Source organism: Olsenella sp. An290 (assembly GCF_002159535.1).
GTDB lineage: Bacteria > Actinomycetota > Coriobacteriia > Coriobacteriales > Atopobiaceae > Thermophilibacter.
Genome location: NZ_NFIU01000002.1, coordinates 1 through 113,657 on the forward strand (window position 1 = coordinate 1; position 113,657 = coordinate 113,657).

Genomic DNA, 113,657 nt, shown 5'->3' on the forward strand with positions numbered 1-113,657 from the left:
GCGGGCGGCGTCGAGCGCCTCCTCGAGGGCGGCGACGGACTCCGCCGTCTTGCCCTCGGTGTCGGCCGCCTCGGCCGCGGCGATCGAGGCCTCGAGGGCCGTGGTGTCGACCTCGGGCGCAACCGCGTGGTCGTAGGTGATCGTCAGCTTGTCGAGGCGCGGCGCCTTGCCCTCGTCAGCCGCACCAAAGACGAGCGTGGAGCTGCCGGCCCCGGTCACCGTCATCTCAAAGTCGACCGTGTGAAGCGCGGAGGCCTCGTCGTCGGCGCCGGCGCTGACGCTTCCGGCCTCGACGATGCCGGCCTCGTCAGACCAGGCGAGCTTGTTGGCGGTGCTGCCGGACTCATAGGAGAGGGTGACGCGATAGACGCCCGGGACCGTCGCCGTGAAGGGCACGTGGACCTCGTCGCCAAGGTTCACGGCGTCGACCAGGGTCGCGCCGTTGGCGCTGTCCACCATGACCGTCATGGGCCAGCCGGCGTCGTTGCTCTCGTCGTTGTGGAGCTCTCCGAGCTCGAACTCGAGGACGGCGGACCCATCGGTGCCGGGGAAGGCAAACGGGTTCTCGGTGGTGTAGTGGTCACCGGAGGGGGTCACGGGCACCAGGGCCTCGATGGCGGCCGTGAGCGCCTGTGCGGCGGCGTCGACCTCGGTCTGGCTCGTGGAGGAGAGCGCCGCCTCGGCAGCGGAGAGCGCGCTCTGGAGGGCGGACCACGAATCGGCCGTGTAGGCATCCTCGGAGAGGGCCTTGGCGGAGGCGATGGCCTCGTTCAGCGCGTCGTAGCTGACCGAGGGCGCCTCGGGCTCGCCGCCGTAGACCTCGATCTCGTAGAGCGAGATGTTGTTCCAGGGCCCACCCGGGGCGTCCGGGTTCTGGGCGACGTAGTCGTTCACGCGAACGCGGACGTAGCGGGCCACGTGCGTCTCGTCGAGGACGATGGTCTCGTTCTTCTCGGCGGGCTGCGTGCGCTCGCTCACCGTGGTCCAGGCGTCCTCACGCGCCGGGTCGGCGCCGTTGGGGGCAATCTGGATGTCGTAGTCGGTCGGCTTGCGGGTCTCCCAGAAGAGCTTGACCGTCCGGACGTCGTAGTTGGAGCCCAGGTCAACGTAGACCCAGGCGGGCTTCTCGTCCACGACGCACGCCCAGCGAGAAGAACCGTCCTTGCCGCCGTCGGTCACCTTGTCGGCGGTGAAGTCGGCGGTCTCGTCGGAGCTGGAGGTGGCGTCCTTGGCGCTGGCGACGTTCTCGGTCGGATCCGCCTCGGTCACGGGAATCTCGCCCGTGTAGGAGACCTCGAGCTTGTCGAGGCGCGGGGCGTTCTTGCCGGCGGGCGGCGCAAAGACGAGCGTGGAGCTGCCGGGCTTGGTGACCGTGAGGTCAAACTCGACCGTGTGGATGGCCGCGGCGCTGTCATCGGCGCCGGCCGTGACGTTGCCGGACGAGACGATGCCCTCGTCGTCCGACCAGGCGAGCGCGTTGGTGGGGGAGCCGCTCGAGTAGTGGAGCTTGACGTGGTAGGTGCCGGCGTACGTGGCGCGGAAGGGCACGCTCAGCGAGTCCCCGTCGTTCAGGGAGTTGACGAGCGTGGTGCCCGTGGTCGCGTCCTCGAGGATGGAGGCGGGCCACTTGCCGTTCTGGTCGGCGGCGTTGGAGACGTCGGAGATGGCACCGAGCTCAAACTCGAGCGTGGTGCCCTCGTCGGTGTAGGGGAAGAGGAACGGGCTCTCCTCGGTGTAGTTGTTCACCGCCACGAGGCCCTCGACGGCGGCCTCGAGCTCGGCGATGATCGCACGGAGGTCGGCGGAGGAGACCTCCTCGTTCTTGTAGGCGTCGTGCGCCTTCGTGAGGGCGGCCTCGAGCGTCGCGACGGAGCTCGCGGAGTAGCCGTCGGTCTCGATGGCCTCGGCCGCGGCGATGGCCTCGGAGAGGTCCTGGTCGACGTCGGAGACCGTCACGGTGACGAGGTCATTGAAGCCGGCGATGACGTTGTCGTCGTCAAGGGAGAGCGACACGTAGAACTGGCGGTCGCCGTCCGCGCTGCCGCCGCTCTGTCCGCCGCCCGTGACGCGCTTCGTCGTCACGGTGACGGCCTTCTCGGTCTCGCCCGCGGCAAACTCGACCGTCTGGGGCGTCGTGTCAAAGTGGTCCTGCGTGGCGGTGCCGGGCTCAAAGCCCACGGTGACCGTGAGGGGCTCGGAGGCGTCGCCGACGCGGCGGAGCGTGAGCTCGGCGGTGGAGCCCTCGTCCATCGTGAGGGCGGAGGTGTCAAACTCGAGCATCGTGGAGCCCTCGGGCAGGTACGCCGCGGCGTCGATGCCCACCGCGCCGCTGATCACGCTGATCGTGACTGTGTGCTCGCCGGGCTCAAGCACGTCGGAGGAGTAGAGCACCGCAGAGGTGTTGCGGGAGGAGACGTTGTTGGTCGCGATGCGCTTGACCTCGCCGCCGTCCACGGAGACGCCCATCGTGCCGTGCCCGGGGTCCGCCGTGCCGATAATGCTGAACTGCGTGCCCGTGAAGGTGAAGCTCAGCGTGGAGCTCGTGTTGCTCGTCCACTGGCTCGTGCCCTCGTAGCAGGAGGTGATCGCCTCGTCGGTCCAGGACCCGGTCTGGGTCATTTCGTCGTTGTCGATCGCGGAGAGGCCCGTGGGGATGGGCGTGGGGATCTCGAAGGCGGGCGAGGCCTTGTAGAGGCCGACCTCGCTGATCTGCGCGAGCGCCCGCTCGCCGGTGAAGACGTCGTCGGTCTGGAGGTCGATCTTGATGGCGTCCGAGGAGACCTCGGTGGAGCGCACGAGGCGCTTGGCGCCGATGGTCGCGCCCGAGCCGAACTCCTTCCAGGAGCCGTCCTCGTCACGGTAGCTCACGGTGAAGCGGTCGATGCGCTGACCGTTCTGGATGGCCTCCTCGATGGACACGACGTCAAAGGTCTTCTTCTCGCCGAGCTCGATGACGAGCGACTGCTCGTCCTCGGAGCCGGCGCACCAGTAGGTGTCCTTGTCGCCGTCGAGGACCTTGCCGGGGCCGTAGTCCGCGTCGTTCTCAAAGGCGCTCTTGGCCTGTGCCTCGGCGCCCGTGGCGAGGTTCTCGTCGAAGCTCATCCGGATGTTGGAGGCAAACTCCTCGACGCGCGTCTTGATCGCCGGGTCAACGGTGCCGCTCGTGTTGGGCGGGATGTTGATGAGCAGCGTGGCGCCGTGGCCGATGGAGTTGAAGTACATGGTGCTCAGGTCCGCGAGGGACTTGGGCGTGCTCTTGTCCTTGCCCCAGAACCAGCCGGAGGTGATGCGGGCGTCGGCCTCCGGGACGGTCCAGAGGTCGCCGTCGGCGTAGCCCACCGAGACGCCGCCCTGGAGGTTGTGGTCGTAGTCGTCACCAGCCTCGTTGAGCTTGACCGGAGACCAGAGCTCGTCGGTAGCCGAGCTCACGGCGTTGCCGTTCTCGTTGCCGATCCAGCGCACGCCCGTGTGCTCCTTGCACTGGAAGATGATGCAGTCCTCGCCCTGGAGGTCGTGGATGGTGCTCGCCCAGCCGTCGAAGTCGTACACCTGGGCGTCGGCGCCCGTGCCCTGCGCGCCGTCCATCCAGACCTCGACGAACTTGCCCTTGTTGCCGTACTTGGGGTTGCCGAGGATCTCCTTGAGCTGCGCGATGTAGTAGGCGTTGTAGTTCACGTCCGGGTCATCGGAGTCGCCGATGGTGCCCGGCGTCTCGCCCGCATCGTAGCCGTAGGACTCGTCGTGGATGTCCCAGGGGGAGAGGTAGAGGCCCATGTCGACGTCGTACTTGCTGCACGCCACGGAGAGCTCGGCGAGGATGTCGCCCTGGCCGTCCTTGTAGTCCGGGCAGGCTCCCATGTCGTAGTCGGTGTACTCGGACTGCCAGATGCAGAAGCCGTCGTGGTGCTTGGCGGTGACGACGAGGCGCGAGAAGCCGGCCTCCTTGATCATCTTGACGTAGCCGTCCGCGTCGAAGTCACGGAGCTGGTTCATGTAGTAGTAGGCCGGCTCCATCTTGGTGCCGTAGTCCTCGCCCCACTCGACGCCCGAGAACGTGTTGGGCCCGAAGTGGCAGAACGCCGCGAACGAGTTGCGCTGGTAGTCAAGCTGGCCGGCGTTGGGGAGCGTCTCGTTCTGCTCCGGCGCGTCAGCAGCGTTCTCGGTGAACGTGGAGTCGGCGAAGTAGCCCTCCTCGGCGAGCGCGAGCTGCGCGCCGCCCATCGACAGCGCGATCACCGTTGCGGCCGCAAACGCGACCCGTGCGGGAACCCTCCAGGGTCGGTCATCTCTCATTGGCGCCCTTTCTCCTGGGGCCACGGGGGAGACTGCGGCCCATTGAACATAACTTGGCAAATGTTACGCTGGCCTTGCGGGCGCGTCGCCGCCCGCTGCCGGGAAATGGGACGGGCGGCCCCATCCGCGCCGCGAACGGCGCCCGGGCACCTCGAGGACGGGCCCTCGCTCGTCACAATTCCTACATGACTGCTTGCGAGCTGCGCGTTCTTTGCATCTGGACGAGAAGAACGCGGGACGGAGAATTTTCTCGTGCCACGCGCCCAAAGTTCTGATAAGATGCTCTAGCGCACAAGCGCGGGCGATTGGCTCAGGGGTAGAGCACTTCCTTCACACGGAAGGGGTCGCTGGTTCGAATCCAGCATCGCCCACCAGATGGGGATATAGCTCAGTTGGGAGAGCGCGTGACTGGCAGTCACGAGGTCAGGGGTTCGAACCCCCTTATCTCCACCACGAAGGCTCAGGGCCGCCGGACAGCTCCGGCGGCCCTTTTCTGTGTGCCGTGGCCGCGCGACCTGACCGATGCGGCCCGGCGCCCTTCTCGGACCGGGCCGCACGGGGCGGGAATAACATACATAGTTGGTCCCCAACCTGAAAAAACGGGCCATCCAGACGCAAACGTGCATGCTATTCGCCCGCCGCGCCGCCCACGGCCCCCGCTACCGGCCCGTGATGGCGCGGCGCAGCATCATCACGTACGCCTCGGCGCCCTCGGGCCTGAGGTGGGTGCCGTCGTCCCAGAAGTACTCGTCGTGGCCCTCGCTCTCCGCGTACCAGTCGATGACCTCGACGTTGTCGTACTGGTCGGCCACGTTCCGGAAGAGCTCGTTGTTGATGTCCTGGAGCGGCATGGGGACGCGCGTGGTGACGAAGTAGACCTTGCGGTCGGCACCGCACGCGTCGATGAGGCTCCTCACCTGCTCCTCGCGCGCGACGCCGTTGCTGCCCAGGGCAAAGACCACGACGTCGGCCCCGTGGCCGTCCGCCACGCACTGGTTGTAGACGTCGATGCCGGCCGTGAACTGACGGCCCACCGCGGCGTCGATCCAGCCGTTGGGGAAGACCCGCTTGAACTGCGCCTCGGCGCCCTTGGCCACCGAGTCGCCGATGAGCAGGACGCTGGCGTCCGTGGCGCCCGTCTGGGCGTCGACGTCGTAGTTCCTGCTGTTGATCGTGTCCACGGCCGTCGCGAAGGCCGTGCCGGCAAGGAAGGTCCCCGAGACGTCGTAGCCCTGCGCGTCCGGGTCGAAGGCCGCCTCCACCGACCCGCCGGCCTGCTGGTCCACGGGCACGCCCGTCTGCTCGGCGCTGATCGGGGCGAGCGTCACCACCACGACGGCCAGAAGCGCCACCGCCTCGGCCGCAAGCGCCACGCGGGACTGGCCGAGGGCGAGGGGCGCGCCCACGCCGCGCTCAATGAGCCGATAGGAGAGCTCGGCCACGACGACGATGGCAAGAAGCTCCAGAAGCCAGCCCCACCAGGGGAGCTCCGTCGTGCGCGTGGCGGGGTTCATGACCAGAAGGAGCGGGTAGTGCCAGAGGTAGAGCGCAAACCCGCGCGCGCCCGCAACGGCGAGCGGCCGCAGCCCCAGGATGCGCCCGAGAAGGCCGCCCGGGCGCGAGACCACGCCGATGATGACGGCCGTGAGCAGCGAGACGAGCAAGATGCCGCCCCGGTAGGCAAAGTCGGAGTAGCCGTCCAGCGTGACCATCATGGCCGCGATCCCGGCGAGCGCCGCCACGCCGGCGAGGTCGTAGGCCCACGAGGGGAGCTCGCGGCGCGCCGGGGCGGAGCCGTGCGCGCCGGCGGCGCCGGAGGGGGCCTGCGCGGGCAGGGCGACCCTCCAGCCGCGGCCGCGCGTCATGAGGGCGCAGAGGGCGCCCACGAGGAGCTCGGCCGCGCGCGTGTCGGGCCCGTAGTAGATGCGCGCGGTGTCGGCCGTCGGGTCATAGAGCGCGGCCATGGCCACCGACGAGGCCACCGCGAGCACGGCCACGGCGGCGCACGCGTGAGAGCGCCGGCGCACCACGCGCGAGAGCCCTAGGAGCACAAGCGGCCAGACCAGGTAGAACTGCATGGTCACGCCCACGAACCAGAGGTGCGTGAGCGGGGAGGGAAGCCCCGCCGCGGCGAAGTAGGAGACGTTGCGGAAGAGGTAGTAGAGGTTCTCAAAGAAGAGGAGCGCCGGGACCGCGTCCGACTTCACCTTGGGGAGGAGCGCGGGCGAGAGCGCGGCGCACAGCACCGCCGTCGCACCCACCACCACGAGCATCGAGGGCAGGAGCCGGCGCACGCGCCCCAGGAGGAAGCGCGGGTAGTCGAACCGGCCCTCCCGCGCGACGCGCCGCTCGATGGAGAGGGTGATGAGGTAGCCCGTGAGCACGAAGAACACGCTCACGCCCAGGTAGCCACCAGGAAGCCAGGTGGCGTTGGCGTGGTAGACGATGATGGCGGCGATCGCGAGGACGCGCATTCCGTCGAGGGCAGCGACCTTCTTGGAGCCGGACATAGAGCTCGCTTTCAGAAAAGGGCCCGCACGGGGCGAGAAGAACCAGAGACTTCGTTATTCTATCCCCAGCGCAACCGCCCCGTCCCCCTTCCCGACAAAGAGTGCGCAAGGGGGCGCGGCCACCACCTCAGGTTGAGGCCGGGCGGCACCGGCGCGCCGACCCGCGCGCTGCCGTAGGGTAGGGCGACCAAGACCGACGAAGGGAGCAGGACATGGGAGAGCGGGGCACAGGGGGACGAGGCGCAACGGGGGCCCTCGTGGCGCTCGCCGTCGTTGCGGTGGTAGCCGTCGTCGCCTGGGGCGCCTGGGCGCTCGCGCTGCAGGGCGGCGCGGCCGGGCCCGCGGGAGAGCCCGCGCGCGAGGAGACGCAGGACGCGCCCGAGCCGGATGCCGTGACCGACCCCGAGCCCGAGCCGGAGGAGCCCTCCGACCCCGTCGCCGACGTGGTCGCGGGCATGACCCTCGAGGAGAAGGTCGCCCAGCTCTTCGTGGTGCGCCCCGAGGACCTGACCCACGTCGGGGTCCAGACGGCGGCCGGCGACGCCACGCGCGCGGCGCTCGAGGCCCACCCGGTGGGCGGCATCTGCTACTTCGCCCAGAACCTCGTCGACCCCGCCCAGACCAGGGACATGCTCGCCAGCACGCAGGCGTTCTACGAGGAGCTCACGGGGCTCCCGTGCTTCCTTGCCGTCGACGAGGAGGGCGGCACCGTCTCGCGCGTGGGCGCCAACCCCGCCTTCGGCGTGGAGCGGGTGGGCGACATGGTCGCGGTCCAGTCGGACGAGGAGGCGCGCGAGAAGGCCGTGACCATCGGCACCTACCTCGCCGACCTCGGCTTCAACCTCGACTTCGCCCCGGACGCCGACATCGCCGACGTCGAGGGCTCCTCGCTCGCGCGCCGCTCCTTCGGCGCCTCCGCCGAGGTGGTGGCCCCGCGCGTCGCCGCGCAGGTCGAGGGTTTCCTCTCCACGGGCATCCTCTGCGCCGCGAAGCACTTCCCGGGCATCGGCGGGGCCGTGGGCGACTCCCACGACGGCTCGATCATGACCAACGCCACCCCCGAAGACCTCGCCGCGAGCGAGCTCGTGCCCTTCCGCGCGGCCATGGACGCGGGCGTCCCCCTCATCATGGTGGGCCACCTCACCCTCCCCAACGTGACGGGGGACTACGTGGCCGCCTCGCTCAACCCCAAGATCGTGACCGGCATCCTGCGCGAGCAGCTCGGCTTCGACGGGATCGTCATCACGGACTCGCTTGCCATGGGCGCCGTCGTCGACGCGTACTCACCGGAGGAGATCGGCGTCACGGCGCTTGAGGCGGGCGTCGACATGATCCTCATGCCGCGCGACTTCGAGCGCACCTACCAGGGCGTCCTCGACGCCGTCGCGTCCGGCCGCCTCTCCGAGGAGCGCATCGACGAGTCGGTCGAGCGAATCGTGCGCACGAAGCTCTCCCTCCAGGGGTGACCGGGGGTCGTCGCGCACCGCGCCAAGGCCGGCGGGCGGGCTATACTAGATGGGTTTTGCACCCGACGCGAGAGGGGCGCCCATGGAACGGCAGGTCAGCGACGACCCGGTCGAGCTCTTCGGCCTGAGGATCGCGCACATCGGCATCAACGAGAGCTCGCCCGAGGAGGCCGAGCGCACGGCGGGGCAGTTCGAGGCCCTCATGGGGCTCGCGCGGCGTCACACGGCGCCCGTCTCCACCTTCGCCGGCACGCTCGTCGAGGTCATGAACAACGGGGGCCGCGGCACGCGGGGCCACATCGGCTTCCACGTGGACGACCTCCCCGCGGCCGAGCGCTGGTTCGCCGCGCGGGGCCTCACCGTCGACGAGGCGTCCCGCACGCTCGGGCCCGACGGGAGGACGCGCCTCGTCTACTTTGCCGAGGAGCTCGCCGGCTTTGCCCTCCACCTCACCACCGACGACTAGCGGCCCGCCCGGGCCCGTGCAAAGGAACCGCACGTGATAGCACTCGCAGACAAGATCTCCAAGTCATTTGGCGGCCGCGTCCTCTACACCGGCGCGACCCTCCAGCTCAACGCCCAGGAGCGCTGGGCGCTCGTCGGGCCCAACGGCTCGGGCAAGACCACGCTCCTGCGCATCATCATGGGGGAGGAGTCCCCCGACGAGGGCACCGTGAGCTTTGCCCGCGACGCCACCGTGGGCTACCTCGAGCAGGAGACCAAGCTCGCAGGCGAGAAGAGCGCCCTGGCCGAGGTCGTCGACTCCGCCCACGAGGTGAAGGAGGTCGAGCGCCAGGTCACCGAGCTCGAGGCCAAGATCTCCGAGACGGCGCCCGGCCCCGAGCTCGACCAGCTCCTCGAGCGCTACGGCCACGCGCAGGACCGCTTCGAGCGGCTGGGCGGCTACGAGCTCGAGAGCCGCGCGCGCCAGATCCTTGCGGGCCTCGGCTTTCCCGTCGAGGACTTCGACAAGCCCGCCTGCGACTTCTCGGGCGGCTGGCAGATGCGCATCGCCCTCTCCAAGCTGCTGCTGCGCCACCCCGACGTGCTGCTGCTCGACGAGCCCACCAACCACCTCGACCTCGAGAGCGTCAAGTGGCTCGAGCAGTTCCTCGCGGGCTACGACGGCGCGGTTCTTCTCGTCTCCCACGACCGCGCGTTCATGGACGCCTGCGTCTCCCACGTGGCGGCCGTGGAGAACCGGCGCCTGGCCACCTACACGGGCAACTACTCGAGCTACCTCAAGCAGCGCGAGGACAACCTCGAGCAGATGCGCGCCAAGCGCGCCGCCCAGGAGCGCGAGATCGCGCACATGCAGGTGTTCGTCGACAAGTTCCGCTACAAGCCCACCAAGGCCGCGCAGGCGCAGGAGCGCATGAGGAGGATCGAGCAGATCAGAAGCGAGCTCGTGATCTTGCCCGAGGGCACCAAGAGGGTGCACTTCTCGTTCCCGGAGCCCCCGCGCACGGGCGACGAGGTCATCAAGCTCGAGGGCGTCTCCAAGTCCTTTGGCGAGAACCACGTCTACTCGGACGTGGACCTCACGCTCTACCGCGGCGACCACGTGGTGCTCGTGGGGCCCAACGGCGCGGGAAAGTCCACGCTCATGAAGCTCATGAACGGCCGGCTCGCGCCGGACGCGGGCACGGTCTCGCTGGGCAAGAGCGTCACGCAGGCCTACTACGCCCAGCACCAGCTCGAGCAGCTGAACGAGGCCAACACCGTGCTCGCCGAGATGGACTCGGTGGCGGCCGGCTGGACCACCTCCGAGGAGCGGCGCCTTTTGGGCGCGTTCCTCTTCCACGGCGACGACGTCGAGAAGCGCGTGGGCGTGCTCTCCGGCGGCGAGCGGGCGCGCCTGGCGCTCGCCAAGATGCTCGTGGCCCCCGACCCGCTGCTTCTGCTCGACGAGCCGACCAACCACCTCGACATCGACTCCGTGGACGTGCTCGAGCGCGCGCTCGTGGACTTCAAGGGCACGATCGTGCTCATCTCCCACGACGAGCACCTCGTGCGGGCGGTTGCCAACAAGGTCGTGGACGTGCGCGACCACAAGGTGACCGTCTACGACGGCGACTACGACTACTACCTCTTCAAGCGCGCCGAGCTCGAGGCCGCGGCGCAGGGCGCGGCCGCGCCCGAGCGCCAGAGGGGGGAGGCCGCGCCCGCGGCCGAGCCCGCGCCACAGCCCGGCGCGGGCCGCAACGTCAAGACGCGCGAGCAGCGCCGCGCCGAGGCCGAGGAGCGCAACCGCAGGAACCGCGCCCTCAAGAAGGAGCGCGACCGCCTCAGGCAGGTCGAGGCGGCGCTCGAGCCCGCCCAGGCGCGCCTCGCCGAGCTCGAGACCCTCATGGCCGACCAGGAGCTCTACAGCGACGCCCGGCGCTTCGACGAGTGCATGACGGAGTACACCGCGCTCTCCAAAAAGATTCCGGCCCTCGAGCAGGAGTGGCTCGAGCTCACCGAGAAGATCGAGGAGGCCGGGCGTGCGTAAGGGCGCCGCGCGCGCGGCGCGCGTCCTCGCGCTCGCGTGCCGGGCGTGCGCGTGGGTCCTCGTCGCCCTCGTCGTGGCGGGCGCGGTGCTGCCCGCGGGCGCCCGGACCTGGCTCTTGGCCCCGACGGGGTTCTTCTCGCGCCTCGTGCCCGAGGCCCTGGCGGGGCTCCTCGTGTTCCAGACGCCCCTCGGGGGGTCGTTTCGTGGAGACCTCGCCATCGTTGCTATAGTGTTGCTCGTGTCCGACTGGATCTTGTGCCGCGTTTCTGCCTCGCCGCGCTGACGCCGCGAGAGGGGAGTCCGCTTGTATACCGACCAACAGCTCGTCCGGGTGGCCCTCACGGTGGCGCTCGTGATGTTCTCGGCCGTGGTGCACGAGGTCGCCCACGGCTGGGTGGCCCTGCGCTGCGGCGACCCCACCGCCCGGGACGCGGGCCGGCTCACGCTCGACCCGCGCGCCCACCTGGACGGGTTCGGCTCGTTCCTCCTGCCGCTTCTCATGGCGCTCCTGGGCGGGCCGGTCTTTGCCTTCGCGCGGCCGGTGCCCTACAACCCGGCGCGCCTGCGCCACCCGCGCCGCGACGAGCTGCTCGTGGCGCTCGCGGGGCCCGCCTCCAACGTGCTGCAGGCGCTCGCGGGCACCGCGCTCCTCAGGCTCCTCCTGGACTGGGGCCAGGGCCTGCCCGTGGACGCGCTTCTCTGGGGGGCCGAGGTCCTCATGATCTACGTGCAGGTCAACCTCGTGCTCTGCTTCTTCAACCTCATCCCGCTGCCGCCGCTCGACGGCTCCAAGGTCGTCCTGTTCTTCCTCACGGGGGAGGCGAGGCAGCGCTACTACGAGCTCCAGCGCTACTCCATGGCGATCCTCATCGGCGTGCTCTACCTCCTGCCGTCGCTCCTGCGCGTGGACCCGCTGAGCGCCTACCTCGACGCCACCGCCGGCTCGCTCTTCTCGGCGCTCATGTCGGCGGTGTAGGCATGTCGTACCGCGTGCGGACCCAGGCCTACTCGGGGCCCTTCGACCTCCTGCTCCAGCTCGTCACGAGGCAGAAGGTGACCATCGGCTCGATCTCCATCTCCGAGGTCGCCAACCAGTACCTCGCCGAGGTCGAGCGCATGGCCGACCTCGACCTCGACGTCGCGAGCGACTTCGTGCTCGTGGCGTCGACCCTGCTCGACATCAAGGCCGCCTCGCTCGTCCCCGACGAGCCCGTCGCGCGCCGGCGCGAGGCGCTCGAGCCCGACGACGAGGACGACCTCGAGGGACTCACGCCCGACGAGGCCCGCGAGGTGCTCATCGCCCGCCTCATCGCCTACAAGCAGTTCCGGGGCGCCGGCGCGGCGCTCGGCGCGCGCGCCGAGGCCGAGGGCCGCATGTTCCCGCGCACCGTGGGCCCCGACCCCGAGTTTCTGGGCCTCATGCCCGACTACCTCGAGGGGATCAGCCTGCGCAGCCTCGCCGTCATCTGCGCCGACATCGACTCGCGCCGCGAGACGTTTCTTCTCGAGGCCGAGCACATCGCGCCGCGGCGGCTGCCCGTCGCCCTCACCGTCGCGACCGTGGACCGCCTCGTGCGCGGCCGCGGGCACGTGACCTTCTCCGAGCTCCTCGACGGCCAGGAGACGCCCGAGGCCGTGGTCGCGAACTTCCTCGCGGTCCTCGAGCTCTTCAAGCGCGGCCTCGTGCGCGTCCGGCAGGACGAGGCCTTCGGCGAGATAGAGATCGACCACGTCGAGGGGGCCGACCCCTACGAGCTCGACGAGTCGGTCCTGGCCGAGCTCGGCGAGGACTTCGGCCTTGACGACGACCTCCTGGAAGGGGACCTCCTGTGAACGACCTCGAACGCATCGAACCGGGCTCCCTCAAGGGGCTGCTCGAGGCACTGCTGCTCGTCTCGGACGACTCCGTGCCGGCCACGACGCTCGCCCGCGCCGCGGGCGCCGAGCCCGGCGAGGTGGCCTCCGCGCTCGCGGAGCTCTCCGCCGAGTACGCAGACGCCAACCGCGGCTTTCAGCTGCGGGAGGTCGCGGGCGGCTGGCGGCTCTTCACACACCCCGCCCACCACGACCAGGTGGCCGACTACGTGCTCTCCTGGGACACGCGCCGGCTCTCCCAGGCCGCGCTCGAGACGCTCGCCGTCATCGCCTACCACCAGCCCGTCACCCGCGAGGGCGTGCGCGCCATCCGCGGGGTCAACTCCGACGGCGTCATCGGCTCGCTCAAGGAGAAGGGCCTCGTGCGCGAGGTGGGGCGCGACCCCGAGCACGGCCAGGCGCAGCTCTGGGGCACCACGCGGCTCTTCCTCGAGCGCTTTGGGCTGCGGTCGGTCCGCGACCTGCCGCCCCTCGAGGACTTCGCGCCCGACGAGGAGTCGCGCCGCTTCATTCGCGAGCGCCTCTCCGGCCGCTCCATCGGCTCCACGATCGAGGAGACGGCGGCCGACATCGAGGAGGAGGCCGACCTCCTGGGCGACGAGGTCGCGGGGGAGGCGGAGGCGGATGAGTGACCCCATCCGCGAGGACGGCCTCTACCCCATGCGGCTCCAGCGCTTCCTCGCCCGCGCGGGCGTGGCGAGCCGCCGCGGGTCGGAGCGGCTCATGACCGCCGGGCGCGTCAGGGTGAACGGCGCCGTCGTCACGGAGCTCGGCAGCAAGGTCGACCCCGCCTCCGACGTCGTCACCGTCGACGGGGCCGTGTGCCGCATCGCCGAGCGCCCCTGCCACCTCATGCTCTACAAGCCAGCGGGCTACCTCACCACCATGAGCGACCCGCACGGGCGCCCCACGGTGGCCGACCTCGTCCCCGTGGCGGAGCGCCCCGGGCTCTACCCGGTGGGCCGGCTCGACCTCGACACGACGGGCCTACTCCTGTTCACGACGGCCGGCGAGCTCGGACAGGCGCTCCTGCACCCCTCGCACCACGTGACCAAGCACTACGTCGCCCTCGTCTCGGGGACGCCCGACGAGGGCGACCTCGGGCGCCTGCGCGCGGGCGTCCGGCTCGAGGACGGGCCGGCCGCGCCCGCCGAGGCCGAGCTCCTCTCGCCGTCCGACCCGCTCTTCTCGCTCGTCGCCCCTCGGGGGGCGGGCCGGACGGGGGGCGGCGAGCCCAACGCCGTCGTGGGCCTCACCATCCACGAGGGCAGGAAGCACCAGGTCAAGAAGATGATGCAGGCCGTGGGGCACCGCGTCTTGCGCCTTCACCGCGACGCCTTCGGGCCGCTCGTGCTCACGGGCGTGGCCGAGGGCTCCTGGCGCGAGCTGACCGAGGCCGAGACCGCCGCCGTCGAGGCGGTCGCACGGGGGGAGGGGTAGCCGTGGCCGAGCGCGGGATGCCCGGGGACCACGTGACGCAGCGCCTGCTCTTCATGCGCCACCCCGAGACGGTCTCGAACACGCAGTTCTTCTTCTCCGGGCGCACGGACGTCCCGCTGACCCCGCACGGCGAGGAGCAGCGCGACCGGGCCATCGAGGCCCTCGTGGCCTTTGCGCCCGACCGCCTCTTCCACTCGCCCCTCTCCCGCGCGGCCTGCGTCGCGCAGGGGGCCGCCGCGCGCCTGGGCGTGCCGTGCGAGCCGCTCGAGGACCTCATAGAGATCGACTTCGGGCCCCTCGAGGGGATGGACTTTGCCCACGCCCGCGAGCGGGGGCTCGCGTTTCCCTGGCCGATCGACGAGCGGGGCGTCTCGCACCCGCCCGAGGGCGCGGAGTCCTTCGAGAGCCTGCGCGAGCGGGCGCGGCGCGTCCTCGGGCTGCTGCGGCCGCTCGAGGGCAGGACGGCCTGCGTCACGCACGGCGGCTACCTGCGCATGCTCGTGGCCGCGGCCTACGACGTGCCGCTCCGGCGCTTCTGGAACCTGCACGTCCTCAACGTCTCCTCGCTCTACTTCACCTGCGACGGGGACGCCTTTGCGCTCGGCGGGCTCAACCTCACCCCCGAGGAGGTCATCGAGCACGCCACGCGACCCTGCGAATACGACACCCGCGACATCTGGGGGACGCGGGGAAGGGAGCTCACATGATCGTTGCCATCGACGGGCCCTCGGGCTCGGGAAAGTCGTCCGTGGCGCGCGAGGTCGCGCGCAGATGCGGCCTCACCTACCTCGACACGGGCGCGATGTACCGCTCCGTCGCCTGGGCCTGCCTCGAGCGCGGCGTCGACCCGGAGGACGCGCCCGCCGTGGCGCGCGTGGCCGAGGGCGTGCGCATCGAGTTCGCGCCGGGGGAGGACGGCCAGCGCGTGCTCGTGGACGGCACGGACGCGACGGCGGCCATCCGCACGCCCGAGGTCGAGCTCGCCGTCTCGCCGGTCTCCGCGAACCCCCGCGTCCGCGAGGTCATGGTCGCGCTCCAGCGCGCGGCGGGCGAGCGGGGCGACGTGGTCGCCGAGGGCCGCGACATCGGGACCGTGGTCTTCCCCGCGGCCGACGTCAAGGTGTTCCTGAGCGCCTCGCCCGAGGCCCGCGCGCGCCGTCGCGCCGTGCAGCGCCAGGGGGGCAACCTCGCCTGCGGCCGCGACGTGGCCGTCGACGCCGAGGCCGAGCGCAAGATCCTCGCCGACCTCATGCGCCGCGACGCCTACGACTCGTCCCGCGAGGCCTCGCCGCTGCGCCCCGCCGACGACGCGCGGCACATCGACTCCTCGGACCTCACCTTCGAGGAGGTCGTGCGCGCCGTCGTCAGCCTCTCCCCCGAGCTCTCCGCCCGTGCGTCCGAGGGGGCCGCGTCATGAGCGCGCGCGAGAAGGACGGGACGGGCCGCGAGCGCATGCGCGCCTTCGCGGGCAACACCCTCGACGACTACTACGATCACGACATCCGCGACCACCCGCTGCCGGGGCGCCTGCTCATCGGCCTTGTGGTGCGCGTCCTGTGGCTCGTGACCAAGCTGCTGTGGCCCTGGCGCCTCGAGCAGGCGCAGGTTCTTCTCGCCGAGCCCCGCGGCCGCGTGATCATCATGAACCACGAGTCCATGCTCGACCCCGTCCTCGCCGTGGTCACGCTGTGGCTCGCCCGCGTCCCCACGCGCATCGTCTACAAGAGCGAGCTCGACCGGGTCGGCCCGGCGGCGTGGCTCTTCTCGAGGGCGGGCGGCTTCCCCGTCGCGCGCGGCAGCGCCGACATGAAGACGGTCCGCCGGGCCCGCGCGATGCTCCAGCGCGGGGAGTGCGTGCTCATCTACCCCGAGGGCACCCGCGTGCGCAAGGACGCCGACGCCCAGGTCCACGGCGGCTACGCGATCATGGCCCAGCTCGCCAAGGCGCCCGTGCAGCCCGTCGCCATCATCGGCGCGCGGCACCTGCGCCCGCGCTGCCGCGTCTACCTGAGGGCGGGCGCCCCCGTCGAGTGGTCCGAGCTCGCCGCCTCGGGGCGCCGGGAGCAGGCGGCCGAGATGGAGCGCGTGGGCATGGAGCGCGTCTACGCCCTGCGCGACGAGCTGCGCCGCGCGCACCCGGAGGTGAGGGACTAGCATGCCCGAGATTCGCATCGCCTCCGAGGCCGGCGCCTGCTACGGCGTCGAGCGGGCGCTCGGGCTGGTCGAGGCCGCGGCCGACGAGCGCGCCGGCGCGGTCCACACGCTCGGGCCCCTCATCCACAACCCGCGCGTCGTGGCCGGGCTCGCCGCGCGCGGGGTCGACGCCGTCTCGTCGCCCGAGGAGGCCGCGGGCGACACGCTCCTGCTCCGCACGCACGGCACGGTGCCCGACGAGGAGGCGCGGGCGCGCGAGCTCTGCGCGCGCGTCCTCGACGCGACCTGCCCCTTCGTGAAGAAGGTCCACCAGGCCGCCGAGCGCCTCTCCCGCGAGGGGTACCAGGTCGTGGTGGTGGGGGAGGCCGGCCACCCCGAGGTCGAGGCCACCCTGCCGCACGCGCCGGGCGCGATCGTGGTGGGCTCGGCCGAGGAGGCCGCACGGGTGCCGCACGCGCGCAAGGTGGGCGTCGTGGTGCAGACCACGGCGCGGCGGGCGCTGCTCGCCGAGGTCGTGGGGGCCCTGCTCGGGCGCGCCGAGGAGGTCCGCGTGATCAACACGATCTGCGAGGCGACCTCCGGGCACCAGGCCGCCGCCGACGAGCTCGCGAGCGAGGCGGACGTGATGGTGGTCATCGGCGGGCGCAACTCCGCCAACACCACGCGCCTCGCCGAGATCTCCGCGGCGCGCTGCCCGCGCACCCACCACGTCGAGGGCGACGACGAGCTCGACGCCTCGTGGTTCGAGGGCGCGGGCGTGATCGGCATCACCGCGGGCGCGTCAACGCCCGCAAGCCAGATCGAGGCCGTCCGCTCCGCGATCGAGCGCCTGGTCGGAGGGCGGTAGGGGCGTGCGGGGCGCGGGGCCGTGGCTGCGCGCCCCGCATGCCCCGCGCGCGACGGACGCCGCCCCGCGCCCCACGCCCCACGCGTAACGCGCGTTTTGCGCACATTCCAAGCTACGTATGCAAAAGTTGAAACCATCGAATACGTAACTTGAGATAAGCCGTCAATTTGCACGGTAATCCCAAGCTACGCGTTCTTCTCGCCATGCGTAACTTGGAGTTTCCGTCAGAGGCGCATGCGTAACTCGGGATTTCTGTCTACAGCACATGCGTAACTTGCGATTTCCGTCCGGAAAGCATGCGTAACTTGGAGTTTTTCGCCCGCGAAGCATGCGCGGCCCGGGATTTGTGCCCGCGGCCCGCCTGAACCCTCGGGCGCGCGACCCACGCCCCGCGGCGCGGGTGTGGCACAATGGCTGGCGACACGCCAAGAAGAACCGGGAGGGACCCATGGCCGAGCAGAAGCGCGCGGACTACGCCTCCACGAGGCCGCAGGCGGACGGCGCCTGGGTCGCCTTCGTTGAGGAGGGGAGCCCCGCCTGGGAGGCCGGCATCGAGCCGGGCATGCGCATCGAGCGCGTGAACGGCGTCGTGCCGCGCGACCTCATCGACTGGCGCTGGGAGGCCGACGGCGCCTCCTGCGAGCTGGAGGTCTATGACCCCGCCGACGGCACCACCACCCCCTGCGAGCTCTGGCGCGAGCCCGGACAGGACTGGGGCGTCGACTTCACCGACGTCCTCTTTGACGGCATCCGTACCTGCGTGAACGCGTGCCAGTTCTGCTTCATGGCGATGCTTCCGCCGGAGGCCCGCGCCACGCTCACCCTGCGCGACGACGACTACCGCTTGTCCTTTCTCCAGGGCAACTTCGTGACGCTCACCAACGTCTCCGACGACGAGGCCGAGCGCATCGTGACCTGCGGCCTCAGCCCCATGAACGTCTCGATCCACGCGATCACGCCCGAGGTGCGCCGCTCGCTCATCGGCAGGCGCGCCGACCGAGGCATCGAGGTGCTCGAGCAGCTGCTCGCAGGCGGCATCGAGGTCCACGCGCAGATTGTGCTCTGCCCGGGCATCAACGACGGGGACGAGCTTGCCGCCACGCTCGACTGGGTCGAGGCACGCCCCGGCATCACCTCGCTCGCCATCGTGCCGCTCGGCTACACCAAGCACAGCCGGCGCTTCAAGAGCTCCTACTCCGACGACGTCGAGGCCTCGCGGGCGGTGGTCCGTCTGCTCGAGCCCTACCAGGAGCGGGCGAGAAGGACGCTCGGCATCACGCGCTTCCAGCTGTCCGACGAGTTCTATGTCGACGCCGGCCTGCCCGTGCCGCCAGCCGAGACCTACGACGGCTACCCGCAGTTCTACGACGGCATCGGCATGCTGCGGAGCTTCCTCGACGAGACGGCCCTCGTCGCGCAGGATCGCGCCGACGACCTGTGCCGCGTTGACGGAGTACTTGCCGAGAAGGACCTCCGCCTGGAGCTCGTCTGCGGTGAGGCGGCGGCCGAGACGATCGACGTGTTCTGCCGCGAGCTCTCGCCCGCAGGTCGCGTGCGCACCCGCGCGATCAGAAACGACTACTTTGGCGGCGACGTCAACGTCACGGGCCTCATCGTCTCCGAGGACCTGCTCGCACAGCTGCCCGCCGACCTCACCGGCACGATCGTCGTCCTCCCCGAGGTGATGTTCAACTTTGACCGGCTCACCCTCGACGGCGACACGCAGGACCACATTGTCGATGAACTCCGAAGCCGCGGCGCGCTCGTGACCGTGAGCGTCCCCAACCCCGGAGACTACCTCGACGCCATTCTCAGCTTGCCGAAGAACGCGTGACGGACCTCGACGCCGTCGCGCTAGAATTGCCCTAGCAACTGAGACGGAGGCCCCGCATGAGCATGACGTCAGGACAGAGGTCTGTATGCGTCTTCGCCTGTGAGGCGGACGAGAGGGTCGCCTCCGTCGTCAGGGACGTCGCCCGCTCCGAGGGGCTCAGGGTGGTCGCGGCCAGCACGGGTGACGCACCTGCGGACCTCTGCATCGTCTTGATGTCTCTCTCGGCCGTCCGGGACCACGAGTTCCTCCGCATCGCAAACGCGGTGTGCTCGAACGCATCCGTCACCATTCCCGTGCGCCTCGACGAGGTGCGTCCCGAGCAGGCGGGCGAACCTGGGTCGCCCATAAGGGAGCGTAACTGGGCCGACTTCTCCCAGAGGTCGGGACGAGACCAGGAGCCCTGGGAGCTCCTCGTGCGCTCTAACGTGGAGCTCTATGACGACTTCTACGATCTTGACGAGCGTACGCGGCGCTGGGAGCTATGCGACCACGACGCGAGCTACCTGCTGCAGGACGTCAAGGCCGCCGCGCGGGCCCATGAGGTGCTCGACGCCCTCGCGGACGATCCCTATCAGCGACCAACCAAGGTGATGCGGGACTACGTCGAAGCGTCGACGCAGCACGCCCACCGCGAGCGCAAGCGGTCCATACGTAATCGCGTGCAGACGATTGGCTCCACGATATTCGTAGTGATCGCGCTTCTCCTCTTTAGTGCGTTTATGCGGTCATTCCTAGCTCGTGGCAGTCTGCTCAAGGAGTCCATGGCAGATCTTGAAACTGAGTACGATCCCGAATATGCAGCCTTACGCCTGCTCCAGATAGGTGCCGATGAGGGCATCAACTCGGACACCGGCTTCTACCAGACCATCGACGCCCTCTCCTCCATCTGGAAGATCTCCGAGCTTGGCCTCGCGGAGGCGGAGGCCGGGACCGGTACCCAAGGGGAGGCGGTCTTCACCGGCGACGGTGAGAGGGTCTTTGTTGCCGGGGCGGAGGGGACCGTTCAGTCCTGGGTCCCGAGAACCGCGGAAGCCGCGGACAACCGCTACGTTTCCGCACGCGACCGGTTCACCTTCGACGCCACGCCGGATGGCGCGCTTCTCGTCGTCGCGGACGAGGACGGTCTGAGGCGCTTTGACACCAGCACATGGGAGAGGGTCGACCTGGGGTATGACGGCCCCGCTATCGAGAGCGTCGCGGTCTCGGCGGACGGAATGCGAGCGCTCGGGGCGACCGAGGACGGAATCGTGCTCGTCGACCTTGACGACGGGACGGTCGCGGCCAAGCTCGCCGCAGATTCCACGCTGGCCGTCGAGCGAACGCCAGACGGTCTCCGCGCGCTCGTTCGTACCGACTCCGACGTGCAGTTTGTTGACGGGGAGAGCTTGAATCCGCTCGCCCGTGCCACGATTCCCGAGAGCGCTGACTGTGTCGGCGCGATTGGCGAAATCGGCGCCGTCATCTGGTCTGACGGACGACTCGGCTTGCTCGCCCCGAGCGCTGACGAGCTTTCCCCGATTGCCTTCTCAACGAAGAGCCGGCCTCTCGACCTCGCCATCTCGGGGGAGAGCGTCATCGTTGTCACAGAGGAGGGTGGCTCGCAGGTCGTCGACGTTCCCACCGGGGCGACCCTGGCCAGGCTAGGCACGAGCATGGCCGGCGTCGTCTTTGCAGACGCAACGGAAGCGGGCCTTATGAGCTGCGGGAACGGCGTCACGACGAGCATCTACTCCCTCGAGGGCATCGCACCCGGAGACGAGGCCCCGAGTGGGGCGCTGGTCAGCGAGTCACTGGAATGCAGCACGTCGGATGGAACCTTCGCCATCCGTTCGGACGGTGCCGAGAAGTTCGTCCTGACCTATGGCGGGAAGGACCACGACTACACCTTCCAGGGAACCCATGGGGAGCGCGACGACATCACGGCAGTTGCATGCGCGTATCTGCCGGCTCGCTACGTCATTGGCACACGGTCGGGAGGGGTCACCACCTACACGATGCTACAGGGCGAGGACGGCATCACCATGGTCTCCACGCGGGAGTGGGACACGCCAGACGGCTCTTCCGTCGAGGCCGTGGGATGGACCGAGGACGGCGAGCGCCTCGTCGTGAGGGCCGGAGGACGCTGGTGGACCCCCTATGCCAACTCCGATGCCATCGGTCTGCAGGGAATCGCCTCCACCATCAAGGAGCGCGAGCCGGCCGTGTGGACCAAGGCGGAGATTGAGTCGTTCCCCGAGGACTTCGTCGAGAGCATGGGGATGCGCGTGGCGACCCCCTTGCCCGAGCCCCGCTAGGAGGAGAGCATGTCGCACGTCTTTGTCTCCTATGCCAGAGTTTGCAAGGACTACGTCGACCGCCTCGCCGACGAGCTGGAGGCGCGTGGCGTCCCCGTGTGGCAGGATACGGAGCAGCTCCGCTTTGGCGAGGTCTGGGACGCGCGCGTCAACGATGCGATCCGTGGGGCGAGCCTCGTGGTGCTCGTCGTCTCGCGCGAGTGGTGTGACTCGGAGCCCTGCCAGAACGAGGCGAGTCAGGCCCGCTACTACAAGCGTCCGATTCTGGAAGTTTCGCTTGAGCGGGACGTCGAAAGAACGGCCATCCAAATTGCCAACGAGTATCGGCGCGTCTCTCCAATCTCTAGTCTTACGGCTACGGTAGAGACGCGTGCGGAGAGCTGGCTGAGAGGCGGTCGCAAACGAAGGGATTTGCTCCAAGGACGAAGTCTTCGCGAGGTGGTTCGCTTGCTCAAGTGGGACCACGCTGATTCTATACTGACGGACAATGCAAAGAGTTTTATCCTCGCGTCGAAGCGGTTTGCGAGAATCGTCTGTGCCTTCGCCGTCCTTTCGGCACTCGTCTCGCTCTGGGCTTTGATTTCATTTCTCGTGGTTAAAATTGGTAATTTCGGGGCCACCCTCATTGGAAGCTATGGCTACGGAAGCTCCTTGCTCACCTATTCCAGCGAGATAGGAAATCGTGTAGACCCCTACCTTGTCGCTGACGTCACTACAAATACGCTCGACAATAGGGCGTGGACCTTGTCGTCGATAATCAACGACGGCTATTCAAGACAGCTGATGATGAGGTCGGCACTCGACGCCATCACGCCCACCGAGCGAATGGACGCGGAAGAGGCGGCATCTCGCGGCTTCTCCTTCCCGGACGCCACCCGAACGAGGGCCACCGCGGATGCATCTAGCATCACAGCCGAGCTGAGCGAGAACGGGGCGGTCGTGACCCTCTCTACGGATGGCGACTCCGGCGCCCTTGTGACCGCCCGCCTCGAGATGCCGAGCTTTGACCTGTCCTTCTCGCCCGACGGACGCTACCTTGCGGTCCTTGGTGAGGGCGGCATCGCCATCCTGGACGGACATCAGGGCTCCCAGCTGCTCTTCCTCAACGGAACGCAGAACCCTGAGGGCAGCACGCTGGCATGGAGCCCGGACGGCTCCCTTGTGGCGGTGCGCACGCCGCAGGACTACGTTTTCTCCTGGCCGGTCAGACAGGACACGACGATCCTTGCGACGACCGGCAGCACGTTCGTCGACGGCGCGAGCGTCAAAGGCGGCGAGCTGGCCGCATTTCTCGCCAGCGACGGCTCGATTACCTTCGTCGACGTCTCGTCCGGGTCAATCGAGGACGTAGATGACTCGCTCGAGGCCGCAGAGGCCCTCCACCTGGCCCCGGGACCGGGCGAGATGGACTTCTACGTGGTCGCCCGCCCCGCCGACGACCCGGATGCGACCCGGCTCATTCACGTGGACTGCGCCGCAGGGACCGTCGCGGAGCTGTCGCTTCCTGACGGGCTGGTCCCAACGTGCGTCTCCGCCGTGGCGGGTGGCTCCGAGCTGGCGGTCGGGTGCGAGGGTGCGCTCCTTATGCTCGACGCCACGGGAGGCGTGCGGAACAGGGTCGACGGTCTGAATGTCTCCGCCGTCGCCATGGATGCCGACGGCCGCGTGTTCGCCGGGACCCAGAGCGGGGACCTTGTCGTCCTGGAGCCTGGCGCATCAGAGGTCACGTGCCCGGAGTCTGCCGTCACGCGTGGAGGCACGACACCGCTCGCCATCGCCGTGGGCTCGGGTAGGGCCGTGTCGGTGGGGAAGGGGACCGTGTGCGGGAACGGCTCGCGGGCGCTCACCCGCGAATGGGGGACTTGGGTCGAGCGGGACGGCATTACGTCCAGCATGACCGACTCCGCCTCGCCCTACGCGCGGACGATTGCCGCGTCCTCCGACGGGTCGCTCTTTGTCTGCGGGCTCTCGGACGGCACGCTCGTGACGTTCTTCCCCGAGGACGGCTTTGGCGTGAGCGCCCGGCACGAGCTGGGCAGCGAGCTGCGCGGCATCGTCATCTCATCGGACCGCACGAGCGTCATAGGCGCCGCCGGGGACGGGACCATCGTGCGCGTTGCTGTTGACCTCGCCGCAAACGACCAGCAGGCGCTCCGAGACCGACTCGACGAGCGCGTCCGGCAGGGCCTCGAGTTTGGCCTCTACCACAACGAGGCCGACATCTCCTAGCGCGCGGACACCCCGTGAATTTCTCGCGCTCACCGGCGATTTGTTGCCGCTCGTGGTAAGCTGAGCAGGTCAAACGAATAGCGAGGAGAACAGATGCCCAAGCCCGTAGTCGCTGTGGTCGGCCGCCCCAACGTCGGCAAGTCCACGCTCGTCAACCGCATCGCGGTCTCCCGCGACGCCATCGTCCACGAGTCGCGCGGCGTGACGCGAGATCGCTCGTATCACGACGCGGACTGGAACGGACGCGAGTTCACCCTCATCGACACCGGCGGCATCGAGTCCGTCAAGTCCAAGGACGTCTTCGCCCCGCGCATCCGCGAGCAGGCGCTCATCGCCTGCGACGAGGCGGACGTCATCGTCTTCGTGGTCGACGGCACGACCGGCGTCACGGACGAGGACGAGGAGGTCGCGCGCATCGTCCGCCGCGTCGAGAAGCCGGTCTTCCTCGTCGTGAACAAGAAGGACAACCCCGCCACCGAGCAGGACGGCCTCTGGGACTTCTACGCCCTCGGCGTGGGCGAGCCGCGCCCGCTCTCCGCGGGCCACGGCCACGGCACGGGCGACCTGCTCGACGACATCGTGGCCGCGCTGCCCGAGCCCGTCGACGAGGGCCCCGAGGACGACATCCTCTCCCTTGCCATCGTCGGCCGCCCCAACGTGGGCAAGTCGAGCCTCGCCAACCGCCTCGCCAACAAGAAGCGCTCCATCGTCTCCGACGTCGCCGGCACCACGCGCGACGCCATCGACACCATGATCGAGTGGAAGGGCCAGCCCATCCGCCTCGTCGACACCGCGGGCATGCGCAAGAAGACGCAGGTGCACGAGGACGTCGAGTACTACAGCCTCGTGAGGGGCCTGCAGGCCATCGACCGCGCCGACGTGTGCCTGCTCGTCGTGGACGCCACCGTCGGCGTGACCGAGCAGGACCAGAAGGTCGCCGGCATGGCCATCGACCGCGGCTGCGGCCTCGTGCTCGTCCTCAACAAGTGGGACCTCGTCGAGACCGACCAGCAGCGCGACGAGATCGTGGCCTCGATCAGCAAGCGCCTCTCCTTCGCGCCGTGGATCCCCTCCGTGAACGTCTCCGCGCTCACCGGGCGCGCCACCGACAAGGTCCTCGCGCTCGCCCTGCGCGCCGCCGAGGCGCACTCCTCCCAGCTCAGGACCTCCGAGCTCAACGACCTTCTCGCGGAGATCCGCGAGGGCGGCCACACCCGCTCCGAGCGCGGGCGGCGCCTCAAGATGCGCTACGCCACCCAGACCGGCTCCAAGCCGCCCGTCATCTCCATCTGGGTGAACGCCCCCGACCTCGTGGACGACAACTTCGAGCGCTTCGTCGAGAACCGCCTGCGCGCGCGCTTCGACCTCACCGGAACCCCCGTGCGCCTCAAGTTCCGCCGCCAGGCCGAGGGGGGCGAGCGCTGATGGGCGACCTCGCGCTCTGGACCCTCGTCTTCTCCCTGGGCGCCTACCTCGTCTGCGGCATCCCCTTCGGCCTCATCATCGCCATCGCGATGGGGCACGTGGACGTCCGCCAGGTGGGGTCCGGCAACATCGGCACCACCAACGTCGCCCGCTCGGTGGGCAAGTCCGCCGCCGCGGCGACGCTGGCCTGCGACGTCTGCAAGGGCCTCGTGTGGATGCTCGTCGCGCGCCAGGGCCTGGCCGCCCTCGCGCTTGGCGGCGACGTGGCCTCCCTTGACCACCGCACGCTCTTCGGCGCCTCGCTCGCCGTCGTCTTCCTCTTCTGCATCATGGGCCACATCTTTAGCCCCTACCTGCGCTTCCATGGCGGCAAGGGGATCGCGGTGGGCTTTGGCTCGGCGCTCGGCCTCTTCTGGCCGCTCGGCCTGGGCGCGCTCGCCGTCTTCATCGTGCTCGCCGTCCCCACCCGCTACGTCTCGCTCGGGTCGGTCGCCGCGGCCGCGTCGCTGCCCGTCCTCGCCGCGCTCTTCGGCTTCTCGACCGCCGCGGTCGCCGTCATCGCGCTCGCCGCGGCCATCGTGGTGTGGTCCCACCGCGAGAACATCGGCCGGCTCGTCCGGGGCGAGGAGCGGCGCTTCTCCTTCCGCAAGAAGGGCGAGGGCGAGGACCCCGCCGACGGGGGCGCCCGGTGAGCGGCGTCGCCACGGTCGTGGGCTCCGGCTCCTGGGGCACCGCCATGTGCGGCCTGCTCGCGGCGCACGTCGGCGAGGTCCGGCTGTGGTGCCGCGACCCCGAGCTCGCCGTCGCCGTCAACCGTGACCGCGCAAACCCCCGCCACCTGAGCGGCTACCGGCTCCCGGACCCCGTCGTCGCCACCGGCGACGACGCGCGGGCGCTCGAGGGGACGGACGTCGTCGTGCTGGCGCTCCCCTCCGCCCACCTCGCGCCCGTCTGCCGCCGCATCGCGCCCCACGTCCCCGCGGACGCCCCCGTCCTCGTGCTCACCAAGGGCGTCGAGCCCGGCACGGGGGCGCTCATGCTCGACGTCGCCGCGCGCGAGCTCGGCGGGGAGGGGCGCCTCGCCGTCCTCTCCGGCCCCAACCACGCCGAGGAGATCTGCCAGGGCAAGCTCTCCGCCGCCGTGCTCGCCGCGCGCGAGCCGGGGGTCGCCGAGCGCCTGCGCGAGCTCGTGGTGAGCCCCTCCTTCAGGGTCTACGTCTCGCAGGACGTGACGGGCGTGGAGATCTGCGGCGCGGTGAAAAACGTCGTCGCCATCGCCTGCGGGGTGCTCGCGGGTCGGGGGGCGGGCGACAACGCGCTCGCCGTCATCATGACCCGCGGCCTCGCCGAGATCGCCCGCATCGCGGCGGCCCTCGGCGCCGACCCGCTCACCCCGATGGGCCTTGCTGGCATGGGCGACCTCGTTGCCACCTGCACCTCGCGCCACTCGCGCAACCGCGCCTTCGGCGAGGCGTTCGCCCACGGCGAGACCCTCGAGGCCTACGAGGCCCGCACGAGGATGGTCGTCGAGGGCGCCCGCGCCGCCCGCAGCGTCGCCGAGCTCGCGCGCCGCCACGGCGTGGAGGCCCCGCTCACGCTGGCCGTCGACAGGGTCCTGCACGAGGGGCTGCCCGTCGAGCGCGCCATCGACGCCCTCCTCGGGCGTCGCCCCGGCGAGGAGTTCTACGGGATCGTCCCCACACAAGGCAAGGAGAACGCATGACGCTCGATGACATCATGGTCGCCCCCTCGATCCTCTCCGCGGACTTCTCGCGGCTCGGCGAGGAGCTCGCCACCGTCGCCGGTGCCGACCTCATCCACTACGACGTCATGGACGGCCACTTCGTCCCCAACCTCACCTTCGGCCTCGACGTGCTTCGCGCCGTCAAGGCCTCGACGGAGCTGCCCGTGGACGTCCACCTCATGATCTCCAACCCCGACGAGATGGTCGAGAAGTACCTCGACGCCGGGGCCGACCTCGTCTCGTTCCACAGCGAGGCGACCGCCCACGCGCACCGGCTCGTCTCGCTCATCCGCGACCGCGGGGCGCGCGCCTCGGTCGCGCTCAACCCCGCGACGCCCGTGAGCGTCCTCGAGCCCATCCTCGACGACCTCGACATGGTGCTCGTCATGACCGTCAACCCCGGCTTCGGCGGGCAGAGCTTCATCGAGTCCTCCCTCAAGAAGCTCCGCCGCCTGCGCCGCATGTGCGACGAGCACGGCGTGAGCCCGCTCATCGAGGTCGACGGCGGCATCTCGGCGAGAAACGCCGCCGAGGTCGTCTCCGCGGGCGCCAGCGTGCTCGTGGCAGGAAGCGCCGTCTTCGGCGCCGCCGACCGGGCCTCCGCGCTCGCGGCCGTCCGCGCCGCCGGCGAGTCCGGCCGCTCCCGGAGGGGCTAGCATGCCCGATACCCCCCTCTACCTCGACTACGCCGCCTCGGCGCCCCTGCGCCCCGAGGCCCGCCGCGCGCGGGACGCCCACGAGGCCGCGCCCTGGGCGGGAGCGAACCCCAACTCGCTCCACAGCCTCGGGCGCGCCGCCGCGCGCGAGCTCGACCGGGCCCGCGCGGAGCTCGCGCGGGCCCTGGGCGGACGGGTGCGCCCGGCGGACGTCCTGCTCACCTCGGGCGGCACCGAGTCCAACAACCTCGCCGTGATGGGCCTCGCCGAGGGCGCCCGCGCCCGCGACGCCCGCCGGAGGCGCGTGGTCCTCTCCGCCATCGAGCACGACTCCGTCCTCGACCTCGTGGCGCCGCTCCACGAGCGCGGCTTTGAGGTCGACCTGGTGCGCCCCGGGCGCGACGGCGTCGTGGGCGTCCCCGCGCTCGAGGACGCGCTCGACGAGTCCTGCGCGCTCGTCTCGGTCATGGCCGCCAACAACGAGACCGGCGTCGCCCAGCCGGTCGCCGGGCTCGCGCGCGCCGCCCACGCGGCCGGCGCCCTCTTCCACACCGACGCCGTCCAGGCCTTCGGCCACCTGCCGCTCGACCTCTCCGAGGCCGACGCCGTGAGCGTCGCCGCCCACAAGCTCGGCGGGCCGGTCGGCGTGGGCGCGCTCGCGGTCCGCGGGCGCACGCCGCTCAGGCCGCAGAGCTTCGGCGGCGGCCAGGAGCGCGGCCTTCGGGCGGGGACCCAGGACGTGAGCGGCGCGGCGCAGTTTGCCGCCGTCGCGCGCGCCGCCGCGGAGGGCCTCGCCGAGACCGCCGCGCTCGTCTCGGCGCGCTCCCGCGCGCTCCAGGAGCGCCTCTGCGCGCCCGGGACCGGCGTCGTCCCCACGACCGACGTCCCCTACGACGGGAGCCGCCTGCCGGGGATCGTGAGCGTGATGGTGCCCTCGCTCGACTCGGAGACCCTCATCCTCGAGCTCGACCAGCGCGGGTTCGAGGTCTCCGCCGGCTCCGCCTGCACCTCCGGCTCGCTCGACCCCAGCCACGTCCTCAGCGCCATGGGCATCGACCGCACGAGCGCCCTCGGCTCCCTGCGCATCTCGTTCGACGAGCGCGTCGGCGAGGCCGACCTCGAGCGGCTCGCCGACGCCCTGCTCGACGTCGTCGCGGCCCACGCCCACGGCGGCCCGCGCCGCACGGCCCGATAGCACCGCCCCCACCCCCAGCCACCCCGCACGGAAACGCACGAAGGAGAACGATGACCGAAGCAACCGCCCTTCTCGACCTGCAGGACGTCGACCTGAGACTCCTGCGCCTCGCCTCCTCGCTGGCCTCGCTGCCCCAGCAGAAGCGCCTCAAGACGATCGACCTCGCCCGCAAGAAGGTCGCCTCCGAGCTCTCCGGCATCGTCGGGAAGCGCAAGGACGCCGAGATGGAGATCGCCGACCTGCGCGCCGCGCTGGACCACTACCGCGACAAGGCGGCCGAGGTCCAGGCCGAGGCCGACGCGAGCGCGCACACCCACCGCGAGATCATGGACTTCGAGCGCCAGCTCACCTCCCTCGCCAAGCACATCGAGAAGAGCGAGTTCGCCCTCGGTCCCGCGCGCGACCGCCTGGGCCGCCTCGAGCGCGCCGAGCGCAACGCCCGCCTCACCTCCGAGCGCCTCGAGGCCGAGCGCGAGGCGACCCAGTCCTCCCTCGACGCCGACTCCCGGAGCCTGCGCTCGGAGATCGTGGAGCTCTCGCGCGAGCGCGGGCGCCTCGCGGCCGGCATCTCCGCCGAGCACCTCGCCTCCTACGAGCGCGCCCGCAAGCGCTTCGGCGGCCTCGCCGTGGAGCGCCTGCGCGGCAACGTCCCCTCGGTCTGCCGCGTGAAGCTCCAGCCGAGCCAGTTCCACGACCTCGCCCACGGCGACGAGGTCACCGAGTGCCCCTACTGCCACCGCATCCTCATCACCTCAGAGGAGGGGCAGGAGTGAGCGCCGGGCGGGACGGCCGCGCGCCGCGCGTCCTTCTCGGCGTGTGCGGCGGCATCGCCGCCTACAAGGCCTGCGAGGTGCTCCGCGGCCTCCAGAAGGCGGGCTGCGAGGTCCGCGTGACCATGACCGAGGACGTCCTGCGCTTCGTGGGCGCCGCCACCTTCGAGGCGCTCTCGGGCGCGCCCGCGGCGACCTCGCTCTACGACTACCCCGGCTCGGCGATCCCGCACATCGAGCTCGCCGAGTGGGCGGACGCGGCCGTCGTGGTGCCCGCAACGGCGAACGTCATGGCCAAGATGGCCTGCGGCATCGCGGACGACTGCCTCACGACGACGCTCCTCGCGTGCGCGTGCCCCGTGCTCGTGGCGCCCGGCATGAACGTCCACATGTGGCAGAACGCGGCCACGCAGGCCAACGTCGCCACCCTGCGCGGGCGCGGCGTCGCCTTCGTGGGGCCGGACAGCGGACGGCTCGCCTGCGGCGACGTGGGCGAGGGCAAGCTCGCGGACGTGGGCGACATCGTGGCCGCCGCGCTTGCGCTCCTCGGGGGCGCGGGCGAGAGGGACCTCGCGGGCCTGCGCGTCCTCGTGAACGCCGGGCCCACGCACGAGGCCATCGACCCCGTGCGCTACATCGCCAACCGTTCCACCGGCAAGATGGGCTTTGCCATCGCGGCCGCCGCCGCGCGCCGCGGGGCGGCGGTCACGCTCGTGGCCGGGCCCGTGACGCTCGCCACGCCCGCCGGCGTGCGGCGCGTGGACGTGGAGAGCGCCTCCGAGATGCGCGACGCGACGCTCGCGGAGTTCGAGCGCGCGGACGTGGCCATCTGCAGCGCCGCCGTCGCCGACTACACGCCCGCCGCGCCGGCCGACCACAAGCTCAAGAAGTCGCGCGAGCACCTGGACGCGATCGAGCTCACGGAGACCGCGGACATCCTGGCAGAGCTCTGCGCCGCGAAGGGCGGACGCATGGTGGTGGGCTTTGCCGCCGAGACGGACGACCTCATCGCCCACGCCGAGGAGAAGCTCCGCCGCAAGGGCGCCGACCTCATCGTGGCCAACGACGTGAGCCGCCCCGAGTCCACCTTCGGCGCGGACACCAACCGCGTGGCCCTGGTGAGCGCCGGTGGCACGAAGCAGCTCGAGACCATGCCGCTCGCCGACGTGGCCGACGCGATCCTGGACGCGGTCGGGCGGAGGGCCGCGCGATGAGCGGGCTGCTTCTGGGCTGCCACCTCTCCACGGCCTCCGGCTACGCGGCCATGGCGGCGGACGCCATCTCCATCGGCGCCACCACCTTCGCGTTCTTCACGCGCAACCCGCGCGGCGGCAACGCGCGCGAGCTGGACGACGCCGACCTCGCCGCGTTTCTCGCCACGCTGGGGGAGCGCGGCATTGGACCGCTCGTGGCCCACGCGCCCTACACCTACAACCTCTGCTCCGCCAAGCCCGAGACCGTGGAGTTCGCGCGCCGGGCGATGCGCGAGGACCTGGCGCGCATGGAGCGCCTCCCGGGCCACCTCTACAACTTCCACCCCGGCGCCCACGTCAAGCAGGGCGCGGACGAGGGAATCCGCCTCATCTGCGAGGGCCTGAACGAGGTGCTCGAGCCCGGGCAGAAGACGACGGTCCTGCTGGAGACCATGGCCGGCAAGGGCACCGAGGTGGGGCGCTCCTTCGAGGAGCTCGCCCGCATCATCGACGGCGTGGAGCACGACGAGCTGATCGGCGTGTGCCTGGACACCTGCCACGTGGCGGACGCCGGCTACGACATCGTCCACGACCTCGACGGCGTGCTCGACGAGTTCGACCGCGTGGTCGGCCTCTCGCGCCTGCGGGCCCTCCACCTCAACGACTCCAAGAACCCGCTCGGTTCCCACAAGGACCGTCACGAGCGGATCGGCGCGGGCACGCTCGGCCTCGAGACCTTCCGTGCCGTGGTCACGAACCCGCGCCTCGCCGGCCTGCCCATGGTGCTCGAGACCCCGCAGACGGGGCTTTCCGGCTGGGCGGCGGAGATCGCCCTCCTGCGCGGCATGGCCGAAGAGGCGAGCTCACACTAAGTCACGTTCTTCTCGTCCGCCGCGTGACTATGAGCGAGCTTTCTTTCTCGCCTCGCCGAAAGTCACGGTTTCGCGCCCTGTTGCGTGACTTTGAGCGAGCTAAGCTCAGTAGACTCGTCAAAAGTCACGTTCTTCTCGTCCGTTGCGTGACTTTGAGCGAGCTGGCGCTCAGTTCGTCAAAAGTCACGGTCTGCGGGGCCAAGGCGTGACTTTGGACGTGACAACACTTCTGACTCACTGAAACTCACGCTTTGGGACGAGAAAGCGTGAGTTTCAGCGAGTTGCGGAAGGCCCGACCTGTGCCGCCCGGCCTCGGCCGCGACAAGGGGCGCCTATAATGGGCGAGGCACACGGACGGAAGGGCACTTCGCATGGGAATCCTCATCGGACTTGAGCACGTGGGGCACGAGTGGCCCGGCAAGCGCGTGCTCGAGGACCAGACCATCGGCATCAACGAGGGCGAGCGCATCGGCATCGTCGGTCGCAACGGCGACGGCAAGTCCACGCTGCTGGAGATCGTGGGCCACGTGCTCACGCCGGACGCGGGCACGGTCACGTGGCGCCGCAACATCGCCGTGGGCTACCTCGGCCAGGCGGACGCGCTCGCGGACGCCGACCCCGTGCGTCGGGCGATCTTTGGCGACGTGCCGGACTACACCTGGGCCTCGGACGCCCGCATCCGCGCCATCCTGGACGAGCTCGTGGGCGACCTCGACCTCGACGGCCTTGTGGGCGAGCTCTCCGGCGGGCAGCGCCGCCGCGTGGACCTGGCCCGCGTGCTCTGCCACACCTGGGACGTCATCTGCATGGACGAGCCCACCAACCACCTGGACCTCGCCGCCATCGAGTGGCTGGCCGACCACCTCCGTCGTCGCTGGCCGGCGGGGGAGGGGGCGCTCCTCGTGGTCACGCACGACCGCTGGTTCCTGGACGAGGTCTGCGAGCACATGTGGGAGGTCCACGACCGCCGGATCGAGCCCTTCGAGGGCGGCTACTCCGCCTACGTCCAGCAGCGCGTCGAGCGCGAGCGCCAGGCCGCCGTCATTGAGGAGCGCCGCCAGAACACGCTGCGCAAGGAGCTCAACTGGCTCGCGCACGGGGCCAAGGCGCGCACGAGCAAGCCGCGCTTCCGCGTGGAGGCGGCCCGCGCCCTCATTGCCAACGACCCACCGCTCAGAAACCCGCTCGAGCTCAGGCGCCTTGCCGTCTCCCGCCTGGGCAAGCAGGTCATCGAGATGTCCGAGGTGAGCTTTGCCTACCCGGGCGGCCCGCGCGTGATCGACGACGTGAGCTGGCTCATCGGCCCCGGCGACCGCTACGGCATCCTCGGCGCCAACGGGGCGGGCAAGTCCACGCTGCTCGCGCTCATGACGGGCGCGCTCGCGCCCACGTCCGGCACCGTGAAGATCGGGGCCTCGGTGCGCTTTGGTTTCATGAGCCAGCACCTGGACGCGCTCGGCGAGAAGGACGGCTGGCGCGTGCTCGAGCTGCTCGGCCGCTACAAGCGGAGCTACCTCGTGGGCGGCAAGATGCAGAGCCCCACGCAGCTCATCGAGCGCCTGGGCTTTGAGCAGCGCGAGCTCCAGAACTTCATCAAGGACCTCTCCGGCGGGCAGCGCCGGCGCCTGGCGCTTCTGTGCGTCATCCTGGAGGAGCCCAACGTGCTCGTGCTCGACGAGCCGGGCAACGACCTCGACACGGACATGCTCGCCGTGATGGAGGACCTGCTCGACAGCTGGCCGGGGACGCTGCTCGTGGTCTCCCACGACCGCTACCTCATGGAGCGCGTGACCGACGACCAGTTCGCGCTCATAGACGGCCACGTGCGCCACGTTCCCGGGGGCGTGGACGAGTACCTGCGCCTGCTGGGCGAGAAGGACGCCGGGACGGCGGCGCCCGCCGCGGCGGGCACGCCCGCGGACGGGCCGCGGGAGGAAGGTTCTTCTCGCCCGGCCGCCTCCGGGCTCTCCAACCAGGAGCGCCGGGAGCTCAAGAAGCGCTTTGACGCCGTGAGCCGCAGGCTCGAGAAGACCGCCGCCGAGCCCGACCGCCTGCGCGCGGAGATGGCCTCCGTGGACGCGAGCGACTACGCCGCCCTCATGGAGGCCCAGGCCGCGCTCGACGCGTGCCTTGCGGAGCGCGAGGCCCTCGAGGACGAGTGGCTCGAGCTCTCGGAGCGCCTGGGGATCGAGTAGGGGAGCGGCGCGCACGTGGCCCGGCGCACACGACGCCGCCCCCAACCTCAACCAGTTCTGCCTCGAGGGCGAGGGCTTCGCCGACACCAAGATCACCACGACCCCCAAGCTCTACGTGAAGTTCGCCGAGACGAACGTCGCCCAGAACGCCCAGACCCTCACGGTCGAGGGCTTCGAGAACGCGGCCGAGCTTCCCACCGACGAGCCCAACGACGCCCTCGCGGCGCCCGTGATCACGGTGCTCGAGGACCAGATCACCCCCACGAGCATCTCCATTACCTGGGACGAAGTCGAGGGCGCCACGAGCTACTACCTCAGGGTCGACGGCCGCGCGGGCCTCGCCTCCGGCCTGACCAGCTTCACCCACACCGGCCTCGCCTACGACAGCACCCACACCTACGAGGTGCGCGCCCGCAACGCCGAGGGCGTCTCCGCCTGGAGCGAGGTCGTCGAGGTGCGGACCGCCCAGGACCCGTGGCGCAACGTCCCCACGCCCGTGAGCGCGACGCTCGACGGCGGCCCGTGGGGCGGCTACGAGGAGAAGTACGCCTTCGACCACAAGCCCGAGTCGAGCGCCGGCTGCCTGCTCTCCGGCACCGTCGACGGCACCGCCAACGGCACCGGCCGCGCCCTCAACATCGACTACGGCCTGGCCTACCGCTTCGAGCGGCTCGAGTACTACCCGTCCGCCTTCGGCTACGTCAGGACGCGCTCCCGCACGCCCGCGCGGTCCTCGAGAACGACGCCGCCACGGCGTCCGAGCTGACCGAGGCGCTCGCCGAGCTCCAGGCGGCCCTTGACGGCCTCACGGACCAGGCTGACGTGCCCCCCGCGACCTCCGGCGACGCCGAGAGGCCCGGCGGCGGGAGCATCCCGCAGACCGGCGACGCCTCCGCCCCGGCGGGGACGGCCCTTGCCCTGGGCACGCTCGCGGCGGTCGCGGCGGGCGCCCTGCTCCGGGAGTCACGCAGGACGCGCGCCTAGCCACGGCAGCGACGCAGCGCGGAGATGGCCCCGCACAAGACAAGGCCGGCCCCACCCCATGCGGGTGGGGCCGGCCCCGTTCTGAGGCGACCCTCCTCGCCGGGCGGCACCCCTCGGAGACGGTCCCTTGCGCGGGTGGCGGGGAGGGGGCCTACCGCCTGCCGTCCCCCGAGCGCTCGCCCGCGCGCAGCCGCAGGAGCGCCACGACGCTCAGGGCGGTCGTGAGGACCATCATGACGGCGCCGCCGGCGTACCAGCCGCGCGCGGCGTCGGCGAGCGCCTGGGTCGCGGCCGCCATGCTCGAGCGAAGGATGCAGAGCAGGCAGAGGGCCGCGAAGAAGTAGCCCGCGGCGACGCTGCCGAGCGTCCGCTCGCCCGAGACGTGCAGCGCGCCAAAGCCCGCCAGCAGCGTCGAGAGGGTTCCGAACAGGATGATGAGAAGGCCCATGGGGCCACGTCCCCTTTCTCCGGGCCTATGAGGCAAGCCCGGCACGCACGAGGGCGGCGTCAAGGGCGACGAGGTCGTCCTCGCTGGGGTGGCCCTGGGCACGGTCGAAGTTCTCGATGAGCGGCGAGAACCGCTCGGGGTCGCGCTCGGCCATGAGGAGGTAGCGCTCGCGCACGGCGGGCGGCATCTGCCCCTGGCAGAGGTAGGTCCCCACGACCTCCGCGCCCGGCGCGAGCGCCGAGCGGAAGTTCTCGAGGATGCGGGCGTAGTAGGCGGGGTCACCGCCGTAGCCGCAGGTCCCAAAGAGGAAGACGCGGCGCCCGGAGAGCGCGGCGGCGACGCCCGAGAGCTCGGGGCCGAGCCCGCCCTTGTCCGTCCACGAGCCGAGCAGGACCACGTCGACGCCGTCGAGCGCGCCCTCTCGCAGGTCCGAGGGCCCGCCGAACCACGCACAGTCCCTCTCGCCCAGCCGCGCGCGGGCGCGCTCGGCGAGCTTTCTCGTGTTGCCGGTCCTGGAGCTGAAGACGATGGCGTAAGTCATGGGAATCCCCTCTCGAGTCAGATGGGTCACTTATACCCGTCGGAGGGGAAATGTAGCCAATCCTGCCTCATTTTGTGCGGCCGGGCGGGGCGCGGCGGGGCGGGGCGCAGGCCCGCAGGCTCCCTAGCGGCCGGCCTCCCACGCACAGCGCGCCAGGTCAACGCGCCCGTCCGGGAGAAACGCAACGCCCTCGGACTCGAGCATCCGGCGCTGCTCCCCCGGGCCGCCGAAGGCGAAGCCGGGCGCGAGCGAGCCGTCGGCAAAGACTACCCGGTGGCAGGGCATGCCGCCCGCCACGCCCGGGCTCGCGTGCATGGCAAAGCCCACCTGGCGCGCGCAGCGCGGCGCGCCCATGAGCCGGGCCACCTGGCCGTAGGTGGCCACGCGGCCCCTGGGGACCTGACGCACCACGTCGTGGGCCCGCTCGAAGAACGACCGCTCCATCTGCCCTCCCATCCGCTATGCTCAGGCTACCATCAGCCGGAGGGGAGCGCCATGAACATCGACAAGAACGCATCCGCCCTGCTCGTCATCGACGCCATCGAGGCCGCGGGCGCCGACGCCGTCTACGACCCCGACGCGGCGACGGCGGCCTACCGCGGCGCCCTCGCCCGCGCCGTCGCCGCCTGCCACGCCGCGGGCGTGCCGGTGATCTTCTGCAACGACGCCCACGTCCGCGGGATCGACCGCGAGCTCGCCCTCTGGGGCGAGCACGGCATCGCGGGCGAGAGCCGCATCTTCCCGGAGATCGAGGTGGGGGAGGGCGACCTCGTGGTCCCCAAGCGCCGCTACTCGGGCTTCTTCCAGACCGACCTCGATCTCACCCTGCGCGAGCTCGGTGTCTCCACCGTGGTCGCGGTGGGCGCGGACACCAACATCTGCGTGCTCCACACCCTCGCCGACGCCTACTTCCTGGGCTACGCCTCCGTCGTGGTGACCGACGCCACCATGACCTTCCTCTGCGGCACCCAGGAGGGCGCGCTCGAGCACTGCGTGAAGTGCTACGGCTCCGCGCTCGCCACCGTCTCCGAGCTCGAGTCCGCCCTCGCGTCGTGACACGCTAAAACGGGACGGGTTCAAATGAGCAGCTCGGATGGCTAAAACGGGACGGGTTCAAATGAGCAGCTCATTTGAACCCGTCCCGTTTTGCATTTGCGCCCCAGCGCGCGCGGACCGCGGCGAGAAACGCCTCGGCCGCCGGGGAGAAGGCCTGGTAGCGCTTCCACGCGACGAACACGTCCGCCGAGACGGCCGGCTCGAGCGGGCGAAACGCGAGCCCCGACCCCTCGCCCGTGTCCACGATGCCCTCGAGGCTCACCACCACCCCGATCCCGCACCGCGCGAGCAGCGCCGCGTTGTAGAGCAGGTTGTAGGTGGCCACGACGTCAAGGTCCTCGAGGTCGCAGCGGAACCAGGCGCCCATCTCGCGGCTCGCCTGCTCGGAGAGGATGAGCGAGCGGCGCGCCAGGTCGGCCGGGGTCACGACGTCGCGGGCGGCGAGCGGGTCGTCCTCGCGCATGAAGGCGCCCCAGCGGTCGTGCGCGGGGAGCTGCAGGAACTCGTAGCGCGAGAGGTCCGCGTGCCCGACGAACACGCCGAAGTCGAGCCGGCCCGCGTCCAGGCGCTCGCCCACGCTCTCCGCGTTGCCGCTGAAGAGCGAGAACCGGACGAGCGGGTAGACGTCGACGAACCCGGCCATGACGTCGGCGAGAAGCCCCATCGCGGGCGTCTCGCCGCCGCCCACGCGCACCTCCCCGGCGAGCGTGTCCGCCGTGAGGCGGAACTCGTCCTCGGTCCGCCCGACGAGGTCCACGATCTCCTCGGCGCGGCGGCGCAGCCGCATGCCCGGCTCCGTGAGCGTGATCCGCCGGCTGCCGCGGTCGAAGAGGCGCACCCCCAGGTCGCGCTCGAGCTCCTGCATCTGGCGGGAGAGGGAGGGCTGCGAGACGTGCAGCGCGGCCGCCGCCCCGGAGATCGTCCCCTCCCGCGCGACCATGAGGAAGTATCGAAGGTGTCTGAGCTCCACGTCCTTCTCGCCTCCTCGCCTCGCTCTATTCGGAATTTGCATGCCCTTGCATTCGATATAGGAATTATACATGTTGACGCGACGTCGCTAAACTCGATCATGACGAGAGGGGGACGGCCGTGGGGGACCTGACGACGGACATCGAGCGCTGCCTTAGCGACTGCGCCTGCGACGGCGAGGCCGCCGAGCGCGCCCGGTGCTGCTGCGAGGCAGGCCGCGTGCGCGAGACCAAGCGCGTCCTGCTGGAGGAGCGCTCCCGCCTGGTCGGCGAGATGCGCGCGAGCCAGCGCGGCATCGACGCCATCGACCACCTGCTGAGCCGCGTCTCCTCAGAGATGAGCGCACGCCGAGAGGAGCAGCCATGACCGAGAAGGACCTCGACCTCACCGCCGAGTGGGACAAGACGTTCCCCAAGTCCGACGCCGTCCACCACGAGAAGGTGACGTTCCACAACCGCTACGGTATCACGCTGGCGGCCGACCTCTACCGCCCGCGTGCCGCGGCGGCGGACGCCCGACTTGCCGCCATTGCCGTCTGCGGGCCCTTCGGCGCCGTGAAGGAGCAGTGCGCGGGGCTCTACGCGCAGACGCTCGCCGAGCGCGGCTTCCTCACGATCGCCTTCGACCCGTCCTACACGGGCGAGTCCGGCGGCGAGCCCCGCTTCGTGGCGAGCCCGGACATCAACACCGAGGACTTCCTCGCGGCCGTCGACTACCTCTCGTACCGCGACGACGTGGACGCCGAGGCCGTGGGCATCGTCGGCATCTGCGGCTGGGGCGGCCTGGCGATAAACGCCGCCGCGCTCGACCCGCGCATCCGCGCGACCGTGGCCTCCACGATGTACGACATGAGCCGCGTCGCCGCCAAGGGCTACTTCGACGAGGCCGACAGCGCCGAGGCCCGCCAGGCACAGCGCCGCGCCCTCGCCGAGCAGCGCACCCGCGACTACGCGACCGGCACCTACGAGCGCGCCGGCGGCGTCGTGGACCCGCTGCCCGCGGACGCCCCGCAGTTCGTGCGCGACTACCACGACTACTACAAGACGCCGCGCGGCTACCACCCGCGCTCGCTCAACTCCAACGAGGGCTGGAACGTCACGGGAACCATGAGCTTCCTCAACCAGCCCATCCTCGCCTACGCGGGGGAGATCGAGGGCGCCGTCATGGTGCTCCACGGCGAGCGCGCGCACTCCCGCTACATGGGCGAGGACGCCTTCGCGCGGCTCACCGGGGACAACAAGGAGCTCGTGATCGTGCCGGGCGCCACCCACACCGACCTCTACGACGGCGGCGGCAAGGACGCCATCCCCTGGGACAAGGTCCAGGGGTTCTTCGAGAAGCACCTGCACTAGCATGCGGCGAAAGGACGTCATGAGCGAGAAGACCATCGAGAACCGGACTTTCGACGAAGAGCGCGCCCTCTACGGCGAGCGCGACCTCCTCGTGCGCAACTGCCGCTTCGACGGGCCGGCCGACGGCGAGAGCGCCTTCAAGGAGTGCGAGCGCGTGCGCGTGGAGGGCGCCTTCATGAACCTGCGCTACCCGTTCTGGCACGACCACGGCCTCGAGCTGCGCGACGTGGAGATGACCGAGCTCTGCCGCGCCGCGCTCTGGTACTCCGAGGGCGTCACGATCGAGGACAGCCGCCTCCACGGCATCAAGGCCCTGCGCGAGTGCTCGGACGTGCGCATGCGCGGCTGCGACGTCGTCTCCCCGGAGTTCGGCTGGTCGACGCGGCGCCTCGTGATGGAGGGCTGCCGTGCGGAGAGCGAGTACTTCCTCATGCGCGCGAGCGACGTCCTCCTCACCGAGGTGAGCCTGCGCGGCAAGTACTCCTTCCAGTACGTCGAGAACCTCACGATCGAGCGATGCGAGCTCGACACCAAAGACGCGCTCTGGCACGCCCGCCACGTCATCGTCCGAGACTCCGTCGTCCGCGGCGAGTACCTCGGCTGGTACAGCGAGGACGTCACCTTTGTGAACTGCCGCATCGAGGGCACGCAGCCGCTCTGCTACTGCAAGGGCCTCACCCTGGTCGGCTGCGAGATGGTCGGCTGCGACCTCGCCTTCGAGCGCAGCCAGGTGACGGCCGAGGTCACGACGCCCATCGAGAGCGTCAAGAACCCACTCGCGGGCAGCCGCGTCACGGCGCCCGCCGTCGGCGAGGTCATCCGCGACATCGAGGGGGCCACGGGCGTCGTCGAGCTCGTGCGGGCGTAGGGGCCCGCGGCAGAGCGGGGCACTCTTTTTGCCAAATCCCACTTGCACGGAGACGGACGGGGTGCTATAGTTCTTCCTCGCACGACAGCACGGGTGGTGGCGCAGTTTGGTAGCGCACTTGACTGGGGGTCAAGGGGTCGCTGGTTCGAATCCAGTCCACCCGACCAGAGATTTCGAGGTCACAGGCTATGTCCCGTGACCTCTTTCTTTATGTTTTGATGTGCCGATTATGCAGCGTCATGCAAGCCCGGCCCGCAGGGCGCACGCTATGCCCCAAGGTGGTTGGAACCTTGCTGGCCACGCGCCACACGGCGTTTGCGCAGCGGTAACTCGCCCGACACACTCGCGTGCCTATGATGGAGAGACGTTTCCGACCCAGGCATTGGAGGACGACATGGCACGGGTGTACAACTTCTCCGCCGGCCCCGCCGTGCTTCCCGAGGAGGTCCTCGAGGAGTGCGCGGACGAGATGCTCGACTACCGCGGCTGCGGCATGAGCGTCATGGAGATGAGTCACCGATCTTCCGTGTTCAAGGGCATCATCGAGGGCGCCGAGGCGCGCCTGCGCTCCCTCATGGGCATCCCCGATAGCTACAGGGTCATCTTCACGCAGGGCGGAGACTCGCTGCTCTTCTCGACGGTCTTCATGAACCTCGCCACCAACGGCAAGGCCGACTACGTGATCACCGGCAACTGGGCCAAGAAGGCCTTCCAGGAGGCGCAGATCCTGGGCGACGCGCAGGCCGTCGCGTCCTCGGCCGACAAGAACTTCTCCTACATCCCCGACTGCTCCGACCTGCCCATCCGCGAGGACGCGAGCTACCTCTACATCTGCGAGAACAACACCATCTACGGCACGCGCTTCGCCGAGCTCCCCAACACCAAGGGCCACGTCCTCGTGGCGGACCAGAGCTCGATGTTCCTCTCGGGGCCCGTCGACGTCACGCGCTACGGCCTCATCCACGCCGGCGTCCAGAAGAACGTGGGCCCCGCGGGCGTGCAGATTGTAATCGTGCGCGAGGACCTCATCCCCGAGGACCTGCCCGGCGTGCCCACGATGCTGCGCCTCAGGACGCAGGCCGACGCCGGCTCGCTCTACAACACGCCCAACTGCTGGGGCATCTACGTCTGCGGCAAGGTCTTCGAGTGGATCGAGAGGGGCGGCGGGCTCTCCGCGATGGGGGAGCGCAACGCCGAGAAGGCAAAGCTCCTCTACGACTTCCTCGACGAGTCCGAGCTCTTCTCGTCCCCGGTCGAGCCGCGCGACCGCTCGCTCATGAACGTGCCCTTCGTCACGGGCAGCGCGGACCTCGACACGGAGTTCGTGGCCGAGGCCGCCAAGGTGGGCCTCGTCAACCTCAAGGGGCACCGCTCCGTGGGCGGCATGCGCGCCTCGATCTACAACGCCATGCCGCGCGCCGGCGTCGAGGCGCTCGTCAGCTTCATGAAGGACTTCGAGCTCGCGCACTGACCTGCAAAATGGGGACGTGTTTTTTCGCGCAGAAGATTTGGGACAGGTCTTCTGGGTGAGCGCGCCCCTTGTCAGCCAGGTGCAGGCCTGTCCCAAATCTTCTGCGCGAAAAAACACGTCCCCATTTTGCGGAGGGAACCATGTACAAGATCTGCTGCCTCAACAACATCGCCAAGGTCGGGACCGACCACCTTGGGGAGGGATACGAGTTCGTGGCCGAGCCCGAGGGCGCCGACGCCCTCATGGTGCGCTCCGCGAACCTTCACGAGATGGAGCTCCCCAAGGGGCTTCTCGCCATCGCGCGCGCCGGCGCGGGCGTCAACAACATCCCCGTCGAGCGCTGCGCCGAGCAGGGCGTCGTCGTCTTCAACACGCCGGGGGCCAACGCCAACGCCGTGAAGGAGCTCGTCATCTGCGGCATGCTGCTCGCCTGCCGCGACATCATCGGCGGGGCGGCGTGGGTCAGCGAGAACAGCGACGACCCCGAGGTCGGCAAGAAGGCCGAGAAGGCCAAGAAGCAGTTCGGCGGCTGCGAGCTCGCGGGCAAGCGCGTGGGCGTGGTCGGGCTCGGCGCCATCGGCGCCGCGGTTGCCAACGCCCTCATCGACCTTGGCTGCGAGGTCATGGGCTACGACCCGTTCCTGTCCATCAACGCCGCCTGGGAGCTCGACCGCCGAATCGAGCACGCCTCCGACCTCGGCGACATGCTCGCGCGCTGCGACTTCGTGACCCTTCACGTCCCGGCGACCGACGCCACCCGCAAGATGATCTCCGCCGACATGATCGCCCGCATGCCCCGCGGCGCGGTGCTGCTCAACTTTGCGCGCGACGCCCTCGTCGACGAGCAGGCCCTCGCCGAGGCGCTCGACGACGGGCGCGTGGGGCGCTACGTCTCCGACTTCGCCAACCCCGCGAGCGCCAACATGAGAAACGCGATCGTGCTGCCGCACCTGGGCGCCTCGACGGGCGAGGCCGAGGACAACTGCGCCGTCATGGCGGCCAACGAGCTCAAGAACTACCTCGAGAACGGCAACATCAGGAACTCGGTCAACTACGGAGAGGTCGACCTGGGGCCCGTGGGCGAGGGCGCGCGGCGCGTGGCCCTCTTCCACGAGAACGTCCCCGGCATCATCGGCCTCATCACGGCCGCGATGGCCTCCTCGGGGCTCAACATCGAGAACATGACCAACAAGAGCCGCGGCGGCAACGCCTACACGCTCGTCGAGGTCTCGGGCGAGGTCGGGCCGGAGGTCAGCGCGCAGCTCGCCGGCATCGCCGGGATGCGCCGCGTCCGCATGATCTAGCGCCGGGCGAGAAGGACGGCCGACCGTCGCCCGACGGCGCGGCCGGGCCACAGAAAGAAACGGCGGCGCGGGGTGGACGTGCCCCGCGCCGCCGAGTCGTGACGGCTCTCCCGCCCCCTTGCCAGTGGCTACTCGGGGTCCTCGTCCGTGAGCTCGTCGAAGACGGCCTCCACGCGGGCGAACTCCTCGTCGTCGGCGATGTCGGCGAGCGAGAAGGTCCCGTCGTCGTGCTCCTGGTACTCGTAGAGGTAGACGGAGTCGTCGTCGGACTCGGGAACGAGCGCGATGTAGTCCTTCTCGTCGCAGGCGAAGACGCCGAGGACCTCGCAGCGCTCGGACGTGCCGTCCTCGTACTCCAGGGTGACGAACTCGGCGGACTCGGCGTCCTCGAGGCTCTCGTCGGCGGGGGTGGTGTGCTCGTCGGCCATGGTTCCTCCTTGTCCCGTGCGCGACGGTCGTCGCGCTCTGGGCCCAGTGTACCCCGAAGCGGCACCCTCGGGGGCCCGCGCCGGGCGAGCGCGCGTGGGGAGTTCTTGCGCGGGGTCGCAGGGGTCGTTTCGAAGTGCGCTAAGATGGGTACCTTGGTGGGGGAGTGCCGTTTTTCGACCGAGAGGTTGACCGTGTCAGAGAGAGCCGATCGCATCAAGACCAAGATCAAGACCGTCACTGACGCCGACGCGGCACAGGGCCAGCTCGAGGGCAGCGTCGTCGCCCCCGTGGGCACCTCGGAGAACCCCTCCAGCCAGGTCCTCACCGTCGCCAACGTCATCACCTTCTGTCGCCTCGCCCTCACCGTCGCGTTCCTCGTCCTCTTCACGGGCGGCGGCAACCGCGCCGTCGCGCTGGGGTGCTACGCCGTGGCCGCCGTGACCGACTTCCTGGACGGGCAGGTCGCCCGCCGCACGCAGACGGTGAGCTGGCTCGGCAAGATCATGGACCCCATCATGGACCGCGTGCTGCTCTTCACCGGCGTGCTCGGCCTTCTCGTGATGGGGGAGCTGCCCGCCTGGGTCCCCGCCTTCGTGATCGGCCGCGACGTCTACCTCGCCGCGGGTGCCCTCTACCTGCGCCGCTTCCGCGAGCGCCCCGTCGACGTCGCCTACGTCGGCAAGGCCGCCACGGCGCTGCTCATGTTCGGCTTCTGCGACCTGCTCCTCGGCCTCCCGAGAATCGACGGGCTCGGCCTTGTCGACGTGGCCTGGCTGCCCGGCCTCAACGCGCAGCCGAGCGCCCTCGGCATCCTCTTCGTCTACGCGGGCGTCCTGTGCTCGGTCGCCACCGCCGTGGTCTACACGAAGACGGGCCTCACCATCCGCCGCGAGGCCCTCGCGGGACGGGAGGCCGCCCGATGAGCGCCGGGCGCGCGGGCGCCCTCGCCCAGGAGCACCTGCTCCTCGGGGCCGACCTCAGGCCCTCCGACGACACCGGGCTCCTCTCCGCCCTCTCGTACCCTCGCGAGAAGGACCTCGACGAGACGCTCTCGTCCGGGGCCGCCCTCGCCGACCTCACGGGATCGACCTATCGCCTCCTCGCCGGCGCCGACGCGCCGGCGCTCGCCGCGGCCGCGCTCGCGGGCCGGCGACTCTCCGTGGGCGAGGCCGCCTTCGAGGCCGTCGTGACGGGGGACGGGGCGCTCGCCGCCGTGCCGCTCTGCCTGCGCTGCGGCGACCACGAGCTCGTCCTTCTCGACCCGACCCCGCGCGGGGCCGTCGCGGCGGCCTGGATGGGCTTCCTCTCCGGCATCGAGCAGGGGGGCCGGGCGGCCTTCCCCGAGGTCGAGCTCGAGGAGGCGAGCGGGATGCTCGTCCCGCTCCTCCTTGCCGGCGCCGCGGCCGAGCCCGTGCTCGCCGACTACGTGCGCGCCGAGGAGCCCCTTCCCGGCCCCGGGCGCGTGGGGTCGCTGCGCCTCGACGCCATCCCCGCGCTCGTCGCGCGCACCGACGAGCTCGGCACGCCCTGCTACGTGGTGCTCGTCCCGCCCGCCTCGGCGCGCGTGCTCTGGCGGAGCCTCCTGTCCTTCACCGAGGTCGAGCCCGTGGGCTCGCGGGCCGTGGGGACGCTCTTCGAGGGGCACGCGCCGTGGTCATCCGTCCTCGTCCCGGAGGGGCCCGCCCGGGTGGGGCGCGCGCGCCTCGCGTCGTGGGGGCTCGTGCGCGGGGAGGACGACTTCGTCGGCGCCCGCGCCCTCGAGCCCTAGGGCGACCCGACCTGCCAGCAAACGCCGCGACCTGGGGAGGTAGCGACATGAAGTACGCGATCAACGCGCAGGGCGTCCCCGACGCCATCGGCCCCTACTCGCAGGGCACCACGGCCGGGAGGCTCGTCTTTGCCTCGGGCCAGCTCCCCGTAAGCCCCGACGACCCCCGCGCGCTCGTGCCCGGGGGCGCCTCGGAGCAGGCCGAGCGGGTCATCGACCTCATCGAGGCCATCCTCGCCGAGGTGGGCTGCACGCTGTCCGACGTCGCCCAGACGACCCTCTACCTCGCGCGCCTCTCGGACCTCGACGCCGTGAACGAGGTCTACGCGCGACGCTTCTCGAGCCCCGCCCCCGCGCGCGCCGTCATCGGCGTGGCCGAGCTCCCCCTCGGCGCGCTCGTCGAGATGGACTGTGTCGCGTGCCGGTGAAGCGCGCTATCATGTAAGCGATTAGGCCAGACGAGGGGAGAGACATGCCCAACACCAGCACCGGCTCCGGAGCGACCGAGATCTTCCGCATGCCCGCGGCCGACTCCACCGTGCCCGACCTCATGGGCTCCGCCAAGCCGCAGCACCCGACGCTCACCATCGTGAAGGGCCCGCAGATCGGCGAGACCTTCGAGCTCGACGCCCCGGAGATCACCCTCGGGCGTGACCCGCGCAACAGCGTCTTCCTGAACGACATGACCGTCTCGCGCCACCACGCGCGGATGGACCTCTCCAACCTGGCCCTCGGCGTCGCCACCATCGAGGACCTGAGCTCGCTCAACGGCACCTGGGTCGACGGCGCGATCGTGAGCAAGGCGAGCCTCAAGGACGGCTCCACGATCCAGATCGGGACCTTCCGCATGGTCTTCCACACGAGCGGCCGCCCGCGCAGGATCGACACCGAGGCCTAGGCCTATGGCGGACGCCGGCTATCTGACCATCGGGAAGGTCGTGAAGCGGCTGCAGCAGCAGTACCCCGACCTCTCCGTGTCAAAGGTCCGCTACCTGCAGGACGAGGGGCTCCTCAACCCCTCGCGCACGCCAAGCGGGTACCGGCTCTACTCCCAGAAGGACGTGCGCCGCCTCGAGACCATCCTCTATCTGCAGAAGAACCGCTTCCTGCCCCTGTCGGTCATCCGCGAGGAGCTCGACCGCGCCGACGCGGGGCAGCCGCCCGCCCCCGAGGGGCCGCTCGCCGCCGAGCAGGTGACGCTCCCCGCCGACGACGAGGAGGTCGCCGGCAAGCTCCACCCCCTCGACCGCATGCCGGAGCTCGTGGGGGCCTCGGCCAGCTTCGTGCGCCAGCTCTCCGAGGCCGGCGTCATCGCGCTCACGCGCTCCCCGCACGGCCGCGACCTCGTGGACGGCCGCGACTTCCCGCTCATCCGCCTCTGCGACGAGCTTCGCCACTTTGGCATCGGCCCTCGGAACCTGCGCCAGTACGTCATCGCCGCCAACCGCGAGTCCTCCATGTTCGAGCAGGCGCTCGTGGGCTACGCGCGGCGCGGCGGGGGTGTGGAGCTCGAGGACACCGAGGAGACCCGCCAGCGCTTCCGCCAGGCCTTCTCGCGCATGCTCGGCCTCACCAACGCCGTCCGCGACGAGCTCATCGCACGTCGCGTCAAGGAGCCGTTCAAGGGCGGGGGAGCGGAGGCACCGCGCCCCGCCGCCACAGAAAAGAGGACCCGCCGTGCCTGACTTCGACTTCGAGAGCCGCATCATCGACATCCCCGACTACCCCGAGCCGGGCGTCGTCTTCAAGGACATCACCCCGCTCTTCGACGACGCCGAGGCGCTCGCCGCCGTGGTCGACCAGATCGCCGGGCACTTTGCCGACAGGGGCGTCACCAAGGTCGTGGGCGCGGAGGCCCGCGGCTTTCTCGTGGGCGTCCCCGTGGCCTACCGCCTCGGATGCGGCTTCGTCCCCGCGCGCAAGCCCGGCAAGCTCCCCCGCGCGGTCTACTCGCAGAGCTACTCCCTCGAGTACGGCACCGACGAGCTGCAGATCCACCGCGACGCGCTCACGCCCGACGACCGCGTCCTCATCGTCGACGACCTCGTCGCCACGGGCGGCACCGCCGTCGCCACCGCGCGCCTCGTCGAGCAGTCCGGCGCCGCGGTCGAGGCCTTCGCCTTCATCCTCGAGCTCGCCTTCCTCAAGCCTCGCGAGGTCATCGCGCGCGACTGCCCGCAGGAGGTCTACACCCTCGTCAAGGTCAACTAGCGGATGAGGCCGGGGCGCGCCCGCGCGGCGGCCCGGCCGAATTCGTGACCTTCATATGGACGTTTTCTCGCCCCGTCACGGCTCGACCTACAATGGTGGGCGTCCAACCAACGGAAGGAACTCGTTCATGACCCTCAGGCACAGAATCGTCACGGCGGGGCTCGTCGCAGCGCTTGCGTGCCCGCTCGCCCTCACGACGCTGCCCGCCTCGGCGCTCGCCGACCCCGCCTCCGAGCTCGCGGAGGTCTCCGCGCGACTCGAGTCCCTCGGGTCCGAGCTCTCGGCCGCGCAGGACCAGCTTGCCGAGCTCGTCACCCAGCTCGAGACCACCGACTACAGCATCGCCGAGAAGCAGGCCCAGATCGACTCGGCCCGCCAGGACCTCTCCGACAAGCAGGCGTCCCTCGGCGAGAGCATGAAGAGCACCTACAAGTCGGGAGCGGAGTCGCTCCTGAGCTTCGTCCTCGGCTCCACGAGCCCCGAGGACCTCGTCAACCGCATCTACTACCTCGACAAGGTCTCCGAGCACGAGGCGGCCGCCATCGACGAGGTGCGCTCGCTCGCCGAGCAGCTCCAGACCGACATGGAGGACCTCCAGAGCACGCAGGCCGAGCAGCAGGCCAACGTCGAGGAGCTCAACGCGCAGGTGAGCGACTACGAGAGCCGCGTCGCCGAGGCGACCGAGCTCTACAACTCCCTTGACGCCGAGGTCCAGGCGCAGCTCGAGGCGCAGCGCAACGCCGAGATCGAGGCCGCCATCGCGGCGGCCGAGGCGCAGGAGCAGCAGGAGCAGCTGACTCAGGCGTCCGACCCCGAGCCCCCGGCCGCGTCCGAGGAGCCCCAGGGCGGCAACGCCGAGGAGCCCTCGAGCGGGCAGAACACCGCGCCCGCGCCCGACCCTGAGCCGGAGCCGGACCCCGAGCCCCCCGCGAGCAACCCCGGCGGCGGCACGGGGAACGGGGGCGGCACCACCGGCGGCGGCACGTCCGTCGCGGGCGGGGGCGTCGCGACAGCGCTCGCCCAGGTGGGCAAGCCCTACGTCTGGGGCGCCACGGGCCCCAGCTCCTTCGACTGCTCCGGCCTCGTGTGCTACAGCTTCGGCTACGCCCGCGGCCGTACCACCTACGCCATGATCGAGTCCCTCAAGGCCAGCGGCGACTGGGTGACCAGCATGGACCAGCTCCAGTACGGTGACCTGGTGTTCCCGCACAGCGGGCACGTGGGCATCTACCTTGGCGACGGCAAGATGGTGCACGCCTCGAGGCCGGGCGTCGGCGTCGTCGTGGGCCCGGTCTACGCCTTCTATGGCGGCGGCTCCTACTACTAGGGAGGACTCGCTGACCGGGCATGGCATCCCGTGACGAGCATCAGGTAGAGCGGCGTCTCTCGCGGCGCTTCCAGGCGTCCCTCGTCTTCGAGGGGGCGCTCGTGGGGCTTGCGGGAGGCGCCGTCGTCGCGCTCTACCGCCTTGCGCTCTCCCTCGCAGAGCACGCGCTGCGCGCCGTCACCGGCGCCGCGGCGGGAAGCGCCCTTGGGGTCCTCGGCTGGTTCGCCGCGCTCGGCGTGATGCTCGTCATCGTCTCCCGCCTCATCTCCTGGGAGCCCCTCACCTCGGGCTCCGGCATCCCGCAGGTCGACGCCGAGGTCGCCGGCCGCGCCGACGCGCCCTGGCACCGCGTCATCGCCGCCAAGTTCGCCGAGGGGACGCTTTTGGCCCTCGCGGGCCTCTCGCTCGGTCGCGAGGGCCCCTCGGTCCAGCTCGGCGGCATGTCGGGTAAGGCCGTCTCGCGCGCGCTGGGGCGCAGGAGAGGGGAGGAGCGCCTCCTTGTGACCTGCGGTGCCGCTGCGGGCATGTCCGCGGCCTTCCACGCCCCGCTCACCGGCGTCCTCTTTGCCCTCGAGGAGATCCACCGCGAGTTCACGGCGCCGCTCATCATCTCCGTCATGTGCTCCTCGGTGGTCGCCGACTTCCTCGTCTCCCAGGTCCTCGGCGCCCGCCCCGTTCTGAGCCTCGTCTTCGTGCAGGACCTCCCGCACCCGTCCTACGCGCTCGTGGTCCTTCTCGGCCTTGTCTGCGGGCTCGTCGGGGCGCTGCACAACCGCGGCATGTTCGCCTGCCAGGAGCGGCTCTACGCGCGCGTGACGCGCGGCCTGCCGTACGCGCGGCTCGTCGTGCCGTTTGCCCTTGCGGGCGCGGCGGCCTTCCTGTGGCCCGAGCTCTCCTGCGGGGGAGACGCCATCGTCGAGCTCCTCCTTCGGCCCGAGTCCCTGCCGCTCGCCACCGCGGCGGCGCTTCTCGTGGGCAAGTACCTCTTCACGACGGCCTGCTTTGGCTCCGGCGCGCCCGGCGGCACGCTCTTTCCGCTCGTCGTGATGGGCGGGCTGCTCGGCGCGCTCTACGCGGGCGGCGCGCACGAGCTCGTGGGGCTGCCGGGGGAGTACGCCTCGAACTTCGTCGTGCTCGGCGTCGTCGGCCTCTTCGCCGGGGTCGTCCGCGCGCCCGTGACCGCCGTCGTCCTGGCCTTCGAGCTGACGGGCTCGCTCGACGCGTTCCTCTCGGCCTCGATCGTGTCGATCGTCGCGTACGTGGCCTCGGGCCTCACCAAGACCGACGCCTTCTACGAGCACCTGCTCGCGGCCTTCCTCAAGACCACGACGGACGACCCCACGGTGAGCGGCGCCGGGCTCGAGAAGAGCCTCCAGACCGTGCGCGTGGGCACGGGAAGCCGCCTGGAGGGGATGCTCGTGCGCGAGGTGCCGTGGCCCGACGGGGCGCGCGTCGTCACGATCGAGCGTGCGGGCACCGACGTCATCCCGCGCGGCGAGACCCGCATCCGGGCCCTCGACGAGCTCCTCGTCATCACCGAGGCCGACGCGGCCGACGACGTCATGCTCAAGCTCCGCCTCATGGCCTCCCAGAAGATCTAGTCACGGCAGCGAGGGGAGGCGCCGGCGCGCGCGTCCTGGGCGCTTGTATTTCCCAGTACTCTCTACTTTACATAAGATGCATTATCACGGATTTGAGTGGGCGGGAAGAACGGGGCCCGCGCTTGGTCGGGCCCCGTCCCAGTACTCCCGCTCCCGGCAAGCCGGGCCTCTGGCACCACAGGCGCGACAGCGGCCCACGGGCGCCAGGGTCAGCCCTCGACCGGCAGGCCGAGGTACGCCGCGGCGCTCGTGGCCGCCACGGCGCCGTCCGCGGCCGCGGTCACGATCTGACGGAGCGGCTTGGCGCGCGCGTCGCCCGCCACGAAGAGCCCGGGCGTGCGGGTGGCCATGCGGTCGTCCGTGAGCGCGTAGCCCGCCTCGTCGAGGTCCACGAGGCCCTCCAGGAGGCTCGTCTCGGGCACGCGGCCCACCAGGACGAAGACGCCGAAGGAGCCCTCGTCGTAGGTCTCGACCGTAGTCTTACCGGTGCGGTTGTCGCGTAGCGCGATCGAGCTCGGGAGCTCGCCGCCGTCAAGGGCCACCACGCTCGTCATGAGGCGCAGCTCCACGCGCTCGTTGCGCTCGAGCTCCTCGACGATGGCGGCCTGGGCGCGCAGGTGGTCCTTGCGCACGACCACGGTCACCTTGCTCGCGAGCCGGGCCAGGAACAGCGCCTCCTCGGCGGCCGAGTTCCCGCCCCCAATTACGAACACGTGTTTGTTTCTATAGAACATGCCGTCGCAGGTCGCGCAGTACGAGACGCCATGCCCCTGGAAGCGCTCCTCGCCGTCGAAGCCGGCGTGGCGCGGCTGCGCGCCGGCGGCCACGATGACGGAGGCCGCGTCGTAGGTCCCGCCCGCAGCCCTGACGAGGAACCGCCCGGACTCCCCCGCCAGCTCGAGGGACTCGACCGGGTCGAGCTCGATGCGGGCCCCGAGGCCCTCGGCCTGGGCCTGCATGGCCTCGACGAGCCCGAAGCCGTCGGCGTTGGGCACGCCGGGATAGTTGTCGATCTCGCTCGTGAGGATCATCTGACCTCCGAGCGCCTCGCGCTCGAGCGTGACGGCGTCAAGGAGCGAGCGGCGGGCGTAGATGGCGGCGCTGAGCCCGGCCGGCCCGCCGCCGATGATGACGAGGTCCTTCTTCTCTGCGTTCATGTGGGTCTCCCCTCTTCGCGTCTGCGTTCAGGAACAGGATACCCCGCACTCCCCCGCCGCAACGCGTAAATGAGAGATGGCGGCCAGCATATCTGGCCGCCATCTCGGGTCCGTGCGGGCAGGGGGCTAGGCGCGCCCGGTCTCCTCCGTGCCACCGGGGCGAGGGCCGCCCGGCAGGATGAGGTTGAGCAGGATGCCCGCGAGCGCGGAGGTGGCCATGCCCGGCAGCGTGTAGTCGCCGATGGGGATCGCGATGCCGGAGGTCTCCATGCCAACGCCCAGGATGATCACGACCGACGCGATCATGAGGTTGCGGTTGACGTCAAAGTCCACGCGGTTGGAGACGAGCATGCGCAGGCCGTTGGAGGCGATGAGGCCAAACAGGAGCAGGCAGACGCCACCCATGACCGGGCCCGGAATGGACTGGATGAGCGCGGCCAGCTTGGGGCAGAAGCCTCCGATGACGAGCGCGAAGCCGCCCGCGTACCAGAAGATCTGCGTGGAGTAGACGCGCGTCACGCTCATGACGCCGATGTTCTCCGCATAGGTGGTGGTTGGGGGCCCGCCCAGGAATCCCGAGATCATCGTGGAGAGGCCGTCGCCGGCAAGCGAGCGCGGCAGCATCGCGCGATAGTCCTTGCCCACGATCTCGCCCACGGCGAGCAGGTGGCCGATGTGCTCGATGACCACCACGATGGCGACCGGCGCCACGAGGGCGATGGCACCCACGTCAAAGCGCGGGGCGGAGATGTTGGGCAGGCCTATCCAGGCCGCCTGCTCGACGGCCGAGAAGTCGACGAGGCCAAAGGGGATCGACACGACGTAGCCCACGATGATGGCGAGAAGGACCGGAATGGTCCCGAAGATCCCGCCCATGCTCGAGAAGACCACGGCGGCCACGAGCGTCACCGCGGCCATGAGGGCGCCCACGCCGAAGAAGGCGGTGGTGCCGTCGGACAGGTCGGTCATGAAGGCCATGTCCGCGGCCGTGGCCGAGAGGCCCACGCCGATGACGACCATGACCGACGCCACGAGGACGGGCGGCAGGAGCCGGTCGAGCCAGCCGGTGCCCACGAGGCGGATGATGCCCGCCACGACGAGGAACACGACGCCGGCCACGATGACGCCCGACATGGCGGCGTCGAGGCCCTTGGTCGCGCCCACCGCCAGGATCGGGCTGATGAAGGCGAAGGAGCTACCCAGGTAGCTGGGAATCTTGTTGCCGGTGACAAGCAGGTAGCAGATGGTGCCGATGCCGGAGCACATGATGGCCACGTTGGGGTCGAGGCCCGTGAGGACGGGCACGAGGACCGTCGAGCCGAACATGCTCATCATGTGCTGGATGCCGAGGGGGATGGCGCGCGCCACGGAGACGCGGTCGTCAACGCCGATCACCTCGCGCTCGTGCGAGCTCATGCGACGCTCCCTTCTGTCGAGGCCTGCAGGGGCATGGAACGGGCCCGGAGCGAGGCGCTCCGGGCCCGAGGGACGCTAGGCGACGAGGAAGTACACGAGGAAGGCTGCGGCGGCCACCCACATGAGGGGCTTCACCTTCTTGAGCTGGCCCGTGGCCGCGGCGACGATTACGTAGGCAAGGAAGCCGAAGCCGATGCCGTTGGAGATCGAGTAGGTGAACGGCACGCCCGCGACGATGAAGAAGGCGGGCAGGCCCTCGAGGAGGTCGGACCAGTCGATGTCGGACACCTCGGTCATCATGAGAAAGCCCACGAAGACGAGGGCGCCGCAGGTGGCGGCCGAGCTCACGATGGAGATGAGGGGCGAGAAGAACGCCATCAGGATGAACAGGAGGCCCGCCGTGACGGAGGTAAGGCCCGTGCGGCCGCCGTCGGCGGCGCCGGAGGCGGACTCGACGAAGGTCGTGAGCGAGGAGGAGCCGAGCAGGCCGCCCACGGCCGCGGCGGCGGAGTCGACCACGAGGATCTGCTTGATGTCCTTGACGCGGCCGTCAGGCTCGAGGAACTCGCCCTGCTTGGCGACAGCCATCGCGGTGCCCATGGTGTCGAAGAAGTCTGACATCATGAGGGAGAAGGCGAAGATGAGCATCGTCGGGTTGGTGACGACCTTGGCGATGCCCATGATGCCGGACTCGTCCGCGAGGAAGGGCGCCCCGAAGGTGGAGAAGTCGAGGCCGGAGACGATGCCCGTCGGGGCCTGGGTCACGCCGAGGGGGACGCCCGCAAGGACGGCCACCACGATGCCCAGCAGGAGGGCGCCCTTGATGTTGAGCGCGTAGAAGACGATGGTGGCCACGATGGAGACGAGGCCCACGAGGAAGGTGGGGCTCATGACGTCGCCCAGGGCGACCATCGTGGACTCGTCGGCAACGATGATGCCGCCGTCCTTGAGGCCGATCATGGCGATGAAGAGGCCGAGGCCGACCGAGATCGCGTGGCGCAGCGACACCGGGATGGCGTCCATGATGGCCTCGCGCAGGCCGCAGAGCACGAGCACGAGGATGGCGATGCCCTCGATGAAGATCACGCCGCTCGCCGCGCGCCAGTCCCCGCCCGCCATGGCGGTGAGGCTGAAGGCGAAGATGGCGTTGATGCCCATGCCCGAGGCGCACGCAAGCGGGCGGTTGGAGAACAGGCCCATGCAGATCGTCATGATACCCGCGCCGATGCAGGTGGAGGTGACGGCGGCGCTGGCCGGGATGCCGGCGGCGACGAGCAGCGAGGGGTTCACCGCGATGATGTACGCCATCGCGAGGAACGTGGTGAGACCGGCGCGAATCTCACGGCCGATGCTCGAGCCCCTCTCCTGAGTCTTGAAGAACGTTTCCATGCGAAGGCCTTCCCTTTCTATTGACACGGTACGTACACTGCGCGAACACGCCCCGCGGGGCGAGAACGTCAAAGGCTAGACGCCGCTCGAGCCAAAGCCGCCGGCGCCGCGGTCGGTCTCGTCGAGCTCGTCGACCTCGACGAGGGAGACGACGGGCACGCGCTGGATGACGAGCTGGGCGATGCGCTCGCCGCGCTCGATGCGGATGCTGCGCTCGGGGTCCAGGTTGATGGCGCAGACCTTGAGCTCGCCGCGGTAGTGGGAGTCGATGAGGCCGGGGGTGTTGGCCATGGAGAGGCCCTCGCGCAGGGCAAGCCCGCTCCTGGGCTGCACGAAGCCGGCGTACCCCTCCGGGATGGCGACGGCAAGGCCGGTGGAAACGAGGCGCCGCTCGAGGGGGGGCAGGGTCACGTCCTCGTTCGACCTGAGGTCGAGCCCGGCGTCACCGGCATAGGCATAGGCGGGCAGCTCGACCGTCGGGTCGAGCCGCTTCACGGGAAGGGAGACGGTGTGGTCAGTCATTCAGGCTCCTCAGCTCCTCGCTGAACTCGTCGACGTCCTTGAAGTCGCGGTATACCGAGGCAAATCGCACGTAGGCGACCTTGTCCAGCGAGATGAGCCGCTTTAGCACCATGCTGCCCAGGTCGACCGAGGAGACCTCGGTCGTGCCGCCGTCGCGAAGAGAGGACTCGATGTCGTCAATGAGGCCCGACAGGGACGACATCGAGACGTCGCGCTTGACGGTGGCGGTGACGAGACCGCGCATGAGCTTCTGCCGGTCGAAGGGCTCCTTGTGCCCGTCGCGCTTGATGACGAGAAGGGGAACCTCCTCGCAGCGCTCGTAGGTGGTGAAGCGGAAGCCGCATCCGGTGCACTCGCGCCGGCGGCGAATCGCGTCGTTGCTCTCTGAGGGGCGGGAGTCGACGACCTTCGACTCCTCGCAACCGCATTTGGGGCAGCGCATCTGACCTCCTCGGTAGTCTGCACCAAATGAAGTTAGCACAAGACGTACAGATTCGGCGCGGGGCATGCCGACGGAAATCATCTCGAAAGCGAGCTCCCCCCGGCGGGGACGACCAGGCGGCCGCCAACCTCGAGCGAAGCGCCGTCGAGCCCGTTCTCGCGCTCGATCCACGCCATGACGTCCTGCGTGGCGACGCCGTCGACGCCGTGTCGCTCAGCGAGGCCCCAGAGGGTGTCGCCCTCGAGCACGCAGACCGTCTCGGTTGGGACGGCCGCAAGGGCCGCCGAGGAGGCCTGGGAGGCAAGGGCCTCTGAGGCGAGGCACGCCGCGCAGAGGGCGAGCACGAGCGCGGCGCCCGTGGCGGCGAGCGCGAGCGCCTGGCGGCGCGAGAGGCCCGGGGAGACGGCAGCCCGGGCGCGCCGGGGCCTCTCCGAGAGACCGCCGCGGACGAGGGTGAGCGCGGGCCTCGGGGCCGCAAGGCTCAGGGCAGCGGTTCCGTCGGTCAGGGGAAGCGTGGCGCGGGCGCTGGTCATCATGTATGGGTCTCCTCTCGCCTGGTGTCTGGTCACGGTTATATCGGAGGGACCGGACAGAAATTAAAGTCGAACACCTGTCCTCATTATGGTGGTACAATTGTTCGTGTCAAGGGGACAACGAACAAATGTTTGCACTCCCGCGCCCGAACGGCTATCATGGGGACAGAGAGAAGGGAGCCCACATGGCAAGGGGCAAGCTCGGCAAGCGTCAGCTCGCCATCTACGACTTCATCCGTTCCTACTCGAACGAGCACGGCTACCCCCCGTCGGTCCGCGAGATCGGGGCCGCCGTGGGCCTGGCCTCCCCCTCCACCGTGCACATGCACCTCAAGGTCCTCGAGGAGCAGGGGCTCATCCGCAGGGACTCCAAGAAGCCCCGCACGATCGAGGTCGTCGAGAAGCAGGAGGCGGAGGAGCGCGGGGGCGTCGCCGCCGTCACGCAAGACGTCGACCGCAACCTCATCACCCTGCCGCTCGTGGGCCGCGTCGCCGCGGGCACCCCCATCCTCGCCGAGCAGAACATCGAGGAGACGCTGAGCCTGCCCACCTCCATCGTCGGCGACGCGAGCTCCTTCATCCTGCGCGTGCGCGGCGAGTCCATGGTCAACGCCGGCATCTTCGACGGCGACTACATCGTCGTGAAGGAGCAGCACGACGCGCACGACGGCGAGATCGTCGTGGCCCTCATTGACGACTCCGCCACGGTCAAGACCTTCTACCGCGAGCACGGGCGCGTGCGCCTCCAGCCCGAGAACGACACCATGGAGCCCATCTACGCGGACAACCCGGTCATCCTCGGCCGCGTGACCGCGCTCGTGCGCTCGCTCTCGTAGGGCCCGGGCCCGTGGGCTCGACGGGACCAGGAAAGCCCCGCGGGGGCCGCGTCCGCGCCTTCGACATCGTTCGGGGGTTCTCGGTCGTCTCGATGGTCGCCTTCCACCTCTGCTACGACCTGAGGTTCATCTCGGGCGTCGATCTTGCGTGGTTCGCGCCTCCGCTCCAGGACATCTGGCGTGCCTCCATCTCATGGAGCTTCCTCTTCGTCGCGGGGTGCATGTCGGCCCACTCGCGGGACAATCTCTCCCGGGCGGGGCGCTATGGCGCCGTGGCCGTGCTCGTCTTTCTCGCCACCACGGTGGCGGCCGTCGACGCGCCCATCTCGTTTGGGATCATCTACTGCATGGCCACCTCGACGCTCGTCGCATGGGCGCTCGCTCGGGCGGGCGTCGCACCGCGCGGCCGCCTCGCCGCCGCGGTCCTCATCGTCCTCTTCCTGGCCCTCCTGGGGCTGCCGCAGGGCGTGGTGGGCCTGGGCCCGCTCACGCTCGAGGTCCCCGCGGCGCTCTACCGCACGGGCTGGCTCGCGTGGCTCGGCCTGCCGGGCGCGGGCTTTGTCTCGGGGGACTACTACCCGCTTCTCCCCTACCTCATGCTCTACCTGGCCGGGGGTGCGCTCGCCGCGCTGTGGCGGGAGCGCGGCTACCCCGCCTGGGCACGGGAGGCGCGCTGCGCGCCGCTCGAGCTTGTCGGACGCCACGCGCTGCTCGTCTACGTGGTCCACCAGCCGGTGCTCCTGGCCCTCTCCTCGCTCGTCGCGGGAGCCTAGGCGAGCGGGCCTCCCGCTCCCTCGGGCTCAGCCTCCGCCTCGTCCTCGACCACGTAGGGGGCGAGGGTGCGCGCCATGCGCTCGTCGGCCCGCACGGTGGCGAGCAGGCCGCCCTGCACGTAGGTCTCGCGCATCACCTGGCAGCGCTCGTGCACCATCTTCATGAGCAGCCCCTTCTCGTACGGGACGAGCACGCTCATGGCCACGCTCCCCTCGGCCGCCTCGCGAGCCACGCGATAGAGGAGCCCGCGCGTCCCCGTTCCCTCGAGGGCCGACACCGGCACCGCGTCGGGGTGGGAGGACATGAGCTCGTGGCGCTCCTCGGCGCCGACAAGGTCCCACTTGTTGAGGACGGTGACGCAGCGGATGCCCTCGGCCCCGATGTCGGCGAGGACGGAGCGGACCGCGCGAATCTCGAGCTCGCGGTGCGGGTCGGACGCGTCGACGACGAGGAGCACGAGGTCGGCGGCGCGGACCTCGGCAAGGGTCGACTTGAAGGACTCGACGAGCATGGTGGGCAGCTTCTGGATGAAGCCGACGGTGTCGGTGACGGTGATCTTGCGGCCCTCGTCGAGGTCGAGGGCGCGCGTGGTGGGGTCGAGGGTCGCGAAGAGCTCGTCTTTGGCGTAGACGCAGGCCCCGGTGAGGCAGTTGAGCAGCGTCGACTTTCCGGCGTTGGTGTAGCCCACGAGGGCCACGCGATAGACGCCCGAGTCCCAGCGCGCCTTGCTCTGGACGCCGCGGCGCCGCTCGAGGCGCTCGAGCTCGCGGCGCAGCGTCGAGATGCGCGAGCGGACGAGGCGGCGGTCCACCTCGAGCTGGCTCTCGCCCTGGCCGAAGCGGCTGCCGATCCCGCCGCGCGTCTGCTCGCCGACGAGGTGGCTCCACATGCCGCGCAGCCGCGGGAGCACGTACTGGAGCTGGGCGAGCTGCACCTGGAGGCGCCCCTCGTGCGTTCTGGCGTGAACGCCGAAGATGTCGAGGATGAGGGCGGTCCGGTCGATGATCTTGACGGGCTCGCCGACGATCTTCTCGAGGTTGGCCTGCTGGGAGGGCGAGAGCTCGTCGTCGAAGATCACGACGTCGGCATCGAGGCTTCGCACGTACGAGCAGAGCTCCTCGACCTTGCCCTTGCCGATGAACGTCTTGGGCACGGGGGCGTCGAGGCGCTGGGAGAGCGTGAGGACCACCTCGGCGCCGTCGGTCTCGGCCAGGCGCGCGAGCTCGGCGAGCGACTCCTCGCAGGACCACTCCGAGCGCCCGAGGTCCACGCCCACGAGGATGGCGCGCTCCCGGACGGGGGCGGTCGAGCGCGGCCTAAAGCGACCCATGCCGCGCCTCCTTAAGGTCGGAGAGGACGCGGTCGGCCGCCTCCTCGAGCGACAGCTCGTCGAGGTCGAGCCAGCGGACGCGCCCGTCGTGGCGAAACCACGAGAGCTGCCTCTTGGCGTAGCGCCGGCTGCGACGCTTCACGAGCTCGATGGCCTCATCGAGCGAGGTTTTGCCCTCGAGGGCGTCGAGAAGCTCCTTGTAGCCGATGGCCTGTCCCGCCGTGGTGTCCAAGGCGAGCCCGCGCGCGGCGAGGGCGCGCACCTCGTCGGTGAGGCCGCGCGCGAGCATCTCGTCGACGCGCGCGTCGATGCGGGCGTAGAGCCGCTCGCGCGCCATCGTGAGGCCCCAGATCCGGGCGTCGTAGTGCGCGGCGCGCTCGTGGAGCCCCTCGTGGTGGGCCGCGTAGGAGACCCCCTCGTCGAGGAGCTCGAGCGCGCGGACGACGCGACGGACGTTGTTGGGGTGAATGAGCCCGGCGCTCGCCGGGTCGCGCTCGCTCAGGAGCGCGTGGAGCGCGTGCGGCCCGCGCTCCCGGGCGAGCGCCTCGTAGGCGCCGCGGGAGGAGCCGCCGCGCTCCCCCGCCGGAAAGCTCATCTCGTCGATGACGGCGTTGAGGTAGAGGCCGGTGCCGCCCGCGAGGACGGGCACGATCCCCTCGGCGAGCAGCCCGTCCACGCAGGCGCGCGCGTCGCGCTGGAAGAGGCGGACCGAGTAGTCCTCCGCGGGGTCGGCGACGTCCACCATGAGCAGCGGCACGCGCCGCTCCCGAGGCGGCGTCTTGGCGGTCCCCACGTCCATGCCGCGATAGACCTGCATGGCGTCGACGGAGACGACGGGCCCGCCGAGCCGCTCGGCGACGAGCTCGGCAAGCGCGCTCTTGCCCGAGGCCGTGGGCCCGACGACGCAGACGACGGGGCCCGGGGCGCTCATCGCGGATCGCCCTCCACGGAGCCGCGGAGGTACCAGGTGCGCGCCTCCTCGACGCGCACGTCGACGATGGCGCCCACGAGGTCCTCGACCGCCCGGCCCTCGGGGAGCGGGAAGTGGACCGTCTGGTTCTTCTCGCTGTGCCCCACCATGACGGCGGGGTCGTGCTTCGAGGGGCCCTCCACGAGCACGCGCGCGACAGAGCCGAGGTCGGCCTGGTTGGCCTCGTGGGCCTGCTTGGCCACGAGCGCCGCGAGGCGGTCGAAGCGGTCCTGGATGACCTCGCGCGGGGTGTCGTCGGGAATCTTCGCCGCGGGGGTGCCCGGGCGCCGCGAGTAGATGAAGGTGTAGGCCGACGAGAAGCCCGCCTCGCGGACGAGGGAGAGCGTGTCGAGGAAGTCCTCCTCGGTCTCGCCCGGGAAGCCGACGATGATGTCGGTGGAGAGCGCAAGGCCGGGCATCGCGGCGCGCAGCCGGCCCACGAGCTCGAGGTAGGCCTCGCGCGTGTAGCGGCGGTTCATCGCCTTGAGGACGCGCGTCGAGCCGCTCTGGACCGCAAGGTGCAGGTGCGGCATCACGTTGGGGAGCTCGGCCATCGCGGCGATGACGTCGTCGGTGAGGTCCTTGGGGTTGGAGGAGGTGAAGCGGATGCGCTCGACCCCCGTCGCGGAGACGCGGCGCAGGAGCTCGGCGAAGCGGGGCTCCCCGTAGATGTTGCGGCCGTAGGAGTTCACGTTCTGCCCGAGCAGGGTGACCTCGCGGACGCCGTCGGCGACGAGCTGCTCGACCTCGGCGACGACGCTCTCCATGGTGCGGCTGCGCTCGCGGCCGCGCACGTGCGGGACGATGCAGTAGGAGCAGAAGTTGTCACAGCCGGTCATGATGGGGACCCAGGCGTGGAAGGGGCTCTCGCGATGGCTCGGGAGCTCCGTCGAGAAGGGCCTGCCCTCCTCGACGGTGTCGACCTCGACGGCGTGCCCGTCGTCGGAGAAGGCCTCGGCGAGCAGCCCCGGCAGGCTCGCGAGCGCGCTCGTCCCGAAGACGACGTCGGCGCAGGCGATGTGCTCGCGGATCTTCTCGCCGTCTCGCTGGGCGATGCAGCCGCCGATGGCCACGACGCGCCGGCCCGAGGGGGGCGCAGGCGCCGAGACCATGGCGGAGGCCTGCCCGTAGAGGCGCTGGTCGGCGTTCTCGCGCACGCAGCAGGTCATGAAGACGACGATGTCGGCCTCGTTGGGGTCGCTCACGCAGATGCAGCCGCACTCGTCGAGCAGGCCGCTCACGCGCTCGGCGTCATGAAGGTTCATCTGGCAGCCGAAGGTCCTCACCCAGTAGGTCTTGCCGACGAGCTCGGGGAGGGCCGTCATGACGCCGCCCCCTCGAGCGGGGCGGGCTCGGCCGAGACCGGGGCGGGCGCATGGAGGGCGTGGACGTAGACCGCGATGCGGATGGCGGTGCGGGTCTCGCCGGAGATCTCCACGTCGGAGAACGTGGGGGCGCAGGAGATGTCGACGCCCGTGGGGATGAGGAAGCCGCGGGCGATGGCGATGGCCTTGATGGCCTGGTTGACCGCGCCGGCCCCGACGCACTGCATGTTGACGGGCACCTCGTCCTTCACGAGTCCCGCGATGGCCCCGGCGACCGACGCCGGTGACGACTTGCTCGACACCTTCAGAAAGTCCATGTCTCGTCTCCTGTCGCGCAGCGGGAGGCTGCAGCGAATGTGGTTCGTTTCCGTTGGGATTCTACTGGCAATGGGCCGCGTTGAGAAGGGTGCGGCGCCCCTAGTCCCCCTCCTCCAGGTCAAAGGTGACGGTGATGCGACGCCCGCTCACCCTGACGCGCGGCTCAGCGGAGAGCGAGACGTAGTAGCGCTCGCCGAGCAGCGAGAAGTCGCGCGCGAGGGCGCGGGAGAAGGCCTCGAGGTCGTCCCGCGCGATCTTGAGGCCGCGCCGGTCCCTCATGAGGTCCACCTCGCGCGCGGGGGCGCTCGGGCGGGCCGGCGCGAGCCGGGAGAGCACGCTGGGGACGGGGGCGATCTCGCCGGAGACGATCCGGTGCGCGGTGCGCTCGGACATCTCAAGGCCGAGCGAGCGGGCCACCTCGCAGAGGTCGCGCGCGTCGGCGGCGGCGCGGGGGCGCTCGGTCACGGGCAGCGCCGCGAGCGCGTCGGGGCCCAGGAGCTCGGAGGGCCCCACGGAGAGCGGGACGCGGGCGCGGGAGGTGGCGACCATCTCGGCGGGCGAGCCCACGTACACCTCGCAGTCGCGCGTCTCCAGCGCGAACTCGCAGCAGGTCCGCACGATGTTGTGCGGGCCGCGCACGCAGGCGGGCGAACCGTCCTCGTCCACCCCGAGCACGGGCCAGCTCGACTGGTCGGCACGCTCGGGAAGGGCCGTGGCGTCCGTGACGACGCGAATCGCCGTCCCGAGCCCCGTCCCGGAGGACATGACCTCGGCCCGGACCGCGTTCTCGCGGATGGAGTAGAGCGCCATGCCGCGGCCGTGGACGCCCCAGCGGTCCATGTGGACGCTCTCGAGCTTGGAGGTGACGCGCGCCTCGAAGACGCGCTCGTGCATGTCCGCGGGAATGCCGGAGCCGTCGTCGAGGACGCAGGTGGTCCTGAGCGAGCCCTCGCGCGAGGTCGCCACGAAGATGCGGCGGGCGCCGGCGTCGCGGGCGTTGCGGAGAAGCTCGATCAGGGCGTCCTCGACGCAGCGGACGTCGTGCCTGGCCTGCCGGCGCTCGGCCTCGGCGACCCTGAGGCGCACGTAGCCCTCGCCGAGGTTCTCCTCGACGCGCAGGGCTCGCTCGCCCCCCATCGAGGAGACGAAGCTCGCGAGGTCGTGAGCCGTGCCGGCCGTCATGCGCCTACTTTGCCACGTCGACGGCGCGCGACTCGCGGATCACGACCACGCGGACCTGACCGGGGTACTCCATCTCGTCCTCGATCTGCTTGGCGATGTCATGGGCGAGGACCGTGGCCTGGGCGTCGGAGATCTTCTCGGGCTCGACCATGACGTGGAGCTCACGGCCGGCCTGCATGGCGTAGGTCCGCTCGACGCCCTCGTGGGCGTTGGAGATCTCCTCGAGCTTCTCGAGGCGCTTGATGTAGGTCTCGGCGGACTCGCGGCGGGCGCCCGGGCGCGCGGCGGAGATGGCGTCGGCGGCCATCACGAGGACGTCGAGGACGGTGTCGGGCTCGACGTCGGCGTGGTGCGCCTCGATGGCGTGGACGATCTCGGGGCGCTCGCCGTGGCGACGGGCGAGGTCGGCGCCGATCACGGCGTGCGGCCCCTCGACCTCGTGGTCGATGGCCTTGCCGAGGTCGTGGAGCAGGCCCGCGCGCTTGGCCGGCGTCGGGTCGAGGCCGAGCTCGGAGGCCATGATGCCGCAGAGCGCGGAGACCTGGGCGGAGTGCGAGAGCACGTTCTGGCCGAACGAGGTGCGGTAGCGCAGGGCGCCGAGGGTCTTGACGAGCTCGGGGTGCAGGTCGTGGATGCCCGCGTCGAAGGCGGCCTGCTCGCCCGCCTCGCGCACGCGCTCGGCGACGAGGGCCTCGGCCTTCTTGTAGAGCTCCTCGATGCGAGCCGGGTGGATGCGCCCGTCGGCGATGAGGTTCTCGAGGGCCACGCGCGCCGTCTCGCGACGGACCGGGTCGAAGCTCGAGAGGACCACGGTCTCGGGGGTGTCGTCGATGACGAGGGAGACGCCGGAGACCTGCTCGAAGGTACGGATGTTGCGGCCCTCGCGGCCGATGATGCGGCCCTTGAGGTCGTCGGAGGGGATGTGGACGGAGGTCACCGTGATCTCGCCGGCCTGGTCGGCGGCGCAGCGCTGGATGGCGGTGGAGACGATCTCGCGGGCCGTCTTGTCGGCCTGGGCGCGGACGCGCTGCTCGGACTCGCGCAGGATCTGGGCCTCGTCGCGGACGGACTCGGCACGGACGCGCGCGATGAGCTCGTCGTGGGCCTCCTCGGACGAGAGGCCGGCGATGCGCTCGAGCTCGGTGGACTGACGGGCGACCATCTCGTCGAGGTCGGCCTTGCGGCGGTCGAGCTGGCCCTGGAGGCTCTGGAGCTGGTGCTCGCGGCGATCGAGGGCGTCGTTTCGATGGTCGAGGGACTCCTCGCGCTGCATGATGCGGTTCTCGAGGGTCTGGAGCTCGCCCTTGCGCTTCTTCTCCTCGGCCTCAGAGGTCTGCTTGAGGGCGAGGATCTGCTCCTTGGCCTCGAGGATGGCCTCCTTCTTTGCGCTCTCCGCCTGGCGCTCGGCCTCGGCGCGAACGCGCTCGGCGTCCGTGCGGGCGCTCTCGAGCTGGGCCTCGGCCGCCTTGACCTTGGAGTTGGACTGCCCGGAGAGGACGAAGTAGACGATCCCCGCGCCTATGGCGAGGCCGATGAGTGCGAATACGATTTCCATGCTGGCTCCTCAGATAGCGTCTTCATTGGGTTCTGGAGACCGCGGCAGCGCCGCGGAACCCGCCATCGGAGGTGCAGTCGTGACGCATGTGGCCAGGAGGTTCAGGCTTCGACGGACGAACGAGAACAAAGGTGACAGCTGGCGACCCAGCGTGAGAGTGCGCTCCAATAGCATTATCAATCGTACGTTCAGCGTTGCGTTCTGTCAAATGCGCCCGTGGTAGAGGGCCTAGGCATCGTCCTCGGGGCCCGTTCGCGCGACCTCGCGGGCCACGTCGAGCGCAAGCGACGGGGCAAATCCGCGACCCGCCAGGAACCGGGCGATGCGGGCGACGTCGTTTCTGCCCGTGAGGCGCCGGCGCGAGGCCGCCGCGAGGGCGCGCTCGCGCTCGTCGCCCTCCCCGAGGAACTCCTCGGGCCACCCCGCGAGGTCGCGCGGCGACACGCCCCTGCGCTCGAGCTCGCGCTCGATGCGAAGCCTCCCCCACCCGGCGAGCGTCTTCGCGCGGGCGAACGCGCCGGCGTAGCGGGCGTCGTCGACAAGGCCGGACGCCACGGCGCGCCCCACGCGCTCACGCACGACGTCGGCGGAGAAGCCGTCACGCTCAAGCCGCTCGGCAAGCTCGCGGGAGGCGTAGTCGCGCCGTCCGAGGAGCTCCTCCACGCGCTCGCGCGCACAGGTCTCTTCGGCGGAGCGGACCAGGGCGAGGGCCTCCGCCCGGCATCCCGGCACGCGGCCCGCCGCGAGCCGGCGCCCCACCGTGACGGGGACGGCGAGGTCCTCCTCTCCCCCCTCGGGAAACCTCAGCAGCACGTGGGCGCGGCCCCGCGTGCGCGCGGCGCCCTCGGGGAGGAGGACCTCCCAGGGCCTGGGGTCGCTCACTCGACCGTGCCCTCGGCGGGCTCGACGACCTCGCCGACGCGCTCGTCCCCAAGCTCGAGCCCGCAGGCCACGCGAACCTTGTGGTCGATCTCCTCGAGAAGGGCGGGGTTCGAGGCGAGGAAGTCCTTGGCGGCCTCGCGGCCCTGGCCGAGACGTTCCTTCTCATAGGTGAACCAGGAGCCCGACTTGGTGACGATGCCGTTATCCACGGCCTCGTCCAGGATCGAGCCCTCCTTGGAGATGCCCAGCCCGTACATGATGTCGAACTCGGCCTGCTTGAAGGGCGGGGCGACCTTGTTCTTGACCACCTTCACGCGCACGCGGCTGCCGACGGCCTCGCCGTTGACCTTGATGGTGTCGATGCGGCGGATGTCCATGCGCACGGACGAGAAGAACTTGAGGGCGCGGCCGCCCGGCGTGGTCTCGGGGTTGCCGAACATGACGCCGATCTTCTCGCGCAGCTGGTTGATGAAGATGCAGGTGGTGTTGGACTTGGAGAGCGAGCCCGCGAGCTTGCGCAGGGCCTGGCTCATGAGGCGGGCCTGCAGGCCCACGGTGGAGTCACCGATCTCGCCCTCGATCTCGGCGCGGGGCGTGAGCGCCGCGACCGAGTCCACGACCACGACGTCGATGGCACCGGAGCGCACGAGCATGTCGCAGATCTCAAGCGCCTGCTCGCCGGTGTCCGGCTGGGAGATGAGCACCTCGTCGATGTCCACGCCGATGCGGGCGGCGTAGCCCGGGTCGAGCGCGTGCTCGGCGTCGATGAAGGCGACGACGCCGCCCATGGCCTGGGCCTCGGCGAGAATCTCGAGGGAGAGGGTGGTCTTGCCCGAGGACTCCGGGCCGTAGATCTCCACGATGCGGCCGCGGGGCACGCCGCCGATGCCGAGCGCGGCGTCAAGCGAGATGGCACCCGTGGGGATGGCCTCGACCTCAAGGCTCGGGCCGTCGTCGCCGAAGCGCATGATGGCGCCCTTGCCAAAGCGCTTCTCTATCTCCTCCGTGGTTGCCTCGAGGACCTTCTCGCGCTCCTCGCCCGTGGTGCGCGGGCGGACTTCCTTGCTGATGCTCTTGCTCTTGGCCATGGCTGACTCCCTCTGGGTTCCGTGTTCCGACAGCATCCTATCCGAACAACCGTTCTAAGTCAACGGGAACGGGGAAATCATAGGGCATGGCCCCTGCGGGAGGCTCGCGCACCGCGCGCGCAAGGCTGACGCGGGACGATCGGCCGGCGCGCGCAGGGCGCGGTCCCGGCAGCCCGGGGCGCGGCGGGCGCTCGCGCGCCAGGCGCGGCTACCCGAGCGCCTCGCAGGCCGCCTCCACGCAACCTTCACGAAGGAGCTCGACGGCGCGTGCGACGGCAGAGAGGCGCACCGCGGCGCGGTCGCCCTCGAAGCGATGGCACTCGGCGCGGGTGCCCGCGGGGCCCGCGAGGCCCAGCCAGACGGTCCCCACCGGCTTTCCGGGCTCGGCGCCGCCGGGGCCCGCGATGCCGGTCACCGAGACGGCGACGTCGCAGGAGAGGACGCGTCGCGCGCCCTCGGCCATCTGCTCGGCGCAGGCGGCAGAGACCACGCCCGGGCCGTCGATGACGTCGGGGGACACGCCGAGCACGTCGCGCTTCACGGGGACGGCGTAGCTCACGACGCCGCCGCGAACCACGTCGGAGGAGCCGGGGACGGCCGTGAGGCACCCCGAGACGAGGCCGCCCGTGCAGCTCTCGGCGCACCCCAGGGTGAGCCCGGCCGCCCGCGCGGCCTCGAGCGCGGCCGACGCGCGCCCGACGCAGTCCTCCCAGCCCACGGCCATGCCGCGCTACCTCCTCGGGCCAAGCACGACGTGGCGCGCGGCCCAGAAGTACTGGGCTCCCGAGACCACGGTGAGGACCACGGCGGCCACGAAGAGGGCGCGGGCCACGACGAGCACCATCGCCGCGAGCGACCACAGGCCGAGCGCGGAGAGCGCGAAGCCGAGGTAGAAGGCGCAGAGGGAGACCATCGTCACGGCGGTCTTGGCCTTGCCGAGGGAGTCGGCGGCGATGACCTCGCCGCTCGCGCTCGCGACCATGCGCAGCGCGCTCACGAGAAACTCGCGCAGCAGGATGATAAAGACGGCCCACACGCTCACCCAGCCGTCCTGCAGGAGGAGGAGCAGCGCCGAGAAGACGAGGAGCTTGTCGGCGATGGGGTCGAGGAACTTGCCGAAGTCGGTGATCTCGCCACGGGAGCGCGCGAGGTGCCCGTCGAGCTTGTCGGTGAGCGAGAGGAGCGTGTAGATGGCGAAGGCGGCCACGGAGCCCGCGGGCCCAAGGCCCGCGGCGGACGCCGCCACGGCCATGAAGACCGGGATGAGCGCGATTCGGACGCAGGTGACGATGTTGGCGGGCGTCCAGACGCCCTTCTCGCCGCCCACCTCACTCACCCTCGCCCACGAGCTCGCCCACGAGCTCGTAGCAGAACGAGTCCACGAGGTCGACGGTCACGATGTCGCCGACGGCCGCCTCGCCGAAGGGGATGTGGACCGCGCCGTCGGAGTCGGGGGCCTGGAACCAGGCGTGGCCGATGAGCTCGGGGCCGTCCTCGGCCTCCTCGACGCCGTCGACGATGACGCGGACGCGCTCGCCCACGTGGGAGGCCGTGGCCGCAAAGCCGAGCTGCTCGGTGAGGTCCACCAGGCGCTGCGTGCGCTCGAGCTTCACGGCCTCGTCCACCTGGCCCTCCATGCGGGCGGCCGCGGTCCCCTCCTCCTGGGAGTAGGAGAAGACGGAGCAGTAGTCGAACTCCTCCTCGGCGATGAAGTCGTAGAGCTCGTCGGCCTCCTCGTCCGTCTCGCCGGGAAAGCCCGCCATGCCCGTGGTGCGCAGCACCATGCCGGGGATCTCCGAGCGCAGGCGCGAGAAGAGCGCCCGCAGCTCCTCGGGCGAGCCCGAGCGGCCCATCGCGCGCAGGACGCGCGCCGAGCAGTGCTGGATGGGGATGTCGATGTAGGGCAGCACCTCGGGCACGTCGCGAATGGTGGCGATGAGCTCGTCGGTCATGCCCTCCGGCTGCAGGTAGAGCACGCGGACCCAGCCGCCGAAGGGCCGCACGGCCGCGGCCACCTCGCGCAGGAGCGCGGCGAGGGTGTCCCCCTCGCCGAGGTCCGACCCCCACACGCCCGTGTCCTGGCCGATGAGCACGACCTCGCGCACGCCGCCGGCCATGAGCGAGCGGACCTCGGAGACGATCTCGTCCGCCGGGCGGGAGTGGTAGCGCCCGCGGATGTAGGGGATCGCGCAGAAGGTGCAGAAGCGGTCGCAGCCCTCGGAGATCTTCACGAAGGCGCTCGTCCCCTCGACCGTGCGCAGGGTCTCGGGGAGCGCGTCCTTCTCGCCCGCGGAGAGGCCGAGCACCTCGCGCACCACGCCCGCGATGCCGTCCTCGTCCTCGGCGCGCACGAAGGCGGCGACCTCGGGGAGCTCCGCGGCGAGCGCGTCACCGTAGCGCGAGGGCACGCAGCCGCACATCACGATCGGCAGGGCGCGCACGCCCTCGGCCCGCTCCTCGGCGAGCGAGAGCGTGGCCTCGACCGACTCCTCGGTCGCCGAGGCAAGGAACGAGCACGTGTTGACGATGGCCACGTCGGCCTCGGCGACGTCGGAGGTCTCCTCGAGGCCGTCGGCGAGCAGCAGGGCACGCATGCGGTCGGAGTCGACCTCGTTCTTGGCGCAGCCGAGCGTGATGATGAGAAAGCGCACGTGACCCCCTCGCTAGCGGTAGTTGGTGAACTGCAGCGGCTGACCGTAGTCGCGCTGGCGGAGCTCGCCGATCACGGACTGCAGGACGTCCCGGGAGGCCGAGCTCACGCGGAGCTTGTCGCCCTCGACCGTGGCCTTGGCCTTGAGCTTGAGGTCGCGGATGTCCTTGGCGATCTTCTTGGCGGTGTCGGTGTCGATGCCCTGGATCACGGTGCCCGTCTGGCGCACGGTCATCCCCGAGGCGGCCTCGGGGTCCGCCCAGCGCACGGCGGTGAGGTCCACGCCGCGCTTCACGAGCTTGGAGCCCAGGATGTCGCGCACCTGGGACGCCACGAACTCGGACGGGGCGGAGATCTTGAAGACGCCCTCCTTCTTGGAGAGCTCGAGGGTGGCGCCCGTGCCCTTGAGGTCGTAGCGCTGCGAGAGCTCGCGCGCGGCCTGCTGGCAGGCGTTGTCCACCTCCTGCATGTCGACGGTCGAGACGACGTCGAAGCTGGATTCCTTAGCCATGTCTGCTCCTTTCGGCGCGGCGCTACTGGGCGCCGTCGCCCTGTGCCTGCGCGTCGTCGGTCGACGCGCCGGAGGCCCCCGCGGCGTCGTCCTGCGGGGGCGTCCCCTTGATCGTGACGGTCCCGAGTCCGCCGACGCGGGAGTTGAAGTCCACGGCCTCCCCGTTCTCCGTGACGCTCACCACGTCGGGCGAGCCCACGGTGACCGAGATCTGGTCGTGGACGGTGTAGGACTGCGCCCAGGGGCCGGTGAGGCCCTCGGCGACCTTGCTCTCGCCGTCGCAGACGATCTCCACCCAGGAGTAGCTCCCGTCGGCGACGCGCACGTCGACGACCGTCTCCTGGGGCTCGTCCGCGGCGGCGTCCGGGTCGGCCGGGTCGGCGGGGCCGTCGGCATCGGCGTCGTCCGCGGCGGGGTCAGGGTCGGGGTCGGGCTGCGGGGTCGCGTCCGCGTCCTGGCCCTCGTCCGCATCGTCTGCCGAGTCGTCGTCCGTGGTGTCCTTGGCCACGCCGTTCACCTCGACGGGCTGGCCCCCCGAGCGCCGCTCGGGACCGCTCACGCACGAGCTCACCGAGAAGACGATGATGGCGGTCAGGGCGACCGTAAGGGCCAGGAAGATGACGAGCAGCGCCCGGCGCGGGTCCGAGAAGAACCCCTGGACCGCCCCGCGCGCGCCGGGACGGCGCCCTCCCCTTCCGCCCGCGGGCCCGCGCGGCGAGCGCGCGGGGCGCCGGCGCACGTTGGGGCGCTCGACGTTGGCGATGTTGCGCGAGGAGCGGCGGCCCGAGATGGTCGAGGCCGGCGCGTAGGGGCGGGCGCGGTCGTCAAGCCTGAGGTCGTCGGTGTACTCGCTCGGCCGGACGCGGCGCGTGCTCACGTCGTCGCGGCGGTAGAGGCGCCCGGTCCGGGCCTCCTCGCGCTCGTCGACGGCGCGCCCGGGGGCGTTTTGGCCCTCGCGAAGGAGGCGCCCCGCCTGGTCGTCGGCGCGACGGCGGGTGCCGGCGGCGCGACGGCGCGCGGTGGACGAGCCCCCGCGCTCGCGCGCGGGCGCGCTGTTGTAGGGCCGGCGCTGGTAGCGGTCCTCATAGCCGGGGGCGTAGCCGCGGCTCTCGTAGGAGGCCTGCGGGGACGTGCCGGCGGACGGGTAGGCGACGCCCGCCAGGGGCACCGAGGAGCGCGGCCGCGCCGGGGCCGTCGTGGCAAAGTCGCCCATGTCGCCGGCGGGCCCGCCCGAGGAGGGCAGGAGGGGCCGGTACTCGACGTAGGCCTTCGGGCGCGAGCCCGCCTCGTTCACGACGTCGTAGCCCGAGATGCCGCGGCCCGCCTGGGTGTCGCGCGTGCGGCGGCGCAGCTCGTGCGAGGAGGTGCCGTGGCGGTACTCGTATATCTCCTCCTGGAAGATGTCCACGATCTCGCGCGCGTTGAGGCCCAGGTAGCGGGCGTAGCTCGAGAGCATGCCCTGGGCATAGCCGCTCTGGGGCATGTGGTCGTAGTCGCCCTCCTCAAAGGCCACGAGAACGTCCTCGCGCAGCTTGAGGATGCGCGAGGCCTGGCTGATGGAGAGTCCGAGCTCGTGGCGGCGCGAGACGAGCGCCTCGCTGAATCGCGGTCTCGACATGCTACTCCACCTCCCGATACGCGGCGTCCGCCAGCTTCAGGTCCTCGAGGCCGTCCTTGTCGAGCAGGACCTCGCGCGGCTTGGAGCCGTTCGCGGGCCCGACGACGCCCTTGGCCTCGAGCATGTCCATGATGCGGCCCGCCCTAGCGTACCCCACGGAGAGGGCGCGCTGCAGGCTCGACGTCGACCCCAGCTGAGATTCCACGACAATGCGCGCGGCCTCCCAGACGAGGGGGTCGTCGTCCTTGGCCGCGCCGGGCTCGGCCGCGCCCGGCGCGTTGGGCACCACGGCGGTGAGGATGTCCTCGTGGTAGTCCGCCGTGACCTGGCCGCGGATGAAGGCGACGGTCTGCTCGATCTCCTCGTCGGAGACCCAGCAGCCCTGGGCGCGCCGCGGCTTCTTGCCGCGGAGCTTCACGAGCATGTCGCCCCTTCCGAGGAGCTGCTCGGCGCCCTTCTGGTCGAGGATGATGCGCGAGTTGATGGAGTTGTCCACCGAGAGCGCCACGCGGTTGTCGATGTTGGCGCGGATGAGGCCCGTGACGACGTCGGCCGAGGGGCGCTGGGTCGCCACGATGAGGTGGATGCCGGCTGCGCGGCCCAGCTGGGCGATGCGCACGATCGAGGACTCGACGTCCTTGCCGGCCACCATCATGAGGTCGGCGAGCTCGTCGATCACGATCACGAAGTACGGCATGTGCTTGGGCGGGTTCTCCATCTCGGCGTACTTGCCGCCGTCCACGTTGCCGTTGAAGGTCTTGATGTCGCGCACCTTGTAGTGCTCGAAGACCTTGAGGCGCCGCTCCATCTCGGTCACGCCCCACTGGAGGGCGCTCGCGGCCTGGCGGGGCTCGGTCACGACGGGCACGTAGAGGTGCGGCAGGCCCGCGTAGCCCGTGAACTCGACGCGCTTGGGGTCCACCATGATGAGGCGCACCTGCTCGGGCGTCGAGCGCATGAGCATGGACATGATGATGGCGTTGAGCAGGACCGACTTGCCCGAGCCCGTGGTGCCGGCCACGAGCAGGTGCGGCAGGCCCGCAAGGTCGACCACGATCGGGTTCCCCTCGGAGTCGCGGCCGAAGGCGCAGTCGAGGGGGCCGCCCGTGGCGTAGGGCAGGACGTCCGAGAGGAAGACCGGCTGGGGCTTCTCGTTGGGGATCTCGATGCCCACGAGCGAGGTGCCCGGGATGGGGGCGAAGATGCGCACCGACTTGGCCGCGAGCGACAGGGCGATGTCGTCCTCGAGGTTCACGATCTTGTTCACGCGCTCGCCCTCGCCCATGGAGATCTTGAACGTGGTGACCGAGGGGCCTGCGATCCAGCCCTCGACGCGCGAGGAGAGGCCGAACTCCTCGAGGGTGCCCTGGAGCTTGGCCGCCGTCGCGGAGAGCTCGGCGTCGTTGCCGTAGGAGCCGGAGGCGTCGGGGTTCTCGCGCAGGATCGAGAGCGGCGGGAGCTCATAGGACTCGTCGGCGTCGCCGGGGCGGGTGATCGCCGTCGGCGCGGCGCCCGTGCCCGCCTCCTTGGCCGTCCCCCGGGACTTCCGGGCGCGCCGCTCCGGTCGCAGGAACGAGGGCACGTCGCCGCCCTTCTCGCCCGAGGGGCCACCCTCGCTCGCCTCGGCCGGGCGCGGCTCGCGGGCGGGCTCCGCCGCCGGCTCATCGTCCTGGAAGAGCGCGCGGCCCCGCTCGCGGGCGCGGTCGAGGAGCGTGGTCTCGGGCTCGGCGGGCTCGTCCGCGGACGGGCGCGCCGCGCGCCCGCGCTTGAGCACGGTGGTCTTGCGGTCGCCGATGAAGGTCGTGGCCTGCTCGGCCCCCTCGTCGAAGAGGGAGGCCTGGGCGCCGTCGCGGCGGCCGGGAGCGCCGGCGGCAAGGTCCTCGTCGGCGGCGGCGTCGATGATGGCCTGGGAGCGGCGCTCCTCGGCGCGGGCGCGATGCTCCTCGGCAAGGCCGCCGAGGCGCTCGCGGGCATGGGCCACGGCGTCGGTGATGGAGAAGCCGCACACTACCACGCCGGCCACGACCACGCCCACCAGAAGCACGTTGCCGACCACGGGGCCCACGAGGGCGAGCAGGCCGTAGGCCACGGCGCCGCCCACGCAGCCGCCCGCGACCTGCGCCACCACCGGCTCGAAGACGAGCATCGGGTCGGCCTGGGCGCCGTCGTGGTTGAGCGAGAGCATGGACATGACGGCGAGCACGATGAGCGCGAGCCCCAGCGCGACGCGCCCGGAGACCGGGCCGTCGTCGCGCACGAAGAACGTCATGGCAAAGAGGAAGAGCGCGATGGGCACAAGGGCCGCCGCCGCGCCAAAGGAGAGCGCGAGAAAGTCGTGCACCGCGCTCGTCACCACGGCCGAGGACGGCGCGATGACGGACACGAGCATGGCCACGGCGATGACCGCGAGGGCCACGCCGACGATGTCAGACTGGGTGGAGCCGAGCGCCGGCGCGGCGGCACGGGGGGTGGCGGCGCGCTTGGCCTGCCCCTTCCCCGCGGACGCGCCCGAAGCCCGCTTCCTGGCTGCGTTTGAAGTGCGTTTGGCGGGCATGCGTCTAGACCTCCATCACGACCGGGATGATCATCGGCCGCGTGTGCGTCTTGTTCCAGAGCAGGTTGGAGAGCGCGTTGCGCGCGCCCCGGCGCAGCGCGTCGAGGGTGGTGCCGTCGGCGGCGGCGAGCTTCTCCACCTGGGCGCGAACGGCCGCCTGGGCCTCGCCCATGAGCAGCGCGTCCGTCGAGGAGGAGACGCCGCGGCCAAAGACCTCGACGGCCGAGACGGAGCGACGGCGCTTGCCGATGACCACCGTGCAGGTGACCACGCCGTCCGCGCCGAGCTTCTGACGGTCGCGCAGGACCATCGGGTTGGCCTCGGTCACGGTGCCGCCGTCCACAAAGACCACGCCCGACTCCACGGCGCGCCCGCGGCGCACCTTGTGACGGACCATCTCGAGCGAGTCGCCGTTGTCGAGCACGAAGACGCGCTCGGCAGGGACCCCCATCTGGACGCCGAGCTCGGCGTGGGCGCGCAGGTGCTGCGCCTCGCCGTGGACCGGCATGAAGTAGCGGGGCTTGGCCATGGCGAGCATGAGCTTGAGCTCCTCCTGGCTCGCGTGGCCGGAGACGTGCACGAGCCCCTTGGACTTGTCGAAGATCTCGCAGCCGATCTTGGAGAGCGAGTTGACGATCGACTGCACGCTCTTCTCGTTGCCCGGGATCGGCGTGGCGGAGATGATCACCGTGTCGGACTCGTGGATGGAGAGCGACTTGTGCTCGCCGGTGGCCATGCGCGCGAGCGCGGAGAGCGGCTCGCCCTGGCTGCCGGTGCAGAGCACCACGATCTTCTCGTCGGGGATGCGGTCGACGTCGTAGGCGTCGATGATGTTCTCCTCGTCGATCTTGAGGTAGCCGAGCTCGCGGGCCACCTTGGTGTTGGTGACCATGGAGCGTCCCGTCACCACGACCTTGCGGCCCACGGCCACCGAGGCGTCGCAGATCTGCTGGAGTCGATGGATGTGGCTCGAGAACGCGGCCACGAAGACGCGGCCCGGGGCGTTCTTGATGACGTGGCGCAGGTCGCGGCCCACGGCGGCCTCGGACGGCGTGAAGCCCGGGCGGCAGGCGTTGGTGGAGTCGGAGAGCAGAAGGTCCACCCCCGAGGCGCCGAACTTGTTGATGGCCTGGAAGTTGGGCCGGCGCCCGTCGATGGGCGTCTGGTCGAACTTGAAGTCGCCGGTGTGCATGACGGTGCCGGCGGGCGTGGACATGAAGACGCCGAAGGCAGCGGGGATGGAGTGGGTCATCGAGAAGAACGTGATGGTGAAGGCGCCGAGCGTGATCGTGGAGCCGTCGTTCACCTCACGGAACTTGGGCGAGCGGATGTTGTGCTCGGCGAGCTTGCCCTCGATGATGCCAAGGGTGAGCTTGGAGGAGTAGATGGGCACCTTGCGCGTGAGGTCCTGCAGGAGGAAGGGAAGCGCGCCGGTGTGGTCCTCGTGGCCGTGGGTGATGATGATGCCGCGAAGCTTGTCCTCGTGCTCGAGGACGTAGGTGTAGTCGGGCAGGATGAGGTCGATGCCGGGCTGGGCCTCGTCGGGGAACATGAGTCCGGCGTCGACAAGGACCATGTCGCCGCCGTACTCGAAGGCGGTCATGTTCTTGCCGATGCCGTCAAGGCCACCCAGCGGGATGATCTTGAGGGCGGTGTCTTTCTTGGGCATTCCTTGGGGGTTCCTTTCGGGGTAGACGGTCAGGGCATATGAGACGGCCCCTCGGGCCGTGCCAATTCGCATACCCGTCAATTGTAGTCGAGAAGAACGACCCGCCGGGATGTTCCACGATGGTTACACGGAGCGAATGGGTCAAAAGTGACAGACCTTTGCACCACCGTGCAAAAGTGACAGGCACCTTTGCACGGGCGCCTTTCGCCATCGAGACGGCAAGGCGGCCCGGGCGTCCTGCAGGGAAGCTCCGCAAAGCGCGCTTCCTGGAGGAACGCCCGGGCCGCCCCAGACGTCAGAGGATGGACCTAGGCCCCGTGGTGGCGGCGCGGCTGGCGCTTCTCGCCGCCCTCGCCCTTGTCGCCGGGACGGCGACGCGGGCCGCGGTGCTCGCGGCGCGGACGGTCCTTCTCGCCACCCTCGTGGGAGCGGGCGTTGCCGGAGCCGGCGGGAGCCTCGGGCTTGTCGATGCGGTCGAGGCTGATCTTGCCCTTCTCGTCGACCTCGAGGACGCGGACCTTGACCTCGTCACCGATGTTGAGGACGTCCTCGACCTTGTCCACGCGGCCCTGGGCCACACGGGAGATGTGGAGCAGGCCGTCCTTGCCGGGGACGAGCTCGACGAAGGCGCCGAAGGGCTGGATGCCCACGACGCGGCCGGTGTACTCCTCCCCCACCTCGGGGACCTTGACGATGGCCTTGATGCGCTCGGCGGCCGCATCGCCCGCGCCGCCGACGCCCGCGATGAAGACGGTGCCGTCCTCCTGGATGTCGATCGTGGCGCCGGTGTCCTCCTGGATGCCGCGGATGACCTTGCCGCCGGAGCCGATGACCTCGCGGATCTTGTCCGTGGGGATCTGGAGGGAGATGATCTGGGGCGCGGACTCCTTGGTCTGCTCGCGCACGCCGGGCACGGCGTCGAGCATGGCGTCGAGGATGAACATGCGGCCCTCGTGCGCCTGCATGAGCGCGGAGCGCAGGATCTCCGGCGTGAGGCCGGTGGCCTTGTTGTCCATCTGCATGGCGGTGATGCCCTTGGTGGTGCCGGTCACCTTGAAGTCCATGTCGCCGAGGAAGTCCTCGAGGCCCTGGATGTCCGTGAGGACGACGGTCTTGCCCTCCTCCTGGATGAGACCCATGGCAACGCCGGAGACCGGGCGCTTGATGGGCACGCCGGCGTCCATGAGCGCGAGCGTGGAGCCGCAGGTGGAGCCCATCGAGGAGGAGCCGTTGGACTCCATGACCTCGGAGACCACGCGGATGGTGTAGGGGAACTCGTCCTCGGAGGGGATCACCGGGAGCAGCGCGCGCTCGGCGAGGTTGCCGTGGCCGATCTCGCGGCGCTTGGGGCTGCCCATGCGGCCGGTCTCGCCGGTGCAGTAGGGCGGGAAGTTGTAGTGGTGGATGTAGCGCTTGCCGTCGACGGGCTCGATGGTGTCAAGGCGCTGCCACTCGTTGAGCATGCCGAGGGTGCAGACGGAGAGGACCTGCGTCTGGCCGCGCTGGAAGAGGCCGGAGCCGTGGACGCGGGGCAGGTAGTCGCCCTTGACCATGAGCGGGCGCACCTCGGTGGGCGTGCGGCCGTCCACGCGCTCGCCGGTCTCCACGACCATGAGGCGCATGGCGTGCTTCTCGAGGGCCTTGAGCTCCACGGGGATGGCACGGCTCCACTGGGCCTGCTCCTCCTCGGTGAACTCGGCCTTGATGGCGGCCTTGAGGGCCTCGACCTTGCCGATGCGGGAGAGCTTGTCGGCGTCCTTGAGGGCGGCCTCCATCTCGTCGTAGTGGGCGAAGACGCGGTCGTGGACCTCGGGAATCGGCTCGTCGAGGATGTACTCGCGCACCGGGAACTCGCCGTTGACCTCGCGGACCTTCTCGAAGAACTTCTGCTGCTCGGCGCAGAAGGCGGCGATGGCCTCCTGGCCAAAGGCCATGGCGGCGAGCATGTCCTCCTCGGAGATCTCCTCGGCGCCGGCCTCGAGCATGGAGATGAAGCCCTCGGCGCCACCGAGCTCGAGGTCGAGGTCGGAGTTGTCGCGCTCCTCGTAGGTGGGGTTCACGACGAACTCGTGGGTGTCGCGGTCGCGGCCGATGCGCACGCACGCGAGCGGGCCCTCGAAGGGCACGCCGCCCACGGTGAGGGCCGCCGAGGCCGCCATGATGCAGATGGTGTCGACGGGGTTCACCTGGTCGGCCACGAGCGTGGTGGCGACGACCTGGACCTCGTTCCTGAACCCGGCCGGGAAGGACGGGCGCAGCGGCCGGTCGATCATGCGGGCGGTGAGGGTGGCCTTCTCGGACGGGCGCGCCTCGCGCTTGAGGTAGCCGCCGGGGATGCGGCCGACGGCGTACATCTTCTCGATGAAGTCGACCGTCAGCGGGAAGAAGTCGTAGTCCTTGCGCTCCTTGGAGACCACCGCGGTGAGAAGGACCGTGGAGTCGCCGCACTTGACGAGGCAGGAGCCGGTGGCCTGCTTGGCCAGCTCGCCGGTCTCGAGGACGTAGTGCTTGCCGTAGAGGTCGAACTCGTGGGTAACCTTTGCCATTTCTTTTCCCTTATCTCCGCCTGCCCCGTTGCAGGCGGGCCGTCGTGGCGGACCAGCCGCCGCCCGCGCCTCTCGCGGGCTCGAACCAAGAGGGGCGCCCGCAGGCGCCCCTCCGAAGAACCGCTTACTGGATGTTGTCGCGGATGCCGAGGCTCTTGATGAGCGCACGGTACTGCTCGATGTCGTTGCCCTTGATGTAGGAGAGCAGGCGACGACGCTTGCCGACGAGCATCAGCAGGCCACGACGGGTGTGGAAGTCCTTCGGGTGGGCCTTCATGTGCTCGGTGAGGCCCTTGATGCGCTCGGTGAGGAGGGCCACCTGGACGTCGGCGGAGCCGGAGTCCTTGGCGTCCTTGCCGTACTGGGCCACGAGCTCGGCCTTGCGCTCCTTGGTAACTGCCATGTCAAACCCCTTTCACATAGATTCGCCCCGAACTGGGATGGCCGTCAGGCAGAAGGCGGGCCTCCAGGTACGGGGTACTAACCTGCGGTAGTGTAGCACAGGAGGTGCGGGGGCGCGAGGCCCTTCTCGGCGGCACGGGTTCTCCACGAGCCGCCGGGCGAGAAGGACCGGGCCTACGCGCGCGCCGCCGCCACGAGGGCCGAGAAGACCCTGCGGCTCGGCTCGTCGACGGCGTGCATGAACTCGGGGTGCCACTGCACCGCCCAGCAGAAGCGAGACGCGGGCCGCCACACGGCCTCGACCACGCCGTCAGGGGCCGCAGCCATGACCTCAAGCCCGGGCGCCACGTCGCGCAGGGCCTGGTGGTGATAGCTGTTGACCGCGAGCTCGCCCGCGCCGACACACGCGGCGAGGGGCGTTTCCGCCAGCACCTCGACCGTGTGGGTGGGCTGGTCGTAGGGCGGCTGGCCGTGGTGCTCCACCTCGGAGGGGCGCTGCTTGGGGAGGTCCTGCCAGAGCGTGCCGCCCAGGGCCACGTTGAGCGCCTGGATGCCGCGGCAGATGCCGAGCAGGGGCAGGTCGCGCACGAGCGCGGCCGGGACGAGGGCCGCCTCCATGGCGTCGCGCTCACGGCAGAGCTCGCCGCAGAGGGCCGCGGCCTCCGCGCCCTCGCAGCCGTAGCGGGCGGGGTCGACGTCCTGGCCGCCGGTCACGACGAGGCCGTCCACGGCGTCGAGGGCCCGCTCGAGCGAAGCTGCGTCGGCCGTGAGCGGCAGCATCACGGGCACGCCGCCCGCCTCGAGGACGGCGTCGAAGTACCCCGGCAGCATCCACAGGCTCTCGCGACCGTAGTCGACGAGCGGCACGACGCCGATGAGCGGCTTCTTGGACATGGGACTCCCCTCTCGAGAGAGCATCGTGCAATGGGACAGGCGTGCAAAGGGGACGGGCACTTTTGCACGGCGAAGCGGCCGTGCAAAAGTGCCCGTCCCCTTTGCACGCCTCTACAGGCCGCCCATTATGCCACGACCCAACGGAGGCGACGGGGCAAAGTGGCGGACATGGGGCCATGAGTCAAAAGTGCCTGTCCCTTTTGAACCAGTCCTCACGCGGAGAGGCAGAACTCCATCGCGCGCAGGCGGGCGTCGAGATGGGTGGCGGCCCAGGCGTGCGCGGTGCCGAGCAGGAAGACCGCGGTCTCGGCGTCGACCGGCTGGGCGAGGAGCTCGTCGAAGGTGCAGCCCAGAAGCGCCCGCACCCACGCGAGCTGGCTCGCCGAGACCTCCTGCGCGCCGGCGACCTCGCGGGCGCAGGAGGAGCAGAGGGCGCCGCCCGCCGCGGCCGAGAGCCACGACACGGCGCGGTCCCCGCACGCGCAGCACGCGGAGAGCTCCGGCCGCCAGCCGCCGTGGGCGAGGACCTTCCACGCGTAGGCGGCCGCCACGAGGTCGAGATGCGGCTGGTCGGCCGCCTCCTCGCACGCGGCGAGCGCCCGCGAGCAGATGGGGTACAGGAACGCGTCCGGCGCGTCCTCGAAGCAGGTGAGGCGCGCGACCTCCGCGACCGCGCTCGCGGCGGCGACGCGCTCGTAGTCACCGCGCAGCCGGTCGTGGGCGTCTCTGAGCGAGGCCTCGGACACCACGTCGAGGGAGCGCCCGGCGGCGAGCAGGAAGTCCGTCTCCGAGAAGAGCTCCACGCGCGCGGCGAGCCGGCCCCCGGGCTTGCGCGCCCCCTTGGCCACGGCGCGCAGCTCGCGGCCGTCCTCGGCGAGGAGCGTGAGGATGAGGTCGGTCTCGCCGAGCTTGGTGCGGTCCAGCACGACGGCCCGCGTGCGGAAGGTGCGCCTGCCGGCCACGCTAGTCCTCGGAGCCGTAGCCCAGACGGCGGATCTCCCGCTCGTCACGGCGCCACTGGGGCGCCACGCGAACGGTGAGGTCGAGGTAGACCTTGCAGCCGAGCAGGCGCTCGATGTCGCGGCGCGCCTCTATGCCCACGCGCTTGATCATCTGGCCGCCGCGCCCGAGGACGATGCCCTTCTGGCCGTCGCGCTCCACGAGGATCGTGGCCTCGATGGAGGCGTGGCCGTCGTCGGCGTACTCGAGGCTCTCGCAGAGGACGCCCACCGAGTGCGGGAGCTCCTGGCGCAGGTGCAGGAAGAGCTTCTCGCGGACGAACTCGGCGACGAGGTCCTCGGGCGTGGCGTCGACGTCCATGCCCTCGGGGAACCACCGCGGGCCCTCGGGCAGGTGCGCGGAGACGAGCTCCACGAAGGAGTCCACGTTGAAGTCCTCCCGCGCGGACACCACGAGTTCGTCGTCGAAGCGGCACAGCGCGCGCGCCGCCTCGAGCTGCGCGGCCACCTGCTCGGGCCCGGCGATGTCGGCCTTGGTGAGCACGAGCAGCTTGTAGGCCGCGTCGGCCCGATCGACGTGCTGGGCCACCCACTCGTCCCCGCGCCCCACGGGCTTGGTCGCGTCCACGAGGAAGGCCACGACGTCGGCGTCGGCGAGCTCGCCGAGCGCGCTCTTGTTGAGCTCGGAGCCAAGGGCGTCCTTGGGCTTGTGCAGCCCCGGCGTGTCAATGATCACGAGCTGCGAGGTCGGCGTGTTGATGACGGCCCGCATGCGCCGGCGCGTGGTCTGCGCCACGGGGCTCGTGATGGCGACCTTCTCGCCCATGCAGGCGTTGAGCAGGGTCGACTTGCCGGCGTTGGGGCGGCCCACCAGGGCCACGAAGCCGCTTCTGAAGGGGGCGTTCTTCTCGCCCGCGCGCTTGGTTGACATGAGGCACCTCCCGGACGGGCCCCAGGGGCCCTGTGGACTGGACGGGGACTAGAAGAGGATGGCGTTGGCAAAGACGAGCAGGCCCACCACGGCCACGAGGACGGAGAGCACCCACACGGCCGCCGCGGCGATGTCCTTGGCGCGGCCCGCGAGCGGGTGGAACTCCGGCGACACGAGGTCGACCACGGTCTCGATGGCGGTGTTGAGGAGCTCCGCCATGATGACGACGCCGCAGCAGAGGATGACGATGGCCCAGCTCAGGAGGTCAAGGCCCACGACGAGACCGGCCACGACCGCGCACGCCCCCACCGCGAGCATGACCTTGATGTTGCGCTCGGTGGTGACGGCGGTGCGAAATCCCTGGATGGCAAAGAGGAAGCTCTTGCGAAAGCCGGGGTGGTCGCTCTTGGAGCCGGGGATCATGCGTCGTCCTCCCCGCGATGCCGCGTGAGGACCACGCGGTCGACGGTCCCGTCGCCGGGGAGGAGCGCGAGCAGGGCCTCCTCGAGGTCCTCCATCCGCGTGGCGGAGGCGTCGTCGAGGTGGTCGTGGCCGAGCAGGTGGAGGAGTCCGTGGACGAGCAGGAGCCTCGTCTCGTCGGCGGCGGTCGTCCCGAAGGAGGCGGCCTGGCGCGCGATGTAGTCCGGGGCGAGGACGATGTCACCGAGCTCGCAGGGCTCGCCGGGGGCGAGCGAGGGGTCGTCGGGACGCTCGCACTCGAGCGAGATCACGTCCGTCGCCCGGTCGACCCCGCGCCACTCGGCGTTGAGCTCGCGGATGCGGCGCTCCCCCACCGCGGAGACCGAGACCATGCACGGGCGCTCGACGCACTGCTCGGCGAGCACGAGGTCGCAGGCGGCGCGGACCTCGCCCTCGTCAAGCGCGAGAAGGACCCCCTCCTCGCACGAGAGGTCGTACTCATTTCCCATCCCCGTCCCCCTTCCGGCGGTCGAACGCCTCGTAGGCGTCCACGATGCGCGCCACGAGCGCGTGGCGCACGATGTCGTTGCGGTCGAGGTCGACGAAGGCGACGCCGTCGATCCCCTCGAGCACGCGCCGGGCCGACTCCAGGCCGCCCTCGCCGGGCAGGTCGCGCTGGGAGGCGTCGCCGGTCACGACGAAGGTGGACGAGAAGCCCAGGCGCGTGAGGAACATCTTCATCTGCTCGGGCGTGGTGTTCTGCGCCTCGTCAAGGATGACGAAGGCGTTGTTGAAGGTCCGCCCGCGCATGTAGGCGAGGGGCGCGATCTCGATGACGCCCTGCTCGATGAGGGCGTTGCCCTTCTCGATGTCGGTCATGTCGAAGAGCGCGTCGTAGAGCGGACGGACGTAGGGGTCGAGCTTCTCCTGGAGCGTGCCGGGGAGAAACCCGAGCGACTCGCCGGCCTCCACCACGGGGCGGGCCAGCACGATGCGCCCGACCTCGCGGCGCTTGAGGGCCGCCACGGCCATCGCCATGGCGAGGTAGGTCTTTCCGGTGCCGGCGGGCCCCAGGCCAAAGGTGACCGTGTTCGCCCGGATGGCGTCGACGTAGCGCTTCTGGCCGGCGGTCTTGGGGCGAAGCGCGCGGCCCCGGTAGGTGAGCAGGATGTCGTCAGAGCCGATCCTGGCGCGCTCGGCGCCGTGGCGTACCTGGTCGATCACGAGGTCGACGTCGGGGCCGGTGAGGTGCTCCCCCATCTCGACGAGCCGGATGAGGCGCGAGAAGACCGAGGTCACCTGGTCGACGACGTCGGCGGCGCCCGAGACCGTGACGTAGCAGCCCCGCACCGAGACCATGGCGTCGAAGGCGGCCTCGACGCGGCGCAGCAGGACGTCGGCGGGGCCCATGAGCTCCGTCGGGTCCACCGAGTCGGGGATGGTGAGACGTACCTGGGTTGGCTCCATGCTCCTCCTTGGGGTCGCTACCCCCGATGATAGCCGATGCGGGCGGGCGGCTCGGGGATAGAGAGCGTCTCCCCCACGAGCGTGGCGTCTGCGCCCACGGCCGCAAGGCGCACGCGGACGAGGGAGTCCACGGGCAGGCCCGGGTCCACGGTCACGTCAAAGAGCCCGCCGGAGACGCCGCGGCCCGGGTACTGGACGACGACGAGGTCCTCGGAGCCCACGAGGCGGCGGGCCTCCTCGAGGCGCATCCCCTCAGCGAGCTCGCGGGCGCGGCGCGAGCGCTCGGCGCTCACGTGCGGGTCCACCTGGCCCGGCATGGTCGCGGCCGGGGTGCCCGGGCGGCGCGAGTAGCGGAAGACGTGCATCCGCGAGAAGCGCATCTCGCGGCAGAAGTCGAGGCTCCGCTCGAACTCCTCGTCCGTCTCGCCGGGAAAGCCCACGATGAGGTCGGTCCCCAGGGAGACGCCCGGGACGTGGCGGCGGGCGGTCTCCACCACGCGCCGGAAGAGGTCCGTGCGGTAGACGCGCGCCATGCGGCGCAGGGTCTCGTCGCAGCCGGACTGAAGGCACACGTGCAGGAAGGGCGCGACGCGCCCGTCCGAGGCGGCGATCTGGCGGCAGAGCTCCTCGGTCACGTCGGGCGGCTCGATCGAGGAGAGGCGCACGCGCTCGACATCAGTCTCGTCGAGGATGCGGCAAAGAAGCCCCGGAAGGGCGAGCCCCTCCCCCTCGGCGCGGTAGCTCCCCAGGTTGATGCCCGTGAGCACGACCTCGCGGGCGCCGCGGGCGCACGCCGCGCGCACCTCGTCGAGGACGGCCTCGGGAGCGAGGCTGCGCGCGCGGCCGCGGGCGCGCCAGACGATGCAGTAGGTGCAGCGGTTGTCGCAGCCGTCCTGGATCTTGATGCCCGGGCGCGTGCGGCCGGTGGGCGTGGGGGCGAGCGCCGACGCGGCGCCCTCGCACGACGACCCGTCCTCGGGCACGTCGAGCTCGGCCAGGACCACGCCCGCCACGCGGGACTTGTCGCGCTCCACGACCACGTTGGGGCCGAGGCCGGCGAGCTCGTCGGCAAAGAGGCTCGCCACGCAGCCCGTGGCCACCACGAGCGGGGCCTGGGGCAGCAGCGCCGCGCGACGGACGGCCTTTCTCGTCTTGGCCTCCGCCTCGGCGGTGACGGCGCAGGTGTTCACCACCACCGCGGCCGCCTCGGCCTCGTCGACGAGCGGCACCCCCGCGCGCTCGAGGGCCGAGGCCATGAGGTCGAGCTCGACGCGGTTGACGCGACACCCCAGGTTCACGAGGGCGACGCCCGACCGGGCGTCGCGCGCGCCTCTCACCTGCGGCTCCTGAACGGGTTCTTCGGCGCGTGCCAGCGCTCCTTGGCAAAGTGCTCGGCGGCGTTTTCCGCCGACGGCGAGAAGCCCTCGCGCTCCGCGGCCTCCTCGAGGTCCCTCTCTGCCGCCGCGTCCTCGCCGAGCGCCCTCTGGGCGACGAGGGCGGCCACGTCGAGGAGCTGCTTCTGGGTGAGGTCGCGCGGGGTCTCCACCTGGACCACGGCCACGAGGTTGCCGCGCGCGATCATGCCCATGCGCGGCATGCCCTTGCGCTCCACGACGACCTGCTGGCCGAACTGGCACCCGGCGGGCACCTCCACGGTGACGCGCTCCCCCTCCATGATGCCGTCGATGGTGACGGTGGCGCCCACGATGGCCTGGAGGGAGTCCACGCGAACAGTGCAGTAGAGGTCGTCGCCGCGGCGCTCGAAGCGGTCGGACTCCTCGACCTCGATGCTCACGACGAGGTTGCCGCAGGTGTCGCCGCGCAGGCCCGCCTCGCCCTTCCCCTCGACGGTGAGCGTCTGGCCGCTGTGGACGCCGGCCGGGACCTGGACCTCGACCTTCTCGCGGGAGGGGGTGCGGCCCTGGCCCTCGCAGGTCTCGCAGGGGTGGTCGATGACCTGGCCCTGGCCGCCGCAGGCCGGGCAGGTTGTCTGGGTCTGCATCTGGCCGAAGATCGTGCGCTGGACCTCGACGACGCGGCCGGTGCCGTGGCAGCGCTCGCAGGTGTGCATCTTGCCGCCCTCGGCCGCGCCCGTGCCGCCGCAGTCCTCGCACGGAGCGAGGCGCGTGTAGGCGACGGTCTTGTGGCAGCCCGCCGCGGCCTCCTCGAGGGTCACCGTGAGGCGGATGCCCATGTCGCGGCCGCGGGTGCGCGCCTGGCCGGCCGCGCGGCCCGCGCCCCCGCCGAAGAAGGAGTCGAAGATGTCGCCGAACCCGAAGCCGCCCCCGCCGAAGATGTCGGAGACGTCCACGTAGTCCGAGCCAAAGCCCGCCGGGCCGTTGGGGTCCCCGTAGCGGTCGTAGTTGGCGCGCTTCTGGTCGTCGGAGAGGACTGAGTAGGCCTCGTTGACCTCCTTGAAGCGCTCCTCGGCGTCCGGGGCGTCCGAGACGTCCGGGTGGAGCTTGCGGGCCTTCTTGAGGAACGCCCGCTTGATCGTCTTGGCATCTGCGTCGCGAGGCACCTCGAGCACCTCGTAGTAGTCCTTCTTCGGTTCCACGTGCATACTCCCGAGTTCGTGCGTACCGTGCGAGGGGTTTATACCCGCAAACGGGCGGGGGACGCGCCCCCGCCCGTCAACAAGCTATCACTATTCCTGAAAACTAGCCGTAGTAGCCGGGCCCCATGTAGCCCACGCGGCCGAGGCCGGAGGTGCAGGAGAGCATCATCGCCAGGAACAGGGCGATCATGAGGCCGTTTGAGGCGCCGTTCAGAAGCGCCACGCCGCCGTTTCGCCACCAGCGGGCGCGGGGGCGCACGCCGTCGCGCGCCACGAGCACGCATCCGGCCACAAGGCAGACGCCCACGATGAGGGCCATCGACGAGAGGGTCTGCGTGACGAGGCCGAGCGCGATAAACGGCACCGCAAAGCCGATGAGGTTGAAGCCGCTCGCCTGCGAGCGCGTGAGGCGCTCCTCCGGCACGCAGACGCGGCAGACGAAGTCGCCCGCCGAGGAGCCGTTGGTGCCCGCGTTGCCCATGCCGGGGACGCGGACCTCGTCGCCGTCGTGGCTGCCGGCCGGGACGTTGACGACGACCTCGCTCGCGGTGAGCGTCCGGCCCGTGCCGCCGCAGGCGGAGCAGGGGTCGGCGACCACGCGGCCGGTGCCCTCGCACTCCGGGCAGGTCATCATCATGACGCCGAACAGGCCCGTGTCCACGGTGATGTGGCCGGAGCCGCCGCAGGTGGGGCAGGTCTCGGAGTGCTCGGACTGCACCGAGCCCGAGCCGTGGCAGACGTCGCAGGAGGCGTAGCGCTGGTAGGTGACGCCGCGGCGCGTGCCGGACGCCGCCGTGGCGGCGTCCACGGTGAGCTCGAAGACCACGTCGGCGCCCGCCTTGGGGTTGTAGGCGCGCGAGCGGCGGCGCGAGGAGGCGCCGCCGAAGCCCGAGCCGAAGGGCCCCCAGCCAAAGGGGCTCCCGCCGAAGCCGGCGAAGGGGTCGTAGGAGCCGCCCTGCCCGTCCGTGGGGCCGTCATAGCCCGCGAAGGGCGAGCCCGAGCGCATGGCGTCGTAGCGCTTGCGCTTGTCGGCGTCGGAGAGGACCGCGTAGGCCTCGGAGACCTCCTTGAAGCGCTCCTCGGCGTCGGGCGCCTTGTTGACGTCGGGGTGGAGCTTGCGGGCCTTCTGCTGGAAGGCCCTGCGGATCTCCTCGGGGGAGGCGTCCTTCTCGACGCCCAGGACGGCGTAGTAGTCCTTGTCGTTCATCGATGCCATGTGGCGGGTCTCCCGTTGCTGTTCGTGACGCAGGTGAGGGAATTATATCCGGAGAGGGCGGGCGGAATCGCGCCGGCACGGCGTATCCGCGCGGTCCACACGTGACGGCCCCGCCAGGGAGGCTCCCCTCCCGCGGGACGCGAGCCCTTCTCGGCGGGGCGGCCGGCCCCTTCCGCCCAGTGCCTACTCGGAGAGGCGGACCTGACGGTAGGAGACCCCGCAGCGCTCGAGGATGTTCTTGGAGATGAGGTTGTCCTCGGTGCCGCAGTACTTGTCGTCAAGGTAGACGACCTCCCCGATCCCCGCCTGCACGAGGGTCTTGGCGCACTCGTGGCACGGGAAGAGCGTCACGTAGGCCGTGGCGCCCGTCATGTCCTTGAGCGAGCCCCGGTAGTTGAGGATCGCGTTGGCCTCGGCGTGGATGACGTAGTTGTGCTTGTCGTGGAGCGGGTCGTCGTCCGTGCCCCAGGGGAACTCGTCGTCGTTGAGGCCGGTGGGCGTGCCGTTGTAGCCCACCGAGAGGATCCGGTGGTTGGTGTCGGCGATGCAGGCCCCCACCTGCGTGTTGGGGTCCTTGCTGCGCAGGCTCGCCGCGATGGCCGCCTTCATGAAGAACTCGTCCCAGCTGATGACGTCGGTGCGCTTGCCCGGCATGGCGCTCCCCTCTCGTTACGTTGTCGCTGCCAGCATGGCGCATTTGAGGCGGTCGCGCAACTCGAGGTTCTTGGAAGAAGCTCTGACAGGAAGAACGCGGAACGTCAAAGCGGCTCACCTCCCGATCGATTCGTGCCACAATGGACCCACGACCCCTTGGGAGGTGCCATGAAGCCGAGCCACGATGCGTTGGGTGCGCCCATTCCCGCCCTGCCGCTCCTGGGCATTACCGAGAAGAACGTCGGAAGCTACTCGGTCAGGCTCAACAAGATTCTCCCCCAGCTCAACCCCTTCTCGCTGCCACGAGAGGCACTGTACGACCACCTCTTTGGCCACCGGTGGTCCGACAAGGAAAAGAACCGTCGCTACCACATCCACGGCAAGAGCGTGCTCCAATTTCTGCAGCTGGAGCAGGGCTCCTCACAGTACCTGTTCATGGGCTGCTTCTCCATGGCGGGGATGAGCGTGAAGAAAAGCTACGACGGCCCCCTTGATCTCGTCTACGACTGGCGGGGACATGAGGATGAGAGCCTCGCGCCCTTCGTCGGACGTCTCGTAATCAGCTGCAAGCGTGACCAGGGGTACACGGGCATGGACTTTGACCTGACCAACCCCAAGAACGCGAAGAGCTTCCTCGAGCGGGCCGTCGTCCACAGCGTCAGGCCGACCCCGTTCCGCGTGAGGCCGTTTCCGGGCTATGACCAGATGCGCCTCTCGCATCCCGAGCTGGTCGCCGCCGTACAGGACGAAGAGTGGAAGGTCGCCCTGGGCAATGTGCAGGGCGTATACCTCCAGACCGACCTCTCCAATGGGTGGCACTATGTCGGCGCCGCATACAGCAGGAATGGGGAGCGAACGGGGCTGCTCTCGCGGCTGACCGAGTACGCCTTCGGCGACCACACGGGCGGCAATCTGCGGCTCAAGCAGATTCCCGACGCCGCGAGCCACATCGAGCGCTACTTCCAGTACTCGATTCTAGAAGTGTTCGACATGAAGGCGGACGCACGCACCATCGTCGAGCGCGAGCACTGGTGGATGCAGACGCTCAGTTCAGTGCGCCACCTTGACGACCCGTGCCCCCACGGCTACAACACCCTCTAGCTAACCCCCCCGGCATGCCGATGCCGTCACGACCGATCGCCAGGGCGGAGGAGCTGCGCGGAATCGGGTGGCGGGAAGGCATCTTCCACGCGATTCCGACGCGTCGATGGATGAGGCTCCCGGCTAGCAGCTGGCGGACGCGACCTCGCCGGGCGCGAGGTCCCAGAGGGCGCCGTAGAGCTCGTTGCCGAGGAGCCAGCCCTGCTCGGTGGGTGCCAGCCGACCGCCCTTCTCGGCCAGGAGGCCGCGGGCGAGAAGATCGTCGACGGCGTCGTCAAGCCGGGCGCCGAAGAGCACCCTCGCGCGTGAGACGAGCGCCGGGTCCAGCCCCTCCGTGAGGCGCGCCCCGAGCATGAGGTCCTCCGCCACCGCCTGGGGCTCCGTCAGAAACTCGAGCGAGAAGGACTGCGCGCAGAGCCGGGCGTCACCGGCGAGCTCGCGGCGCCCCGTCTCCCCCGTGAGGCGCACGCGCACGGCGCCCCCCGGCGGTGCGGGAAGCTTTGGGCAGGCGGTGGAAAGTCTCAGGTACTCCTCTAGGTTGAGCATACTTGAGGCTCCGGTGCCCAGGCCGAGATAGGACCGGCCCGTCCAGTAGGCCTTGTTGTGCCGGCACGCCTTACCTGCCCGGGCGTAGCTCGCCACCTCGTAGCGAGCATATCCATGACTCTCAAGTAGAGCTTGAGCCTTCGTCATTCTCTCGGCCTGAACCTCGGGGGCGTTCCACATGCAGGGGTCGTCCGCATAGCGGCGGTCGAGCGCCGTGCCCTCCTCGATCTGGAGCGGGTAGACGCTCAGGTGGCCCACGCCGAGCGCGACCGCCCCCTCGAGCGTCCGCGCCCAGCTCTCGTGCGTCTGGCCGGGCGTCGCGCACATGAGGTCAACCGACACGTCGAGCCCGCTCGCCACGGCCGCAGCCACCCGCTCCCGCGCGCACGCCGCGTCATGGAGGCGCCCCAGCTCGGCGAGCTCGGCGTCGTCCAGGCTCTGCACGCCGATCGAGAGGCGCGTCGCACCCGCGTCGCGCGCGGAGAGAAGGACCTCGTCGCAAAGCGAGTCCGGGTTGGCCTCGCAGGTGAGCTCCGAGGGGGCCGCAAGGTCCGCGACCCTCTTGAGCAGGGTGCCCAGCCCTTGCGCGCCCAGCAGGGTCGGCGTGCCGCCGCCCAGGTAGGCCGTCTCGCAGCCCTCGAGAAACCCCAGCGAGGCCGCCTCGCCCAGCTGCGCTCCGAGGGCGCGCGCGTAGGCGTCCACGAGCGGGTCTTCCGCCGGCGTGGCCCACGAGGCGAAGTCGCAGTACGCGCACTTGCGCGCGCAGAACGGTATGTGCAGGTAAAGCGCCGACGCCATCGTTTCCTCCCCAACGGTTCGTGCTCACTCGCAGTATACGGCGCTCGCCCGCGCGCCGCGCCGCCCCGGCGCGGCGGCCCCCGTGCTGGGGGCGGATCCTCGGGCGGGCAGGAATGGCGGGGCCTGCGCTGGAGTGGCGCCCCCGTTTCCCGCAAGGGCCAAAATCAGCGAAGATACGCCGGTTTTGGGTAGCAAGTTTGATGCGCGGGCACATTGGGGGCACTTTTGCGGGCCGTTTGGGCGGCACGTTCTTCTCGCCACCTGCGCTTTTGTCAGATCGAGCGACAGGAGGGACGCCAGAACATCAAACCAATTACCTAAAACCGGGAGAGACCGGCCGGGGGCGGCGCGCCCGGCGCCTAGAGCACGTGCGCGCGGACCTCGGCGGCGACGGCAAGGAACTCCTCCGCCGTCACGCAGCTCATCGCGGCATTGCGCCAGCGGGCGGCGTCGGGCATGCCCTTGAAGTACCAGCCGGCAAGGCTCCGCGCCCGCTTGAGGTGGGCGCCCGTGGCGTCGAGCAGGCGCACGTGGCACGCGAAGGCGGCGATGCGCTCGGCGGGCGTGGGCTCGTGCCCCGAGAAGACCCACGGGTTGCCGTAGGTGCCGCGCGCCACCATCACGGCCGTCGCCCCGGTCTCCGCGAGCGCGCGCCGCGCCGCGCCGTGCGAGAGCATGTCACCCGAGGCTATGACGGGAATGCCCACGGCATCCACGACGCGGCTCACGGCGCCCCAGTCGGCCTCGCCGTGGTACATCTGCGTGGCAAAGCGGCCGTGCACGGCCACCGCGGCGGCGCCCGCGTCCTCCATCGCCCGCGCGAACTCGGGCGCGACCTCCTGGCCCATGTAGCGCCCGCGACGAATCTTCACCGTCACGTCGACGCCCGGGGCGCCCTCGCGGCAGGCGCGCACGATCTTGGCCGCGAGCTCGGGGTTCTCCAGAAGCGCCGAGCCCTCGCCCTTCTTGGTCACCTTGGGCACGGGGCAGGCCATGTTGACGTCGATGAGCGCCAGGCGCTCCCCCAGGCGCGCCGCCACGCGCTCCGCGGACTCGCGGAAGAGCTCCGGCTTGGAGCCAAAGAGCTGGACCGCGATCTCCGGCTCGGCCGGGTCGGGGTCAACGAGCTCCCAGCTCTTCTCGCCGTAGTGGAGCCCCGCGCACGAGACCATCTCGGAGTAGGCGAGCGCCGCGCCGCCCGCGCGCGCCATGAGGCGGTACGCCGCGTCGGAGACGCCGGCCATCGGCGCCATGAGCAGCTTGCCGGCAAGCCTGCCGTCCCAGGCGGGAAGCGCGGGCGAGAGCCTGGCCGCCGGCGCAAACTCGGCCAGCACCTCGGCCGGCGTCACTGGTCGTCCACCTTGAGGACGGCAAGGAACGCCTCCTGCGGCACCTCCACGGAGCCGATCTGCTTCATGCGCTTCTTGCCCTCCTTCTGCTTCTCGAGGAGCTTGCGCTTGCGCGAGATGTCTCCGCCGTAGCACTTGGCCAGGACGTCCTTGCGCACGGCCTTAACGGTGCTTCTCGCAATGATCTTGTTGCCGATAGCTCCCTGGATGGGCACCTCGAACTGCTGACGCGGGATGATCTCCTTGAGCTTGTCGCAGAGGCCGCGCGCGAGGGCGTAGGCCTTGTCCTTGTGCACGATGAAGCTGAGCGCGTCCACCTCGTCTCCGGAGAGCAGGATGTCGAGCTTCACGAGGTCGCTCGCGCGATAGTCGCTGAACTCGTAGTCCAGGCTCGCGTAGCCCTTGGTGCGGCTCTTGAGCTGGTCGAAGAAGTCGAGGATGAGCTCGGCGAGCGGGATGTCAAAGTGCATCTCCACGGACTTCTCCGTGAGGTAGACCATGTTCTGCGTGATGCCGCGGTGCTCGATCGCGAGCTGCATGACCGCGCCCGTGTACTCGGGCGGCACGATGACCTTGGCCTTGAGGAAGGGTTCCTCGATGCGCTCGATGCGGGTGACGTCCGGCAGGTCCTGGGGGCTCCTCACCTCGAGCATGGTGCCGTCGGTCTTGTAGACGTGGTAGTCCACGGACGGCGAGGTGGCGATGAGGCCGAGCCCGAACTCGCGCTCCAGGCGCTCCTTCACGACCTCCATGTGGAGGAGGCCGAGGAAGCCCACCCGGAAGCCAAAGCCCAGGGCCACCGACGTCTCCGGGCTCCACGTGAGCGAGGGGTCGTTCACGTGGAGCTTCTCCAGGGCGTCGCGCAGGTTCTCGTAGTCCTTGTTGTCGATGGGGAAGATGCCCGTGTAGACCATGGGCTTGGCCTCGCGGTAGCCCGGGCACGCCTCCGCGCAGGGATGCGCCTCGTAGGTGAGGGTGTCGCCCACGCGCACGGCCTCGGGGTCCTTGAGGCCCGTGACCACAAAGCCCACCTCGCCCACGCCGAGCTCGTCGACGAGCTGCTCGGCCGGGCGCTTGACGCCCACGCCGTCCACGAGAAAGCCCGAGCCCGCCTGCATCATGGAGAGGCGGTCGCCCTTCCTGATGCGCCCGTCAAAGACGCGCACCGTGGCCACGACGCCTCGGTACTCGTCGAAGTAGGAATCAAGGATGAGCGCCTTGAGCGGGGCGTCGTAGTCGCCCTTCGGCGGCGAGACGAGAAGGACGATCGCCTCGAGCAGGTCGTGGATGCCCTCGCCGGTCTTGCCGGAGACGCACACGGCGTCGTCGGCCGGAATCGCAAGGTCCTCCTCGATCTCCTCCCTGACCTCGTCGGGATGAGCGCTCGGCAGGTCGATCTTGTTGATCGCGGGCACGATGTCGAGGTTCGCGTTCATCGCCAGGTTGGCGTTGGAGACGGTCTGCGCCTCCACGCCCTGGGTGGCGTCCACCACGAGGACCGCGCCCTCGCACGCGGCGAGCGAGCGGGAGACCTCGTAGGTGAAGTCCACGTGGCCCGGCGTGTCGATGAGGTTGAACTGGTAGGTCTCGCCGTCGTCGGCGTCGTAGGACACGCGCACGGCGTTGGACTTGATGGTGATGCCGCGCTCGCGCTCGATGTCCATCGTGTCCAGCAGCTGCGCCTCCATGTCGCGCTCCTCCACCGTGTGGGTGAGCTCGAGGATGCGGTCCGAGATGGTCGACTTGCCGTGGTCGATGTGCGCAACGATCGAGAAGTTGCGAATATGTGAGGTATCGTTCGTAGACATGAGGTGAATGATAGCGAACTCGCGGTCGTTATGCTATATTCGTCGAGTTGACCTCGCCGTGTCTCAGCACAGAGGCCTCAGATTTAATGGGAACCGAAAGGAACTGCACGTGGCTAACATCAAGTCTCAGAAGAAGCGCATCATCACCGCTGAGAAGGCGCGTCAGCGCAACAGGGCCGTCCGCTCCGAGCTCAAGACCGCCGTCAAGGCCGTCCGCGCCGCCGTGGAGGCCAAGGACGCCGAGGCCGCCCAGCTCGCCGCCAACAAGGCCGGCCGCCTGCTCGACAAGGCCGCGTCCAAGGGCATCATCCACAAGAACCAGGCCGCCCAGCGCAAGAGCGGCGTCCAGAAGCTCGTGAACACCATCAAGTAGCTTCTCTCTCAGAGCGCATCGCAAGCGGACCCGGGGTGCTGCCCGGGTCCGCTTTTTTGTGACAGGGTCGCGGGTCAAACGCCCCGTTCCACAGGGCCGCCACCGCGCACGCCGCGCCCGGGCGAGAAGGACCTCCCGCCGGGTACCTAACAGGAGCGCTCCCCCGGCCGGGCCCCGGGGCTCAGCCGGCCCCGCAGACGTCCGCGATGAGCCGGACCATCTCCGCCTCGGCGTCGGCGCCGCTCTTGAGGGCGCGCTCGACCTCCGCGCAGCGTCCGAGCAGCGCCTCGAGCTCTCCGTCCCTGAACGCCCCCGCCCACCTGACGTGGTTTCTCACCTGCCAGGACTGCTTCTTGAGCTCGTCGGCGACGCCGTGGGCCTGGCCTCGCGCGGCGAGCGAGCGGGCGCACACGAGCTCGCGCAGGCGCCCGGAGACGAGCGAGAGCAGCCCGAGCGGCGAGCCGTCGAGAAGCCGGTAGAGGGCGAGCGAGCGATGCGCGTCGCGCCCGGAGAGCCGGTCGAGGAACTCCCAGGGCTTGACCTCGGCCACGCGGGCAACGTTCTCCTCGACGAAGGCGCGCGTGATCGTGCCCGCGCCGCCGAGGAGCGCCGCCAGGGTCGAGATCTGGGTGTCGAGCATCGTCGTGGACTCCCCCACGCGTGCGACGAGCTCCCCGGCGGCGTCGGGAGCGATCCTCACGCCGTGCGCCTCGGCGAGCTTCTGCACGTAGGGAGGCAGGTCGCGCCCCTTCTTCGCCGCGCACTCGATCACGGTCCTGGGGCCGACCTTGGCAACGGCCTTGTAGAGGCGCGTCGACTTGGCGAGGGTCGTGGCCACGAGCGCCAGCGTGCAGCTCTCGTTGGGATTGCCGAGGTAGCCCACGATGGCCTCCGAGACCGCCTTGGGGAGCTTCTCGGCACCCTCGATGATCACGACGCGGCGGGTCCCGCCCATGGGCAGGGTGTTGAGCGAGGCGAGCACCCCCACCGGCTCGAGCTCCCCCGACGCCACGAGCTCCTCCAGGTTGAAGGCCGCAAACGGCCCGTCGACGCGCGCCCTGAGGCGCGCGACCGCCTGCTTGCGCTTGAGCTCGTCCGGGCCGACGATGAGGTAGGCCGGCAGGAGCGCGGGCTTGTCCGCCATGCGAGGGGTCCCTTCTGCGTCGTGGGTGGCATCCGTGGGCCCAGTGTAGCATGCGCCCGAGCGGCCGCCGGGCGCTCATGGCCCGTCCCCGCGCTGGCAGGAGACGACGGGCCCGCGCCCTCCCGGCTCCACGCACACGTCGCCCGCGTCGCTCGTGCAGAGGAAGACGGAGCCCGCCGCCTCGAGGGCCTCCACGCACGCCGGGTCGGGGTGCCCGTAGGGGTTACCCTCCCCCGCGCTCGCCACGGCGACCTCGGCGGCGAGCGTGCGGGCGTCCTCGGGGTAGACCGAGACGGCCGAGCCGTGGTGCCCCACCTTCAGGAAGTCGACGTCGCCCACCTCGCCACGCGCAAGGACCGCCGCGGTCTCGTCACGCTCGGCGTCGCCCGTGAGCAGCCCCGTCAGCGTGCGGGAGCCGTCGTCGAAGCTCAGGGCGAGCTCGAGCGAGTGGGCGTTCTCCGTCCCGTCGACAGGGCCCGTCGGCGAGACGCAGGCGAGCGAGAAGCGCCCCACCCTGACCACGTCCCCGTGGCGCAGCGTCTTGAGCCGCGCGCCCTCCGGAAGCGGGGGCTCCACCCCCTCGCCCGCCATCACGACCCGAGCGCCCGTGACGGCGGCCGCGGCCGCAAGGCCGCCCGTGTGGTCGTCGTGCAGGTGCGTGACGATGACCGCGTCGAGGTGGAAGACGTTGTTGCGCGCGAGGGCCTCCGTGACGGCGTCGCCCGGGCCCGCGTCCACGAGCGTCGCGCTCGCGCCGTCCGTGACGAGGATCGCGTCCCCCTGACCGACGTCGAGGACGCGCACGCAGGCGGGTGCGAAGAGGCGCCACCTCACGTACCACGCAAGCGCGACGGCCGCCACGACCCCGACCCCGGCAGAGAGGCCCCGGCGCGTAAGGCGCGGCCACCAGGCGACGAGGGCCGCCAGGGCGAGCGCGAGGGCGACGAGGGCCGCCGTCTCGTCCGCGCTCACGGCGACGCAGGAGAGCGGGAGCGCCGCGAGCGAGCGCAGGGCGGCCATGAGGGCGCTCCCGACGACGTCGCAGGCGGCGAGCGCGACGCCCTGCACGGACGGGAGCGCAACGAGCGCCGCGGCGGCGAGCCCAAGGGCGAGCAGCGCCGAGAAGAGCGGGGCGAGCACGACGTTGGCGAGCGGCGCCACGAGGGAGAGCTGCGAGAACGTCGCGCAGACGAGCGGTGCCGTGACCGCCTGGGAGACGAGCGTGAGCGAGAGCGCCTCCTCGGCGGCGTCCCAGGCGCGGGCGAGCCGACGGGCGGGCGGGCGCAGGAGCGCAGCCGGGGGCGGGGCGAGCGTGCGCACCGCGTAGCGCGCGTAGGCGCCGAGCGCGCAGATGCCGCAGACGCACGCCACGGAGAGGAGGTAGCCCAGCTGCCCCGTCACCCCGGGGTCCGCGAGCGCCATGCCGAGCGCCACGAGGGAGGCGGAGGAGAGCGGGTGCGCGCGGCGGCCCGCGAGCCGCGAGAGCTCCGCCACGAGCGACATGGCCCAGGCCCGCACGGCCGAGGCGGGCGCGCCGCAGAAGACGACGAAGGCCCCCGTGAGCGCGAGCAGGAGCGCAGAGCGCAGGGCCGGCCGGAGGCGCGCGCGGGAGAGCGCGCGGCCGGCGAGGGCGCTCACGAGCACGAGATGCCCGCCCGAGACCGCCACGAGGTGCGAGACCCCGCAGGACGCGAAGACGTCGCTCAGGCCGCGGCGGGACATCGCCTGGGTCGAGGCGCAGATCGTCCCGGCGAGAAGCGCCCGGGCGTCCGACGACTCCGCGTCGAGGCTCTCGAGCACGGCCTCGCGCAGCCGCAGGACGACCCCGCGCACGCCGCCCGCGGGCTCCCTCGAGAGGACCCGCACCGCGCGCACCGTGCCGGAGAGCCCCTGCGCACGGGAGCTCGCGCCCCACTCCCCCTCCTCATTGGGCGAGAAGCGCCCCACGCAGCGGATCGTCGTCCCCAGGGGGACGGGCGCGTCGGCCGTGAGCCACACGCCGCCCGCGTCGCGCCCGGCCGAGACCACGCGCGCCCGTCCGCGCCAGCCCTGGGGGCCCTCCGACATGTCGCCCTCGAGCCTCAGCTCGAAGGCCGAGACGGGGCTCGACCCCAGGAGCGCCGCGACCCTCCCCTGGCGCGCGAGCTCTCCGGCCGAGGCCGCGAGCGCGCACCCGAGCGCCGCGAGGAGCGCGAGGGCGAGCCCGGACGAGCCGCGCAGGAGCCGGCGCGCGGGCGGGGCGCAGCAGAGGGCGCCGAGGAGGAGCGCGGCGAGCGCCGCCCCAAGGAGCGCGCGGGGGTCCGGCGCGAGGGCGAGCGAGGCCCGCACGCACCCAAGGGCGAGAAGGAGCGCCCAGAAGGCGGCGGGAAGGAGCGGGCGCTCGGGGCGCTCGGGCGGCGTCCCCTCAGACACAGACCATCGCCTCGAGCTTCTCGAACTTCTTCTCCCCGATGCCCGAGACCCGCATGAGGTCCTCGGGAGACGAGAAGGGCCCGTTGCGCTCGCGGTCCTCGATGATGGCGCGCGCCGTCGCCTCGCCGACGCCGGGCAGGGCGTCGAGCTCCTCGACGCCCGCGGTGTTGAGGTTCACGGGACCCGAGGCCTGCTCGGGGGCGGCGCCCGCCCCTGCGGACGGGGCGGGGGACGCCTCGCCCGCGAGGGGGACGTGGACCTTCTCGCCGTCCGCGAGCGGGGCGGCAAGGTTGATCGAGCTCGTGTCCGCCCCCTCCACGACCCCTCCCGCGGCGAGGACGGCGTCGTTCGCGCGCGAGCCCGCGGGGAGCTCGTAGACGCCGGGGGCGGCCACCGCCCCGTCCACGTGGACGACGAGCGGCGCCTCGGGTTCGGCTGCCGCGACACCGCCCTCGCCCGAGCCGTCCTTCTCGCCCCCGACGTCCTTCTCGCCCGCGGCGTCCTGCGGCCCCTCGGCCGCCTCCTCGACCATCCCCGCCGAGCGCTCTATCGTCACGCCCCCGGGCCCGCCGAGGAGCCCGAGCGCCGTGGCGGCCACCGCGAGCGCGGCGAGCGCGCCCGCCGCGGCGACGCCGACCCTGAGCCCAAGCCTGCCGGAAAGCCTCCCTGCCCTCCGCTCCTGTGCCACGCGACCACCCCCCCTGGGAAAAGCTTCCCCCTAGGGCGCGCGCCGCGCGGCCGCGCGGGAAAAACGCCCGGCACGAACCTGCCAGGACTCTCTCGGGATGCCGACAGAAAAGGGCGGGCGCCCACGATGCGTGGGTCGCCCGCCATCTGACTTCGAACTATGTGCGCACCGCTCGCGGGCAGATCCCCTACCGCTCGCCGCCTCTCCAGGCCGAGAGCTCCGCGTGGTGCTCCCTAAGGCCTCCCCTGGGCGCGTGGTAGGACGGGCACTGCGAGAAGTCGCGCCACTCGACGTGCTCGACGAGGTCGGCCACCATGGCCTCGTGGTCGAAGCTCTCCCAGGCCTCGAGCACCTCGGGGAGGCGCGCGTGGGTCTCCGGGCGGCGCGGCATGAAGAGCGTGCAGCAGTCCGGCGCGGTCTCGCAGGAGATGTCGTAGGTCCCGATCTCGTGCGCGCGAGCGATGATCTCCTGCTTGTCCGAGCCGATGAGCGGCCGCAGGACGGGCATGGTCACGGCCTCGTTCACGGCGGCGATGTTGTCGAGCGTCTGCGAGGCAACCTGGCCGAGGGACTCGCCGGTGACGAGCGCCTTGGCGCCCTCGAGCCGGGCGATGCGCTCGGCGACCTGCAGCATGACGCGACGGTACATGATGATGCGCAGGCCCTGGGGCACGGCGAGCGAGATCTCGCGCTGGCGCTCGCCGAAGGGCACCACGTAGAGGCGCCCGATCGCGCCGGAGGGCGCGAGGGCCTCGACGATGTCCTGGCAGAGCCACTCGGAGGTGTCGGAGGTCATGGGGCGGCCCGAGAAGTGCACCGGGACGCAGGTCGCGCCGCGCCGGCCCACCATCCAGGTGGCGACGGGCGAGTCAAAGCCGCTCGAGAGGAGCGTGACGACCTTGCCGGCGGTGCCCACGGGAAGCCCCCCCACGCCCGGCGCCGAGGCGGCGTAGACGTAGGTCGACCCCTGGACCACGTGCACGACCACCGTGACGTCGGGGGTGTGCACGTCGACCTTCTTGTCGGGGAACGCCTCGCAGAGGACCGACCCCACGAGACGGTTCATCTCGAGCGAGTGGAGCTCGTAGGTCGTCGAGGAGCGACGGGCGTGCACCTTGAAGGTGGCGAAGTCGCCCGCCTCCCCGAGGGCGCGGACCGCGGCGGCGCAGTACTCGGCCTCGTCGAGCCCGCAGCGATAGGCCAGCGAGACGCGCGCCACGCCCGGGACGCGCCTGATCGCGGCGGCCATCTCCTCCGTGGCCAGCCGGTCGGAGGCCTCGACGACCAGGTGCCCCGACACGCGCGCGATGTTCGCGGGCGAGAAGGACCTGAGCGCCCGGTGCAGGTTGGTGACGAGCTGGTTCTCGAAGGTCGAGCGGTTCTTGCCCTTGAGCCCGATCTCGTGGTAGTGGACGAGGCAGAGTCTCTCGGTCATGCCGCCGCCTAGAGGGCGATCGTGTTGGCGCCGCGCACGCCCTCGTCGAAGTCCTCCTTGACGAAGCCCAGGGTGCCGTCCTCGATCTCGGTCATGGCGATGGACACGGGGTCCTTGCCGGAGGCGACGGTGGTGATGTCGTCGAATTCCTGGATGGCGGCGACGCGCAGGTGCTGGCCGCGCACCATGTTGTTGATGTCACAGGCGCGCTTGGACGCGATGGAGCAGAGCAGGAAGGGGTTGTGCTCGGTCTTCTCGAGCAGCGCGTCGATCTCAGGCTTGATAACAGACATCTTAGAGCGAGCTCCTTGTCTCATAGGAATCGATTACGTGCGCGAGGTCGTCGACGGCCCGGTCGAGGTCGTCGTTTACGATGCGCACGTCGTAGCGGTCGGCGTAGGACATCTCGCGCCGGGCGTTGGCCAGGCGGCGCTCGATTGACGCCTCGTCCTCGGTGCCGCGGCCGCGCAGGCGCCGCTCGAGCTCCTCCGGGCTGGGGGGCTCAATGAACACGAGGACGGCCTCGGGGTGGGAGGCACGGACGCTGAGGGCGCCCTGGACGTCAATCTCAAGCACGACGGAGCGCCCCTCGGCCAGCACGCGCTCCACCTCGGAGCGCAGCGTGCCGTAGCGGTGCCCGTGCACCCATGCCCACTCGAGGAACTCCCCCTCCCCGACCCGACGCTCGAACTCGGCGTCGTCGAGGAAGTGGTAGGAGACCCCGTCGACCTCGCCCGGTCGCGGCTCCCTCGTAGTCGCAGAGACCGTCAGGCCCAGGCGCGTGAGACGCTCGCGCAGCAGCGCGACGAGCGTCCCCTTGCCCACGCCTGACGGCCCCGAGACGACGAAGAGCCTGGCTTCCCTCGTCACTACTTGGAGAGGGCCTCGACGAGCTGCTCGCGCTGGCGGGCGCCCAGGCCCTTGACGCGGCGGGTGGCGGAGATGCCCAGCTCGTCCATGATCTTGGCGGCCTTGGCCTTGCCGTAGCCGGGGAGGGACTCGATGAGCGTGGAGACCTTCATGCGGCTGGCGATGGGGTCGTCGGACTCGAGGACGTCCTCAAGGGTGACCTTGCCGCTCTTGATCTTCTCGCGCAGCTCGGCGCGCTCGTGACGGGCCTGGGCGGCCTTCTCGAGGGCGGCCTTGCGCTGCTCGTCGGTAAGCTGGGGTAGAGCCATTGTTCCTCCAAACATCGTTCAATCCGATGAGTCCGCCTGCCTCCAGGCGGGCTCGCAATGAAACAGTGTGCCCATTTATCTCTGCTTTTGCAAGACATCTCCACCAAAGGTGCAGGTCAAGGGCCAATCCTTCACAACGCGTCGACCGGGCGCCACGCACGGCGCCCCAAGGCGCCCGGAAAAAACGCCAGCTCAGGACGACTACGAGGCCATGAGCTCCTCGCAGATGGCGTCGAAGGCCGCCACGGGGTCGTCGGCCCCCGTGATGGGACGGCCGATGACCAGCTTGGAGGCCCCGGCCTCGATCGCGGCGGCGGGGGTGGCAATGCGCTTCTGGTCCCCCACCTCGGCGCCCGCGGGGCGCACGCCCGGCGTGACGATCAAGGCGTCAGGGCCGAGCAGGGCGCGCATGTCGGCGGCCTCCTGCGGCGAGCACACGATGCCGTCGGAGCCGGCGGCGTAGGCGAGGCGGGCGAGGCGGGCGACCTCCTCGGCCACGGGGGCGTCCACGCCGATCTCGGCGAGCGCCGCCTGGTCCATGCTCGTGAGCACGGAGATGGCCACGAGGCGCGTGCGGTCCCCGCCGCGCAGCTCCGCCGCCTCCTCGGCGCCCGTGCGCGCCGCGGCGACCATCGCCGAGGAGCCGAGGCCGTGGATGGAGAGGATGTCGGCGCCGGTGAGCGAGGCCGCGCGGACCGCGCCCTGCACCTGGAAGGGAATGTCGTGGACCTTGAGGTCGAGGAACACGCGCAGGCCGCGCTCGCGCATCGCCTCGACGATGGCGGGGCCCTCGGCGTAGAAGAGCGTCATGCCCACCTTGACCCACGTGGCCTTGCCCGCGAGCATGTCGGCGAGCTCGAAGGCCCGCTCGCGGCTGCAGTCAAGGGCGATGATGACCTTGTCGCTTGCCTGTTCGTACGTCAGCATTCGACGGCTCCAATCAGCTCGTTGATGTCCGTGACCCCCTGCTCGGCGGCCCATGCGGCGAGCTCGCCGACGATGCGCTCCGCGCAGGTGGGGTCGTAGAAGTTGGCGGTGCCCACGGTGACGGAGGTCGCGCCGGCAAGGATCATCTCGGCCGCGTCCTCCCAGGTGGCGATGCCGCCCATGCCGTTGATCGGGATCTTGACGGCGCCCGCGGCCTCCCAGACCATCCGCACCGCGATGGCGTGGATGGCCGGGCCCGAGACGCCGCCGGTGGGCCTGGAGAGGCGACTCCTGCGCGTGCGCACGTCAAGGGACATGCCGTTGATCGTGTTGATGAGCGAGAGGGCGTCGGCGCCCTCCGCCTCGCAGGCGCGCGCCACCTCGGGCACGCGCACGGGCGCCATCTTGACGAGGAGCGGCCGGCGCACGCGCGGGCGCACCGCGCGCACGACCTCCGCGGCGCTCTCGGGCGTGCCGCCCACGAGGGCGCCCCCGCGCGCGATGTTGGGGCAGGAGATGTTGAGCTCGACGCCGCTCGCCCACGGGGCGAGCTCCTCGATGAGCTCGACGGCGGCCACGTACTCCTCGACGGAGTGGCCCGCGGCCTGCAGGATGACGCGACAGCCCCGCTCCTCGAGCCCGGCGAGGTAGGCGCCGTTCTGCTCCACGACGGCGGCGACCCCCGGGTTGGCGAGGCCCACGGTGTTCATCATGCCGCTCGGCACCTCGCACATGCGCGGGGCGGGGTTGCCGGGCCAGGGCTCGGCGGAGCATCCCTTGCAGGTGATCGCGCCCAGGCGCGAGACGTCAAAGAAGCCCTCGAAGACCGAGCCGAAGGCAAAGGTGCCCGAGGCCGTGTTCACGGGGTTCTTCATGCGGACGCCGCCGAGGTCGACGGCCAGGGAAACGCCCTCGGCGCTCGGGTTCTTCTCGCCCATTACCACGCCACCTCCTCGGCGTCGAAGACGGGGCCGTCCTTGCAGCAGGACTGGTACGTGCCGTCGGCCATGGCGACGTTGCAGGTGCCGCACGCCCCGAAGCCACAGCACATCATCCGCTCCATGGAGACCTGGCAGGCCACGCCCGCCTCGCGGCAGATCCGGGCGACGCCGGCCATCATGACCTCGGGGCCGCAGGCGTAGACCTGCGCGTACCCCCCGGCGGCGAGGAGCTCCGCGAGGGCGTCGGTGGTGAAGCCCGCGCGCCCGGCCGAGCCGTCGTCGGTCGTGACGGCCACGGTGCCGGCGCCGAGGCCGGAGAGGGCGTCGACGCCCCAGAGCCGCCCCGCGGTCTGCGCGCCCACGACGGCGTCGAAGGCGATCTCGCGCTCGGCGAGCAGGCCCGCGCAGGCGACGATCGGGGTGATGCCCACGCCGCCCGCCACGACGACGGAGCGGCCCTGGCCCGCCGACGTGCGCCAGGGGTTGCCGCAGGGCGCGACCACGGTGGTGACCGATCCCCGGGGCATCTCGGAGAGGCGGCGCGTGCCGTCCCCCACCACGGCGTAGACGATCTCTATCTTTCCGGTCGAGGCGTCCGCGCGCGAGAAGGACAGCGGGATGCGCAGGATCTGGCTCGCGTCGCCCGGCACGTAGACGTTCAGGAACTGCCCGGGGGCGAGGCGGAAGGCCAGGTCGGGCGCGGAGAGCACGACGCGCATGAGGCCGTCGGCGACGGGCTCGTTGGTGACGACGGTCACCTCGTGAAGGCCGGTCGGAGTCTTGGTGTCGTCCATGGCGGCCTCGCTACGCGGTCCGGGGGGTCACGACGCCCTCGGTGAGGGTGCGGTGGCCGTCCACGAAGACGTCGGAGGCGGCGCCGGTGAGCGTGGCGCCGAGCCAGGCGGAGTTCTTCGAGCGGCTCTGGAGCCACTCGGGGGTGACGGTGACCTCGGCGGCAGGGTCGATGAGCGTGAGGTCGGCGGCAGACCCCGCCTCGACGCGCACCTCCGGAAGGCGGAGGCAGGCGCGGGGATTCACGGCCATGACCTCGACGAGGCGCGACCAGCTCATCGTGCCGGGCAGCACGAGGTTGGTGAGCATGAGCGGCAGCGACGTCTCGAGGCCCACGATGCCGAAGAACGCGATCTCCCACTCGCAGTCCTTCTCGTGCGGGGCGTGCGGCGCGTGGTCGGTGACGATGCAGTCGATCGAGCCGTCGAGGACGCCCGCGCGCAGGGCGGCCGCGTCCGCGGCGGTGCGCAGGGGCGGGTTCATCTTGAGGTTGGTATCGTAGGCGTCCGTCACGTCGTCCTCGGAGAGGAAGAGGTGGTGCGGGGCGACCTCGCAGGTGACGGGCAGGCCCTCGGCCTTGGCGGCGCGCACCAGGTCGAGGCCCTTCCCGGTGGAGATGTGGGCGATGTGCAGGGCGCAGCCGGTCATGCGGCAGAGCTCGATGTCACGGTAGATCTCCAGCTCCTCGCCGAGCGCCGGCCAGCCGAACATGCCGAGGCGTGTGCTCGCGCGGCCCTCGTTGATGACGCCGTGCGTGGTGAGCGACTCGATCTCGCAGTGCGCGGAGACGACGCGGTCGAACTGCGAGACGTACTCCATGCAGGTGCGCATCATGCCGGCGCTCTGGACGCCGTGGCCGTCGTCGGAGAAGGCGACCGCGCCCTCCATGACCATGTCGCCGATCTCGGCGAGCTGCTCGCCCTTCTCGCCCACCGTGAGCGCGCCGATGGGGCGCACGTGGCAGAGCCCCGCCTCGCGCGCGCGGTCGATCTGGTAGCGGACCTCGGCGCCGGTGTCGGTCACGGGGTCGGTGTTGGGCATCGTGGCGACGTCGGTGAAGCCGCCGTGGGTGGCCGCGCGGGCGCCCGTCTCGATGGTCTCCTTGTACTCAAAGCCGGGGTCGCGGAAGTGGACGTGCATGTCGACGAGGCCGGGCACGAGGTACTTGCCGGAGGCGTCGATGACGCACGCCCCCTCGGGCGCCTCGAGGGCCTCGCCCACGGCCGCGATCTTCTCGCCGTCGATCAGCACGTCGCGGACGTCGTCAAGGCCCACCTGCGGGTCGACGACGTGGGCCCCCTTAAGCAGATACGCCATTGTTCTCTCCTCCCAGAAGCAGGTACATCTCGGCCATGCGCGTGAGGACGCCGGCGTTGACCTGGTCAAGAATGCGCGAGCGGGCGCAGTCGGCCACGTCGGCGTTGATCTCCATGCCCCGGTTCATGGGGCCGGGGTGGCAGATGATGGCCTCGGGCTTCATCTTGTTGACGCGCGCCATGTCGAGGCCCCAGAGGCGGTTGTACTCGCGGCGGGACGGGATGGCCGCGCCCTCCATGCGCTCGAGCTGGACGCGCAGCATGTAGACGACGTCCATCTCGGGGATGACGTCGTCGAGGTCGGCCGTCTGGGGCACGCCGTAGTAGTCGGGGTCGTCCACCTGGAAGGTGGGCGGGCCCACGAGCGTGACGTCGGCGCCCATGGTCTTGAGCGCGGGCACGAGGCTGCCGCAGACGCGGCTGTGGGAGAGGTCGCCCACGATGGCGACCTTGAGGCCGTCGAGGTGGCCGAAGTTCTCGCGGATGGTGTAGAGGTCGAGCATCGCCTGGGTGGGGTGCTGGTGCTTGCCGTCGCCGGCGTTGATGACGATGGCGTCGGTGTGCTCGGTAATCTTCTGCGGCGTGCCGGCGAGCTTGGCGCGGCAGATGAACATGTCGACGTTCATGGCGTCGATGGTCTCGATGGTGTCGGCGAGGCTCTCGCCCTTGACCACGGAGGACGTGGCGCCGCCCATGGAGAGGGAGTCGGCCGAGAGGCGCTTCTCGGCGAGCTCGAAGGAGCTCTTGGTGCGCGTGGACGGCTCGAGGAAGAGGTTCACGATCGTGCGGCCGCGAAGCGCAGGGACCTTCTTGATCGCGCGCTTGTTGACCTCGGAGAACGAGCGCGCCGTGTCGAGGATCTGGGTGATGTCGTCGGCGGTGAGGCTCGTCGTGTCGATCAGGTGTTTGACGGACAGCATCTTGGTTGGCACCTCCTGTGCACTGCTCTACTCGGTCGGCCTGGTCCAGATCTCGACCGAGTTGGTCTCGTCGTACGGGGCAAGGGTCACGCGGACGTCCTCCTCGTGGGAGGAGGGCACGTTCTTGCCCACGTAGTCGGCACGGATGGGAAGCTCGCGGTGGCCGCGGTCGATCATGACGGCGAGCTGCACCGTCTTGGGGCGACCGAGGTCGATGAGGGCGTCGAGCGCGGCGCGGATGGTGCGCCCGGTGTAGAGGACGTCGTCGACGAGGACGATGTCGCGGTCGTCGACGCCAAAGGGGATGTCCGTGCCAAACTCCACGGGGGCGATCTTGCGGCGGACGTCGTCGCGGTAGAAGCTCACGTCGAGCGTGCCCACGGGCGGGCGCGTGCCCTCGATCTTGGCGATCTCGTCGGCGAGCAGGGGCGCCAGCGCGGCGCCGCGGCGGACGATGCCCACGAGGGCCACGTTCTCGGCGCCCTCGTTTCGCTCGATGATCTCGTGAGCGATGCGGGTGAGCGCACGGCTCATGGCCTGCGCGTCCATGATCTGTGCCTTGAGCTGGGCCTGTTCCATGGGACTCCCTTCTCACAAAAAACGCCCTGCCGGCATGCCGGCACGAGCGTGAGAAAGGCATATAAAGCGTCCCAGGGGACCTGACCTTGCTGGCGTCTCGCACCGGCTTAAAGAATCTCCCCTACTGTAGCACGAAGCCGGGGCGCGAGGCGCGAGAAGGACGGGCGGCGCGAGCGCTAGCCGAACTGCTTCTCGTAGGCCTCGATGACCTCGTCGACGGGGCCGTCCATGCGCAGGTGGCCCTTCTCGATCCAGACGGCGCGCTCGCAGATGCGCGCGACCTGCTTCATGGAGTGCGAGACAAAGAGGACCGTGACCTTGCCCGAGTCGATGAAGCGCTTGATGCGCTCCTCGCACTTCTCCTGGAAGAAGACGTCGCCCACCGAGAGGGTCTCGTCGACGATGAGGACGTCGGGCTCGGTCACCGTGGCGATGGCAAAGGCGATGCGCGCGACCATGCCCGAGGAGTAGTTCTTGAGCGGCATGTCCATGAAGTCGGCGAGCTCGGCAAAGTCGATGATCTCCTGGAGGTGCTCGTCGATGAACTCGTTCGAGTAGCCGAGGAGCGCGCCGTTGAGGTAGATGTTCTCGCGGGCGGTGAGCTCGGGGTCAAAGCCCGCACCGAGCTCGATGAGCGGCGCGATGTTGCCGCGGACCGTGATCGAGCCCTCCGAGGGCTCCAGCACGCCCGCGATGCACTTGAGCATCGTGGACTTGCCCGAGCCGTTGGTGCCGACAAGGCCCACGACCTCCCCGCGGCGCACCTTGAAGCTCACGTGGTCGAGGGCACGGAACTCCTTGAAGAAGAGCTCGTGCCTCATGATCTTGATGAAGTACTCCTTGAGGTTGTTGAGCTGCTCGCTCGCGATGTTGAAGATCATCGAGACGTCGTCGACCTCGATGGCGTACGGGGTGGGCGTTTCGGCCATGGGTGCCTGCCTAGATGTAGAGGATGAACTTGTGCTGGGTCTTGCGGAAGACGAGGATGCCCGCGACAAGGGCGAGAAGCGCCCACGCGACGGCGAGGATGAGCACCGTGGAGCCCGGGGTGGCCTGGTACACGATGGCGCAGCGCATCATGTCGATGTAGTTGTACATGGGGTTGGCCTTGACCACGGCCACCACGATCCAGGGCGCGTTGGAGTTGGTGAGCAGGGAGAGGTCCCAGAAGATGGGCGTGAGGTAGGTCCACGCGGTGAGCAGCACGCTCCAGAGGTGGATCATGTCGCGGAAGAAGACCGCGAGCGACCCGATGAGCAGCGAGAGGCCCACGCAGAAGACCATGAGCAGCAGGAGCGCGGGCACCATCCAGACCAGGTGCCAGGTGGGCGCGATCTGGAAGAAGAGCATGACGATCACGACGGCGATGAGCGACAGGGCGAAGTTCACCACGGCCGAGAGGACCTTCTGGACCGGGAACACCCAGCGGTCGACCTTGACCTTCTTGAGCAGCGGCGCCGCGTCGATGATCGAGCGCAGGCCCGTGCTCGTGGCCTCGTTCATGAGGCCAAAGGTGACGTTGCCCACGATGAGGTAGAGCGGGTAGTTCTCAACGTTCGAGCCCCGCAGGAAGTACGAGAAGACGAAGCTCATGACGATCATCATGAGCAGCGGGTTGAGCACGCTCCACACGACGCCAAGAACCGAGCGGCGATAGCGCAGCTTGAAGTCCTTGGTCACGAGCTGCTGAAGGATGAAGCGGTCCTTTTCCAGGCCTGCGGAGACGTGCACCACGCCGCGGCCCCTCGTTGTCCCCTGGCTCAAAGGTTCCCCCTGCCCATATCCGTTCTTTCCCATGGAATCCTATCACAGGGCCCCGAGGGTCATAGAAACCGCAGAGAGCGCCCGACGGGCCGGCCCTGGGGCGCGAGAGGTTCTTCTCGCCTGGCGCGCCCATGGGGGCGCGGGTTCCGCGGATTTTGGGCCCGCCGCGTCCGACAGCATACATTTCTTGCTTTCACTTCATATACTCGCAGGAAAAATCTGTCCGCCGAGCGATTCGTGTATGCTAATCGGCCCTCGGCCGCTCCCGCTGGGGCCGCCCTAGCGGCGAATCTCTGTCAAGAGCCCCTGCCCACGGAACCGCCCCCGTAAAGCCAGGGTGCCCACCGACCGGGGCCGGGCGAGCGCAGTCAGCCCCGGCAGCCGACGCGGACGCCCTCGCGCGGCTCTGCGGGCCAGGGCCGACGCTCGTGCCAATCGTGGGGAATTGTGGGGATGACCCAACGAAAAAGAGGCCGGAGGGTTTATCCCTCCGGCCTCGTCAATTTCTGGCTCCCCGGGTAGGATTCGAACCTACGACACGCTGATTAACAGTCAGCTGCGCTACCACTGCGCCACCGGGGAAGGTGGTGTGCGCGTTGCACAAGAGAAGAGTATACAGATGCCAGAGAAAGACGCAAGCGAGAATCTCAGATTTCTTGGACGAGCTGGCGGAGCGAGCGCTTGCATCCATCGGCGGGCGCGAGCTGAGGCGCTTCTCGGGTGGGCGCAATCATCCCACGAGGCGGTCGTTCCGCCGTCGATCAGGGCCGATTAGCATACACAAATCGCCTAAGGGTCAGTTTTTTCCTGCGGGTATATGAAGTGGAAGCAAGATTTGCATACTATCGGACGCGGTAGGCCAAAAACTGCGGGGCGGGACGCCCCATGGGCGCGCCGGGCGAGAAGAACCCGTCCGCCCCCCACGCAAAAACGGCCGCGGCAGGTGTGCCGCGGCCGTCAGTTGCCGATGCCTGAGACCCTAACAGCCCCTAGTCCTCCATGTAGTCCTTGAGGCGGCCCGAGCGGCTCGGGTGGCGCAGCTTGGCGAGGGTCTTGCTCTCGATCTGGCGGATGCGCTCGCGCGTGACGCCAAACTCGCGCCCGACCTCCTCGAGGGTGCGCGGGTGGCCGTCCTCCAGACCAAAGCGGAACTTGATGACCTTGCGCTCGCGGTCGGCAAGGCCGTCGAGGACCTGGTCGAGCTGCTCGCGCAGCATGGAGTCGGACGCGGCCTCGGGCGGCGCGACGGCGGAGGAGTCCTCGATGAAGTCGCCGAGCTGGGAGTCCTCCTCCTCGCCGATGGGCGTCTCCAGCGAGACGGGTTCCTGGCTGATCTTCTGGATCTCGCGCACGCGGTCCGGGCTCATGCCCATCTCGGCGCCGATCTCCTCGGGGGTGGGGTCGCGGCCGAGATCCTGGAGCAGCTGGCGCTGCACGCGGATGAGCTTGTTGATGGTCTCCACCATGTGGACCGGGATGCGGATGGTGCGGGCCTGGTCGGCGATGGCGCGCGTGATGGCCTGGCGAATCCACCAGGTGGCGTAGGTGGAGAACTTGAAGCCCTTGGTGTAGTCGAACTTCTCGACCGCGCGGATGAGGCCGAGGTTGCCCTCCTGGATGAGGTCGAGGAAGAGCATGCCGCGTCCCACGTAGCGCTTGGCAATGGAGACCACGAGGCGCAGGTTCGCGCTGATGAGCTGCTGCTTGGCGTCAAGGCCCACCTGCTCGATGCGCATGAGGCGGCGCTGCTCGGCGCGCGTGAGGGTGAGCTCGCCGGCCTCAGCGGCCTCGAGCTTCGAGGCGGCCTCGGTGCCCGCCTCGATCTTCATGGCAAGGTGGACCTCCTCGGAGGCGGTGAGAAGGTCGACCTTGCCGATCTCCTTGAGGTACATGCGAACCGGGTCGCCCGTGAGCATGACCGTGGAGGTGTCCTGCCGGCGCGCACGGGCGCGCGAGGAGCGCTTGGGCTTGGCCGCGCGGGCCTTGGGCACCGAGCGCAGGGCCTCCTTCACGGCCTTGGCCTCGGCCACGCTCTCGGAGTCCTCCTCGTCGTCGTCGCCAAACCCCTCGCCCGCAACGTCATCGTCGTCGAAGTCGTCGTCGGAGGCCTCGTCGTCGGCGGAGAAGCCCCCCTCCGGGGCCTCGGACCCGCCCGTCACCTCGACACCCTTGGAACGAATGGCCTCGTAGAGGTCGGAGAGCTCGTCGGAGTCAACGTCAATCTCGCGGATGGCCACCTGGATGTCGTCCTCGGTGACGCTGCCGGCGCCCTTTGCGCCGCGAACGATGTCATCGACGACCTTGGTGAGGTCGTCGGAAAGCTTGATGCCGCTCTTCGTCTTCTTGCTGCCTGCCACGTATCTCCCCTTCGACGCATGAACGCACGAAAGTATACCCGAAAACTACTCCTCAGATACAGAGGAAACCTTGCGCACGAGCTCGTTGACGCGGCGCTGGAGCGCGGTCGCCTCCTCGAAGAGGCGCTCGGAGGCGTCGTCTGAGGCCGGGGCCCCGGAGAGCGCCGCCCTGATCTGGCGGACGCGCCGGCGGCACGAGCAGAGCTCCGCGTTGTCCACGATGAAGTCGAGCTTCTCGTCGTCGGTGAGCTCGCGCTCCCCCATCACGCGGCCGCCCGAGAGGATCCGCGGGGCCTCGGGCACGACCGCCGTCGCGGCGGCGACGACCTCGGACGGGCTCGTGCCCGCCGGCGTTGAGAGCATCGCCCACGCCATCGCCTCGTGGCGCCCGTCGGACCAGGAGAGCCCGGCGATGCGCTCGCCGTAGGCGCGCAGGTCGTCGGGGCGCTGCGCGATGGCCGAGAGCAGCTCGCGCTCGGCCGCGACCTGCATCCGCTCGTCGGCGGAAAGCGCCCGGGGGGCCGGGGCGGCAGCGGTCACGGGCGCGGCGGGCGCCTCGTAGGCCTCAGCCGGCACGTAGTCGTCCGGGACGGCCCCATCCTCCCACGACGGCGCGGGCGCGGGCGCTCCCGTGCCCTTCGGGGTCCCGCTCGGCGCGCGGCGCGCGGGCGGGCGCTCGCCCTCGGCGTCGGGGACCCGCGCCTCGCGGATGGCGCGCTTGGTGTCGCCCACGTCCATGCCCAGGGTGTCGGCAAGGCGCGTGGCGTACTCGTCGAGAAGGACCGAGTGCTTGAGCGGCGCGAGCACCCCGGCCATGTCCTCGAGCGCCCGCACGCGCCGCCCCGGGGCCGAGAGGTCGAGCCCCGCGAGCCGCTTCTCGAAGACGAAGTCCATGAGCGGGCGCGCGGCGTCGAGGATGGGGCGCAGCGCCGCGGGCCCGTGCTCGGCCAGAAACTCCATCGGGTCCTGGCCGTCCGGCAGCACCACGCACATGAGGGCCGCCGAGGTCTTGTCGATGTAGCGGACCGCGCGCTCGGCGGCGCGCTGCCCGGCGGCGTCGCCGTCGAAGAGGCAGACGATGCGGCTCACGCGCTGGCGCTCCATGAGCCGCACGTGGTCGAGGCGAAACGCCGTCCCCAGGGCGGCGACCGCGTTGGTGAGGCCCGCCTCGTGCATGGCGATGACGTCGGTGTAGCCCTCGCAGACGATCGCCTCCCCCGTCGCCGCCATCGTCTCCTTGGCGCGGTCGTAGGCGAAGAGGTGCTTGCCCTTGTTGAAGGCGGCGGTGTCGCGCGTGTTGACGTACTTGGCCACGCCCTCGCGCTTGGCGCCGATGACGCGGCCGCCAAAGGCGATGGTGCGGCCGCGCTCGTCGTGGATGGGAAACATCACGCGGTCGAAGAAGCGGTCGACGGGGCGCCCGGAGCGCTCCTGCGCAAGGTCGGCGGCGACCATCTCCGCGGGCGTGAAGCCCTTTGAGCGCAGGTGCGCCACGAGCTGGCCGTGCCCGGGGGCAAAGCCGAGCCCCCACCGCCGGCAGACGTCAGAGCCAAAGCCGCGCCCCGCGAAGTAGCGGCGCGCCTCGTCCGGGCCCGCGCCGCGGCCGCGCATGAGCATCGTGTGGTAGTACGCCTCGGCCTCCTCGAGCGCCTCCATGAGACGGCTCTTCCTGGGGCCGCGCCGCCCGGAGCGCTCCTCGGAGAGCTCGATCCCAGCGCGGTCCGCAAGATAGCGGATCGCGTCCGGGAACTCGAGGTTCTCGCGCCGCTGCACATAGGAGAAGACGTCGCCGCCGTCCCCGCAGCCAAAGCAGTGCCAGAGGCCCGTGGCGGGGTTCACCTTGAACGAGGGGCTCTTCTCGCCGTGGAAGGGGCAGCAGCCCCAGAACTCCTGGCCCCGCTGGCGCAGCTCCACGGTCTCCGCGACGAGCTGCACGAAGTCGGTGGCCTGGCGGACCCTCTCCTTGTCCTCGTCGGTTATCACGCGCGCCTCCCGGAAAGCTCGACCCCCCGCTCCCCGAGGGTAGCACGCACCCAGGACACGTTGCCGAGCACCACGCGCTCGAGCTCGTCGAGCGAGGGGAACGTCCGCGGCTCGCGGAGCCACCGGACAAAGGCCACGCGCACGACCGCACCGTAGAGGTCGCCCTCGAAGCCGAGCAGCGTCGCCTCGAGGAAGGGCTCGCCCTCCTCGCCCGGCGAGAAGGACCTCGGCTTGCCCACGTTGATGGCCGCCGGGTAGGCGACCTCGCCCACGTGGTCGGTGCCGAGGGCGCTGCCCACGACGACGAACCCCGCGTAGACGCCCTCGGCGGGAAGGCACGCGCCCACGTCCACGCGCACGTTCGCCGTGGGGAAGCCAAAGCCCGTTCCCTCGCCGCGCCCGTGCTCGACCGTGCCCGCGACAAAGTGGCAGCGGCCCATGAGCGCAGACGCCTCCTCGACGCTCCCCCGCCCGATGAGGCCGCGGATGCGCGTGGCGGTGATGGGGGCCCCGCCCTCGCTCGCAAGCGGCACGCCGATGACGTCGAAGCCGTCCGCCCGGCCGAGCTCGCGCAGGGCGGGGACGGTGCCCGCCCCCCGGGCGCCCAGGCGAAAGTCCTCGCCCACCACGATGGCACGGACGTCGAGCAGGGAGCCCAGGCCCTCGCGCACGAAGCGCTCGTACGGCGCGGCCGCGAGCTCGGGGGTGAACGAGAAGACGAGAAGGGCGTCCGCCCCGGAGTCGATGAGGGCGTACTCGCGGTCGTCGGCGGAGAGCAGCTCGTCGGGAGCGGCGTCCGGCGAGAGGACGCGCGCGGGGTCGGGCGAGAAGGTCACGACGGCAAGGCGGCAGCCCCGGCGCCCGGCCTCGGCGCGGGCTCGGGCGAGAAGGGCCCGGTGCCCGCGGTGCAGCCCGTCGAAGGCGCCGATGGCGCAGACGAAGCGCCGGTCCTCGCCGAGCGCGCGCTTCTCCGAGAGGAGCGGGTCGCGGACGGGCTCGGGGGCCTCCCCCACGGCCACGGTGGAGAACGGCGCGCGGTAGGGCACGTCGAGCAGGCACTCGACGGCCCCGTCGAGCAGGCGCATGCCAAAGCCGCCGCGATACGCGCGGCCCGCGGGGACGCAGGCGCGCACGAGCGCGCGGGCGCCGCGCTCGTCGAGCGGCGACTCGGGAGAGAGCGAGCGGGCGTCGATGGGCACGCGCACGCCCTCGACGGCCTGCGGGAAGTTGGTCTCGCAGACGAGGTGGCGCCCGTCGCGGCGCCAGATGCCGGCCAGGCCGCCGCCCAGGGTGAGCGCCACGCGCTCGCCGGGGGCGGGGGCGCGCACCACGCAGTCGTCACGAACCTCGCCAAGCGAGATCCTGCGCCCGTTCATGACGTCAACGACCTCATCGAGCGAGAGGGCGCGCTCGGGAAGGCCCAGAACGCTGACCGGGTCGAGGCAGCGCTCGTGGACAAGCTCGGCACCGCGGGCCTCGAGCTCCTCGAGGGTCACGCAGTCGGCGAGCGCCACGGGGCCGGAGAAGGTGCGCCTGAGGGCCGAGACGTGCGCGCAGCAGCCCAGGCGGCGCCCGAGGTCGCGCGCGAGGCTGCGCACGTAGGTGCCCTTGGAGACGTCGAGCGAGAGCTCCCAGCTCCTGGCCGTGGCGTCAACGCCGAGGAGGCGCGCGTCATACACGCGGATGCGCCGGGCGGCGAGCTCGAGCTCCTCCCCCGCCCGGGCGGCGTCGTAGGCGCGCCGGCCGCCCACCGAGACGGCGGAGAAGGCCGGGGGCACCTGGTCCTGCTCGCCCGCGAGGCTCGAGACCTCGAGCTTGGCGACCATGGGGTCGAGCAGCTCGCCCGGCACCTCGGCCGTGCGCGTGATGTCGCCCTCGGTGTCGTCCGTGGTGGTCTCGGACCCGAGCTGGAAGGTCGCGTCGTAGCCCTTGCGGTCGAGCGTGAGCAGGCCCAGGAGCTTGGTGGCCTGGCCGATGCCCACCACGAGCACGCCGGTGGCGGCCGGGTCGAGCGTGCCGGCATGGCCCACGCGCTTCTCGCCGACCGCGCGGCGGACGCGGGAGACGACGTCGTGGCTCGTCATGCCGGCGGGCTTGTCGATGGCGATGAGCGCGGAGAAGGCGCTCGGACGGCGGGCCAACGTCAGCCCTCCGCGGAGCGTGCAAAGGTGCCTGTCCCCTTTGCACATGCGTAGAGGGCGCGGAGCTTGGGCAGGACGACCGAGAGGGCCTCGTCGATGTCCCCCTCGACGGTGAAGCCGGCCGCGGCGGGGTGCCCGCCGCCGCCCATCTCGCGGGCGATCCCCGAGATGTCGCGGTCCGTCTTGGCGCGGAGGTTGCCGCGCACCCGGCCGCCGGGGACCTCCTTGAGGAAGAGGGCGACCTCGGTGCCCTCGACCACGCGGACGAGGTCGACGAGCCCGTCGCACTCCGCCACGGGCACGCCCGCGGCGGCAAGGTCGGCGGCCGTGGCGTAGCTGTAGGCGATCTTTCCCTGCTCGAACGTGGTGATGCGGCTCATGACCGTCGCGCAGAGGTGCACGTAGGAGAGCCGGTCGCTCTGGTAGACGTTGAGCGCCACGTCGGCGGGCGACGCGCCGGAGTCGACGAGCATGCTCGCCACGCGGAAGGCCTCGCCGTTGGCGTTCTGGTACTGGAAGCGCC

General features: G+C 70.5%; 106 protein-coding genes and 4 tRNA genes (1 of these 110 running past the window's edge). 47 read left to right on the plus strand and 63 right to left on the minus strand.

Going from position 1 to position 113,657, the window contains the following annotated elements:
- The coding region (locus tag B5F84_RS01545; protein WP_204205474.1) for an alpha-L-fucosidase at nt 1-4,293 on the minus strand (4,293 nt) is incomplete at its 3' end.
- Between the two features lie 299 nt (nt 4,294-4,592).
- Here B5F84_RS01545 and B5F84_RS01550 point away from each other — a divergent pair.
- Nucleotides 4,593-4,667: transfer RNA gene (locus B5F84_RS01550), tRNA-Val, on the plus strand.
- 3 nt (nt 4,668-4,670) lie between these two features.
- Nucleotides 4,671-4,746 (plus strand) — tRNA-Ala (locus tag B5F84_RS01555).
- 206 nt (nt 4,747-4,952) lie between these two features.
- On the opposite strand, the gene B5F84_RS01560 is transcribed toward B5F84_RS01555, so the two are convergent.
- A complete protein-coding gene (locus B5F84_RS01560; protein ID WP_087319991.1) occupies nt 4,953-6,803 on the minus strand; it encodes an acyltransferase family protein in 1,851 nt (616 codons plus the stop codon).
- Between the two features lie 212 nt (nt 6,804-7,015).
- Between B5F84_RS01560 and B5F84_RS01565 the strand changes: the two genes are divergently transcribed.
- The 26 genes from B5F84_RS01565 to B5F84_RS09425 all read left to right on the plus strand — a co-directional run bounded on the left by B5F84_RS01565 (nt 7,016) and on the right by B5F84_RS09425 (nt 34,470).
- Nucleotides 7,016-8,269 (plus strand): glycoside hydrolase family 3 N-terminal domain-containing protein, encoded by a 1,254-nt coding sequence (locus tag B5F84_RS01565; protein WP_087319994.1) that lies wholly within the window; start codon nt 7,016-7,018, stop codon nt 8,267-8,269.
- 82 nt (nt 8,270-8,351) lie between these two features.
- The gene (locus B5F84_RS01570; protein WP_087319996.1) at nt 8,352-8,735 is read left to right on the plus strand and encodes a 2-dehydro-3-deoxyphosphogluconate aldolase; all 384 of its coding nucleotides are present in this window, start codon (nt 8,352-8,354) and stop codon (nt 8,733-8,735) included.
- 33 nt (nt 8,736-8,768) lie between these two features.
- Entirely contained in the window at nt 8,769-10,763 is a 1,995-nt protein-coding gene (locus tag B5F84_RS01575; RefSeq protein ID WP_087319998.1) for an ABC-F family ATP-binding cassette domain-containing protein, read from the plus strand.
- Entirely contained in the window at nt 10,756-11,046 is a 291-nt protein-coding gene (locus B5F84_RS01580) for a hypothetical protein (protein ID WP_087320000.1), read from the plus strand. The genes B5F84_RS01575 and B5F84_RS01580 overlap by 8 nt, the downstream gene beginning before the upstream one ends.
- Nucleotides 11,047-11,067: 21 nt before the next feature.
- Nucleotides 11,068-11,739, plus strand: a complete 672-nt coding sequence (locus tag B5F84_RS01585) for a site-2 protease family protein (RefSeq protein ID WP_239378171.1) — start codon at nt 11,068-11,070, stop codon at nt 11,737-11,739.
- A 2-nt stretch (nt 11,740-11,741) separates the two neighbouring features.
- A complete protein-coding gene (locus tag B5F84_RS01590) occupies nt 11,742-12,596 on the plus strand; it encodes a ScpA family protein (RefSeq protein WP_087320002.1) in 855 nt (284 codons plus the stop codon).
- A complete protein-coding gene (scpB, locus tag B5F84_RS01595) occupies nt 12,593-13,270 on the plus strand; it encodes an SMC-Scp complex subunit ScpB (protein WP_087320003.1) in 678 nt (225 codons plus the stop codon). Before B5F84_RS01590 ends, scpB begins: the two co-directional genes overlap by 4 nt.
- Nucleotides 13,263-14,078 (plus strand): pseudouridine synthase, encoded by an 816-nt coding sequence (locus B5F84_RS01600; protein ID WP_087320005.1) that lies wholly within the window; start codon nt 13,263-13,265, stop codon nt 14,076-14,078. The genes scpB and B5F84_RS01600 overlap by 8 nt, the downstream gene beginning before the upstream one ends.
- A 2-nt stretch (nt 14,079-14,080) precedes the next feature.
- Complete coding sequence (locus tag B5F84_RS01605; RefSeq protein ID WP_239378173.1) at nt 14,081-14,785, plus strand: histidine phosphatase family protein; 705 nt, start codon at nt 14,081-14,083, stop codon at nt 14,783-14,785.
- Nucleotides 14,782-15,495, plus strand: coding sequence for a (d)CMP kinase (gene cmk / locus B5F84_RS01610; protein ID WP_087320007.1), 714 nt, complete (start codon nt 14,782-14,784; stop codon nt 15,493-15,495). Before B5F84_RS01605 ends, cmk begins: the two co-directional genes overlap by 4 nt.
- On the plus strand, nt 15,492-16,232 hold the full coding sequence (locus B5F84_RS01615; protein WP_087320009.1) for a lysophospholipid acyltransferase family protein: 741 nt from the start codon (nt 15,492-15,494) through the stop codon (nt 16,230-16,232). The genes cmk and B5F84_RS01615 overlap by 4 nt, the downstream gene beginning before the upstream one ends.
- 1 nt (nt 16,233) lies before the next feature.
- Nucleotides 16,234-17,079 carry a 4-hydroxy-3-methylbut-2-enyl diphosphate reductase gene (gene ispH, locus B5F84_RS01620; RefSeq protein ID WP_087320012.1) on the plus strand — a complete coding sequence of 282 codons (846 nt, stop codon included), beginning with the start codon at nt 16,234-16,236 and terminating at the stop codon, nt 17,077-17,079.
- Between the two features lie 448 nt (nt 17,080-17,527).
- Nucleotides 17,528-18,913: a DUF512 domain-containing protein gene (locus tag B5F84_RS01625; RefSeq protein ID WP_087320014.1), complete on the plus strand. Its 1,386-nt coding sequence runs from the start codon at nt 17,528-17,530 to the stop codon at nt 18,911-18,913.
- A 62-nt stretch (nt 18,914-18,975) separates the two neighbouring features.
- On the plus strand, nt 18,976-21,207 hold the full coding sequence (locus B5F84_RS01630) for a WD40 repeat domain-containing protein (protein ID WP_158094454.1): 2,232 nt from the start codon (nt 18,976-18,978) through the stop codon (nt 21,205-21,207).
- A gap of 9 nt (nt 21,208-21,216) precedes the next feature.
- Nucleotides 21,217-23,436: a toll/interleukin-1 receptor domain-containing protein gene (locus B5F84_RS01635; protein ID WP_087320018.1), complete on the plus strand. Its 2,220-nt coding sequence runs from the start codon at nt 21,217-21,219 to the stop codon at nt 23,434-23,436.
- Between the two features lie 93 nt (nt 23,437-23,529).
- Nucleotides 23,530-24,861, plus strand: a complete 1,332-nt coding sequence (gene der, locus B5F84_RS01640; RefSeq protein ID WP_087320020.1) for a ribosome biogenesis GTPase Der — start codon at nt 23,530-23,532, stop codon at nt 24,859-24,861.
- Nucleotides 24,861-25,553: a glycerol-3-phosphate acyltransferase gene (locus B5F84_RS01645; protein WP_087320022.1), complete on the plus strand. Its 693-nt coding sequence runs from the start codon at nt 24,861-24,863 to the stop codon at nt 25,551-25,553. Before der ends, B5F84_RS01645 begins: the two co-directional genes overlap by 1 nt.
- The gene (locus B5F84_RS01650) at nt 25,550-26,584 is read left to right on the plus strand and encodes an NAD(P)H-dependent glycerol-3-phosphate dehydrogenase (protein WP_087320024.1); all 1,035 of its coding nucleotides are present in this window, start codon (nt 25,550-25,552) and stop codon (nt 26,582-26,584) included. Before B5F84_RS01645 ends, B5F84_RS01650 begins: the two co-directional genes overlap by 4 nt.
- Nucleotides 26,581-27,261 carry a ribulose-phosphate 3-epimerase gene (gene rpe / locus B5F84_RS01655; protein ID WP_087320026.1) on the plus strand — a complete coding sequence of 227 codons (681 nt, stop codon included), beginning with the start codon at nt 26,581-26,583 and terminating at the stop codon, nt 27,259-27,261. The genes B5F84_RS01650 and rpe overlap by 4 nt, the downstream gene beginning before the upstream one ends.
- Nucleotide 27,262: 1 nt before the next feature.
- Nucleotides 27,263-28,456, plus strand: a complete 1,194-nt coding sequence (locus B5F84_RS01660) for a cysteine desulfurase family protein (protein WP_087320028.1) — start codon at nt 27,263-27,265, stop codon at nt 28,454-28,456.
- A 50-nt stretch (nt 28,457-28,506) separates the two neighbouring features.
- On the plus strand, nt 28,507-29,229 hold the full coding sequence (locus B5F84_RS01665; RefSeq protein WP_087320030.1) for a C4-type zinc ribbon domain-containing protein: 723 nt from the start codon (nt 28,507-28,509) through the stop codon (nt 29,227-29,229).
- A complete protein-coding gene (coaBC, locus tag B5F84_RS01670; RefSeq protein WP_087320032.1) occupies nt 29,226-30,440 on the plus strand; it encodes a bifunctional phosphopantothenoylcysteine decarboxylase/phosphopantothenate--cysteine ligase CoaBC in 1,215 nt (404 codons plus the stop codon). Before B5F84_RS01665 ends, coaBC begins: the two co-directional genes overlap by 4 nt.
- Complete coding sequence (locus B5F84_RS01675; protein ID WP_087320034.1) at nt 30,437-31,291, plus strand: deoxyribonuclease IV; 855 nt, start codon at nt 30,437-30,439, stop codon at nt 31,289-31,291. Before coaBC ends, B5F84_RS01675 begins: the two co-directional genes overlap by 4 nt.
- 371 nt (nt 31,292-31,662) lie before the next feature.
- A complete protein-coding gene (locus tag B5F84_RS01680) occupies nt 31,663-33,486 on the plus strand; it encodes an ABC-F family ATP-binding cassette domain-containing protein (RefSeq protein WP_087320036.1) in 1,824 nt (607 codons plus the stop codon).
- Complete coding sequence (locus B5F84_RS01685; RefSeq protein ID WP_087320039.1) at nt 33,422-34,252, plus strand: fibronectin type III domain-containing protein; 831 nt, start codon at nt 33,422-33,424, stop codon at nt 34,250-34,252. The genes B5F84_RS01680 and B5F84_RS01685 overlap by 65 nt, the downstream gene beginning before the upstream one ends.
- 56 nt (nt 34,253-34,308) lie before the next feature.
- The gene (locus tag B5F84_RS09425; protein ID WP_143786027.1) at nt 34,309-34,470 is read left to right on the plus strand and encodes an LPXTG cell wall anchor domain-containing protein; all 162 of its coding nucleotides are present in this window, start codon (nt 34,309-34,311) and stop codon (nt 34,468-34,470) included.
- Between the two features lie 151 nt (nt 34,471-34,621).
- Here B5F84_RS09425 and B5F84_RS01690 read toward each other — a convergent pair whose 3' ends face one another.
- The 3 genes from B5F84_RS01690 to B5F84_RS01700 form a co-directional block, all read right to left on the minus strand.
- Nucleotides 34,622-34,918: a hypothetical protein gene (locus tag B5F84_RS01690; RefSeq protein ID WP_087320042.1), complete on the minus strand. Its 297-nt coding sequence runs from the start codon at nt 34,916-34,918 to the stop codon at nt 34,622-34,624.
- 25 nt (nt 34,919-34,943) lie between these two features.
- On the minus strand, nt 34,944-35,459 hold the full coding sequence (gene bilS / locus B5F84_RS01695; RefSeq protein ID WP_087320044.1) for a flavodoxin family protein BilS: 516 nt from the start codon (nt 35,457-35,459) through the stop codon (nt 34,944-34,946).
- A gap of 123 nt (nt 35,460-35,582) precedes the next feature.
- Entirely contained in the window at nt 35,583-35,903 is a 321-nt protein-coding gene (locus B5F84_RS01700; RefSeq protein WP_239378175.1) for an MGMT family protein, read from the minus strand.
- Nucleotides 35,904-35,954: 51 nt separating this feature from the next.
- Here B5F84_RS01700 and B5F84_RS01705 point away from each other — a divergent pair, with 51 nt between their 5' ends.
- On the plus strand, nt 35,955-36,515 hold the full coding sequence (locus B5F84_RS01705; protein ID WP_087320048.1) for an isochorismatase family cysteine hydrolase: 561 nt from the start codon (nt 35,955-35,957) through the stop codon (nt 36,513-36,515).
- Between the two features lie 70 nt (nt 36,516-36,585).
- On the opposite strand, the gene B5F84_RS01710 is transcribed toward B5F84_RS01705, so the two are convergent.
- Entirely contained in the window at nt 36,586-37,485 is a 900-nt protein-coding gene (locus B5F84_RS01710) for a LysR family transcriptional regulator (RefSeq protein ID WP_087320052.1), read from the minus strand.
- Nucleotides 37,486-37,604: 119 nt separating this feature from the next.
- Here B5F84_RS01710 and B5F84_RS01715 point away from each other — a divergent pair, with 119 nt between their 5' ends.
- From B5F84_RS01715 to B5F84_RS01740, 6 genes are all read left to right on the plus strand, one after another.
- The gene (locus B5F84_RS01715) at nt 37,605-37,850 is read left to right on the plus strand and encodes a hypothetical protein (RefSeq protein WP_087320054.1); all 246 of its coding nucleotides are present in this window, start codon (nt 37,605-37,607) and stop codon (nt 37,848-37,850) included.
- On the plus strand, nt 37,847-38,836 hold the full coding sequence (locus tag B5F84_RS01720; protein WP_087320056.1) for an alpha/beta hydrolase: 990 nt from the start codon (nt 37,847-37,849) through the stop codon (nt 38,834-38,836). Before B5F84_RS01715 ends, B5F84_RS01720 begins: the two co-directional genes overlap by 4 nt.
- Nucleotides 38,837-38,855: 19 nt before the next feature.
- On the plus strand, nt 38,856-39,704 hold the full coding sequence (locus B5F84_RS01725; protein ID WP_087320057.1) for a DUF3737 family protein: 849 nt from the start codon (nt 38,856-38,858) through the stop codon (nt 39,702-39,704).
- A gap of 90 nt (nt 39,705-39,794) precedes the next feature.
- Nucleotides 39,795-39,871, plus strand: a tRNA-Pro gene (locus B5F84_RS01730).
- Between the two features lie 227 nt (nt 39,872-40,098).
- Nucleotides 40,099-41,175, plus strand: coding sequence for a 3-phosphoserine/phosphohydroxythreonine transaminase (gene serC / locus B5F84_RS01735; protein WP_087320059.1), 1,077 nt, complete (start codon nt 40,099-40,101; stop codon nt 41,173-41,175).
- Nucleotides 41,176-41,315: 140 nt separating this feature from the next.
- Nucleotides 41,316-42,479, plus strand: a complete 1,164-nt coding sequence (locus B5F84_RS01740) for a 3-phosphoglycerate dehydrogenase family protein (protein ID WP_087320061.1) — start codon at nt 41,316-41,318, stop codon at nt 42,477-42,479.
- Nucleotides 42,480-42,607: 128 nt separating this feature from the next.
- On the opposite strand, the gene B5F84_RS01745 is transcribed toward B5F84_RS01740, so the two are convergent.
- Nucleotides 42,608-42,907, minus strand: coding sequence for a DUF1292 domain-containing protein (locus B5F84_RS01745; protein WP_087320064.1), 300 nt, complete (start codon nt 42,905-42,907; stop codon nt 42,608-42,610).
- Nucleotides 42,908-43,099: 192 nt separating this feature from the next.
- Here B5F84_RS01745 and B5F84_RS01750 point away from each other — a divergent pair, with 192 nt between their 5' ends.
- From B5F84_RS01750 to B5F84_RS01785, 8 genes are all read left to right on the plus strand, one after another.
- The gene (locus B5F84_RS01750) at nt 43,100-43,831 is read left to right on the plus strand and encodes a CDP-alcohol phosphatidyltransferase family protein (protein WP_239378177.1); all 732 of its coding nucleotides are present in this window, start codon (nt 43,100-43,102) and stop codon (nt 43,829-43,831) included.
- Nucleotides 43,828-44,676, plus strand: coding sequence for a hypothetical protein (locus B5F84_RS01755; RefSeq protein ID WP_087320069.1), 849 nt, complete (start codon nt 43,828-43,830; stop codon nt 44,674-44,676). The genes B5F84_RS01750 and B5F84_RS01755 overlap by 4 nt, the downstream gene beginning before the upstream one ends.
- Before the next feature lie 47 nt (nt 44,677-44,723).
- Nucleotides 44,724-45,104: a Rid family detoxifying hydrolase gene (locus tag B5F84_RS01760; RefSeq protein ID WP_087320072.1), complete on the plus strand. Its 381-nt coding sequence runs from the start codon at nt 44,724-44,726 to the stop codon at nt 45,102-45,104.
- A 44-nt stretch (nt 45,105-45,148) separates the two neighbouring features.
- The gene (locus B5F84_RS01765; RefSeq protein WP_087320074.1) at nt 45,149-45,574 is read left to right on the plus strand and encodes an FHA domain-containing protein; all 426 of its coding nucleotides are present in this window, start codon (nt 45,149-45,151) and stop codon (nt 45,572-45,574) included.
- A gap of 4 nt (nt 45,575-45,578) precedes the next feature.
- The gene (locus B5F84_RS01770) at nt 45,579-46,361 is read left to right on the plus strand and encodes a MerR family transcriptional regulator (protein ID WP_087320076.1); all 783 of its coding nucleotides are present in this window, start codon (nt 45,579-45,581) and stop codon (nt 46,359-46,361) included.
- Nucleotides 46,354-46,887 carry an adenine phosphoribosyltransferase gene (locus B5F84_RS01775; RefSeq protein ID WP_087320078.1) on the plus strand — a complete coding sequence of 178 codons (534 nt, stop codon included), beginning with the start codon at nt 46,354-46,356 and terminating at the stop codon, nt 46,885-46,887. The genes B5F84_RS01770 and B5F84_RS01775 overlap by 8 nt, the downstream gene beginning before the upstream one ends.
- A 127-nt stretch (nt 46,888-47,014) precedes the next feature.
- The gene (locus B5F84_RS01780) at nt 47,015-48,214 is read left to right on the plus strand and encodes a C40 family peptidase (RefSeq protein WP_143786028.1); all 1,200 of its coding nucleotides are present in this window, start codon (nt 47,015-47,017) and stop codon (nt 48,212-48,214) included.
- Nucleotides 48,215-48,234: 20 nt separating this feature from the next.
- On the plus strand, nt 48,235-49,815 hold the full coding sequence (locus B5F84_RS01785; protein WP_087320082.1) for a ClC family H(+)/Cl(-) exchange transporter: 1,581 nt from the start codon (nt 48,235-48,237) through the stop codon (nt 49,813-49,815).
- Nucleotides 49,816-50,024: 209 nt separating this feature from the next.
- Here the strand turns inward: B5F84_RS01785 and B5F84_RS01790 are convergent, their stop codons facing one another.
- The 6 genes from B5F84_RS01790 to B5F84_RS01815 form a co-directional block, all read right to left on the minus strand.
- The gene (locus B5F84_RS01790) at nt 50,025-50,972 is read right to left on the minus strand and encodes an FAD-dependent oxidoreductase (RefSeq protein ID WP_087320084.1); all 948 of its coding nucleotides are present in this window, start codon (nt 50,970-50,972) and stop codon (nt 50,025-50,027) included.
- Nucleotides 50,973-51,098: 126 nt separating this feature from the next.
- Nucleotides 51,099-52,388, minus strand: a complete 1,290-nt coding sequence (locus B5F84_RS01795; protein ID WP_087320086.1) for a solute carrier family 23 protein — start codon at nt 52,386-52,388, stop codon at nt 51,099-51,101.
- 75 nt (nt 52,389-52,463) lie between these two features.
- Entirely contained in the window at nt 52,464-53,777 is a 1,314-nt protein-coding gene (locus B5F84_RS01800; RefSeq protein ID WP_087320088.1) for an NCS2 family permease, read from the minus strand.
- A 75-nt stretch (nt 53,778-53,852) separates the two neighbouring features.
- A complete protein-coding gene (dut, locus tag B5F84_RS01805; RefSeq protein ID WP_087320090.1) occupies nt 53,853-54,299 on the minus strand; it encodes a dUTP diphosphatase in 447 nt (148 codons plus the stop codon).
- Nucleotides 54,292-54,741 (minus strand): transcriptional regulator NrdR, encoded by a 450-nt coding sequence (gene nrdR / locus B5F84_RS01810; protein WP_087320092.1) that lies wholly within the window; start codon nt 54,739-54,741, stop codon nt 54,292-54,294. The genes dut and nrdR overlap by 8 nt, the downstream gene beginning before the upstream one ends.
- A 77-nt stretch (nt 54,742-54,818) precedes the next feature.
- A complete protein-coding gene (locus B5F84_RS01815) occupies nt 54,819-55,277 on the minus strand; it encodes a LysM peptidoglycan-binding domain-containing protein (RefSeq protein WP_087320094.1) in 459 nt (152 codons plus the stop codon).
- Nucleotides 55,278-55,459: 182 nt separating this feature from the next.
- Here B5F84_RS01815 and lexA point away from each other — a divergent pair, with 182 nt between their 5' ends.
- Both lexA and B5F84_RS01825 read left to right on the plus strand, forming a co-directional pair.
- Nucleotides 55,460-56,110, plus strand: a complete 651-nt coding sequence (gene lexA, locus B5F84_RS01820; RefSeq protein WP_087320096.1) for a transcriptional repressor LexA — start codon at nt 55,460-55,462, stop codon at nt 56,108-56,110.
- An 11-nt stretch (nt 56,111-56,121) separates the two neighbouring features.
- Nucleotides 56,122-56,883, plus strand: a complete 762-nt coding sequence (locus tag B5F84_RS01825) for a heparan-alpha-glucosaminide N-acetyltransferase domain-containing protein (protein WP_239378179.1) — start codon at nt 56,122-56,124, stop codon at nt 56,881-56,883.
- Here the strand turns inward: B5F84_RS01825 and hflX are convergent.
- The 27 genes from hflX to B5F84_RS01960 form a co-directional block, all read right to left on the minus strand.
- Nucleotides 56,880-58,214: a GTPase HflX gene (gene hflX, locus B5F84_RS01830; protein ID WP_087320097.1), complete on the minus strand. Its 1,335-nt coding sequence runs from the start codon at nt 58,212-58,214 to the stop codon at nt 56,880-56,882. The two genes, B5F84_RS01825 and hflX, sit on opposite strands and share 4 nt — an antisense overlap.
- On the minus strand, nt 58,201-59,145 hold the full coding sequence (gene miaA / locus B5F84_RS01835; RefSeq protein ID WP_087320099.1) for a tRNA (adenosine(37)-N6)-dimethylallyltransferase MiaA: 945 nt from the start codon (nt 59,143-59,145) through the stop codon (nt 58,201-58,203). Before miaA ends, hflX begins: the two co-directional genes overlap by 14 nt.
- A complete protein-coding gene (miaB, locus tag B5F84_RS01840; RefSeq protein WP_087320101.1) occupies nt 59,142-60,509 on the minus strand; it encodes a tRNA (N6-isopentenyl adenosine(37)-C2)-methylthiotransferase MiaB in 1,368 nt (455 codons plus the stop codon). Before miaB ends, miaA begins: the two co-directional genes overlap by 4 nt.
- Nucleotides 60,506-60,826: a stage V sporulation protein S gene (locus B5F84_RS01845; protein ID WP_087320103.1), complete on the minus strand. Its 321-nt coding sequence runs from the start codon at nt 60,824-60,826 to the stop codon at nt 60,506-60,508. The genes miaB and B5F84_RS01845 overlap by 4 nt, the downstream gene beginning before the upstream one ends.
- Nucleotides 60,827-60,926: 100 nt before the next feature.
- The gene (locus B5F84_RS01850) at nt 60,927-62,009 is read right to left on the minus strand and encodes an ATP-binding protein (RefSeq protein WP_087320105.1); all 1,083 of its coding nucleotides are present in this window, start codon (nt 62,007-62,009) and stop codon (nt 60,927-60,929) included.
- Between the two features lie 4 nt (nt 62,010-62,013).
- Nucleotides 62,014-63,564: a ribonuclease Y gene (rny, locus tag B5F84_RS01855; protein ID WP_087320107.1), complete on the minus strand. Its 1,551-nt coding sequence runs from the start codon at nt 63,562-63,564 to the stop codon at nt 62,014-62,016.
- Nucleotides 63,565-63,792: 228 nt separating this feature from the next.
- Nucleotides 63,793-64,446 carry a regulatory protein RecX gene (locus B5F84_RS01860; protein WP_158094455.1) on the minus strand — a complete coding sequence of 218 codons (654 nt, stop codon included), beginning with the start codon at nt 64,444-64,446 and terminating at the stop codon, nt 63,793-63,795.
- Nucleotides 64,443-65,534 carry a recombinase RecA gene (gene recA, locus B5F84_RS01865; RefSeq protein ID WP_087320111.1) on the minus strand — a complete coding sequence of 364 codons (1,092 nt, stop codon included), beginning with the start codon at nt 65,532-65,534 and terminating at the stop codon, nt 64,443-64,445. The genes B5F84_RS01860 and recA overlap by 4 nt, the downstream gene beginning before the upstream one ends.
- Before the next feature lie 208 nt (nt 65,535-65,742).
- Nucleotides 65,743-66,258, minus strand: coding sequence for a CinA family protein (locus tag B5F84_RS01870; RefSeq protein WP_087320113.1), 516 nt, complete (start codon nt 66,256-66,258; stop codon nt 65,743-65,745).
- 6 nt (nt 66,259-66,264) lie between these two features.
- On the minus strand, nt 66,265-66,870 hold the full coding sequence (gene pgsA / locus B5F84_RS01875; RefSeq protein WP_239378181.1) for a CDP-diacylglycerol--glycerol-3-phosphate 3-phosphatidyltransferase: 606 nt from the start codon (nt 66,868-66,870) through the stop codon (nt 66,265-66,267).
- Nucleotides 66,863-68,185, minus strand: a complete 1,323-nt coding sequence (rimO, locus tag B5F84_RS01880; protein ID WP_087320115.1) for a 30S ribosomal protein S12 methylthiotransferase RimO — start codon at nt 68,183-68,185, stop codon at nt 66,863-66,865. Before rimO ends, pgsA begins: the two co-directional genes overlap by 8 nt.
- Nucleotides 68,186-68,197: 12 nt before the next feature.
- Nucleotides 68,198-68,695 carry a YajQ family cyclic di-GMP-binding protein gene (locus B5F84_RS01885; protein WP_087320116.1) on the minus strand — a complete coding sequence of 166 codons (498 nt, stop codon included), beginning with the start codon at nt 68,693-68,695 and terminating at the stop codon, nt 68,198-68,200.
- 22 nt (nt 68,696-68,717) lie between these two features.
- Nucleotides 68,718-70,313, minus strand: a complete 1,596-nt coding sequence (locus tag B5F84_RS01890) for a helix-turn-helix domain-containing protein (RefSeq protein WP_087320118.1) — start codon at nt 70,311-70,313, stop codon at nt 68,718-68,720.
- A gap of 1 nt (nt 70,314) precedes the next feature.
- Nucleotides 70,315-72,867, minus strand: a complete 2,553-nt coding sequence (locus B5F84_RS01895; RefSeq protein WP_087320121.1) for a DNA translocase FtsK — start codon at nt 72,865-72,867, stop codon at nt 70,315-70,317.
- Nucleotides 72,868-72,871: 4 nt separating this feature from the next.
- Complete coding sequence (locus tag B5F84_RS01900) at nt 72,872-74,536, minus strand: ribonuclease J (protein WP_087320123.1); 1,665 nt, start codon at nt 74,534-74,536, stop codon at nt 72,872-72,874.
- Between the two features lie 308 nt (nt 74,537-74,844).
- Entirely contained in the window at nt 74,845-77,082 is a 2,238-nt protein-coding gene (locus B5F84_RS01905) for a polyribonucleotide nucleotidyltransferase (RefSeq protein WP_087320125.1), read from the minus strand.
- Nucleotides 77,083-77,206: 124 nt separating this feature from the next.
- The gene (gene rpsO / locus B5F84_RS01910; protein WP_087320127.1) at nt 77,207-77,485 is read right to left on the minus strand and encodes a 30S ribosomal protein S15; all 279 of its coding nucleotides are present in this window, start codon (nt 77,483-77,485) and stop codon (nt 77,207-77,209) included.
- A gap of 173 nt (nt 77,486-77,658) precedes the next feature.
- Entirely contained in the window at nt 77,659-78,378 is a 720-nt protein-coding gene (locus B5F84_RS01915) for a gamma-glutamyl-gamma-aminobutyrate hydrolase family protein (RefSeq protein ID WP_087320129.1), read from the minus strand.
- A gap of 212 nt (nt 78,379-78,590) precedes the next feature.
- The gene (recO, locus tag B5F84_RS01920; RefSeq protein ID WP_087320131.1) at nt 78,591-79,340 is read right to left on the minus strand and encodes a DNA repair protein RecO; all 750 of its coding nucleotides are present in this window, start codon (nt 79,338-79,340) and stop codon (nt 78,591-78,593) included.
- 1 nt (nt 79,341) lies between these two features.
- On the minus strand, nt 79,342-80,268 hold the full coding sequence (gene era, locus B5F84_RS01925) for a GTPase Era (RefSeq protein WP_087320134.1): 927 nt from the start codon (nt 80,266-80,268) through the stop codon (nt 79,342-79,344).
- Nucleotides 80,269-80,316: 48 nt separating this feature from the next.
- Nucleotides 80,317-80,691 carry a diacylglycerol kinase family protein gene (locus tag B5F84_RS01930; RefSeq protein ID WP_087320136.1) on the minus strand — a complete coding sequence of 125 codons (375 nt, stop codon included), beginning with the start codon at nt 80,689-80,691 and terminating at the stop codon, nt 80,317-80,319.
- The gene (gene ybeY / locus B5F84_RS01935; protein ID WP_087320138.1) at nt 80,688-81,197 is read right to left on the minus strand and encodes an rRNA maturation RNase YbeY; all 510 of its coding nucleotides are present in this window, start codon (nt 81,195-81,197) and stop codon (nt 80,688-80,690) included. Before ybeY ends, B5F84_RS01930 begins: the two co-directional genes overlap by 4 nt.
- Nucleotides 81,187-82,155, minus strand: coding sequence for a PhoH family protein (locus B5F84_RS01940; protein ID WP_087320141.1), 969 nt, complete (start codon nt 82,153-82,155; stop codon nt 81,187-81,189). Before B5F84_RS01940 ends, ybeY begins: the two co-directional genes overlap by 11 nt.
- A gap of 17 nt (nt 82,156-82,172) precedes the next feature.
- On the minus strand, nt 82,173-83,492 hold the full coding sequence (locus tag B5F84_RS01945; RefSeq protein ID WP_087320143.1) for a MiaB/RimO family radical SAM methylthiotransferase: 1,320 nt from the start codon (nt 83,490-83,492) through the stop codon (nt 82,173-82,175).
- On the minus strand, nt 83,489-84,712 hold the full coding sequence (gene dnaJ, locus B5F84_RS01950; RefSeq protein ID WP_087320145.1) for a molecular chaperone DnaJ: 1,224 nt from the start codon (nt 84,710-84,712) through the stop codon (nt 83,489-83,491). The genes B5F84_RS01945 and dnaJ overlap by 4 nt, the downstream gene beginning before the upstream one ends.
- A gap of 103 nt (nt 84,713-84,815) precedes the next feature.
- Nucleotides 84,816-85,928 (minus strand): DnaJ domain-containing protein, encoded by a 1,113-nt coding sequence (locus B5F84_RS01955; protein WP_087320147.1) that lies wholly within the window; start codon nt 85,926-85,928, stop codon nt 84,816-84,818.
- 183 nt (nt 85,929-86,111) lie between these two features.
- The gene (locus B5F84_RS01960; RefSeq protein ID WP_087320148.1) at nt 86,112-86,582 is read right to left on the minus strand and encodes a dCMP deaminase family protein; all 471 of its coding nucleotides are present in this window, start codon (nt 86,580-86,582) and stop codon (nt 86,112-86,114) included.
- Between the two features lie 168 nt (nt 86,583-86,750).
- On the opposite strand from B5F84_RS01960, the gene B5F84_RS01965 reads away from it, so the two are divergent.
- Entirely contained in the window at nt 86,751-87,683 is a 933-nt protein-coding gene (locus B5F84_RS01965; protein ID WP_087320150.1) for a GIY-YIG nuclease family protein, read from the plus strand.
- 123 nt (nt 87,684-87,806) lie between these two features.
- Here B5F84_RS01965 and hemW read toward each other — a convergent pair whose 3' ends face one another.
- The 3 genes from hemW to lepA form a co-directional block, all read right to left on the minus strand.
- Nucleotides 87,807-89,027: a radical SAM family heme chaperone HemW gene (hemW, locus tag B5F84_RS01970; protein WP_087320153.1), complete on the minus strand. Its 1,221-nt coding sequence runs from the start codon at nt 89,025-89,027 to the stop codon at nt 87,807-87,809.
- A gap of 359 nt (nt 89,028-89,386) precedes the next feature.
- On the minus strand, nt 89,387-90,376 hold the full coding sequence (locus B5F84_RS01975) for a tRNA-dihydrouridine synthase (protein ID WP_239378183.1): 990 nt from the start codon (nt 90,374-90,376) through the stop codon (nt 89,387-89,389).
- Nucleotides 90,373-92,184, minus strand: coding sequence for a translation elongation factor 4 (gene lepA, locus B5F84_RS01980; RefSeq protein WP_087320155.1), 1,812 nt, complete (start codon nt 92,182-92,184; stop codon nt 90,373-90,375). Before lepA ends, B5F84_RS01975 begins: the two co-directional genes overlap by 4 nt.
- Nucleotides 92,185-92,293: 109 nt before the next feature.
- On the opposite strand from lepA, the gene rpsT reads away from it, so the two are divergent.
- On the plus strand, nt 92,294-92,557 hold the full coding sequence (gene rpsT / locus B5F84_RS01985; protein ID WP_087320157.1) for a 30S ribosomal protein S20: 264 nt from the start codon (nt 92,294-92,296) through the stop codon (nt 92,555-92,557).
- 181 nt (nt 92,558-92,738) lie between these two features.
- On the opposite strand, the gene holA is transcribed toward rpsT, so the two are convergent.
- From holA to B5F84_RS02085, 20 genes are all read right to left on the minus strand, one after another.
- A complete protein-coding gene (gene holA, locus B5F84_RS01990) occupies nt 92,739-93,701 on the minus strand; it encodes a DNA polymerase III subunit delta (protein WP_087320159.1) in 963 nt (320 codons plus the stop codon).
- Between the two features lie 75 nt (nt 93,702-93,776).
- Nucleotides 93,777-96,113: a ComEC/Rec2 family competence protein gene (locus B5F84_RS01995; RefSeq protein ID WP_087320161.1), complete on the minus strand. Its 2,337-nt coding sequence runs from the start codon at nt 96,111-96,113 to the stop codon at nt 93,777-93,779.
- On the minus strand, nt 96,106-96,801 hold the full coding sequence (locus B5F84_RS02000) for a ComEA family DNA-binding protein (protein WP_087320163.1): 696 nt from the start codon (nt 96,799-96,801) through the stop codon (nt 96,106-96,108). The genes B5F84_RS01995 and B5F84_RS02000 overlap by 8 nt, the downstream gene beginning before the upstream one ends.
- Before the next feature lie 187 nt (nt 96,802-96,988).
- Nucleotides 96,989-98,236: a tRNA uracil 4-sulfurtransferase ThiI gene (gene thiI / locus B5F84_RS02005; protein WP_087320165.1), complete on the minus strand. Its 1,248-nt coding sequence runs from the start codon at nt 98,234-98,236 to the stop codon at nt 96,989-96,991.
- A gap of 8 nt (nt 98,237-98,244) precedes the next feature.
- On the minus strand, nt 98,245-98,529 hold the full coding sequence (locus B5F84_RS02010) for a DNA-directed RNA polymerase subunit omega (protein WP_087320167.1): 285 nt from the start codon (nt 98,527-98,529) through the stop codon (nt 98,245-98,247).
- Nucleotide 98,530: 1 nt separating this feature from the next.
- Nucleotides 98,531-99,106, minus strand: coding sequence for a guanylate kinase (gene gmk, locus B5F84_RS02015; protein WP_087320169.1), 576 nt, complete (start codon nt 99,104-99,106; stop codon nt 98,531-98,533).
- Complete coding sequence (mihF, locus tag B5F84_RS02020) at nt 99,106-99,414, minus strand: integration host factor, actinobacterial type (RefSeq protein WP_087219875.1); 309 nt, start codon at nt 99,412-99,414, stop codon at nt 99,106-99,108. The genes gmk and mihF overlap by 1 nt, the downstream gene beginning before the upstream one ends.
- A 201-nt stretch (nt 99,415-99,615) precedes the next feature.
- Entirely contained in the window at nt 99,616-100,341 is a 726-nt protein-coding gene (gene pyrF / locus B5F84_RS02025) for an orotidine-5'-phosphate decarboxylase (protein WP_204205475.1), read from the minus strand.
- Nucleotides 100,335-101,279, minus strand: a complete 945-nt coding sequence (locus B5F84_RS02030; protein WP_087320171.1) for a dihydroorotate dehydrogenase — start codon at nt 101,277-101,279, stop codon at nt 100,335-100,337. Before B5F84_RS02030 ends, pyrF begins: the two co-directional genes overlap by 7 nt.
- Nucleotides 101,279-102,076 (minus strand): dihydroorotate dehydrogenase electron transfer subunit, encoded by a 798-nt coding sequence (locus B5F84_RS02035; RefSeq protein ID WP_087320173.1) that lies wholly within the window; start codon nt 102,074-102,076, stop codon nt 101,279-101,281. Before B5F84_RS02035 ends, B5F84_RS02030 begins: the two co-directional genes overlap by 1 nt.
- A gap of 10 nt (nt 102,077-102,086) precedes the next feature.
- The gene (locus B5F84_RS02040) at nt 102,087-103,391 is read right to left on the minus strand and encodes a dihydroorotase (protein ID WP_087320175.1); all 1,305 of its coding nucleotides are present in this window, start codon (nt 103,389-103,391) and stop codon (nt 102,087-102,089) included.
- Nucleotides 103,375-104,310: an aspartate carbamoyltransferase catalytic subunit gene (locus tag B5F84_RS02045; protein WP_087320177.1), complete on the minus strand. Its 936-nt coding sequence runs from the start codon at nt 104,308-104,310 to the stop codon at nt 103,375-103,377. Before B5F84_RS02045 ends, B5F84_RS02040 begins: the two co-directional genes overlap by 17 nt.
- Before the next feature lie 27 nt (nt 104,311-104,337).
- Nucleotides 104,338-104,889, minus strand: a complete 552-nt coding sequence (pyrR, locus tag B5F84_RS02050; protein WP_087320180.1) for a bifunctional pyr operon transcriptional regulator/uracil phosphoribosyltransferase PyrR — start codon at nt 104,887-104,889, stop codon at nt 104,338-104,340.
- Between the two features lie 176 nt (nt 104,890-105,065).
- Complete coding sequence (locus B5F84_RS02055; RefSeq protein ID WP_087320182.1) at nt 105,066-105,818, minus strand: ABC transporter ATP-binding protein; 753 nt, start codon at nt 105,816-105,818, stop codon at nt 105,066-105,068.
- A 10-nt stretch (nt 105,819-105,828) separates the two neighbouring features.
- A complete protein-coding gene (locus B5F84_RS02060; RefSeq protein ID WP_087320184.1) occupies nt 105,829-106,686 on the minus strand; it encodes an ABC transporter permease in 858 nt (285 codons plus the stop codon).
- Nucleotides 106,687-107,160: 474 nt separating this feature from the next.
- A tRNA-Asn gene (locus tag B5F84_RS02065) sits at nt 107,161-107,235 on the minus strand.
- 407 nt (nt 107,236-107,642) lie between these two features.
- Complete coding sequence (gene rpoD / locus B5F84_RS02070; protein ID WP_087320186.1) at nt 107,643-109,010, minus strand: RNA polymerase sigma factor RpoD; 1,368 nt, start codon at nt 109,008-109,010, stop codon at nt 107,643-107,645.
- A 45-nt stretch (nt 109,011-109,055) separates the two neighbouring features.
- Nucleotides 109,056-110,993 (minus strand): DNA primase, encoded by a 1,938-nt coding sequence (gene dnaG, locus B5F84_RS02075; protein ID WP_204205476.1) that lies wholly within the window; start codon nt 110,991-110,993, stop codon nt 109,056-109,058.
- Nucleotides 110,990-113,134 carry a tRNA pseudouridine(55) synthase TruB gene (truB, locus tag B5F84_RS02080; protein ID WP_239378185.1) on the minus strand — a complete coding sequence of 715 codons (2,145 nt, stop codon included), beginning with the start codon at nt 113,132-113,134 and terminating at the stop codon, nt 110,990-110,992. Before truB ends, dnaG begins: the two co-directional genes overlap by 4 nt.
- A gap of 2 nt (nt 113,135-113,136) precedes the next feature.
- Nucleotides 113,137-113,657, minus strand: partial view of a DHH family phosphoesterase gene (locus B5F84_RS02085; protein WP_087320189.1) — the end only. Its footprint extends 526 nt past the window's final position; 521 of the gene's 1,047 nt are visible here — the last part of the coding sequence; its start codon lies off the right edge, out of view; its stop codon occupies nt 113,137-113,139.

Coding starts and splice junctions, on each gene's coding strand:
- rpsO (WP_087320127.1), bottom strand. CDS start 77,485: ATGGCAGTTACCAAGGAGCGCAAGGCCGAGCTCGTGGCCCAGTACGGC.
- B5F84_RS01700 (WP_239378175.1), bottom strand. CDS start 35,903: ATGGAGCGGTCGTTCTTCGAGCGGGCCCACGACGTGGTGCGTCAGGTC.
- B5F84_RS01780 (WP_143786028.1), top strand. CDS start 47,015: ATGACCCTCAGGCACAGAATCGTCACGGCGGGGCTCGTCGCAGCGCTT.
- B5F84_RS02030 (WP_087320171.1), bottom strand. CDS start 101,279: ATGGGCGAGAAGAACCCGAGCGCCGAGGGCGTTTCCCTGGCCGTCGAC.
- bilS (WP_087320044.1), bottom strand. CDS start 35,459: ATGACTTACGCCATCGTCTTCAGCTCCAGGACCGGCAACACGAGAAAG.
- B5F84_RS01800 (WP_087320088.1), bottom strand. CDS start 53,777: ATGGAAACGTTCTTCAAGACTCAGGAGAGGGGCTCGAGCATCGGCCGT.
- era (WP_087320134.1), bottom strand. CDS start 80,268: ATGTCAACCAAGCGCGCGGGCGAGAAGAACGCCCCCTTCAGAAGCGGC.
- lepA (WP_087320155.1), bottom strand. CDS start 92,184: ATGTCTACGAACGATACCTCACATATTCGCAACTTCTCGATCGTTGCG.
- der (WP_087320020.1), top strand. CDS start 23,530: ATGCCCAAGCCCGTAGTCGCTGTGGTCGGCCGCCCCAACGTCGGCAAG.
- B5F84_RS01870 (WP_087320113.1), bottom strand. CDS start 66,258: ATGGCCGTGGGCTGGGAGGACTGCGTCGGGCGCGCGTCGGCCGCGCTC.
- recA (WP_087320111.1), bottom strand. CDS start 65,534: ATGGCCAAGAGCAAGAGCATCAGCAAGGAAGTCCGCCCGCGCACCACG.
- B5F84_RS01615 (WP_087320009.1), top strand. CDS start 15,492: ATGAGCGCGCGCGAGAAGGACGGGACGGGCCGCGAGCGCATGCGCGCC.
- B5F84_RS01630 (WP_158094454.1), top strand. CDS start 18,976: ATGACGTCAGGACAGAGGTCTGTATGCGTCTTCGCCTGTGAGGCGGAC.
- hemW (WP_087320153.1), bottom strand. CDS start 89,027: ATGGCGTCGGCGCTTTACCTGCACATACCGTTCTGCGCGCGCAAGTGC.
- B5F84_RS02010 (WP_087320167.1), bottom strand. CDS start 98,529: ATGTCTGTTATCAAGCCTGAGATCGACGCGCTGCTCGAGAAGACCGAG.
- B5F84_RS02045 (WP_087320177.1), bottom strand. CDS start 104,310: ATGCTGTCCGTCAAACACCTGATCGACACGACGAGCCTCACCGCCGAC.
- B5F84_RS01905 (WP_087320125.1), bottom strand. CDS start 77,082: ATGGCAAAGGTTACCCACGAGTTCGACCTCTACGGCAAGCACTACGTC.
- B5F84_RS01590 (WP_087320002.1), top strand. CDS start 11,742: ATGTCGTACCGCGTGCGGACCCAGGCCTACTCGGGGCCCTTCGACCTC.
- B5F84_RS01960 (WP_087320148.1), bottom strand. CDS start 86,582: ATGCCGGGCAAGCGCACCGACGTCATCAGCTGGGACGAGTTCTTCATG.
- B5F84_RS01625 (WP_087320014.1), top strand. CDS start 17,528: ATGGCCGAGCAGAAGCGCGCGGACTACGCCTCCACGAGGCCGCAGGCG.
- B5F84_RS02035 (WP_087320173.1), bottom strand. CDS start 102,076: ATGGACGACACCAAGACTCCGACCGGCCTTCACGAGGTGACCGTCGTC.
- rpe (WP_087320026.1), top strand. CDS start 26,581: ATGACGCTCGATGACATCATGGTCGCCCCCTCGATCCTCTCCGCGGAC.
- rny (WP_087320107.1), bottom strand. CDS start 63,564: ATGGAAATCGTATTCGCACTCATCGGCCTCGCCATAGGCGCGGGGATC.
- B5F84_RS01680 (WP_087320036.1), top strand. CDS start 31,663: ATGGGAATCCTCATCGGACTTGAGCACGTGGGGCACGAGTGGCCCGGC.
- holA (WP_087320159.1), bottom strand. CDS start 93,701: ATGGCGGACAAGCCCGCGCTCCTGCCGGCCTACCTCATCGTCGGCCCG.
- B5F84_RS01790 (WP_087320084.1), bottom strand. CDS start 50,972: ATGAACGCAGAGAAGAAGGACCTCGTCATCATCGGCGGCGGGCCGGCC.
- B5F84_RS01940 (WP_087320141.1), bottom strand. CDS start 82,155: ATGGAGCCAACCCAGGTACGTCTCACCATCCCCGACTCGGTGGACCCG.
- B5F84_RS01895 (WP_087320121.1), bottom strand. CDS start 72,867: ATGCCCGCCAAACGCACTTCAAACGCAGCCAGGAAGCGGGCTTCGGGC.
- B5F84_RS01765 (WP_087320074.1), top strand. CDS start 45,149: ATGCCCAACACCAGCACCGGCTCCGGAGCGACCGAGATCTTCCGCATG.
- nrdR (WP_087320092.1), bottom strand. CDS start 54,741: ATGCGCTGCCCCAAATGCGGTTGCGAGGAGTCGAAGGTCGTCGACTCC.
- B5F84_RS01965 (WP_087320150.1), top strand. CDS start 86,751: ATGAAGCCGAGCCACGATGCGTTGGGTGCGCCCATTCCCGCCCTGCCG.
- cmk (WP_087320007.1), top strand. CDS start 14,782: ATGATCGTTGCCATCGACGGGCCCTCGGGCTCGGGAAAGTCGTCCGTG.
- miaA (WP_087320099.1), bottom strand. CDS start 59,145: ATGAGCGCCCCGGGCCCCGTCGTCTGCGTCGTCGGGCCCACGGCCTCG.
- B5F84_RS01565 (WP_087319994.1), top strand. CDS start 7,016: ATGGGAGAGCGGGGCACAGGGGGACGAGGCGCAACGGGGGCCCTCGTG.
- serC (WP_087320059.1), top strand. CDS start 40,099: ATGGCACGGGTGTACAACTTCTCCGCCGGCCCCGCCGTGCTTCCCGAG.
- B5F84_RS01885 (WP_087320116.1), bottom strand. CDS start 68,695: ATGGCTAAGGAATCCAGCTTCGACGTCGTCTCGACCGTCGACATGCAG.
- pyrR (WP_087320180.1), bottom strand. CDS start 104,889: ATGGAACAGGCCCAGCTCAAGGCACAGATCATGGACGCGCAGGCCATG.
- B5F84_RS01915 (WP_087320129.1), bottom strand. CDS start 78,378: ATGTCCAAGAAGCCGCTCATCGGCGTCGTGCCGCTCGTCGACTACGGT.
- B5F84_RS01675 (WP_087320034.1), top strand. CDS start 30,437: ATGAGCGGGCTGCTTCTGGGCTGCCACCTCTCCACGGCCTCCGGCTAC.
- hflX (WP_087320097.1), bottom strand. CDS start 58,214: ATGGGTCGCTTTAGGCCGCGCTCGACCGCCCCCGTCCGGGAGCGCGCC.
- pyrF (WP_204205475.1), bottom strand. CDS start 100,341: ATGCTGACGTACGAACAGGCAAGCGACAAGGTCATCATCGCCCTTGAC.
- B5F84_RS01745 (WP_087320064.1), bottom strand. CDS start 42,907: ATGGCCGACGAGCACACCACCCCCGCCGACGAGAGCCTCGAGGACGCC.
- B5F84_RS02040 (WP_087320175.1), bottom strand. CDS start 103,391: ATGGCGTATCTGCTTAAGGGGGCCCACGTCGTCGACCCGCAGGTGGGC.
- B5F84_RS01890 (WP_087320118.1), bottom strand. CDS start 70,313: ATGTCGAGACCGCGATTCAGCGAGGCGCTCGTCTCGCGCCGCCACGAG.
- B5F84_RS02055 (WP_087320182.1), bottom strand. CDS start 105,818: ATGGCCGAAACGCCCACCCCGTACGCCATCGAGGTCGACGACGTCTCG.
- B5F84_RS01785 (WP_087320082.1), top strand. CDS start 48,235: ATGGCATCCCGTGACGAGCATCAGGTAGAGCGGCGTCTCTCGCGGCGC.
- B5F84_RS01755 (WP_087320069.1), top strand. CDS start 43,828: ATGAGCGCCGGGCGCGCGGGCGCCCTCGCCCAGGAGCACCTGCTCCTC.
- B5F84_RS01665 (WP_087320030.1), top strand. CDS start 28,507: ATGACCGAAGCAACCGCCCTTCTCGACCTGCAGGACGTCGACCTGAGA.
- B5F84_RS01900 (WP_087320123.1), bottom strand. CDS start 74,536: ATGCCCAAGAAAGACACCGCCCTCAAGATCATCCCGCTGGGTGGCCTT.
- B5F84_RS01760 (WP_087320072.1), top strand. CDS start 44,724: ATGAAGTACGCGATCAACGCGCAGGGCGTCCCCGACGCCATCGGCCCC.
- lexA (WP_087320096.1), top strand. CDS start 55,460: ATGGCAAGGGGCAAGCTCGGCAAGCGTCAGCTCGCCATCTACGACTTC.
- B5F84_RS01560 (WP_087319991.1), bottom strand. CDS start 6,803: ATGTCCGGCTCCAAGAAGGTCGCTGCCCTCGACGGAATGCGCGTCCTC.
- B5F84_RS01955 (WP_087320147.1), bottom strand. CDS start 85,928: ATGGCATCGATGAACGACAAGGACTACTACGCCGTCCTGGGCGTCGAG.
- dut (WP_087320090.1), bottom strand. CDS start 54,299: ATGACTGACCACACCGTCTCCCTTCCCGTGAAGCGGCTCGACCCGACG.
- B5F84_RS01600 (WP_087320005.1), top strand. CDS start 13,263: ATGAGTGACCCCATCCGCGAGGACGGCCTCTACCCCATGCGGCTCCAG.
- B5F84_RS01850 (WP_087320105.1), bottom strand. CDS start 62,009: ATGACGGCCGGCACGGCTCACGACCTCGCGAGCTTCGTCTCCTCGATG.
- B5F84_RS01930 (WP_087320136.1), bottom strand. CDS start 80,691: ATGATCCCCGGCTCCAAGAGCGACCACCCCGGCTTTCGCAAGAGCTTC.
- B5F84_RS02060 (WP_087320184.1), bottom strand. CDS start 106,686: ATGGGAAAGAACGGATATGGGCAGGGGGAACCTTTGAGCCAGGGGACA.
- B5F84_RS01660 (WP_087320028.1), top strand. CDS start 27,263: ATGCCCGATACCCCCCTCTACCTCGACTACGCCGCCTCGGCGCCCCTG.
- B5F84_RS01690 (WP_087320042.1), bottom strand. CDS start 34,918: ATGGGCCTTCTCATCATCCTGTTCGGAACCCTCTCGACGCTGCTGGCG.
- B5F84_RS01815 (WP_087320094.1), bottom strand. CDS start 55,277: ATGATGACCAGCGCCCGCGCCACGCTTCCCCTGACCGACGGAACCGCT.
- ispH (WP_087320012.1), top strand. CDS start 16,234: ATGCCCGAGATTCGCATCGCCTCCGAGGCCGGCGCCTGCTACGGCGTC.
- miaB (WP_087320101.1), bottom strand. CDS start 60,509: ATGACGGCCCTCCCCGAGCTCGTCGGCAAGACCTACTGGGTGAGGACC.
- B5F84_RS01635 (WP_087320018.1), top strand. CDS start 21,217: ATGTCGCACGTCTTTGTCTCCTATGCCAGAGTTTGCAAGGACTACGTC.
- thiI (WP_087320165.1), bottom strand. CDS start 98,236: ATGACCGAGAGACTCTGCCTCGTCCACTACCACGAGATCGGGCTCAAG.
- B5F84_RS01845 (WP_087320103.1), bottom strand. CDS start 60,826: ATGGACTTTCTGAAGGTGTCGAGCAAGTCGTCACCGGCGTCGGTCGCC.
- mihF (WP_087219875.1), bottom strand. CDS start 99,414: ATGGCTCTACCCCAGCTTACCGACGAGCAGCGCAAGGCCGCCCTCGAG.
- B5F84_RS01740 (WP_087320061.1), top strand. CDS start 41,316: ATGTACAAGATCTGCTGCCTCAACAACATCGCCAAGGTCGGGACCGAC.
- B5F84_RS01770 (WP_087320076.1), top strand. CDS start 45,579: ATGGCGGACGCCGGCTATCTGACCATCGGGAAGGTCGTGAAGCGGCTG.
- B5F84_RS01720 (WP_087320056.1), top strand. CDS start 37,847: ATGACCGAGAAGGACCTCGACCTCACCGCCGAGTGGGACAAGACGTTC.
- B5F84_RS01645 (WP_087320022.1), top strand. CDS start 24,861: ATGGGCGACCTCGCGCTCTGGACCCTCGTCTTCTCCCTGGGCGCCTAC.
- B5F84_RS01705 (WP_087320048.1), top strand. CDS start 35,955: ATGAACATCGACAAGAACGCATCCGCCCTGCTCGTCATCGACGCCATC.
- B5F84_RS01795 (WP_087320086.1), bottom strand. CDS start 52,388: ATGAGCTCGCACGAGCGCGAGGTGATCGGCGTTGACGACCGCGTCTCC.
- B5F84_RS01725 (WP_087320057.1), top strand. CDS start 38,856: ATGAGCGAGAAGACCATCGAGAACCGGACTTTCGACGAAGAGCGCGCC.
- ybeY (WP_087320138.1), bottom strand. CDS start 81,197: ATGGGAAATGAGTACGACCTCTCGTGCGAGGAGGGGGTCCTTCTCGCG.
- B5F84_RS01570 (WP_087319996.1), top strand. CDS start 8,352: ATGGAACGGCAGGTCAGCGACGACCCGGTCGAGCTCTTCGGCCTGAGG.